The sequence below is a fragment of the Brevundimonas albigilva genome, assembly GCF_023573565.1.
GTDB classification, from domain to species: Bacteria; Pseudomonadota; Alphaproteobacteria; order Caulobacterales; family Caulobacteraceae; genus Brevundimonas; species Brevundimonas albigilva.
In genome coordinates this window covers 2,583,858-2,695,455 of the sequence record NZ_CP097649.1, presented here as the reverse complement: position 1 = coordinate 2,695,455, position 111,598 = coordinate 2,583,858, and the positions used below count along the sequence as shown (strand labels likewise).

Sequence of the window (111,598 nt, the reverse complement as noted above, 5' to 3'; positions counted from 1 at the left end):
GCAGGGGCACGCTGGCCGGGGCGGAAGACCCGCGCACGACCGCCCCGCCGTCGAAGGTCCAGATGTGGGCGCGGCTGTAGCGCTTGTCGACGAAGGGCTGGTCGCCCCGCGTCCACTCGATGATCGCCCCGTGCGCGCTCATGCCTCGTCTCCTTCAGCTTCGGCCAGGACGGTATAGGTCATCCGCGCACGAACCTCGAAGCCCAGGCCGCGATAGAAGGCGATGGTGGCGTCGTGGTCGGCGAAGGCGTGCAGGAAGGCCGCCTCGCCCGCGGCCAGGATCTCCCCGACCACCGCCCGCGACAGCGCCGCCGCATAGCCCCGGCCGCGATGGTCGGGATGGGTGCAGACGCCGCTCAGCTCGGTGAAGCCGTCGACCCTGAGGCGCCGCCCGGCCATGGCGATCAGTTCGCCGTCGCGCTTCACGCCGATGAACGGCCCCAGCCGGTGCGTCGCCGACCGGAACGGCCCGGGCCGCGTCAGCGTCGCCAGGGCCAGCATAGCCGGCGCGTCGGCCTCGGTCAGGGGCGCGAAGGCGACCTCGGGCCCGCCGGCGGTCAGGGCCGTCGCCGTCATCTGCACCAGGGCGATCCGGCGGTCGACGGCCACCTCGGGCAGGACGTCGACCATCGGCCCGTCCTCGCGCTCGACCAGGCCCGCGCCGGGATGGCGCCGCGCCAGCGCGGTCAGCGCCGCCCGCGCCTTGGCCGAGGCGTCGGCGGCGGCCAGGAACACCCCGACCTCCGGATCGATCCGCACCGCGGACGCATCGGACTCCGGCGTCGCAAACGCCGCCAGCCGCGTCGTCAGGGCGTTGAACACGGCGCGGTCGAGAGGATGGCTCATGGCCGCCGATCTAGGCGTCGGCGAGCGAAAGCGGAATGGCCCGTCGCTACGTCGCGTCCGGAATCCGCCGCCCCTGCCTCCGTCATCCTCGGGCTTGACCCGAGGATCAGACGCGCCGTCGCTCATCCAGCGGGGTCGACCTTCATCGCATGGGCGCGCTTACAGTCCGGCCCTCGGGTCAAGCCCGAAGGGTGACGGCGGTGTAAGGACTTACGCCCGCCAGAAGCCGACGATCTTCTTGGTCTCGGCCACCACGGGCTCGGCGATGGCGGCGGCGCGCTCGGCCCCGTCCTTCAGCACGCGGTCGATTTCGGCCGGGTCGTCCATCAGCCGGCGCATCTCGGCCGTCACGGGCGCCAGGGATTCGACCGCCAGGTCCGCCAGCGCCGGCTTGAAGGCGCCGAAGCCCTGGCCGCCGAACTGGGCGATCACCTGCTCGCGGGTCTGGCCCGACAGGGCGGCGTAGATGGCGACCAGGTTCTTGGCCTCGGCCCGGTCGGCCAGGCCGTCCAGCGTCTCCGGCAGCGGCTCCGGGTCGGTCTTGGCCTTCCTGATCTTGGCCGCGATCGCATCGGCGTCGTCGGTCAGGTTGATGCGGCTGTTGTCCGACGGATCGGACTTGGACATCTTGGCCGCCCCGTCGCGCAGGCTCATCACCCGCGTCGCCGGCCCCTGGATCAGCGGCTCGGGCAGGGGGAAGAAGCCCGGCGCGTCGAAGTCGGCGTTGAACTTCTGGGCGATGTCGCGGGTCAGTTCCAGATGCTGCTTCTGGTCCTCGCCGACCGGCACCTCGGTGGCCTTGTACAGCAGGATGTCGGCCGCCTGCAGCACCGGATAGGTGTACAGGCCGACCGAGGCGCGCTCCTTGTGCTTGCCCGACTTCTCCTTGAACTGGGTCATCCGGTCCAGCCAGCCCAGGCGCGCCACGCAGTTGAAGATCCAGGCCAGTTCGGCGTGGGCGGGCACGGCCGACTGCGGAAAGATGGTCGCGGTCTTGGGGTCCAGGCCCGAGGCCAGGTAGGCGGCGGCGATCTCGCGCGTCTGGGCGGCCAGCTTGGCCGGGTCCTGCCACACGGTGATGGCGTGCATGTCGGCGACGAAGACCAGGACGGGCGCGCCCTGGTCCTGCAGTTCGACGAAGCGCTTCAGCGCGCCGAGGTAGTTGCCCAGGTGCAGGGCGCCGGAGGCCTGGATGCCGGACAGGATGCGGCGCGGGCCGGTATAGGGGGCCGGGGTTTGATCGGTCATGGTTCGGGTCTCGAAAGGTCGGGGTCAGGCGTGACGAAGCGGGCGGCGGTCAGCCGCGCCATCGCCATCCGGAAGGGAAGCCCGAAATCGTCATGGCCCCGCGCTTATCGTCTCCCCGCCGGTCAGTCCAGACCGGAGACGGGGCCCGCGCCCGGCTCGCGCCTCAAGGTCGCCTTCAGTTCCGACAGGGTCACGGCCCGGAACAGCAGCAGGCACAGCCCATAGGCGCCCGCCCCGACGGCGCAGACGACCAGGACCGCGATCTCCTTGGCCAGGAACAGCCGGCTCAGCGTCGGATAGGCGAGGCTGGCGGCGAACAGCAGTCCGGCCATCACCGCGCTGGCGGCGACGATGCGCGACAGGCGCGACACGAAGGCCGGGGAGGGGCGCCAGCTGTCCTCGCGGATCAGCGTCCCGGCCAAGAGGGCGACATTGACCCAGGCGGAGACGCTGGTGGCGATGGCCAGGCCCAGCACCCCGTCCCAGCCGCGCGATCCGAACCAGAAGAACAGGGCCGAGCCCAGCGTCACCGTCAGGATCACCGAGATCACCGCGAAGATCATCGGCCGGCGCGTGTCCTCGCGCGCGAAGAAGGGCGGGGTCAGCACCTTGACCAGCACGAAGGCCGGCACGCCCCAGGCGAACTGGCGCAGCACGTCGGCGGTGCGCGCCGCATCGGCCGAGGTGAAGGCCGCGCGCGTCACCGTGGCGTCGATGATGAAGAAGGGAATGACGAACAGCGCCACCCCGGCCGGCAGGGCGAAGGCCAGCGCCAGCCCAAGCCCGTCGTCCATCGTCCGGCGGCCGCCCGCGTGGTCGCCGGAAACGAAGGCCCGCGTCAGGCGCGGCACCAAGGCCAGGCCCAGCGCCACCCCCACTAGCCCCAGCGGCAGCTGGTACAGGCGGTCGGCGTTGTACAGCACCGAGCGCGCCCCCTCGTTCGATCCGGCCAGGAACTGGCTGACCAGGGAGTTGATCTGGAAGGCGCCGCCCGCCAGCACGCCCGGCACGGCCAGGGCCAGGGTCCGCCTGACCCCCGCCGTCAGGCGCGGCCACGACAGGCGGATCGTCACCCCCAGCCGCCGCACGCCCCACCACAGCAGGCCCGCCTGGACGACGCCCGAGACCGTCACCGCCGCGCTGACCGCCATCAGGGTCTCCGGCTGGCTCATGGGAACGAAACTGGGCGCCATCAGCGGGACCAGGGTGCACAGGTTCAGGAACACCGGCACGCCCGCGGACAGGGCGAACCGCCCGCCGGTGTTCAGCACCCCCGACAGCAGCGAGGCGATGGTCATGCAGGCCAGATAGGGCATGGTCAGCTGCGCCGCCGTGACCGCCGCCCGCATCACGCCGGCGTCGTCGCGCCAGGCCGACAGCAGCCACGGCATGATCCACGGCATGGCGACCTGCAGCAGGATGCAGAAGCCGGCGACCACGGCGAAGATGAAGCTCAGCGCCTCGGACGCGGTGACGGCCGCCGCCGCCTCGCCCTCGCGCGCGCGGACCCCGCCGTAGATGGGCACGAAGGCCTGGGCGAAGGCGCCCTCCGCGAACAACCGCCGGAACATGTTGGGCAGCATCAGGGCGGTGGTGAAGGCGTCCATCATCGGCCCCTGGCCGAAGCGCGCCGACAGGAACAGGTCGCGGGCGAAGCCCAGCACGCGGCTGCCCAGGGTGAGCGTGGCCTGGACCAGGGTGTTGCGGGCGAGACTCATGCGGATTCCAGCGACTGACAGGCCCGCTTAGCGCGCCTCGGTCTTCGACGATACGGGCTTGCGCGCCCGACGGCCCAGTTCGGAGACGTCGCGGGCGCTGGCGCGGGCGGCGACCACCTTGCGGCCGGCCGGCGCGGGCGCGCGGCTGTCCAGCACCGCCTCCAGGGCGTCGCGCAGGTCTTGCGCCACCGCCTCGGAGCCGATCTTGCGGCCCTTCCGGTCCACCACATAGAAGCTGTCGACCGCCCGTTCGCCGAAGCTGGCCACGTGGGCCGATCGGATGTTCAGCCCCTGGTCGCTGAAGACGCGCGACAGGGCGGCCAACAGGCCCGGCCGATCGGCGCCGGAGACCTCGACCACGGTCGCCGCCTCGCTGGCGTGGTGGTCGATCATCACCACGGGCCGCACCTCGAATGCGGCCTTGCGGGCGTTGGCGGCGGGCTCGGGCGCCTTGCCGATGCGCCCTTCGCCGCGCGCCGCCCGCTCCAGCGCCTCCAGCAGGGTCTTCAGCCGCCGGGGCTCGGCCTGGCCGTAGGGCAAGCCCGCCCCGTCCTGCACCCGGAACACGTCCAGCACGATCCCTTCGGAGGTCGCCACCCGCGCATCGACGATGTCGGCGCCCAGGGCGGCCATGGTCTGGGCCAGGTCGGCGAACAGGCCCGGCCGGTCGGCGGCGGCGATGGAGATCTGGGTCGTCTGCACCGGCAGGCCCTCGACCGCGGGGGTCGGCTGGGCCTCGGCCGCCGCGCCCGCCTCGCGCGCCCGGGCCACCAGGGCCGGATGGTCGCCCAGCGGGTCCTCGCGCGCCACGTCCTCGCCCCGGAACAGGGCGGCGACCTGGTTGTAGAGGGTCCGCATCAGCTGGCCCTTCCAGCCGTTCCACACGCCCGGACCCACGGCGCGGATGTCGGCCACCGTCAGCACCAGCAGCATCCGCAGCCGCTCGGGATCGCCGACCAGCTCGGCGAAGGCGCGCACCGTCGCCGGGTCCGACACGTCACGCTTCTGGGCGTAGTCGGACAGCGCCAGGTGGCTGCGAACCAGCCACACCACCAGTTCGATCCGACGCGGGTCGACGCCCAGCCGTTCGCACGCCCGGCGCGCGGCGATGGCGCCGTCCTCCAGCTGGCCGCGCTCGCCGCCCTTGCCGACGTCGTGCAGCAGCATCCCCAGCATCAGGGCTTCCATGTCGTCGATCAGGTGGACGATCTCGGACGCCATCGGATGGTCGGCCTTCAGCTTGCCGCGCGCGATGTCGTTGATGACGCCGATGGCCTGCAGCGTGTGCTCGTCCACCGTATAGGCGTGATACATGTTGAACTGGGTCTGGCCGACGATCCGCCCCCATTCGGGCAGGAACCGGCCCAGCAGGCCCGTCTCGTTCATCAGCGTCAGGGTGCGATAGGGCCGCTGCCCATGCGCCAGTATGTCCAGGAAGGCCCGCGTCGCCGCCGGGTCGCGCCGCAGCTTCGGCGTCACCAGCGACAGCGAGCGCGTCACCGCCGAATAGGCGTCCGGATGCAGGTCCAGGTCGTGCTTGTCGGCCTGGACGAACAGGGTCAGCAGCTTGACCGGATCGGCCTGGAACACCTCTGGCCCGTCGACCGACAGCCGCCCTTGGTCGATGGACAGACCCGGCACGTCCAGGCGTCGCCGGTTGGGCCGGAACGGGCTCATCAGACGCGACAGGCCCGACGCCGTCTTCTGGTGGCGGGCCTCCAGCTTGGCCGACATGGCGCGAGTCAGGGCGCCGACGTCGCGCGCCACCAGGAAGTAGCGGCGCATGAACCGCTCCACCGCCGGCTCGTCGCCGCGCCCGCGCCAGCCCATGCGCCGCGCCACCTCGGGCTGCAGGTCGAAGGTCAGCTTCTCTTCCGCCCGCCCGGCGATCAGATGCATGTGGATGCGCACCCGCCACAGGAAGTCGAACGCCTCGTCCGAGGTGCGCCGCTCGCGCGCGGTGAACAGTTCGTCCATCACCGTCGCGCCCAGCCGACTGTCGGGCGCCAGGGAGCGGGCGATCCAGAACAGGCTGTTCAGGTCGCGCAGGCCCCCCTTGCCGTCCTTGACGTTGGGCTCGACCTTGTAGCGGATGGCCCCGGCCTTCTCGTGGCGCAGGTCGCGTTCCTCCAGCTTGGCGGCGATGAAGGGGCGCGGATCGGACTTCTCGACCATGTCGCGGAACCGCCGGATCATCAGCTCGGCCAGTCCTTCGTCCCCGGCCAGGAAGCGCGCCTCCAGCAGGGTGGTCCGCACCGTCATGTCGGTCTTGGCCAGGGTCAGGCATTCATCGACCGACCGCGCCGAGGGCCCGACCTTGGCCCCCAGGTCCCACAGGACGTAGAGGACGAACTCGACCACCTTCTCGCCGCGCGGCGTGGCCTTGCCTGGCCGCAGGAACAGAAGGTCCAGATCGGAGTAGGGCGCCAGGACCCGCCGCCCGTAGCCGCCCACCGCCACCAGGGCCAGCCGCTCGCTCTCGACCGGCGACACCGGCCACAGCGTCTCGGTCGCCACGGCCCACAGGGCGATCAGCATCTCGTCGGCGGCGGCGGCGTACAGGCGCGCCACGTCCCGCCCGTTCATCCCCGCCTCCAGCTTGCGCTCGGCCCGCGCCCGCGCGGCGTCGTAGCCTTCCTTCAGCACCGCGGCCACGGCGGCGCGCGGATCGGCGGCGCGCGCGGCCTCAAGCAGGCGGTCGTCCAGCGGCGGCGGCGCGGCGGTCATGCGCGGATCATAGGGGGGCGGTCAGGACCTGTCGCGTCCCACGCCGAGCCGCCGCCTCATCCGATGTGGTCCGCCGGCACGTCCAGCACCTCGGCCAGGCGTCGCAGCGTTTCGGGGCCGCCGGTCTTGTGCCCCCGCTCGATCTCCGACAGGTAGCCCTGGCCGATGGTCGCGGCCTCGGCCAGCGCCTGCTGGGTCCAGCCGCGATGTTTGCGCCAGGCCGTCAGCCGCGAAGCGCCCTTCAGGATCAGCGTCGAGACCTCGACCGGCAGGCGTTCGTCCACGCCGGCTTCGAGATCGGCCATGGCCGCGTCGAAGGCGGCGATATCGGCCTCGTCCTCGTCCTGGTCGAGACCGGCCGTCAGCGCCTCGTATTCGGCGCGGGGCAGGATGACCAGCTCCTCGCCGGCGGGCGTGGTGATGTGTTGCGCGTGAAGGGGACGATTCATCTGTAGGTTCCGGTCTGGCGTGGTCCGATATGGATGGCCAGGATGGTGGTCATGTCCTCGGTGAAGATCACCCGATAGCGCCCGACCCTGAGCCGAAAGCCGAGCCGTCCGTTGAGCGCCTTGACGTCGCCGCGCCCGTGCATCGCATAGGCGTCCAGGGCGGCAGAGATCGTCGCCCGGGCCGACGCGGGCAAGGCGTCGAACTGTCTGGCCGCACTGTTGGTCAGGACGATGGTTTTCACGCTCAGATTATCACCAATTTATCGCGATGAAGCGAGAGATATTATCTCAATTGCGCAAATGCGGCGGCGCGGCGGCTGTCGTGCTAAAGGCGCGCCGGTGAGCGAACGCCTCAAGACCTTCATCCGCCAGCGGGCCGCCGAGCTGGGCTTCGACGTGTGCCGCTTCGCCTCGGCGACCGACGCCTGGCCGGCGGGCGACCGGCTGCGTCATTTCGTGGACGAGGGCCGCCATGGCGACATGGGCTGGATGGAGACGACGGTGGACCGCCGCGCCCACCCCACCGCCATGTGGGACGAGGCCCGAACCGCCATCGTCCTGGGCATGAACTACGGTCCGGACCAGAACCCGCTGGACCAGCTGGCCGACCGTTCGGCGGGCTACATCTCGGTCTATGCGCGCGGCGACGACTATCACGAGGTCATCAAGGGGCGGCTCAAGACGCTGGCGGGCCAGATCGCCGCGCGCAACGGCCAGGACATCAAGGTCTTCGTCGACACCGCGCCCCTGATGGAAAAGCCGCTGGCCCAGCGCGCCGGCCTGGGCTGGCAGGGCAAGCACACCAATCTGCTCAGCCGCACCCACGGCAACTGGCTGTTCCTGGGGACGATCCTGACCGCCGCCGAGATCGCGCCGGACGCGGCCGAGACCGAGCATTGCGGCCGCTGCACCGCCTGTCTGGACGCGTGCCCGACCAACGCCTTTCCCGCGCCGTTCCAGTTGGACGCCCGGCGCTGCCTGTCCTACCTCACCATCGAATATGGCGGGCCCTGGCCGGTGGAGTTCCGTCTGGCCACGGGCTCGCGCCTCTATGGCTGCGACGACTGCCTGGCCGCCTGTCCGTGGAACAAGTTCGCCCAGGAAGCGCGCGAAATGCGGCTCCAGCCGCGCCCGACGCTCCAGGCGCCGCTTCTGGCCGACCTGGCGGCGCTGGACGATGCGGCCTTTCGCGCCCTGTTCGCCAAGAGCCCGGTCAAGCGCATCGGCCGCGACCGCTTCATGCGCAATGTCCTCTACGCCATCGGCAATTCGGATGATCCGGCGCTGATCGCCCCGGCGCGCGCCCTGCTGGACGATCCGGCGCCCCTGGTGCGGGGGGCCGCCGTCTGGGCCCTGTCGCGGCTGATGGCCCCCGACGCCTTCGCCGCCTTGCGGGCGACAAGGTCGGAGCTCGATCCCGATGTCCGGGCCGAGTGGGACCGCGCCGCCTGAGTTCCTTCCTCAACAGGGGGCCTGAAGCCTCAGCCCATCGCCGTCGCGCCGCCGCCGATGGGCCCGCCGCCGGGCGCCTTGGCCACGTCCAGCAGCTTCAGCCGGAAGATCAGCACGGCGTTGGGCGGGATGGCGGGCGGCCCGCCGCGTTCGCCATAGCCCAGCTCGGGCGGCACATAGAGGATCCACTCGTCGCCGACGCGCATCTTCTGCAGCGCCTCGGTCCAGCCGGGCACGACCGTCTCGGGCGTGAAGATGGCCGGCGCGCCCCGCGCGAAGGAGCTGTCGAACACCGCGCCGTCGACCAGCTTGCCCTCGTATTCGACCTTGACCAGATCGTTGCGGTCGGGGCTTTCGCCGCCGGCGGGGCCGGACTGGACCACCTGATACTGCAGGCCGCTGGGCAGGGTCTGGACGCCGTCCTGGCGCGCGTTCTTCTGCATGAAGGCGGCGGCCTCGGCCTTGCCCGCCTCGGGGTCGATCACGGCCGGCTGGCCGCAGCCCGACAGCAGCAGGCCCGCGACGATGGCGGCCCTAGCCCATGCGAAGTTCATATCCCCGGTCCTTCAAGGCGTCGCCGATCTCGTCGGCGTGGGCGCTATCGCGCGTTTCGACCATGATGTCGAACTCGGCGCCCTTGGCCGGCACGTCCAGCGCCAGGCGGTTGTGGACCACGTCGATGATGTTGCCGCCCAGGCCCCCGATCACCGCCGCCATGGCCGACAGCATCCCCGGCCGGTCGTCGCCCAGGATGCGATAGACGATCAATCTCCGTTCACGGACCATCTCGCGGTTCAGCACCACGGCCAGCATCCGCGCGTCGATGTTGCCGCCGGTCAGTTCGATGCCCACCTTCATGCCCCTGAACCGATCGGGATTTCGCAGCAGGGCCGCCAGGCCGCCCGCGCCGGCGCCCTCGCACACCGTCTTCTCCATCGTCGCCATGAACGAGACCCCGCGCTCGAAATCGGCCTCGTCGACCACGAAGACCTCGTCGATCAGGCGATCCGCCAGGCCGAAGGGGATGTCGCCGACCGCCTTGATGGCGATGCCCTCGGCGATGGTCTGGCCGGTGCAGACCGGCGGCTGGCCGGCCCGCTTGGCGGTGAAGGACGGATAGCGCGCGGCTTCGACGCCGAACACCTTGATGTCCGGCCGGATCGCCTTGGCGGCGATGGCGCAGCCGGCGATCAGACCGCCCCCGCCGATGGGCACGATCAGCGCCTCCAGCTCCGGCGCGTCCTCCAGGAACTCCAGCGCGCACACGCCCTGGCCGGCCACGATCCCCTCGTCGTCGAAGGCCGAGACGAAGACATAGCCATTTTCGGCCTCCAGCCGCTTGGCCTCCTCGGTCGCCCCGGTGAAGTCCAGGCCGTGGATGACCACGGTCGCCCCGTGCTGGCGGGTGCCGTTGATCTTGGCGAAGGGCGTGCCCTCGGGCATGACGATGGTCACCGGCACGCCCAGCCGTCCGCCGTGATAGGCCAGGGCCTGGGCGTGATTGCCCGCGCTGGCCGCCACCACGCCTCGCCGGCGTTCGTCCTCGGTCAGCAGCAGCAGCCGGTTCAGCGCGCCGCGTTCCTTGAAGCTGCCGGTGAAGTGCAGATTGTCGAACTTGACCCAGACCTCGGCGCCGGTCAGCTGCGACAGCTTGCGCGAATACCGCGTGGGTGTGTGGTCGACCTGACCCGCGATTCGCGCGCGGGCGGCCTGAATATCGTCCAGGGTGACGGTCATCGCAGCGTTTCCATGTTCGCCTCGCCATGCGGGCGGGCGGATTTTGTCGCGTCTGTTTCGCGCGTTGCGGCCCCCGGGTCCAGAGCGGCGTCTTGACCGTGGAACCGCGGGGGGCGGTCGTGCGATACTGTCGCCAAGAACAAGCCCGCCCCGGAGGAAGCCCATGTCGATCCGTCCCCTCGTCCTTGCGGGCGCCGTCGCCGCCGCGCTCGCGGCCTGCGCCCCGGTTCCGGTACCGGGCGGCGCGGTCCAGCCGGCCGTCTTCCGCGCCGACGACTTCGCCTGGTCGCAGCGCGGCGGGCAGGGCGGAATCCAGGGGCGGATCGCCTACCGACAGGACGGCAAGGCCTACGATTGCGTCGCCTCGGCGGGCCTGACCCCCGACACGCCCTACACCCGTAACCGCTTCCGCACCCTGTACGGCTCGACCGAGCAGGCGGCGGTGCCGGCGGCGGTGGTCCGCGCGCGCGACGTGGGCGAGGCGGCGGCCGACTATCGCGCTTACGTCCGCTCCGAGCGGTGCGAGAACGGGCGTTTCTCGTTCGCCGGCCTGCCCGACGGCGGCTGGTTCTTGATCGTGCCGGTGCGGGCCCAGGGCGACGAAGGTCCGCTTGTCCTGATGCGCCACGTGGTCACGCGCGGCGGGCGGGTCGTCGACGTCACGCTCTGACGCCGCCGAACCCACGAAAGCCCGCGGTAACGCGGATCGCCATCTTCTCGTCGCAAGCGCCCGGCCTGATCGCGCGTTCGTCCGATCCGTGGGGAGGCGTTCATGTCCCAGCACAATATCAGCGGTTCCGAGGCCTTCAATCGCGGGCCCTCCGTCCACATCCGCCAATACCGGCCCGGCGGAATGCGCCGCCGCCGCGCGCGCACCGCCCTGATCTTCATCGCCGGCGCCGCAGCCATGCTGGTGGTCGGCCTGGCGGTCGCGGCGGCGATCTTCGGTCCCGCCCTGTCCAGCTGACGGGGCGCGCGACCCGCCTGGCGGTGGAAACCCGGACTTAAGGCCTTTGGCGCAGGATCGGCCGCATGGACATCCTGCCCTTCATCGCCCTGGCGCCCTTTCCGGTCCTGATGGTCGTCGGCGGCCTGCACGACCTGACGACCATGCGGATTCCCAACTGGATTTCGCTGGCCCTGCTGGCCGCCTTCCTTCCGGCCGCCCTGCTGCTGGGGCTGGCGCCGCTGGACATGGCCGCCCACCTCGGCGTGGGCGTCGCCGCCCTGCTGGCCGGCATGGCCCTGTTCGCCCTGAACTGGGTCGGCGGGGGCGACGCCAAGCTGCTGGCGGCCGCCTGTCTGTGGATGGGGCCGGCGGGCAGCCTGCCGTTCCTGTTGTCCAGCGCCATCGTCGGCGGCCTGTTCTGCCTGGCGCTGATCACCGCGCGCCGCACCATTCCCGCCTTCCCCGGCCTGCCCGCCTGGGCCGCGCGCCTGCTGGAGCCCAAGGGGGACGTGCCCTATGGCGTGGCCCTGGCCGGCGGGGCGCTGCTGGCCTTTCCCGCTTCGCCGCTGGTTGCGGCCTTCGTGGGCGGCTGACGGCGTCATCCGGCGCTTAGGACCGCATTAACCCGTCGCATCCATGATCGTTAACGCAGGGCGGAGAGCCGCGCCTGCCGGAGACCGTCAGGATGAAGCCTGCCCGTATAGCCGTGATCTGCATCGCCGCCGTTTCGGCCATCGGGCTGGCGCTGGTGGTGCGGGCCATGGGCTCTTCCTCGCATCAGCCCAGCCGCCCGGCCGTCGCCGCCGTCGAGACCCGGCCGATGACCCGCGTCCTGGTCGCCGCGAACGATCTGCAGCCCGGCAAGCGCCTGGGCGACGCCGACATGGCCTGGAAGGACTGGCCCTCCGACGAGGTCAATCCCGCCTTCATCGTCGACGGCCCGGCCAAGCCCCCGGCCGACGGCCGCGCGGCCGAGGCCGCCGCCAAGGTCGCCCGCGCCGCGACCGAGGCCACGACGGGCGGAACCAAGGGCGACTACGTCGGCTCCGTGGTCCGCGAGACCATCCTGAAGGGCGAACCCATCGTCGCGCGCAAGATCGTGCGCGCGGGCGACAGCGGCTATCTGGCCGCCTATCTGGAGCCCGGCATGCGGGCCATGGCCATCAGCGTCACGGTCGAGACCGCCGCCGGCGGCTTCATCCTGCCCGGCGACCGCGTGGACGTGGTCATGACCCGCGAGTTCCCGGCCCAGTCGGGCGGCGGCGGGACGCAGTATTCGACCTCCACCGTCATGCGGAACATCAAGGTGCTGGCCATCGACCAGACCACCCGCGCGGCCGACGACGAACAGGCCGTGGTGGGCGCCACCGCCACCCTGGAGGTCACGCCCGGCGACGCCGAGGCCCTGGCCCAGGCCAAGTCCGAGGGCGAGCTGTCCCTGATGCTGCGCTCCTACGCCGACACCGCCGGCCCGTCGGGCGCGGTGCGCGCCGCGGCCCGCGCCGACGCCCCCTCGGCCGTCCGCATCTATCGCGGCGGCGCGCCCGAAACGGTGGCCGTCCCATGAAAACCGCCATGCCCCGGACCCTGCTCACGGCCGTCTGCGCCGCCCTGATCGGCCTGGCGCCCGCCGCCGCCCCGATCGCCGCCGCGGCCCAGACCCGCGCCGCCGTCTCGACCGGCGCGGCGCCGCAGCTGATCAACCTGCCGCGCGGCACCTCCTTCGCGGTGGACCTGCCGGCCGACGCCCGCGACGTCATCGTCTCCAATCCGCAGGTGGCCGAGGCCATGCTGCATTCGCCGCGCCGCATCACCGTCATCGGCATCGCGCCGGGCGAGACGGACGCGGTCTTCCTGGACGGGGCGGGGCGCACCATCCTGGCCCTGCGCGTCCGCGTCGACGCCGGCGTCAGCGCGCTTCAGGACACCCTGACCCGGCTGGTGCCGGGCGGCCGCGTCCAGGCCGAGGCGATCAACGACAGCGTCATCCTGACCGGCTCGGTCGACAGCCCGGCCCAGTCCGAACAGGCCCAGCGCATCGCCCGCGCCTTCGTCTCGGCGCCCGAGAAGGTGCTGAACATGATCAGCGTCGCCGGCTCGGACCAGGTCACGATCAAGGCGCGCGTGATCGAGGTGCAGCGCTCGGCGGTCAAGCAGCTGGGCCTGGACGTCAACGCCGTGCTGAACAGCGTCGGCGACGGCCTCAGCTTCGCCCAGAGCGCGACCTTCGGCGTCAGCGGCTCGCAACTGGGCGGCGGGGTGCTGGGCTACACCGACGTCAGCGGCGACGGCAACCGCCTGACCACCAACCTTCGGGCCTTCGAGCGCGCGGGCCTGCTGCGCACCCTGGCCGAGCCCAACGTCACCGCCGTCAACGGCGAGAGCGGCGAATTCCTGGCCGGCGGCGAATTCCCCGTGCCGGTGTCCCAGAGCAACGACGACAGCGGCACGACCGTCGGCATCGAGTTCAAGCCCTACGGCGTGCGGCTGGCCTTCCGTCCGATCGTCCTGTCCGAGGGGCGCATCTCGCTGCAGCTGTCGACCGAGGTGTCGGAGCTGTCCAACGACGGCGCCTTCACCCTGAACCCGACCGCGAACACGGCCCTGGTCATTCCGGCGCTCAGCGTGCGCCGCGCCTCGTCCACGGTCGAACTGCCCAGCGGCGGATCGCTGATGATCGCCGGCCTGCTGCGCGAGGAGACCCGCCAGAACATCGACAAGCTGCCGGCCCTGGGCGACGTGCCGGTGCTGGGCGCCCTGTTCCGGTCGCGCGACTACACCTCGGGCCAGACCGAGCTGGTCATCATCATCGAGGCCTATGTGGTGTCGCCGACCTCGCCGGGCCGGATGCAGACGCCGGCCGACGGCCTGCAGATCGCCAACGACGCCCAGACCCTGCTGTTCGGCCAGCTCAGCCAGCGCTACGGCAGCCCGGCGCCCGCCGCCGCGCCCGGCGCCGGCTGGCAGGGTCCCGTCGGCTATGTGATCGAATGAGGCGCGCCGTGAACCGTACCGTCCTGCTGATGCTGCTGGCCGCCGGCGCCGGGCTTTCGGCCTGCGCGACCGCCGACGACGCCGCCGCCCCGCCGCCGCTGAACGCCCTGTCGCGCTACGTGCTGCAGGTCGAGCCGGGCGTGGACCGCATCGCCCTGGCCGTCCACGAGGAGGGGCTGTCGGGCAACCAGCACGCGGCGCTGGGGGCCCTGGTCGGCCGCTTCGCGCGCGAAGGCGCCGAGGTGATCCGCGTCGAGGCGCCCTCCGGGAACGACCCCGCCGCCGCCCGCGCCGCCTGGGGCGTGCGCGACGCCCTGGCCGGAATGGGCGTGCCGGCCGAGCGGGTCCTGGTCATGGCCTATGACGCGCCCGATCCGCGCGCGCCGGTCCTGGCCGGGTTCGAGACGCTTCGCGCCCATGTGCCCAACTGCGCCGCCGTCGGCGGCTCGGGCCAGATAGGCTATTCCAACCAGCCGACCAGCGACTTCGGCTGCGCCGTCACCGCCAATCTGGCCGCCCAGATCGCCAATCCGCGCGACATCGTCGCGCCTCGCGGCATGGACGCGCCCGACATGGGCCGCCGCTCCAAGGTGTTCGACACCTATCGCGCCGGACAGCGCACGGCCGCTCCCCAGGAAGAGCTCGTGGACGGGCAAGTCTCGCGGGCCGTGGACTGACCGATGAACAACGCGCGCGCCTACACCGATCTGGACGTCGACGGCTTCGAGATCGACGATGCGTTCGACGCGGCCGAACCGGCGCGCGAACCGCTGCAGTTCACCGCCGGACCCGCGCCCCTGGCCACGCCGGCCCCGGCGGCCGCGCCGGTCGTCGAGCCGCCCGTTCCCGCCTTCAACCCCGTCGGCGAACTGGTCGCGGGCGCCCAGTCGGCCCTGGCGCCGGCCGCCTCGATCGGCGAGGTGTCGGTGCCGCGCATCGTCATCCACGTCTTCGCCGAACGCCAGGACACCCTGGCGGCGGCCGAGCGCGCGGCCCAGGACCGGCGCCTGTCGCGCGCCACCACCCAGATCCGCATCGGCGGCGTCGCCGCCGCGGTCGAGGCCTATCAGCACGAGCCGACCCCGCCGCTGATCATCGTCGAATGCCTGAAGGACCCCCAGAGCCTGCTGTTCGAGGTCGACCAGCTGGCCGAGGTCTGCGACGCCGGCACCAAGGTCATCGTCGTCGGCCCGACCAACGACATCCTGCTGTTCCGCGAGCTGATGCGGCGCGGCGTCAGCGAATATCTGGTCGCCCCGCTGCAGCCGCTGCAGCTGATCGCGGCCATCGGCGGCCTGTTCAACGACCCGGCCCAGCCCTTCGTCGGCCGTTCCATCGCCTTCGTCGGCGCGCGGGGCGGGGCCGGCGCCTCGGCCGTGGCGCACAACACCGCCTATGCGATCTCCGAGCGGATCGGGGCCAACACCGTCATCGTCGACTACGACCTGCCCTTCGGCACGGCGGGGCTGGACTTCAACCAGGATCCGCTGAACGGCGTCGCCGACGCCCTGGGCCAGCCGGACCGGCTGGACCCGACGCTGCTGGACCGGATGATGGTCCGCTGCACCGACAAGCTCAGCCTGTTCGCCGCCCCCGCGACGCTGGACAGCGACTGGGACATCTCGACCGACGCCTTCGAGGAGGTGACGACGCGCATCCGCTCGACCGCCCCCTTCGTCATCCTGGACCTGCCGCACCTGTGGTCGCCGTGGATGCGCCGCACCCTGATCGCCGCCGACGAGGTGGTGGTGGTGGCCACGCCCGATCTGGCGTCCCTGCGCAACGCCAAGAACATGATGGACCTGATCCGCCAGGGCCGGCCCAACGACGCGCCGCCCCGCCTGGTGCTGAACCAGGTCGGCCTGCCGGGCCGTCCCGAGATCCCGGCCAAGGACTTCGGCGCGGCCCTGGGCGTCCATCCCAGCCTGGTCATCCCCTTCGACGCCAAGACCTTCGGCTCGGCGGCCAACAACGGCCAGATGATCCTGGACGCCGCCGCCAAGACCAAGGCGGCCGAGGCGTTCCAGACCCTGGCCCAGATCGTCTCCCGGCGCGAACTTCCGGCCGTCGCCGGTCCCAAGGGCGCCGCCGCCAAGCCGGGCAAGCCGGCGCGCGAGTCCAAGTCCCTGCTGGCCTCCATCTTCAAGAAGAAGCGCTGACGGGTGTTCGGCAAACGCACAGGTCAGCCCGGCGTCGCGGCGCCGCCCCGACCGGCTCCCGCCCCGGCGCCAGAGCCTGCGGGCGCACGCCAGCCCGCCCCCGCGGCCCCGTTCGCCTCAGGCGAGCCGATGGACGCCGCCGCCGCCTTCGCCCTGGCCGACGCCCCGCTGGCCGACGCCCGCCCGGCCGCTGGGCCCGAGGCCAAGGCCGACCGGCTGGACGCCCTGGCCGCGCGCCCGCGCCCGGCCCCGGAGCCCGAGGTCCTGGCCCGTCCCAAGAGCGCGGCCGGCCCCAAGCCCACGGCGGGCCTGGAGCAGCTGAAGAAGGCCCAGGCGGTCGCCGAGATCGTCCGGGAACAGAGCGACTACTACCACGCCACGAAGACGACCATCTTCAACGCGCTGATGAACACCATCGACCTGGCCCAGCTGGCCCAGCTGGACCAGAAGGCGGCGTCGGAAGAGATCCGCGACATCGTCGCCGAACTGGTGGCGATCAAGAACGTCTCCATGTCGGTGGCCGAGCAGGAGCATCTGGTCCAGGACATCGTCAATGACGTCCTCGGCTACGGCCCGCTGGAACCCCTGCTGGGCCGCGACGACATCGCCGACATCATGGTCAACGGCGCGGGCCGGGTCTTCATCGAGGTCGGCGGCAAGGTCCAGCTGACCAACGTCCGCTTCCGCGACAACGGCCAGCTGATGAACATCTGCCAGCGGATCGTGTCGCAGGTCGGCCGCCGCGTGGACGAGAGCAGCCCCATCTGCGACGCCCGCCTGCCGGACGGGTCGCGCGTCAACGTCATCGCCCCGCCGCTGGCGATCGACGGCCCGACGCTGACGATCCGCAAGTTCAAGAAGGACAAGCTGACGATGAAGAACCTGGTGGAGTACGCCTCCATCAGTCCCGAGGGCGCGCGCGTCCTGGGCGTCATCGGCGCGGCGCGATGCAACGTCGTCATCTCGGGCGGCACGGGCTCGGGCAAGACGACCCTGCTGAACACCCTGACGGCCTTCATCGACCCGACCGAGCGCGTCATCACCTGCGAGGACGCCGCCGAGCTTCAGCTGCAGCAGCCGCACGTCGTGCGCCTGGAAACCCGGCCGCCGAACCTGGAGGGCCAGGGCCAGATCACCATGCGCGACCTGGTCAAGAACTGCCTGCGGATGCGCCCGGAACGGATCATCGTCGGCGAGGTGCGCGGACCCGAGGCCTTCGACCTGCTGCAGGCCATGAACACGGGCCACGACGGCTCGATGGGCACGCTGCACGCCAACTCCCCGCGCGAGGCCATCAGCCGGATCGAGTCGATGATCACCATGGGCGGCTACGGCCTGCCGTCCAAGACCATCCGCGAGATGATCGTCGGGTCGGTCGACGTCATCGTCCAGGCCGCGCGCCTGCGCGACGGTTCGCGCCGCATTACCCACATCACCGAGGTGGTGGGGCTGGAAGGCGACGTGATCGTGACCCAGGATCTGTTCGTCTATGACATCACGGGCGAGGACGAGCACGGCCGCGTGGTCGGCCGCCATCGCTCGACCGGCATCGCCCGTCCCCGCTTCTGGGACCGCGCCCGCTACTACGGGCTGGAGCGCGAACTGGCCGACGCCCTGGACGCGGCGGAGTAGGGCCCATGCTGCCGATCCTCGCCGCCGTCCTGGCCTTCATCACCATCGCCAGCGTCGGCTGGGTGCTGGTGGGCGGCGACGATTCCGGCGCCCAGGCGGTCAAGCGCGCCCAGGCCATGGGCGCGGGAAAGAAGGCGGCCCAGGCCACGGCCCGCAAGGCCGCCGCCGCCAACACGCCCGAGGCCCGCCGCAAGCAGATCATGCTGCAGCTGCAGGAAGCCGAGAAACAGGGGCGCAAGGCGCGCAAGACCCTGTCCTCGCGCCTGGCCGCCGCCGGCCTGTCGATCGGCCAGCGCACCTTCTACATCGTTTCCGCGGTCCTGGGCGTGGCGGCCCTGCTGGTCGCCCTGGTCGCGGGGCTTCATCCCGTCGTGGCCCTGGGCGCGGCGATCGTCTTCGCCCTGGGCCTGCCGCGCTGGGTCGTCGGCTTCCTGGGCAAGAAGCGGATGAAGAAGTTCTCGCTGGAGTTCCCCAACGCCGTCGACGTCATCGTGCGCGGCATCAAGTCGGGCCTGCCGGTCCACGAATGCTTCAAGATCATCGCCCGCGAGAGCCCGGCGCCCCTGGGGCCGGAGTTCCAGAAGCTGGTCGAGGGCCTGGGCGTCGGCATGACACTGGAGCAGGCGCTGGACAAGATGTACGGCCGGATGCCGACCTCGGAGCTGCGCTTCTTCACCATCGTCATCGCCATCCAGCAGAAGACCGGCGGCAACCTGGCCGAGGCGCTGGGCAATCTGTCGACCGTGCTGCGTTCGCGCCGGCTGATGGCCGAGAAGATCAAGGCCCTGTCGTCCGAGGCCATCGCCTCGGCGGGCATCATCGGCTCGCTGCCGCCCGTGGTCATGGCCCTGGTCAGCCTGACGGCGCCGGCCTACATGGGCCTGCTGTTCACCGACATGCGCGGTCAGGTCATGCTTCTGGTGGCGGGCGTCTGGATGACGTTCGGCGTGCTCGCCATGAAGAAGATGATCAACTTCAAGTTCTAGGGCGGGGCGATGAACGGCATCCTCATCTTCCTGACCGACCCGCGCAACCTGCTCAGCATGGGCGTCGGCGTCGCCGTCTTCGCCACGGTCCTGACCCTGCTGTCGACCGTGATGGGCCAGGCCGACCTGAACAAGCGGATGAAGGCGGTCTCGGAACGGCGCGACGAACTGCGCCGCCGCTCGCGCGCGGCCATCCAGGGCGGGCCCCAGGGGACGGGCGGCCTGCGCCAGACCGACGAAGGCTTCAAGAAGCGCGTCGTCGAACGGCTGAACCTGACCAAGCTGCTGGAAGACCCCAAGGTCGTGGACCAGATGGCCCAGGCCGGTTTCCGCGGCCCCCGCCCGGTGACGGCCTTCTACTTCTTCCGCTTCGCCACGCCCTTCGTCTTCATGGCGCTGACGGCCTTCTATCTGTTCGTCGTCAACGACTTCGGCCTGCCGGTGATGATGCGGGTGACGGCCAGCATGGCGGCGGCGGTGGCGGGCTTCTATGCGCCCAACATCTATCTGTCGAACCTGATCTCCAAGCGCCGCACCTCGATCATGCAGGCCTTCCCGGACGCGCTGGACCTGCTGCTGATCTGCGTGGAATCCGGCATGTCGATCGAGGCGGCGATCCAGAAGGTCAGCGCCGAGATCGGCGGAACCTCCATCGAGCTGGCCGAGGAGCTTTCGCTGCTGGCGGCCGAGCTCAGCTACCTGCCGGACCGCCGCATGGCCTATGACAATCTGGGCCGGCGCAACAACCATCCCGGCGTCAAGGCGGTGGCCACGGCCATGACGCAGGCGGAGACCTACGGCACGCCCCTGGCTTCGGCGCTGCGGGTGATGGCCAAGGAGAACCGCGAGCTGCGCCTGTCGGCCGCCGAGAAGAAGGCTGCGGCCCTGCCGGCCCAGCTGACCGTGCCGATGATCGTCTTCTTCCTGCCGGTGCTGTTCGTGGTCATCCTGGGGCCGGCGATCATCAACATCATGGATACGATGAAGGCGTCGGCCGCGGCGAACGGCGCGGGCTAGGCTTCGGCCGCCGCCTTCAGGCCCTCGACGATCGCCGCGTGGCCCCGCCGCAGCGCGCTGCGGTGCTTGTCCATGTGGAGTTCCGCCCGGAGGCCCGAAAACAGCACGCCGGAGGCCAGGATGCAGCTGCCCCGCTCCAATTCCTCGATCTCGATGTAGCGCAGGGTGCGGAACAGAAAGCCGCGCTTTTCGGCCCAGACCAGTCGGGCCAGCGGCTGCCACTCGGCCACCTGCGCCGTGGCGCGCCGCTCGTCGTGGCCCGGCCAGGCCTCGGTCATGTGCAGCCGGCCGCCGAAGGCGATGGCGCCCTCCACGTCCCGGTCGTGCGGGTTCCAGCGGTCCCAGGCGTCCAGGTCCGCGATCAGGTCCCAGATGCGCTCGGAATCCGCCTGCACCCCGATGCGCTTTTCGATGCGAGTATCGTCCATGCCGCTCGTCTGACACGGGTTTCGGCCGGAAGGAAGGCGTCGCGACGTCGGCCGGCCCTCGTTCAGCCCTCGACCGCGTCCAGCGGCGCGCGCACCCGGCGGTGGTCCTGCAGGCCCAGCCGCGCCTTGACCTCCAGCAGGTCGGCGCCCGCCGGCACGATCAACAGCTGCTTGGGCCGGGCGGCGTTCACCGCGATCACGGCCCCCTTGGGACAGACGTCGAAACAGTCGACGCCGGTGACGACCAGGTCGCCCTTGCGGCCCTTCTTGCCCTTCTTCAGGTGGAAATACTTCCGCAGCGCCTTCTTCAGCGTCAGGTCGCCGCCGGGGCCGAAGCCGCCGTCCAGCTTCTTGGAGCATTTGCGGCACACCAGCACGACGTCGCGCCATTCGGTCCCGGTGCTCTTGAGGTCCTTCACGGCCATGAATCGAGGATCGCCGTTCCTCGACGGTTGCACAAGCGGCGCGGGCGCCCTCACCATGACGCGGGATGAAATTTCACGGGAGCTTCACATGCGCCGCCTGATCGCCGCCTCCGCCCTGGCTTTGGTCTTCGCGGCGGGCGCCGCCGAGGCCCAGAGCGTGGACGCCGCCGCCGTCGACGCGGCCGTGCAGGCGGTGATGCCCGAGGTGACCGCCTGGCGTCGCGACTTCCACCAGCATCCCGAACTGGGCTTCGCCGAAACCCGCACGGCCGGGGTGATCGCCGAGCACCTGCGCGGCCTGGGGCTGGAGGTCCGCACCGAAGTCGGCAAGACCGGCGTGGTCGGCGTGCTGCGCGGAGCGCGGCCGGGCCGGGTCGTGGCCCTACGCGCCGACATGGACGCCCTGCCGGTGCAGGAGGCGACGGGCCTTCCCTTCGCTTCGACCGCCACCGGCAGCTACATGGGCAATACGGTGCCGGTCGCCCACGCCTGCGGCCACGACACCCACATGGCCATGCTGATGGGGGCCGCCGAGGTGCTGGCCGGGATGAAGGATCAGCTGAGCGGGACCGTGGTCTTCGTCTTCCAGCCGGCCGAGGAAGGCGCGCCTCCGGGCGAGCCCAAGGGCGGGGCGGCGCTGATGATCGAGGAAGGCGCCCTGGCCGATCCGAAGCCGGAGGCGATCTTCGGCCTGCATGTCGTGCCGGGTCGCGCGGGCACGGTCTTCTACCGGCCGGAAGGCTTCATGGCCGCCTCGGATCGGGTCGACATCACCCTGAAGGGCAAGCAGACGCATGGCGCCTGGCCGTGGCGCGGCGTGGACGTGATCGCCACCGCCGCCCAGATCGTTCAGACGATCAACACCCTGACGGTGCGGACGGTCGATCCGACCACGACGCCGACGGTCTTCACCATCGCCACGGTGAACGCGGGCGTGCGCTATAACATCATTCCCGACAGCGCGACGATGTCGGGCACCCTGCGCACCTTCGACGTGGCCCAGCGCGACGACATGGTCGCCCGCGCCGAGGCCGCCGTCGGCCATGTCGCCGAGACCTATGGCGCGACGGCCGAGTTCGGCGTCAGGCAGAACGCCGCCCTGGTCTATAACGACCCCGCCCTGTCGGCCTGGCTGGCGCCGGTGCTGACCGAGGCGGCGGGCCAGGGCAACGTCGATCCGGCCACGCCGCCGACCACGGTTGCCGAGGACTTCAGCTACTTCCAGCAGGCCATCCCCGGCGTCTTCTACCACCTGGGCGCCAGCCCCGACGGCGTCGATCCGGCCCAGTCCGCGCCGAACCACTCGCCGGAGTTCTCGCCCAACGAAAAGGTCCTGCTGCTGGGCGTGAAGACCCATGTGCTGACCGCCCTGCGGTTCCTGGAGCGGAGTGAGAGAATGCGACTGTAGGCGCAAGCCGATGTCTCAGTTGGACCCAAAGACGGCATCGGCCTCCGAAGGATTGGTTTTGGAGCCGTCGCTCTATTCGAAAGTGATCGTCTCCATCGGATCAACAAAAATCACTTCCAAGTTGAACAGATGATCCTTGCCGGTTTCGAGGTCACACATAATCACTGACAGACCGACGAACACCCAATTCTTCGCGATCTCAGCCCACGTAAAGGTAGGCCTCGGGCCAGCGGCCCTGATCGATGGGATCTCGAAGATGATCCCTCTGCGCGGTGATCAGTTCGCTCATTGTTCAACGCTCCATGCGGCTATGATGCGGTCCGCCATGATTGAAAGTTGGTCCACGACCTCAGGCGCCTCCCCCGGCTCGATGGAAGCGATGGACGCCGCCCAGTTGCCGTCCCGCAGGCGAAACGAAAATGAGCAGAGATCTCGACTGCCCTCTGCGGTCGAGCAGGTGACAAAGGCTTGAGGGGACCCTCCCGTGGCCGACTTTTTGAATACCTGCCGGTCGCCTCGTCGCATGGACCACCGCCATCCGCCCCGCACGCCGCCATCCAGTTCCACCCCGACGTCATACAATCGGGCGCTGCTGATTTTCAGAATCGGCAGGTTCCGCTCCTGACCCGGAATGCGAAGCTCTTCCCCCTCAGGCAGCCTGTCTGGATCAACGGCGAACTGCAACACCGCTTCCGGCTCCGGCTCCTTGCAATACGCCTCCGCTGAAATCGGATGACCGTTGACGATTGGTTGGATCGCGTCCGGAACCCGATAAACGACCTGACCAACCTTAATGGCGATCACATCGCCGCAGATCGGCTGCGATGAGGGGGAGTGGTCGCAGGCCGTCGCCCAGAGGCACGACAGCAACAGCGCGCAGGGTCGAATGTGCATGAGCCCCCTCAAGGCACGATCAGACGAAACAGCCCTCTCAGCAAGCTAAAAATCTCTTATGACGCGAAAAGTTACCAACCCGAGATGGTTACCGGAACGCCTGCGCGCAGACGCTGACCGCCGAAGCTGCTGAGGCGCTGGAGCCCAGCGCTCCTGCCCTCAGTCCCTTCGTAACGACCAGACGGCCCGCCTGCGCAAAGGTCATCCCGCAGCTCGCCACAGCTCCACGCCCGCTCGATCCGGCACCAACGCTTCAAGAGGCCGCGCAGGCCTCGCTAAAGAAGCCACGCTTCATAACCTCGCCATTGACAGGCGGGCGACCCGTCACTCCACTTGGACCAAAAGGCGCAGGTCGGAGCCGGGAAGGGATCGTCGAGCTCGATCGAGAGATCGGCGCCCTTATGGCGTCAGGCCTTTTTCCCTGCGGCGTCATCGGCCATCAGGCTGAAGAAGAAGCCGCTCCCCGAAGTCGCGGCCAGATCGGTCCGTCAACGGCTGCGCGGGCCGAGCCCTTGAAGGACAGCCCGCCTTCTGAGCGTTTCAGCGCCTCTTTTACCGGGCTGGTTGCATGGAGTTGCGCCCCGGCCGAAATGGCTCCGGCGAATCTGGTCTGGACACGCGTGCGTCGGCGGCCTGCGACGGCCCGTACGCACCGCTTCGGAGAGCCGTTCGCTGTAAAACTCGACCAAGACGACAGGATCAGGCGAGCCTGGCCGTCGTTCCAAAGAGGCTAGGCGGACAGACGTGACGCCGCGTGGTAGCCGGCCATCCCCAGCTGCTGCTGGCTGAACGACCCGAAGACATCCGGCTGCAATCCAGTCGCCCCGCCGAAAACCACCAGTTTGGCGGCCGCGTCGAGCGTCGCCGTGCGATGCCGGCTCATCTCATCGAGCCAGGCCTTGGACATGTTGGTTCCGACAGGCTTCGCAGGGGCAAGCTCGCCCCCGCCCGCCTTCGCCTGATCAACGGAGACAGGGCCGGGGACTCTTCGCATCTCAGGCGGAATGTTCATATGCATACCGAGCGACGCCGTCATGGTCATGATCCAACTCCCGGCTGCAGGCCTTCAGAAGGCTGAACCTGCAATTGCGGGGCCATGTGGGGAAGATATTTCGCTCTGATATTCAAACCCTTGATGGCCTCCAATCCCAACCTCGGCCGGCATTTCGCGCAGACGGGCAAAGTTCGCCTACTGGAAGATCGCCTATGGCTGCGTCGCTAGCGGCCCTTCAACATGTAAGGCGCGCTACAGCCGCTCGAACACCGTCTCGATGACCCGGCGATAGACGCCGGTCAGGGCCTCCAGTTCGGCGACGGGCACCCGTTCGTCGATCTGGTGCATGGTCTGGCCGACCAGGCCCAGTTCCAGCACCGGGCACAGGGCGCGGATGAAGCGGGCGTCGGAGGTGCCGCCGGTGGTGGAGGCCTCGGGGCGGCGGCCGGTCTCGGCCTCCACGGCGTCCTGGACCGCCTCGACGAAGGGGCCGGGTTCGGTCAGGAAGGCGTTGCCCGAGCACAGGTGCTCCAGCTCGATGCGCAGGCCGGTCTCGGCCTGGACGGCGCCGGCCTCGCGGTTCAGCCAGTCGATCAGGTCGTCGCCGGTATGGCTGGGGTTGAAGCGGATGTTCAGCCGCGCGCGCGCCTGGGCCGGGATGATGTTGGTCGCCGGATTGCCGACGTCGATGGTGGTGATCTCCAGGTTCGAGGGGGGAAAGCCCTCATAGCCGTCGTCCAGCACATGGTCGTTCAGCCGCGTCATCAGGCGGGCGATCACCGGGGCCGGATTGGCCGCGCGCTCGGGATAGGCGACGTGGCCCTGCTTGCCGTGGACCGTGATCCAGCTGTTCAGCGAGCCGCGCCGACCGACCTTGATCATGTCGCCCAGGTGCTGGGACGACGAGGGTTCGCCCACCACGCAGGCGTCGATGACCTCGCCCTCGGCGGCCAGGGTCTCGACCACCCGCTTGGTGCCGTGCAGGGCCGGGCCCTCCTCGTCGCCGGTGATCAGGAAGGACAGGCTGCCCCCCAGCGCAGCGTCATCGGCCTCGCCCTCGGCCAGCACGCGCGACACGGCCGCGACCCAGGCGGCGATCCCGCCCTTCATGTCCACTGCGCCCCGGCCATAGAGGACGCCGTCGCGGACCTCGGCCTCGAACGGCTGGGAGGACCACTGCTCGGCCGGCCCCGTCGGCACCACGTCCGTATGACCGGCGAAGCACAGGTTGGGGCCGGCCGTCCCGCGCCGGGCGTACAGGTTCTCGATCCGCGCATGATCGCCGGTTCCGCCCGGTCCTTCGAAGGTCAGGCGGCGGCAGGTGAAGCCCAGCGCCGTCAGACGCCGCTCCAGCACGTCCATGGCCCCCTCGTCGGCGGGGGTGACCGACGGGATGCGGATCAGGTCGCGGGTCAGTTCGACAGGATCGATCACGGGAATTGATGCGCGGCTCATGCCGCTATGCTTTAGGAGCATACCGCACCCGCGAGAAGCCCATGCCCAGGATCGACATCGACACCGCGCCGCGCGGCGACGGCACGACCTATCCCGAGGAATTCGCCGGGCCCTGCAAGCCGCGCCGCCGGTGGAAGCTGGGCGACGCGGCGGGCCTGGACCAGTTCGGGGTCAACCTGCTGCGCCTGCCCGCCGGCGCCTGGTCCAGCCAGCGCCATTGGCACGCGGCCGAGGACGAGTTCGTCTGGGTGATCGAGGGCGAGGTGGTGCTGGTCGAGGCGGATGGCGAGACGGTGCTGCGCGCCGGCGACTGCGCCGGCTTCAAGGCCGGCGTCCCCAACGGCCACAAGATCGAGAACCGATCCGGCGCCGAGGCGGTTCTGCTGGAGGTCGGCACGCGCAGCCCGACCGTCACCCCTTGCGACTATCCCGACATCGACATGGTCCTGCCCCAGGGCGCGGACCGCTATTTCCACCGGGATGGGACGCCCTATCCGAAGTATCCCCGAAGACCGTGACCGCAGAATCCATCGACACCGGCTCGCCGACGCCGCCCGCTCCGCCCGCCCCTCCAGAAGGTCCCGCCAGTCCGTGGGGCATCCGCGACTTCCGCCTGCTGTGGTTCGGCCGGGTCGTGGCCGTGCTGGCCATCCAGATCCAGTCGTCGGCCCTGTTGTGGCAGGTCTATGAGATCGCGCGGCGGGATCATCCGATCGAACAGGCCAGCCTGTATCTGGGGCTGGTCGGCCTGTGCCAGTTCCTGCCGCTGCTGGCCTTCACCCTGCCGGCCGGGGCGATGGCGGATCGGCGCGACCGCAAGCGCACGGTGTGGATCTCCATCCTGGTCGAGGCGGCCTGCGCGACGGCCTTCCTGCTGATGGCGCTGCACGGTTCGCCGCCGCTGTGGGGTCTGCTGGCGGTCGCCGCCCTGTTCGGCGCGGCGCGCGCCTTCCTGGCCCCGGCCAGCCAGGCCTTCCTGCCGATGGTGGTGGGGCGTCGCGCCCTGCCGCCGGCCATCGCGGCCCAGTCCATCGCCTTCCAGACCGGCGCCATCGCGGGTCCCGCCCTGGGCGGGGTGATCGTGGGGCGCAGCGTGCCGTTCGCCTATGCCGTGGCGCTGGGGATGTTCCTGCTGGCCGTCGCCGCCTTCGTCCTGATCCGCACCAGCGGCAAGCCCGCCCCGCAGGAGCACAGGCTGTCGCCGGTGGATTCGGTGAAGGAGGGCCTGGCCTACGTCTGGAAGACCAAGATCGTGCTGGGCGCCATCTCGCTGGACCTGATCGTGGTCCTGATGGCCGGCGTGGCCCTGCTGACGCCGATCTTCGCGCGCGACATCCTGCATGTGGGGCCGGAAGGGTTCGGCCTGCTGCGCGCGGCGTTCGGGGTCGGGGCGATGGCCGTGGCCATCTATCTGAGCCGCTTTCCCATCGTGCGGCACGGCGGGCGCTGGATGTTCGCGGCGGTGGCGGTGTTCGGCCTGTGCACCCTGACCTTCGGCCTGTCCAAGATCGTCTGGCTCAGCGCCCTGGCGCTGTTCATCGGCGGCGGGGCGGACATGATCAGCGTCAACATCCGCCAGACCCTGATCCAGCTGGCCACGCCCGACCACATGCGCGGGCGGGTGTCGTCGGTCTCCATGCTGTTCATCGGCGCCTCGAACGAGCTGGGCGAGGCCTATTCCGGCGTCATGGTGCGGCTGCTGGGCGCGATCGGCGCGGCGGTGTTCGGCGGCTTCGGCGCCCTGGCCGCCACGGGCGCCTGGGCGGCGATGTTCCCGGGGCTGAGGAAGGCGGATCGGCTGAGTTAGAAATCTCCCTCCCCTTCATGGGGAGGGACGGCGAAGCGAAGCGCAGCCCGGGTGGGGAAGTGTGAGACCTCGCTCACGCCCTTACGGGCCCCACCCTGATCGCTGCGCGATCGTCCCTCCCCATGAAGGGGAGGGAGAAGCTCACCACGGCCTGAAGTGCTTCGACAGCTTCAGGCCCTGGCTCTGGTAGTGGCTGCCGCTCTCGCCATACAGGCGGCTGGGGCGTTCCGTCAGCGGCTCATAGACCAGCCTCGCGACGATCTGGCCGTGCTCCAGCAGGAAGGGCGTGTCGTGGGTGCGGACTTCCAGCACGCCCTTCGACCCCGCGCCGTGCGCCTCGTCCGTGCCGAAGCCGGGATCGAAGAAGCCGGCGTAGTGGACGCGGAATTCGCCGACCGACGGATCGATCGGCGTCATCTCGGCGGCCTGATCGACCGGGATCTCCACGTCGTCCGACGACGCCAGGATGTAGAACTCGCCCGGATCCAGCAGCAGTTCGCCGCGCCGCAGGGACAGCGGCTCCCAGAAGTCGCGCGGGTCGTGGCCGTCGATGTGGTCCAGATCGACCACCCCGGCGTGGCGCCGGCCGCGGAAGCCGACGATCTCGCCGCCCTGCAGGTCGACGCCGACGCTGCGGGTCTCCAGCTTCGGCGGCTCGCCCGCCTTCAGACGCAGCTGGTTCAGGCGGGTGCCGGGACGGACCAGGATGGAGAAGGTCTGGGGCGCGATCTCCAGATACAGCGGCCCGTCATAGCCCTCGTCCACGTCGTCGAAACTGGCGCCGCGATCCGTCAACAGCCGCACGAAGACGTCGACGCGCCCGGTCGAGCTCTTGGGGTTGGCGCGCGCGATCAGCCCCTGGGGCAGGCTGAGCCGCTCCTGCAGGCGGGCGATATAGACGCAGCCCTTCTCCAGCACCACGCCGGCCCCTGTGATGTCGATGGCGTGCATGGCCACGTCGGCGATCCGCTCCTCGACCTTGCGCTGGCCGGGCAGGAAGGAGGCGCGCACCCGCCAGGCGCGGTCGGACAGGCGCAGGTCCAGGCTGGCGGGCTGGACCTGGTCAGGGTCGAACGGCGTGTCCGACGTGATCGCCCCCGTGGCGATCAGGGTCTCGATCGACTGGGCGGGCAGGATGCCGGGGCGGGGCGTCTGGAAGGTCATGCCGTCTGTCTCACACGGTTTTCGCGACTTGTCTTCAAGTCGCGCTTGCGGCCCGCGCGCGGCGGGGCGAGCATATAGCCCATGCACGACGGACCTGCCTATACCGCCGAGACCAACGGCGTCCTTGTTCGGGTGCGGCCCAGTTATCTGGCCGGCCAGTCCGATCCCGAGGGCGGGCGATGGGTCTGGGCCTATCAGGTCGAGATCGTCAACCTGACGGGCGGGCCGGTTCAGCTGATGGCGCGGCGCTGGGTCATCACCGACGCCCACGGCCATGTGGAGGAGGTGCGCGGCCCCGGGGTCGTGGGCGAACAGCCCGTCATCGCGCCGGGCGACAGCTACGCCTACGCCTCGGGCTGCCCGCTGGGGACGAACAGCGGCTCGATGGTCGGGGCCTATTACATGACGGACGCCGACGGCCGCAGCTTCGAGGCGGCCATCCCGGCCTTCTCGCTGGACACCCCCGACGCGCGGCGCGTGCTGAACTGAAGGTCCTACCCCGTGCAGCGAAGCGAAACGGGGGAGGGGGACCGCGTAGCGGTGGAGGGGGCGGACGCAGGTTCCGTCGCCTGATGGTCAACACCGAGCCCGGTTCCGCCCCCTCCACCACGCTTCGCGCGGTCCCCCTCCCCCGCTGCGCGGTGGAGGATCAAGAGGCGGATGGGGCTGCGTCAACCCGGATGAACCGCAGCCCCGCCCCCTGGAGTCTCGCCGGCCGCTTGCGCGACCGGCGAGGAGGAAGGCGGCTCCATAGGGAGCATCTGTGACAGGACCGTGATGGCCCAAGCGAAGCGCCGCGCTCAAGTCGTGAGCGACCGCGTCGCGAACGTAGCGCCCAAGGGCGCAGCCCTTAAATGTACCTGCGCAGGCTGCGGGCCAGGTCGCTGGCGCCGTCCTTGCCGCCGCGCTTGGTCTGCGGCTGGTAGGCGACGCGGGCGTGTTCGACGCAATAGACGCCTTCCGAGGCGCGGCGGCCGCAGAAGCTGAACTCGCGCGACGACGGGTCGCCGATCGGCCATTTGCACATGTGGGCGCCCAGGGTCATGACCGTGGCCGTGCCCGGAAGGTCCGGCACGGGGGCGGGCGCCGGGGCGGCCGGCTGGACCGGCTTGGGCTGAACCGCCTCCAGGCGGCGCGGCGCCGAAGGCTGGGCCATGCCCTGGCCTTGGGCGGGCGCGGCCGGGCGCGGCCGGGCGGTGCGGAAGGTCGTGGCGGCGGTGCGCGCCGGCTGCGACGGCGCGGCCCGGCCCGACAGGCCCAGGCGGTGCACCTTGCCGATCACGGCGTTGCGGGTGACGCCGCCGCCCAGCTGCTTGGCGATCTGGCTGGCCGACTGGCCCTCGAGCCAGAGCTTCTTCAGCGCGCCTACGCGATCCTCGGTCCAGCCTGCGGTCATGCCACCCTCCGGCGAAATGGATTCAAGATGTAGCGGTCGCGGTCCCCCTCTGGGCCTTGACCTACAACTAATCGTAAACCAGCCGTTAAGAGACGCAATATGTGCGAATCGTCCTGTCCACAGAAACCAGATGTTGAATCGATACTCCCCCGTGCAGCGCAGCGGAACGGGGGAGGGGGACCGCGAAGCGGTGGAGGGGGCGGCCGCATCACTGGTCTTTGGATGTGATCGAAGAGAGCGACCGCCGACGCCGGTGCGGCGTCCGCCCCCTCCACCACCCTTCGGGCGGTCCCCCTCCCCCGCTGCGCGGGGGAGGACCCAGGCCTTGCGAACCGCGACGGTCGGGCGCATCTGGCGGCGCATGACCGATCTGATCTCCATCCGTCCTTCCGGCCTGCCGCAGCCCCGGCGCTATCCGGGGATCAACTGGATCGGGGTGCGGACCCTGTACCTGCGCGAGGTGCGCCGGTTCTGGAAGGTGGGGGCGCAGACGGTGGCCGCGCCGGTGGTGACGACGCTGCTCTACATGCTGGTCTTCGTGGTGGCCCTGCAGAACGCCCGGCCGCCGCTGCACGGCACGCCCTTCGCCCTGTTCGTCGCGCCCGGCCTGATCATGATGGCCATGCTGAACAACGCCTTCGCCAACGCCTCGTCCAGCCTGATCCAGGCCAAGATCATGGGCACGGCGACCGACTTCCTGACCCCGCCGCTCAGCCCGCTGGAGCTGACGCTGGGCTTCACCCTGGGCGCGGCGACGCGCGGCCTGGCGGTGGGCCTGGTGACGGCGATCTGCGTCCTGCCCTTCGCCCCCCTGACGATCGCCAACCTGGCCGCCGTCGTCTGGTTCGCCCTGGCCGCCAGCTTCATCATGGGCATGGTCGGCGTCCTGGCCGGCCTGTGGAGCGAGAAGTTCGACCACCTGGCGGCGGTCCAGAACTTCATCGTCATGCCGATGACCTTCCTGTCGGGCACCTTCTACCTGGTCGACAACCTGCCCGAGCCGTTCCGGTCCATCAGCCACTTCAACCCGTTCTTCTACCTGATCGACGGCTTCCGCTACGGCTTCATCGGCCATGCCGAGAGCAATCTGACCGTGGGCGTGATCGGTTCGGCGGCCCTGATGGCGGCCATGGGCGCGATCTGCTGGCTGGTGTTCCGCTCGGGCTGGCGCCTGAAGAGCTAGGCGGCTACCAAGGCGGCCTCGTCTCGCAGGGGTTTTGCCGCCATGTCGCTCCGTTCGCTCGTCGCCGTCGCGGCCCTGATGGCCGCCGGCCCCGCCCTGGCGCAGGAAACCCCGCCCGAGCTGCGCGAGCGCCCGGACATCGCCGCCGGCGCGGCCCAGTTCGTCAAGCCGACCAACGCCGAGCGGACCGAGGTTCTGGTCGGCTTCCTGACCCGCCTGGGCTTCACTCCCGATATCCAGACCTTCGAGGGCGGCAACGACCGCACCGGACCGATGGAGGGGGCCAACGTCGTCGTCACGGTCGGCGAGGGCGAGCGCGACATCGTGCTGACGGCCCACTACGACGCGGTGAAGCTGCGCGACGGAACCCTGTCGCAGGGCATCGTCGACAACGTCGGCTCAGTCATGGCGATGATGGAGGCGGCCAAGACGCTGGAGATGGGGCTGGAGGGGCAGCCGGTCAGCCATCGCTTCGTCTTCGTCTTCACCGATCAGGAGGAGCTGGGACTTCTCGGCGCCAAGGCCTTCCTCGAAAGCCACGGCAAGGACCGCATCGCCGCCGTCGTCAACGCCGACGTGGCCGCCTATGGCCGCACCGTCATGTATGGCGAGAACAACGGCGAGCCGTCGCGCTTCGTGCTGGAGACCCTGCGCGCCCTGTGCGCCGAACGCGGCTTCGACTGCATGGGCTATCCGGTCTATCCGCCCAGCGACGACCGCGCCTTTTCCGCCGCCGGCCTGCCCGTCGTGTCGCTGGGGGTCCAGGACGCGATCGGCGCCCATCAGATGTGGCTGGCCTTCAACGGCGGCGAGGACAACGGCCTGCGCGAAGGCTTCGTGCCGCCCGTCTTCCAGCGCATCCACTCCGCCGAGGACAGGATCGAGCGCCTGAACGGACAGGACGTCGCCCGTTTCGGTCTGTTCATCGCCGACTTGGCCCTGAAACTGGATGAACGCCTGGCCGAAACGGCGCCGCCGCCGGGGGCGGAGCCGGCCGCCGCCGCCGACGATCCGGCCGACGACGCGGCCGATGTCGAGGACGAGGTCGCCCAACCCGGGTGATCGGCCGCGCGGCCTGTCGCCGCCGGGCCGGTGTTGACTAAGGGCGTCGCGCATCCGACAACGCCTGTCCTTGTCAATCCGGCTCCGTCGCGCCCGCGCCGGGGCCGTCTCGCTTTTGGAGGTGAAGTCCCGTGTCCACCGAACATCTGATGGGTGTCTACAACCGTGCGCCGCTGGAAGTGGAGCGCGGGCGAGGCGCGCGTCTGTGGTCGACCGACGGGACCGAATATCTGGACTGCGTCGCCGGCATCTCGACCAACGGCCTGGGCCACGCCCATCCCGACCTGGTCCAGGCGGTCAAGGACCAGGCCGAGAAGCTGTGGCACGTGTCCAACATCTTCCGCATCCCCGGCCAGGAAGCCCTGGCCGACGCCCTGACGGCCTCCAGCTTCGCCGACGTGGTCTTCTTCACCAACTCGGGCACCGAGGCGGTGGAGTGCGCGCTGAAGACCGCGCGCAAATACCACGTCGCCAATGGCCAGCCCGAGCGGATCGACATCTACGGCTTCGACGGGTCGTTCCACGGCCGGACCTACGGCGCCATCAACGCGGCGGCCAACCCCAGCTACACCGAGGGCTTCGGCCCGCCGATGCAGGGCTTCCACCAGCTGAAGTGGGGCGACAAGGACGCGCTGAAGGCCGCCTTCGAGAACCCGACCACCGCCGCGATCATCCTGGAGCCCGTGCAGGGCGAGGGCGGCTGCCGCGAGACGCCGGTCGAGGACCTGCGCTGGATGCGCCAGATGGCCGACGACAACGGCGTGCTGCTGATCTTCGACGAGGTCCAGTGCGGCATGGGCCGGACCGGCAAGCTGTGGGCCCATGAATGGGCCGGCATGGCGCCCGACATCATGGCCGTGGCCAAGGCCCTGGGCGGCGGCTTCCCCGTCGGCGCCTGCCTGGCCACCGCCGAGGCGGCCAAGGGCATGACCGTGGGCGTCCACGGCTCGACCTTCGGCGGCAATCCGCTGGCGATGGCGGTGGGGCTGAAGGCCCTGTCGCTGATCGACAGCCCGGAGACGCTGGGCAATGTCAACGAGATCGCCGGCTATCTGAAGCAGCAGCTGGCGGGCCTGCAGGAGCGCTATCCCGACGTGATCGTGGACGTCCGCGGCAAGGGGCTGCTGATCGGCGTCAAGCTGGTTCCGAACAATCGCGAGTTCATGGCCCTGGCCCGCGACACGCAGAAGCTGCTGGTCGCGGGCGGCGGCGACAACTGCGTGCGCCTGCTGCCGCCCCTGAACCTGACCCTGGAAGAGGCCCGCGAGGCGATCGACAAGTTCGAGGGCGCCTGTAAGGCCGCGCGCGACGCGGTCAGCGCTTAGCCGCCGAGTGTGGGTTCATCACAACGACCACCACGATGCACGACGAACACGACGGGGCCGAGGCCGTTTCACCAGAGGTGAATCGGATCGGTCGCGCCGTCATGGACGCCGCTTTCGCGGTGCATCGCGAGCTTGGCCCCGGCTTGCTGGAGTCCGTTTACGAGCAGTGTCTGGCTTTGGAACTCCGTCGTCTCCGCGTTCGCGTCGAGAGGCAGATCGCGGTGCCGGTCACGTTCCGGGAGGAGCGCATAGACGCCGGGTTTCGCCTGGATCTGCTCGTGGAGCGTCAGGTGGTCGTCGAAGTGAAATCGATCGACGCCTTGGCGTCGATCCACACGGCCCAGCTCCTGACATATCTGCGGTTCTCGCAGGTGCGTCTCGGCTATCTGATCAACTTCAACAGCGTCAGGCTTAAGGACGGCTTTCGCCGTCTTGTTCTATGATGAGGTGCGGCGTCTGATATGTCAGCGGCCATGATCTCGTTGTGCTCGTTGTGACCCGTCGTGATCGTTGTGATGAACCGCCTCGCCACCTCCGCCCCTTTTCCTGGTAGCCCATGACCCGCCACTTCCTCGACATCCATCGGCTGGACGCGGCCGATCTGCGCGCCATCCTCGATGACGCCCACGCCCGCAAGCGCGCGCGAAAGGGATGGCCCCAGGGGCGCGCGGACGCCGACGCGCCGGCCAGGGACCGCGTGCTGGCGATGATCTTCGAGAAGAACTCGACCCGCACCCGCTTCAGCTTCGACGCGGCGATCCGTCAGCTGGGCGGGGCCTCCATCATCGCCACCGCCTCGGACATGCAGCTGGGCCGGGGCGAGCCGGTCGAGGACACCGCCAAGGTCCTGTCGCGCATGGTCGACGCCGTCATGATCCGCGCCAACGATCACGAGGACGTGGAGCGCTTCGCCCGCGTCTCGACCGTGCCGGTCATCAACGGCCTGACTGATCGCAGCCACCCCTGCCAGATCCTGGCCGACCTGCTGACGATCGAGGAGCATCGGGGGCCGGTGGCCGGAAAGACGATCGCCTGGATCGGCGACGGCAACAACGTCTGCCACAGCTTCATGCACGCGGCGCCCAAGTTCGGCTTCCACCTGAACGTCGCCTGCCCGGCGGAATATCATCCGGACCTGCGCGACCTGGCCAAGGGCGGGAACGCCGTCACCCTGACCAGCGACCCCCGCGACGCGGTCAAGGGCGCCGACGTGGTCGTGACCGACACCTGGGTCTCCATGGGCGACCAGGATTACGAGGCGCGGCTGGCGGCGTTCGAATCCTACACCGTCGACCAGGCCTTGATGGACCAGGCCAACGCCGACGCCGTCTTCCTGCACTGCCTGCCCGCCCACCGGGGGGAGGAGGTCGCCGACGCGGTCATCGACGGCCCTCGCTCCCTGATCTGGGACGAGGCCGAAAACCGCATCCATGCCCAGAAGGCCGTCCTGGCCTGGTGTTTCGCGGGCTGAGGCGAAAAGGGCGACGCCGCGGCGTCGCCCTGGGGCGTCCTATTGCAGGTTCACGTCCGACACGCCGCCGGCGTCGGGCGTCGACTTGGTCAGGTTCGCCTTCAGGACCTCATAGCCGAAGCCCAGCGCGCCCTTGTCGGACACCCAGACCCGGCCGTCGTCGGCCTCGAAGCGGATCAGGGTCAGGTGCGGGTCGTCCTTGCCGTCGGGATACCAGGCCGCGACGACCGGGTTCCAGTAGCGGTCGATCCGCTCGCGGTCGTGGTCGATGGCCAGGACGCCGTGGATGCAGGCCTGCACCTTCTGATCCTTGGCCTGGTAGCAGAACATGCCGTTCTGGCCGCCGACGGCCACGTCCCGCGCGAAGTCGGTGTCGTCGCGGGTGAAGAACCAGATGGTCCCGTTCTCAGGCTCGCCGAAGCCGGTCATGGGCTGGTGATGATAGCCGGGCTGGTCGATCCCCAGCATGCCGGTGTTCGACTCCTTCAGGCTTTTCCAGAATTCCTTTTCCGCCTCTTGCGGCGTCAGCTTGTCCGACATGATCGTCTCCTGTGATCGGGTGTGCGGGATCAACCGATCACGGGCGGGCGGGTTCCGGTCAGGCGCCGGGGATCCACGGCGCCCGCGCCGCCCCGAAAAGCGTGGCCAGATGCACCAGCAGCAACAGGGCCAGGGCGGCCGCTCCGATCATCAGGAAGCGCCACGGGATCAGGCGCGGGCCCTTCCACGGGTCGGGCGGCCGCGCGCCGCGCCAGCCGGCGAAGACGGTCATCGCCAGGGCGGCCGCCAGCAGGATCAGGGTGGTGCTCAGGTCCATGTCCGCGCAGGTGGCCGAGCCGCGCCGGCTTGGCAAGGCGAACCGTTGCCGAACCGTTAATCTTCACCACTCCTTAACCACGCCGGCCCCAGTTTCCGGGCCTCTGGCGGGATGTCCACAGCTGTGGCGGACTCACGCTAGATATTGCGGTTAACAGGCCGTTTACACCCTTGATGTGGTCGTTATAGCCTGCTTCGCGAAGGTCGGGAGGCGAATCAGTGAGCGCAGCGGCGCCGTGGAGCGTGAAGGGCATCGACCCCAAGGCGCGCGAGGTCGCCAAGGACCTCGCGCGGCGCTCGGGCCTGACCCTCGGCGAATGGCTGAATTCCATGATCATGGAGGAGGAGGACGACGACGGCGTGGTGCCGCTGGCGCGCCGGCCCTATGTCCCCGAGCCCTATGAGCGCCGCAGCCGCTCGCGCCGCCTGGACGACGCCTATGGCGCGTCGGAAGACGTCTTCCACCGCCTGTCGGCCTCGGTCGACGCCATCGCCGCGCGGCTTGAGGCGGCCGAGCGCCGCTCGACGGTCGCCATCCAGGGCGTCGATCAGGCCGTCGCCGGCCTGGTGCGCCGGCTGGACGGCCAGGACGCGACGACCAAGAGCTATGCGCGCCGCGTCGACGACATCTCCGAGGAGCTGAAGGAGGGCCATCGCCGTCTCCGTCGCTTCGAGCAGGAGGTCGGACCCCAGTCGCAGGAGGCCTTCGGCAAGGTCGAGACGTCGCTGGGCGCCCTGGCGGGCCGTCTCTACGACATCGAGGAGCGCCAGCGGGCGGGCGTCAACGAACTGCGCCAGCGCATGGATGCGGTGGAGAAGTCCGCCGGACCCGGCGTCGGCTCGGACCTGCTGGCCCAGGTCGGCGCCCGGCTGGATCAGGCGCAGGGCCGCACCAGCGAGGCCCTGAAGGCGCTGGAACGCTCCTTCGCCGAACTGGACCAGCGGATGCGCGCCGCCGAAGGCCGCATCGAACCTGAAGGCGCGCGCGAGGCCGCCCGGTTCGAGAAGCTGGCCGAAACCCTGTCGCGCCAGGTCGACGCCAACCGCGCCGAAATGATGCGCCGCCTGGACACGGCCGAGACCGAAAGCCGCATCGAGCGCATCGAGCGGGCGGTCCAGTCGATCGGCGAGCAGCTGAAGACCTCCGAACAGAAGGGCGTCCAGGCGATGGAGGCGATGGGCCGCGAGGTCCTGCGGATCGCCGAGAACCTGAACGGCCGGATGCGCGCCATGGAGTCGGGCGACGCCGAGCGCACCGAAACCGTCGCGCGCGCCGTCTCCGCCAATCTGTCCAAGCGCTTCGAGGACCAGGCCGCGCGCCTGGATCAGGATTTCGCGCGCCAGTCCGAGCGTATCGAACAGCGGCTGACCGCCGCCGACGACCGGCACGCCCTGGCGCTGGAGAAGCTGGGCGGCGAGATCGCGCGCATCTCCGACCGGCTCAGCGAACGCATCGCCCAGTCCGAACGCCGCTCGGCCCAGGCGCTGGAAGACATCGGCCGCCGCCTGGCCGAAAGCTCGGAACGGATCGAGCAGCGCTACGACCGCGCCTCGGGAGAACTGGCCGAACGGATGCGGCTCAGCGAGGAGCGCACCGCGCGCCTGCTGGCCGAGGCGCGCGACAGCATGGCGACGCGCGCGCCCTCGCGCGACCGGGCGGCGACGGAGCGGTTTCCTGAGGAGCGGGTCCAGGCCGACTGGCGCGCCGCCGCCTTCCCCGACGAGTCCTTCGATAACGCCGTCTGGTCCGACGATCCGGTCGCGCCCGAAGCGGCGGCGGCGACGCCCTTCCCGGCGACGCCCTTGCCCGCGACGCCCTTCCCCGCGACCCCTGAGGCGCCTGTCGACGACGAGGCGGACCGGATCGAAGCCGTCCTGGCCGCCGACCCCGCGGCGGAGGCCGAGCCCGAACCCCGGCCCGAAGCGGAGCCGGCGCCGGCCGTGCAGGCCTTCGGTCCGTTCGGCGGCTTCGGCGGCGCCGACGTCGACGACGCCCTGGCGGCCACGGCCCCGACCCAGGCGGCGCGCGCCGACGACGGCGTGGTGACGACCGCCGACGAGGTCTTCGGCGCCGAGGACGACGCCTACGCCGCGGAAACCGACTTCATCGACCCGCGCCGCATTCGCGCCAGCATGGGCGCCGCGGCGGCCGCCGGCCGGGCCTCCTCCACGCGCAGCGCCATCGACGCGGCGCGCGCGGCCATGACCGAACCGGCCGAGCCCGATCCCGCGCCCCGCAAGGGCTTCGGCCTGAAGCCGCGGCGCGGCGGAAAGTCCAAGCTGCAGGAACGACTGGACAAGCAGGCGGCCAAGGACGGCTCGACCGTCAAGAAGACCTTCCTGGCCTCGGCCACGGCCATGGCCCTGGTCGGCGGCGGCTATGGCTATGTGGCCCTGATGAACGACGGCGGCCTGGACCTGGATCTGCCCGGCCTGGGCGGCGCGCGCCAGGAGCCGGCCCCGATCGCCATGGCCCTGACCCCGACCGCGCCGAAGATCCAGGCCGATCAGGGCGCGGCGGCTTACGACGAGGCGCTGGCCCAGATCGAGGCGGGCGAACCCGCCGGGCTGGAGACGCTGAAGCGGGCCGCCAACCTGGGTCACGCCCCGGCCCAGGCGCATCTGGCCTCGGTGTACCAGAACGGCGACGCCGGGGCCCCGGTCGACCTGGCCGAGAGCCGCCGCTGGGCGCGCCGCGCGGCCGAGGGCGGCGACGCGCGCGGCATGCACGTCTATGCGATGGAGCTGTTCGACGGCGTCGGCGGCGAGCGGAACCGCGTCGAGGCCCTGACCTGGCTGCAGCGCGCCGCCGAACGCGGCCTGATCGACAGCCAGTACAATGTCGCGCGCCTCTACGAGACCGGCGACGAGGGCATCGCCCCCAACGCCACCGAGGCGCTGAAGTGGTACATGATCGCCGCGCGCGGCGGCGATCAGCAGGCGCAGGAGGCCGTGACCCGGATGCGGCCGACGGCCAGCGCCACGGCCCAGCGCGCCGCCCGCGCCGCCGCCGACGCCTTCGTCGCGCGGGCCGACGTCGAAGCGCCGAACGCGGCCGGCTGATCTTTCTTCGCCCTCGGGTGGCGATCCGCCGTCCGGGCCGCTAAGACCCACCCGTCGCCGCCCGGCGCGTATCCGTCCGTTCCAGCCGAAGGCGCGTCCTTTGGATATCTATCTGCCGATCGCCGAGGTTTCGGTGAACTGGCCGACCCTGGTGATCCTGGGGGCGGTGGTCGGATTCGTGTCCGGCCTGTTCGGCATCGGCGGCGGTTTCCTGATGGCGCCGATCCTGGTCTTCCTGGGCATTCCGCCGACGGTCGCGGTGGCCAGCCAGGCCAGCCACGTGGTCGCGTCGTCCACCTCGGGTGTCATCCGCTATTCGGGCCAGGGCGCGGTCGATTTCCGCATGGGGGCGGTGATGGCCGGCGGCGGGGCGCTGGGCGCCCTTCTGGGGGTCGAACTGTTCCGCTACCTGCGCCTGCTGGGCCAGGCCGATCTGGTGGTGGCCCTGTCCTACCTGGTGTTCCTGGGCGCCATCGGCTCGCTGATGCTGTACGAGAGCCTCAGCGAAATCCTGCGTCGCCGTCGCGGCCTGCCGGCGCCGCGCAAGGATCGCCGCCGCCCGATGTGGCTCTACGGACTGCCGCTGCGGATGCGCTTTCCCAAGTCGGGCCTCTACATCAGCGCCATCCCCCCCTTCGGCCTGGGCGTCTTCGCCGGCGTGCTGTCGGCCATCATGGGGGTGGGCGGCGGCTTCATCCTGGTCCCGGCCATGCTCTATGTGCTGCGGATGAAGGCCGGGGCGGTGGTCGGGACCAGCCTGTTCCAGATCATCATCACCACCGCCATCACCACCATTCTCCAGGCCGGCCGCAACCAGACCGTGGATATCGTCCTGTCGACCATCCTGCTGCTGGGCGGGGTGGTGGGCGCCCAGATCGGCGCGCGCTTCGCCGGCCGTTTCCGCGCCGAGGAGTTGCGTGCGGCGCTGGGGCTGATCGTCCTGCTGGTGGGGATGCAGATGGGGCTGGAGCTGTTCGTGCGGCCGGCCGACATCTTCATGATCGCTCCCGGGATCGCGGACTGATGGAGGGCCGGGCATGATCCAGACCCTGCCCCCGCCGCCGCCCGCGATCGAGGCCCCCGCGCCGGATCGGTCCGAAGCCACGACCGGCGACCTGCGCGTCGCCGCCGCCCTGACCGACGCCCAGGTCCATGTCGATTCCGGGTTCCAGGGCGCGTCCATCGTTCTTTACGGGGCCGTCTTCAATCCGACCGACGATCCCGCCGACGTGGTCGTGGTCGTGCGCGGTCCCGAGGCGCCCGTGCGCCTGGTCAAGAAGACGCGCAACATGGGCGTCTGGCTGAACAGCCGGCCGGTGCTGTTCGAGGGGGCGCCCGGCTTCTACATGACCGCCTCGACCCGGCCGCTCAGCGACATCGCCGACTTCGGCCAGTTGCGCCGGCTGGGCGTCGGGGTCGACCACCTGCGCATCGACGCGCCCGAGGAGAGCCGAACCGTCACCCGCTACGGCGTGCGCGACGTCGTGGTCAGCCGGCTGGGCGAGGACTATCTGGACTGGCGCCGCGCGGTCATCCGCCTGAAGGAGGCGGCCCAGCTCTACGCCACCGCGCCCGAGGGCGTTCAGTTCGTCGACCGGGGCCTGTTCCGCGCCGAGGTCGACCTGCCGACGGTGGCGCCCACCGGCAAATATTACGCCGAGGTCTGGCTGTTCCAGGGCGGAGAGCCGCGCTCGGTCTCCAACCTGACCCTGACGGTCGAGAAGGTCGGGCTGGAACGCGACATCTATGAGTTCGCCCATCGCCGGCCCTGGCTCTACGGCCTTCTGTGCGTGGTCCTGGCGGCCCTGACGGGCTACGGCGCCTCGCGCATCTTCAGCCGACGGAGCTGAACCCCAGTTCGGCGCGCAGGGCCTGGGCCGACACGCCCTGGGCGCGCAGTTCGGCCAGGGTCACGGAGCGGTCGCGCTTGGCGTACCGGCGCCCGTCCGGCCCGGTCAGCAGCCGGTGATGGCGATAGGTCGGCGCGGGCCAGCCCATCAGCGTCTGGATCAACCGCTGCACATGGGTCGCCTCGAACAGGTCCCGGCCCCGCACGACATGGGTCACGCCCTGCAGGGCGTCGTCATGCGTTACGGCCAGATGATAGGCGACGCCGGCGTCCTTGCGCGCCAGAACCACGTCGCCGGCGGCCTCGGGCCGCACCGACACGACGCCGTGCTCGCCCTCGGGACCGCGCCCCTCCTCGTCGAAGGTCATCCCCGCCCACGCCGCCTCGCCCAGCGCCGCGCGCGCCCGTTCGAGCCACAGCCGCCAGGCGAAGGCCGCGCCCCGGTCCAGCAGGCGCGCCTCTTCCTCGGGCGGATGCGGGCCGGGCCTGACGGCTTCCTGCGGCCCGTGCGGCGCGTCGCCGATGGCGGCCAGGATGTCCCTTCGCGTGCGAAAGCAGCGATAGAGCAGTCCGCGCGCTTTCAAGGCGGCGATGACGGCGGCGTAGTCGGCCCGGTGATCGGACTGCCGCCGCACCGGTCCGTCCCAGTCCAGGCCCAGCCACGCCAGATCCTCCAGGATCGCCGCCTCGTGCTCCGGGCGGCAGCGCGTGGGGTCGATGTCCTCGATCCGCAGCAGGAACCGTCCGCCCGCGGCGCGCGCGGCCGTCCAGGCCGTCAGGGCCGAAAAGGCGTGGCCCTTGTGCAGGCGGCCGGTGGGGGAGGGGGCGAAGCGGGTGACGAGCATCAAGGGCGTTCTAGCGGTTTCCGGCCTCGTGCAGCAGCCCCGGCTTGCCCGCGCCGCGCCGGCGCCTAAGCTGGGACATGGCCGTCGCTCCCACACCCGCCCAGATCGCCGCCGCGCGCGACAGCCTGGCCGCGGCCGATCCGGCCCTGGCGCGGGCGCACGCCCAGACGCCGGTGTTCGAATGGCGGCTGCGTCCGGGCGGCTACGAAGGTCTGTTCCGCATGATCGTGGAGCAGCAGGTGTCGGTCGCGGCGGCGGCCTCCATCTGGGCGCGGACGGTGGAAGGCCTGGGCGGGGAGGTGACGGCCCAGGCGGTCCTGGCCCGTGACGTCGAAACCCTGCGGACCTTCGGCCTGTCGGGCCAGAAGGCGCGCTATGGGCGTGAGATCGCCCTGGCCCAGGTCGAGGGCCGCATCGACCTGGAGCATATGCAGACCCTGTCGGACGAGGCGGCGATCGCCGCCCTGACCGCCATCAAGGGCGTCGGCAAATGGACGGCCGAGACCTATCTGATGTTCTGCGAGGGGCGGCTGGACGTCTTTCCGGGCGGCGACGTGGCCCTGCAGGAGGCGATGCGCTGGGCCGACCGGGCCGACATGCGCCCGCGCGAGAAGCAGGCCTACGCCCGCGCGGAAATCTGGCGGCCATGGCGGGGCGTGGCGGCGCATCTGCTGTGGGGATGGTATGGCGGGGTCAGGCGCGGCGAGATCGTGCTGGAGGACCTGACCCCGTGACCCCCATCGACCCCGTCATCGGCGAGACCATTCGCAATCCGCAGACGGTGCTGACCGCCCTGGATTTCGCCGGGGTGGCCGTGTTCGCCGCCACCGGCGCCCTGGCCGCCGCGCGCGAGAAGCACGACCTGGTGACCTTCGCCTTCTTCGCCGCCATCACCGGGGTCGGCGGCGGCACCCTGCGCGACCTGTTGCTGGGCCTGCCGGTGTTCTGGGTCCAGGACTGGCGCTACATCGCGGTCTGCCTGGCCGCGGCGGTCGGCATCTGGCTGCTGGGCTGGCGCGACTGGCGCTTCCGGGCCCTGCTGTGGCTCGACGCCGTGGGTCTGGCGGCCTATGGCGTGATGGGCGCGGCTAAGGCGATGGCGGCCGGCGCCTCGCCCCTGATCTGCATCGTCATGGGCACGCTGACGGCCTGTTTCGGCGGCGTGATCCGCGATCTGCTGGCCGGCCAGCCGTCCATCCTGCTGCGGCGAGAGATCGCCGTCTCGGCCGCCATCCTGTCGGCCACCGTCTATGTCGCCCTGCGCGGCCTGGAGACCGATCGCTGGCCGGCCGCGGCGGTCGCCCTGGCCGTGGGTTTCGCGCTTCGCGCGGCGGCGCTGCGGTGGGGCTGGACCCTGCCGGGCTTTCCCTCCGGGCCGCGCGCCTGAGGCGCAATCTTCGCGTCTTCGTCATGGCGGCGTCTTCGAATCAGGCGTACGCTTTTCCCGCCAGACTAGGGAAGGAGACGCGTCTTCAGTCCTGTCGCCTCGATCCCCCCCGCCGTGGACGGGAGGGCCTGATGCAGGTTCTCCATCGACCGCCTTCGGGCTGGCCCGCCCTGGTGCTCAACGCCGATTTCCGGCCGCTGTCCTATTATCCGCTGTCGCTGTGGCCGTGGGAGGAGGCGGTCAAGGCGGTCTATCAGGACCGCGTCGAGGTCGTGTCGCTCTACGACAAGGTCGTGCGCTCCCCGTCGATGGAGATGCAGCTGCCCAGCGTCATCGCGCTGAAAAGCTACGTCGACCAGGACCGCAGTCCCGCCTTCACCCGCTTCAACGTCTTCCTGCGCGACGGCTTCGCCTGCCAGTACTGCGGCGAATCCACCGAGCTGACCTTCGACCACGTCATTCCCCGCTCGCAGGGCGGGCGCACGACCTGGGAGAACATCGTCGCCGCCTGCGGGCCGTGCAACCTGACCAAGGGCGGCCGCACCCCGCGCCAGGCCATGATGCCGGTCCGCCGCGAACCCTATCGCCCCAACGCCTGGCAGCTTCAGGACGCCGGCCGCCGCTTCCCGCCCCACTACCTGCACCAGAGCTGGCTCGACTACCTTTATTGGGACATCGAGCTCGAACCCTAGGGTTCTTTTCCGTTGCCGGAGACGGCTCAGACAGCCTTGCGTCTGGTCACAGACGAGGGGACGCCAGGCCGGTGTTCCAGTTCCACGGCTGGTCTCCCGCCGCGCGGCGGCGCTGCACCGCGGCCTCGTGGAGCGGGAACATGCCAGGGAACAGGTTCACGCCGGGGACGGGGCTGGCGCGGAAGGCCATGAAGGCGCGGTCGTCGCCATAGGGCGACCATGCGGGCGAACCGACCGCCTGGGGCCGGCCGTCGCGCACGAAGCTGGCCCAGTAGGCGACCATGGCGTCGCTCAGACCGGCCTCTGCGGCGGTGTCCGGGATCGCCGGCCAGCGCGGCGGCGTCCTCTGCAGATTGCCGAACATATAGGGCAGTTCGCTGGCGTGAAACGCGTGCAGCCCGGCGGTGTCGGCGGCGGGATAGCCGTGGTCGAAGAGGTACAGGTACGAGGGTCGCCCCGCGGCCGTCTGGGATCGGACGAGCCGTTCGGAAGTCCAGCCGTACAGGGCGTCGCGGCTGGCGGCGAGGATGCTCTCGTCCATGTCCGAGGACGGATAGAGACGCAGGAATTCGTCCGCCAGGTCGCCGTATCGCTCGCGGATCGAGCGTTCGTATCCGGCGGCGTCGCCCGGCGCGGGCGGGGCCAGCATGCGAAGCGACCGGATCTCGCCGCTGTTGAAGCCGGCCAGTACGGGAACCGGCGCCTGTTCGCCGCGATCGAACACCTCGACGATCTGGCGCGGCAGGACCACGCCGTCGATGACCCCGAAGGTGGCGAAACCGCCGAGGGCGGCGCGGTCGGTCAGGTCCTGCGCCTCCATGCCGCGAAGCACGCGCAGGCTGGGCGCCTGAAGCGCGCGGGCCAGGGCGGCGCCCGCCGCTTCGGCCGCCGGCGCGCCGTGCCGCGCCTGCTTCAGCTCGGGCGTGGAGATCATGTAGGCGCTCTGGGCGATGGCCCGGTCGAACAGGCCCCGGGCCAGCGGCGAACTCATCAGATAGAGGACGCTGAGCCCGCCCGCGGACTCGCCCGCGATGGCGACATTGTCCGGATCGCCGCCGAAGCTCGCGATGTTGCGCTTGATCCATTCGAGCGCGGCGACCTGGTCCATCAGGCCGTAGTTGCCGGAAATGTTCGCCGGACTTTCGGCGCTGAGGTCTGGATGGGACAGCCAGCCCAGCACGCCGAGGCGGTAGTTGATCGACACCACCACCACGCCTTCGCGCGCCAGCCGGGCGCCGTCGTAGAGCGTCTCCTTGCTGGAGCCGGTCACCAGCGCGCCGCCGTGGATCCAGACCATGACCGGCGCCTTGCCGGCGACGTCCGGCGTCCAGACGTTCAGGGTCAGGCAGTCCTCGCTGGTCCGGCCCAGGTCGGCGGAATAGATCGACTGGACGAGGGGCGTGGGCTGGATGCAGGCGGCGCCGAACCGTGTCGCATCGCGCACGCCATCCCAATGGGCGGCGGGCGCGGGCGGTCGCCAGCGCCTTTCTCCGACGGGCGGCGCGGCGTAGGGGATGCCCTTGAAGCTGGCGATCTCGCCCTCGGCCGCGCCCCGCACGGCGCCGGCCGGGGCGGTCACGACGGGCGGCGAGGCCGCGGCGGCCGCGGCCGCGCTGGCGAGCAAGGCCAGCGCTGTGCCCACGCCGAGGAGTTTGGCGATCATCGAACGGTCTCCGCTTTGGGGGTGTTGCGGCCCAGCACGCGGGCCAGCCACAGGAACAGGCCGATCGCGGCCAGATAGACGGGGATCAGGGTGTAGAGCGCGATCTGCAGCGAGTTGTCCGGGTGCGTCGCGCGGAAGAAGTCGCTGGCGGCCCCGACATAGGTCGGCCCCACGCCCATGCCGATGAAGTTCATCACCAGCAGCAGCAGGGCGCCGGCCATGACCCGCTGGTTCGGCCTGACCTCTTCCTGCACCAGCGCCACCGAGGACGACAGGTAGAAGTAGTTCAGGAAGTTCGGCGCCAGCATCAGCGCCAGCGCCAGCGGCCACGACGGGGCCCAGACGAAGGCGATGTAGAACGGCAGGGCCAGGGCCAGCGACATCGCCGGCAGCAGGGCGTAGGCCGTCTTGGACCGGCGCGTATAGCGGTCGATCAGCCAGCCCGAGGCGAAGATGCCGCCGCCCATGCCGATGGCCACGACCAGCGCGTACCACAGGGCCACGTCGTTCAGGGTCATGCCCTTCTCGCGCATCAGGAACAGCACGGCGAAATTGCCCAGGCCGTAGGTGACGATCTGGGTCACGCCGCTGCCCAGCGCGGCCAGCACCAGCGCAGGGGTGGAGAAGAACATCTTCACCGTGGCCCAGAAGCCGGCCCGGGCGGGCGCCGCGGAGGCGGCGCGGGCGGGGGACGCGTCCAGGCCCCCGCGGCGGGGCTCCTTGACCAGGAAGGGCGTGGCCAGGGCGACGACCAGGCCCACGGCGCCGATGGCGATGAAGGCGTCGCGCCAGCTGAAGGCGGCGGCCACCGAGGCGCCGAAGGCGATGCCCAACGCCGCGCCCACCGGCGGTCCCAGGTTGTAGATCCCCAGCGCCATGCCCCGGCGGCCGGGCGGGAAATAGTCGGTGATGATGGCGTAGGACGGCGGAACGCCCCCCGCCTCGCCGAAGCCCACGGTCATGCGCGACACGGCCAGCTGTCCGAAGTTGCGCGACAGGCCGCAGGCGATGGTGGCCGCGCTCCAGACGCCGCAGGCGATGGACACGACGGCCACGCGATTGGTGCGGTCGGCCAGCCATCCCACGGGAATGGCGATGAAGCAGTAGAAGAACGCGAAATACAGGCCGCCCAGCAGGCCCAGCTGGCCGTCGGTGATGTGCAGCGCGTCCTGGATCGGCTTGGCCAGGATCGACAGCAGCTGTCGGTCCAGGAAGTTCAGCACATAGATGAACCACAGCACGCCCAGGGCCACCCAGGCGCGTCCGCCCGCCGAGGGCTTGGCGGCGGGCGGTCCTCCGGATTCGATCGGGGTTGCACTCATGTCGTTTCCTCGGCTGCGGGCCCGGCGGCCCGTCTATTTTTCGGGATGGGTCAGCGCGGCGTAGGTGTAGGTTCGGGCCTTGGCGCGGAATTCGTTGCTGACGGGATCCGCCATGCGCTGGATCAGGCCGACGAAGACCACGTCGTTCTCGGGATCGATCCAGAACCATGTGCCCCCGCCGCCGCCCCAACTGAGCGTGCCCTTGCCTTCGGACAGGCCCAGCCGCTTCGGGTCCTCGGTGATGGCGAAGTCCAGACCGAAGGTCAGGGCCGGATTGAAGGGCAGAAGGCGCAGCGGGTTGAAGCGGTCGAGCACGGCCTCCGGGACGGCGTTGGTCGCCATCAGGTCGACCGTCTCGGGCCTGAGGATGCGGACCCCGTCCAGCGCGCCCCTGTTCAGCACCATCTGGCAGAAGCGGGCGTAGTCGACGGCCGTGGAGACCAGGCCGCCGCCGCCGCCCTCGAACCGGGGCGGGCGGGTGTAGTCGTTGATCGGCATGTCGAAGGCCGTGGTCGTGACCTTCAGCCCGCCCGCGCCGTCATCGGAATACATCTCGGCCAGGCGATGGACCTGATCCGCCGGAACCTGGAAGCCGGTGTCGACCATGCCCAGCGGCGCGAAGATGCGGGCGCGCAGAAAGTCGCCGAAGGTCATGCCGGTCAGGCGTTCGACCACCACCGCCTGCAGGTCGGCGGCGATGGAATAGAACCACTCGGTTCCGGGCTGGAACATCAGGGGGATGCGCGCGGCCCGATCGACAAGCTGCTGATGGCCCTGCGCCATCATCACGCCGGCCTGGCGATAGGCGCGCTCAATCGGATGGATGTCGAACAGGCCGTAGCCGAAGCCGGCGGTGTGGCTCATCAGCTCGCGCATGGTCGGCGGACGGTCGGCCTCGACCGTCCGCATCGCGCCGTCGTCGCCGAGCCCGGCATAGACCCTCTGGCCCGCGAACTCGGGCAGGTGGTCGGTGATCGGGTCGTCCAGGCGCCAGAGCCCCTGTTCGAACAGGATCATCATGGCCACGCCGGTCACCGGCTTGGTCATGGAATAGATGCGGAACAGGGCGTCGCGGGCCAGGGGCGCGTCGTCGCCCAGACGCGCGTGGCCGAAGGTGGTGAAGGCGGCGACCTGTCCGTGGCGCATCAGCAGGGTGGAGGTCCCCGCCACCAGGCCCGCCTCGACCATGCCCGACATATAGCCGTCCAGGTCGGCGAGCCGGCGGGAGTCGAAGCCGAGGGCTTCGGGGCTCGATGCGAACGGAAGGCCGCCGGCGGTCATTCGCGCGCCTGCTTTCGCCGTTCCTCGGCCCGGTCGCGGCAGACGCCGATGAAGCCGTGCGCCATGAACGACGCCATCCGCGCCTTGATGGCCTCGAAGTCGTCGGACCGGCACTTGCCGCCCGACAGGCGGTCGATCCGGCCGGTGCGCGCCAGGCTGAGGGTCAGGGCGCCGGTGACGAAGTGGTAGCCCCAGAAGATGTCCTCCTCCAGCGCATCCGGCAGGGCCTGTTTCAGCAGTCCGATCAGGCGCAGCACGACGGGATCGTAGAGGCGATCCATCACCTCGGCGCCCCACGCGGGGGTGTTGTTGATCTGGGCGCTGAGGGCGCCGAAGTGCCGCCAGCCGTCGCCGCCCGTCGAATAGGTGTCGAGATCGGTGTCGAGGAAGGCGCGCAACGCCCCTTCGACGGTCGGCCTGCCGCCGGCGGCCGCCTCATAGGCGTCCAGCGCATCCATCCGGCGCCCGCTGGTCACCGGCGCGCGGCGCGCCATGACCTTGTCGAACACCTCCTGCTTGTCGGTGAAATAGTAGTGGATCAACGACTTGTGGACGCCCACCTGATCGGCGATGTCCTTGATCGTCACCCCGTAGAAGCCGTGGCGCGAGAACAGCTCCTCGGCCGCGTCGAGCAGCTGTTCCAGGGTTTCGGCGCGCTGCTCGGCCTTGCGGCGGGGCTTTCGGACGGGCGTGGTCATGGTCTGGGCCTCGGGGCGTTCTGGCCCCTGCTGCAGACGGGGCGCCGACTCGATGATGGAGACGGCGGCCATCCTAAGCGCCTCCGTAAGTGGCGCGAAGCAGCGCCTTGTTGATCTTGCCGGTGGCGGCCAGGGGCATGGCCTCGACCCGCACGATCCGCTCGGGGATCCACCAGTCGGCCACCTGGCCCTTCAGCGTCGCCTTAAGGCTTTCGTCGCTGACCGCCTGGTCGCGGGCCGGTTCGATCACCATCAGCGGCCGTTCCCCCCATTTGGGGTCGGCGCGGCCGATCACGGCCACCAGTCCGACGGCGGGCAGGGCGCCGACGATCTCCTCGATCTCGACCGGATTGATCCATTCGCCGCCCGACTTGATCAGGTCCTTGGACCGGCCCGCCAGCGTCAGGTTGCCGGCGTCGTCCAGCAGGGCCAGGTCGCCGGTGTCGAACCAGCCGTCGGCGTCGACGACGGGCTTGCTGGCGCCGAAATAGGTCTTCACGACGCTCTGCCCCTTCACCTTCAGGTGGCCGACGGTGTTGCGCTGGTCGGGCAGGGGGGCGCCGTCCGCGTCGGTGAGCAGCAGGTCCAGGCCCATGGGCGGCCGGCCAGAGCCCCTTGCGGCGCCCGGCGTGTCGCTGCGGGGCGAGATGGCGCCCAGCGGCGACAGTTCCGTCATCCCCCAGCTGGTCTGGACCGTGGCGCCGAAGCGGGTCTCCATCCGCCTGAGAAGGCTCTCCGGGCAACTGGAGCCGCCGATGATGACGCGTTCGAGACTGGGGGTTTCGCCGCCCGTCGCGTCGAGGTGATCCAGCAGGCCCAGCCAGACGGTGGGCACGCCGACGGCCACGGTGACCTGATGGCGGTCGATCAGCCGGGCCAGGCTGGCGCCGTCCGTCGCGCGGCCCGGCAGGACCAGTTGCGCCCCCACGGCGGGCGCCGCGAACGGCAGCCCCCAGGCGTTGGCGTGAAACATCGGCACGGCGACCAGGACGGTGTCGCGCGACGTCAGGGCGATGGAGTCCGCCTGCAGCGCGCGCAGGGTGTGCAGGTAGTTGGATCGGTGCGTGTAGGCCACGCCCTTCGGCGCGCCGGTGGTGCCCGAGGTGAAGCACAGGCCGGCCAGGGCGCCCTCGTCGAACCGGCCCCAGGGGACGGCGCGCCCCTGCGTCGCCAGCAAGCCCTCCAGGTCCGAGACCTCGGGGCGTCCGGCCTCGGGCGTCTCTCCGTCCAGGAGGATCAGCCGCTCCAGCGAGGGGCAGGCGTCCAGCAGGGCCTCGGCCATGTCGCGCAGGCCCGCGCCCACGGCCAGCACCCGGTCGTCCGCCTTGGCGACCATGGCGGCCAGATGGGCGACGGTCAGCCGGGGGTTCAGGGTGTGGCAGACCAGGCCCACGCTCATGGCGGCGTACCAGACCTCGACATGATGCTGGGTGTTCCAGGCCAGGGTGGCGATGCGGTCGCCCGGCTTCAGGCCGAAGTCCAGCAGGGCGCCGGACAGGCGATTGGCCCGCGGGCGCAGGTCCGCATAGCCGATGGCCTGATCGGTCTCGGCGCCGGCGGTCACCACCTGCGCGGTCCCGTGCCATTTGGCGCCGTGATCCAGGAAGCGGTCCACGGTCAGGGCGTAGTCCTGCATGAAGCCGGGGGAGGAACCGATCATCCTTGAGCGAACGTCCAGACGGTTACAAAAGCCGGGAGCCCGGCGAGCGAAGGGGGCGGCGGCCGGTCGACCGCCGCCCCGCCAGGGTCAGAAGGTCTTCGTCAGATTGACGCCGAACTGGCGCGGGGCGCCCGCATAGCGCAGGCCCGAGTTGATCGCGGCGATATAGGTCTGGTCCGTCGCGTTCAGCGCATAGGCCGCCAGCGTCCAGTCGCCGGTCTTGTAGCTGAGCAGCAGGTTGACCAGGTTGCGCGCCTCCAGGCGGTCGCCCAGGGCCTCGTTGTTGAAGATGCTGGTCCAGGACTCGCCGATGTGGGCGTAGTCGATGCGCGGCGACAGGGTCGCGCCGTTGGGCAGGGCGAAGTCGTACTGAACCCCGATGTTGAAGGTCAGCTCGGGCGCGTAGCCCTGGGTGTTTCCGTCCAGGTTCAGGCAGTTGGCGGTCTCGGGCCCGGTCTCGGCGTCGCACGTTCCGCTGCGCGCGACGCGGGGATCGGCGGCGTAGAATTCCCCAAGCTCGGAGTTGGAGACGGCGGCGCCGACATCCATGGTCCAGGCGTCCATGCGCACCTGGGCCGACGCCTCCAGCCCCATCAGGACGGTCTCGTCCGCGACATTGACGATCGAGCTGAACAGCGGGACGGCCGGATCGCCGACGACGACCTGGAAGCCCTCATAGGTCATGTAATAGGCGCCCAGCTGGGTGCGGACCTGACCGTCGAACATCGTCGACTTCCAGCCCAGTTCGTAGTCGACCACGTCTTCGGGCCCGAACGCGCTCGCCGGAACATAGAAGTTCGGCGCGTTCAGCCCGCCCATCTTGAAGCCGTTCGCCACGAAGCCATAGACGAAGTTGTCGTCGTCGATCTTGTAGTTGATGCTCAGCTTGCCGGTGGTCTTCTCGGCGGTGACCTCGTCGTTCTGGAGCAGCTGAAGGCCCAGCGCGGGATAGGTCGTATAGACGTTCTCGTTGCGCGAGGTGCTTTCCGACCACCGGGCGCCCAGCTGAACCTGCAGCCGGTCCGAGATGTCGTAGCTGACCTGGCCGAAGACGGCCTTGGTCTCCTTCGGCGTTTCGCCGAAGATGTAGTAGTCCAGCACCCCTTCGGGGAAGCCGACGTGATAGGCCCCCTCCGGGAAGGTGGTGACCGGGAAGGTGACGTCGTCCTGCTGCCAGAAGGCGCCCAGCAGCCAGGTCAGGCGCTGGTTGTCGGGCGAGACCAGGTTGATCTCCTGCGACCAGACGTCTTCCTCGACGCGGTCATAGAAGGTGTTGTTCAGCGCGCTGGTCCCGTCCAGATCGGTCGAGAACTCGCTGATCCCGTCCTGGTATCCGGTGATCGAGCGCAGCGTGATCCCGTTGTCGAACACATAGCTGACGTTCAGCGACACCCGCGCCGTCTCGTCGACGCCCGAGTGCGGGCCGTTGGCGGTGATCTTGAACGGATCGTTGGTCGACAGGGCCGGGTCGGCCGGATAGCCGCCGAAATCCAGCTTGTTGTAGTCCGCCTTCAGCAGCACCCGCAGGGCCGTCGTCGGGGTCCACAGGACGCTGGCGCGGACGCTGTTCATGTCCACGTCGCCGGGGCTGCCGCTGTAGGGGCCGGTGATGTCGTGAAAGCTGCTGCGCTGTTCGCTGTTGACGGCGAAGCGCGCGGCGAGGGTGTCGGTGATCGGCACGTTGACCGCGCCCTGGAGCTTCAGATTGTCGTAGTTGCCGACCTGGCCCATCACATAGCCGTTCACCCCGGTGAAGTCGGGATTGCGCGAGGTGATGAAGACCGCGCCGCCCGTGGCGTTGGTGCCGGCGAACGTCCCCTGCGGACCGCGCAGCAGTTCCACGCTGCCGATGTCGTAATAGGGCTCGGTCTGGAAATAGCCCGGGAAGACCGGAACGCCGTCGCGATAGGTGGTCACGCCCACGCCGATGGCGGTGGTGGCCTCGGACTTGCCGATGCCGCGCACGTTGAAGAAGTTGCCCTGGCCGTAGTTCTGGACGGTCGTGGACGGGGCTGCGAACTGCAGCTGCTCCAGCGAGAAGACCCCGCGGTCCTGCAGGCTCTCGCCCGACAGCACGGTGGCGGCGACGGCGGTTTCCTGCAGGTTGGTCGTGCGGCGTTCGGCGGTGACCAGCACCTCGCCCACGACGGTCGCCTCCTGATCTTCGGTCTGTTGCGGCGCGGCGTCCTGCGCCTGCGCGGCGCCCGCCCACAGCAGGACGGCGGCGGATGTCGTCAGCCAGAGCTTGCGCCCCATGGTCTTCCTCCCACGATGTTTCCTCGGGCGCTCTGTCGGCGCCTCATCCGACCGTCGCACCGATTTCGCGCGTCGTCAACATTCACTAGCCGGCGAGTGAATGTTGACCTTTCGACCAGGATCATCAAAGTGCGCCCCGCCCGCAGACGGGCGCGTCGGCAATGACCGAAACGGGGAAACGAGCATGAGCATCACTCTCGCGGGCCGGGTGGCCATCGTCACGGGCGCCGGCGGCGGCCTGGGCCGAAGCCACGCGCTGGCGCTGGCGCGATACGGGGCCAGGGTCGTGGTCAACGACCTGGCGTCCGCCGCCTGCGAGGCCGTCGCCCACGAGATACGCGCCGCGGGCGGCGAGGCCATCCCCTGGACCTGCAGCGTCACCGATCGCGAAGGCGTCTTCGCCATGGTGGAGGGCGTGGTCCAGCGCTGGGGCGGCGTCGACATCCTGGTCAACAACGCCGGCATCCTGCGCGACAGGACCTTCGCCAAGATGGACCTCGACGACTTCGCCCTGGTGCTGGACGTGCACCTGATGGGGTCGGTCAATCTGACCAAGGCGGCCTGGCCGCACATGCGCGACAAGGGCTACGGCCGGGTGATCTTCACCACCTCGTCATCGGGGCTGTACGGCAACTTCGGCCAGTCGAACTACGGCGCGGCCAAGATGGCCCTGGTGGGGCTGATGCAGACCCTGGCGCTGGAGGGTGAAAAGTCCGGCATCCACGTCAACTGCCTGGCGCCCAGCGCCGCGACCCAGATGACCGAGGGGCTCTATTCGGAAGAGGACCTGCGCGGCCTGTCGACCGATCTGGTCAGCCCCGGCGTCGTGGCCCTGGCCAGCGAGAACGCCCCCACCCGCACCATCCTGCTGGCCGGCGCCGGCGCCTTCGAACAGGCGCACGTCACCATGACCCAAGGCATCTATGTCGGCGACGCCCCGGACGCCGCCGACCGCATCGAGGCGCGGTGGGCCGACATCCGGGACCGCGCCAGCGAGGTCGTGCCGCCCTCCGGCGCGGCCCAGTACAGCCACGAAGTGAACCATCCGTTCCGCTGAGGATGGCCAGGTGGAAACCGCCTCTGGCGCTTGGAACCGCCCTTACCGCGTATGCGGCCCACGCCTTCCTCGATGCGTGTGGTGACTTCAGGCTCTGCCGTTCCACTCCGAATACCGGGCGTCTGGACCCTCGCCACATGGGCGAGGGTGAGGGATCATCTTTGCCTCAGCGCATCGTCGGAATGACGAAGGAACTGTCGGCGTGCTCCAGTTCGCTGTCCGGCCACCGGGCCGTCACGGTCTTGGTCTTGGTCCAGAAGCGGACGCCCTCCATGCCGTGCTGGTTGATGTCGCCGAAGGCCGAGCGCTTCCAGCCGCCGAAGGTGTGATAGGCCACCGGCACCGGGATCGGCACGTTGATGCCGACCATGCCGACATTGACGCGGGCGGCGAAGTCGCGGGCCGCGCGGCCGTTCTGCGTGAAGATGGCGACGCCGTTGCCGTATTGGTGGTTGGACGGCAGGGCCAACGCTTCCTCGAACGTCTCGGCGCGCACGATCTGCAGCACCGGGCCGAAGATCTCTTCCTGATAGGACGACATCTCCGGCTTCACATGGTCGAACAGCGACGGGCCGATGAAGTACCCTTTCTCGTGGCCCTGCAGGCTGAAGTCGCGGCCGTCGACCACCAGTTCGGCGCCTTCCTGGACGCCCTTCTCGATCCAGCCGGCGATGCGGTCGCGGTGCTGGGCGGTGACGACGGGGCCGTAGTGGGCGCCCGCGTCGGTCGAGACGCCGACCCGCATCGTCGGGATTTCCGCCACCATCCGTTCGCGCAGTTCGTCGGCGGTCTTCTTGCCGACCGGCACGACCACCGGCAGGGCCATGCAGCGCTCGCCGGCCGAGCCGAAGGCCGCGCCCGACAGGTCCTTGACCACCTGGTCCATGTCGGCGTCGGGCAGGACGATCCCGTGGTTCTTGGCGCCGCCCATGGCCTGGACCCGCTTATGGTGGGCCGCGCCGGTCTGATAGACATAGTGGGCGATGTCGGACGAGCCGACGAAGCTGACCGCGTGCACCAGCGGATGGGTCAGGATGGCGTCCACCGCCGTCTTGTCGCCGTGCACCACGTTCAGCACCCCGTTCGGCGCCCCGGCCTCCAGCATCAATTCGGCCAGGCGCACCGGCACCGACGGATCGCGTTCCGACGGCTTCAGCACGAAGGTGTTGCCCACCGCGATGGCCACGCCGAACATCCACATCGGGATCATGGCGGGAAAGTTGAACGGGGTGACGCCCGCCACCACGCCCAGCGGCTGGCGCATCGAATAGACGTCGATGCCGGGGCCGGCGCCCTGGGTGTATTCGCCCTTCAGCGCGTGGGGGATGCCGCAGGCGAACTCGATCACCTCCAGCCCGCGCTGGATGTCGCCCTTGGAGTCCGCGATCACCTTGCCGTGCTCGCTGCTGAGCAGTTCGGCCAGTTCGTCCATCCGCGCCTCGACCAGGCGCTTGAACTCGAACATGACCCGCGCGCGGCGCTGCGGATTGGTGCTGGCCCAGCCGTCGAAGGCGTTCTGGGCGGCCTGCACCGCGCGGCCGACCTCGGCCGTCGTGGCCAGCTGCACGCGCGCCTGCACCTCGCCCGTGTTGGGATCGAACACGTCGCCGAACCGGCCTGAGGCGCCCTCGAAAGCCTGACCGTCGATGAAATGGCGGATGTCGCGCATGGAGGGGCTCTCTGAATCGAGTTCTGGAAAGGGAAGACAGCGGTGGATGGTGTCGCTTCGGCGCCTACTGAGTCAGGTGGGGCTGGCAGCTCTCGAGCAAGGTCGACAGGGTGACACGCTGCGCCTCGACCGCGGCAAGCCGTCTCTCGATCACGTCGATTAGCCGCCGTTCTTCAGACCCTGGCTCTCGACCGCAGAGGATTTCCGCGATCTCGCCGAGTTCGACACCTGCTGACCGCAGCTTCGAAATCAGATCGAGCCGATCGATGATCGAACCAGAATAGACCCTGGCTCGCGACGCGTTCCGAAGAGGGTGTAGAAGGCCCACATCCTCATAGTAGCGCAGCGCGCGGGTCGTCAGGCCGCAGCGCGACGCCGCCTCGGTTATGGTGAAGGCGTCGTGGCTGGCGCTTCGTGTTCTGGGGCCTCTCCCGGCCATGCTCTGAACTCCTTGCTGACGTCGCCGCCCGTTCTCGGGACGCCTGGCGACGGGACCGTCTTATTGCGCGTTCGGCGTCGAGGGGCGGGTCAGAAGCGGCCTTTCTCTCGAGCGAGCCGTTCCAGAAGCGGGGCTGGTGCGAAGGCGGCGCCCTGTTCCGCTTCCATGGCCTTAAGGCCGGCGACCACCGTGTCGAGACCGACGGTGTTGGCCCAGAACATCGGACCACCCGTGAACACTGGCCAGTTGTAGCCGAGCACGGCGGCGACATCGATGTCCGACGCCCTGATGGCGACATCCTCCTCAAGGATGCGTGCGCCCTCGTTGACGACGGGAAAGAGCAGACGACCCAGCAGCGTCGCGTCGTCCAGCGCCGGCCCCGCCGACAGGCCGCGGGCTCTCGCCACATCGGCGATGATCGCCTCGGCCACAGGAGACGGCGCGCCCCGCCGGTCGGGGCCATAGTCGTAGTAACCGCCGTTCTTCTTCTGGCCCAGACGGCCGGCGGCGACGAGGTCGCCCATGACTGTGCGTTCGTTCGTGCCGCGCCCGATCACGTCCAGCCCGACCAGATCCATCATCTGGAAATGGCCCATGGCGAAGCCGTAGTCGGTGAGGACGCGGTCGATATCGGCGAGCTTCGTGCCGCGCAGGATAAGGGCTTCGGCTTGGCCGCCACGGGGGGCGAGGAGTCGATTGGCGATGAAGCCCGGGCAGACGCGGCTGAGGACCGGGACCTTGGCGATGGTGCGCGCCAGCTTCATGGCCGTGGCGATCACCAACGCGCTGGTCTGAGCGCCTCGCACGATCTCCAGCAGGCGCATGATGTTGGCGGGAGAGAAGAAATGCAGACCAACCACCCACTCCGGCCGCATGGTGGCGGCGGCGATCTGGTCAAGATCCAGGAAGGAGGTGTTGGAAGCCAGGATGGCGCCAGGGCGCGCGATCGCGTCCAGACGGGAGAAGACGTCCTTCTTGACCGAGAGATCCTCGAAGATCGCCTCGATCACCAGATCGACGTCTCCCAGATCCGTCATGTCGAGCGAGGGCGTGATCAGGGCCATCCGCTGCTCGACAGCCTCCGGGGTCATTCGCCCTTTCTTCGCCGTCGCTTCGTAGTTGCGTCGGATGACGCCGATGCCTCGGTCGAGCGCCTCTTGGGAGGTTTCCACCAGAATGACCGGCAGGCCGGCGTTGAGAAAGTTCATGGTGATGCCGCCACCCATGGTGCCAGCGCCGATCACCCCCACGCGCGTGATCTCGTGCGTCGGGGTCTTAGGGTCGATGTCGGGGATCCGGCTGGTTTCGCGTTCTGCGAAGAAATAGTGGCGCTGGGCGGCGGACTCCGTGCTGGCCTCGAGTTCCCGGAACAGCTTACGCTCTACCGCGAGGCCGTCGTCGAAGGATCCGGCGACCGCGGCTTCGACCGTCTGGATGATCGCTTCTGGGGCGCGAAAGCCCTTGAAGCGACGGGCGTTGGCGGCGCGGAAATCGCTGAAGACGGACGCCTCGGCCTGGGGCGCAGCCCGGTCGCGGATGCGGGGGCGTTTGCCGCCGTCGGCCACGATCTGGGCAGCGTAGGCGCGGGCCTGGGCGATGAGATCGTCGGCCGGGGCTAGGACGTCGACCAGACCGAGGGCCAGCGCCTCCTTGGCCTTGATCATGCGACCGGAGGTCATGATGTCGAGCGCGGCCTCGACACCAACCAGGCGCGGCAGGCGTTGGGTGCCGCCCGCGCCTGGCAGGAGGCCTAGGTTGACTTCCGGCAGGCCGACGCGCGCGTCGGCGGCTGCGATGCGGTAGTGGCAAACGAGCGTCAGTTCAAAGCCGCCGCCCAAGGCCGTGCCGTGGATCGCGGCGATGACGGGCTTCGGCGCATTCTCGATAGCGTCGAACACATGGTCGAAGCTCGGCGGCTGAGGCGGCAGGCCGAACTCGGTGATGTCCGCGCCCGCGATAAAGGTCCGGCCCGCGCAGGCGACGACGATGGCCTGGACCTCGGGATCGGCCGATGCCGCCTCGACCGCACTAAGGACGCCGCGCCGGACCGCCGCAGACAAAGCGTTCACCGGCGGGTAGTCGATCAGGATGGTCGATATGCCATCGGTCGTCGTCTGGGTTACGCAGTCCGCCATGGTGAGATTCCGGGGAGGGAGGAGGCGCCGCGGTCAGGCGGCTGTCGAGCGACGGCTTTCGAGTTCCGCGACGGCGAGGGCGGCCATGGCCTTCTTGTCGAGTTTGCCGGTGGCGCCGATGGCCATCTGATCGACCAGCACCAGATGTTCAGGCCACTTCTTGCGGGAGACGCCGGCGGCCTGCATGTGATCCAGCATGGCGGGCAGGTCGAACGCCTCGAAACCGGGACGCAGCCGGCAAACCGCGCAAGCCTGTTCACCCAGCTTGGTCTCAGGCACCGAGACAACGGCGACTTCCATGATCGCCGGATGGCGCAACAGGACCGCCTCGATCTCGGCGGGGTCGATGTTGAAGCCGCCCCTGATGATCTGATCCTTGATACGGCCGACGACGCGAACGAAGCCTTCGTCGTCCCGGACGATCTCGTCTCCGGTCAGGTAATGTCCGTCGGGGGTCATTTTTTCCTGGCCCGCGCCCATGCCGAGCGCATAGCCGAGGAACAGGGAGGGGCCGCGTACGCCGGCCTGACCCCGCTTGCCGCGAGGCAAGGGGCTCAGGTCCGCGTCGAACGCTTCTTCCTCGGTTCCCGGGAAGGGCCAACCATCGAAGCCCTGCCGACGTTCCAGGGAGTGGTGGCGTCGGGTCGAGCAGTGGCCCATGCATTCGGACATGCCGAACATCCTCAGCGCCTTCAGGCCGAGAATGTTTTCGGCGTCGGCGATCAGTTCCGCTGTCATTGCGCTTCCACCAACGGCCACAGCCTTGAGCGGCAGCCGGCCCTTCCAGAGCTCCTGGCGTGCAGCTTCGACCATGGTGAACAGGTGTGTCGGCACCGCGATCGACCAGCCGACATTGAAGCGTTCAGCGCGTCTCATGGCCTCGGCCGGATCCCAGGGATCGACGAAGACGAGGCGGCGGCCCTGCGACAGGGCGAAATGGGCCGTGAAGGTGAAGCCGGGAGCGCTGTCCAGCGGGACGATGCCCAGAATGGCGTCGTCAGCCTCCAGCCCGGCGATGCGGGCGCAGGCGGTGGTGGCGTAGTTGAGGGCGCCTGCCCCGTGCATCACTCCCTTGGGTACGCCGGTTGAGCCCGAGGTGAAGCCGATGAGCACCGTCTGCGCGTCGCGCGGGTCGCGGGATCGCTCGGACGTTGGAGCGGGTCGGATCGTCCAGCGGGCGCCATGCTCGCACACGACCTTGGCCGTGTGCCCGAGCGCCGCCTCGATGGCGGCCAGTTCGCTGGCGCCGAGCTTGGTCGAATAGGGACAGAAGACGGCCTCCAGGGCCGAAATCGCGAGGGCGGCGGCGAGGGTGGCGGCGGTCTTGTGACCCGCGACCAGCACGCGGTCACCCGCGCCAACGCCCGAGCGGCGCAGATCTTCGGCGATGAGGTCGGCCATCTGCCCGAGCTCGCTGCGCGTCCAGAGCCGGTCGTCGCAGTCCACCAGGGCGACCCCGTCGGGTTCAGCCTGACGATGCGACTGGAACTGAGGCCAGAGCCGTGTCTCGGTCCAGGACAGAACGTCCTCGCGGTCTTCGAATGCGACATCAGGCATGGGATTGTCCTCCGTCGACGAGGAAGGTCTGGCCTGTGATGAAGCTGCCGGCGTCTGAGGCGAGCAGGGCCAAGGCTCCTGAAACCTCGGTCGGCGCGCCGAACCGTCCCAACAGGATGCCGGCCTTTGTCTTGGCCTGAATGTCGGCGTCGAGCGTTTCGGTCATTCCGGTTTCGATCGAACCCGGCGCGATGGCGTTCACCCGAACGCCGTGCTCCGCCCACTGGGCCGCCAGATCGCTGGTCAGGTGGACGACGGCGGCCTTGGAGGTGGTGTAGGGCACCACCTGTCCGGCGTCGGGCCGATAGGAAAGGAAGGCGCCGACCGAAGCGATGTTGATGATCACCCCGCCGCCGTTGGGGATCATGTGCCGCGCGGCATGGCGGCAGGCCAGGAAGGTGCCGGTGACGTTGACGTCCATCACCTTGTTCCAGCCCTTGAGCGGAATGTCTTGCGGCAGTCCCCACCAGGAGGCGCCCGCGTTGTTGACCAGGATGTCGAGCCCGCCAAGACGCGAGACGGTCTCGGCGACCACCGCCTCCACCGATCCCTCGTCAGAGATATCGCAGGCCATGCCAAAGGCTTGAACGCCGAACCGGTCGGCGATCCGGCGCGCGGTGTCCTCGCAGTCCGCGGCCTTGCGTGAGGCCAGCGCGACCGAGCAGCCGAGGTCGGCGAGGGTGGAGGCCATGGCCTCGGCGAGCGCGCCTCGGCCGCCGGTGATCAACGCCCGCTTTTCGTCGAGCCGGAACAGGTCGCTGACGAAGCCGGGTGTCGCCTCAGCCATCGGCCCCATCCGCCAGCAGGTCGATCTCTTCAGTCACCACGATGATCCGCTTGCCGCCCATCCCCTTGGTCTGGCGCGTGGCGGCGGCCCATTCGGGAGACGCCAGGGCCGCGTCGAACGCGGCCCGGTTAGCGAAGGTGAGAACAGCATGGCCGTCCCAGGCCGGCGCGTCTGGACTGTCATAGTCCTTGAACACCGCGCCGTGTCTGTAGGCGATCAGACCCGGCAACACCTTCGCGGCCGCGGCATGGGGACCGCGCCACCACGTCGTGAACTGCTCGTGCGTCATCTCCGAAGGCCTCTTGGCCAGGACGACCATGCTGATCGACATCGCTTAATTGCCCGTCCAGACCGGCTTGCGCTTGCCCAGGAACGCGGCGACGCCTTCCTTGGCGTCCTGCGAGTGGTGGACCACGTTGCAGGTCATGGTCTCCAGGGTGATCAGGGTGTTGGTGTCGGCGTCCATGCCGCGGTTCACCGCCATCTTGGTCATCCACATGCAGAACGGGCTCAGGTCCAGGAAGGGCTGGCAGAACTCGGCGATCAGATCGTCGAACTTGTCGGGCGTCGCCGAGGCGTTGCACAGGCCCCATTCGGCGCATTCGTCGCCGCTCAACAGCTTGCCGGTCAGCATCAACTCCTTGGCCTTGCGCATGCCGATATAGCGCGGAAGGCGGTAGATCGGGCCGGCCCCGCCGAACAGGGCGCGACGGATGTGAAAGTCGCCGATCTTGGCTTCCGAGGAGGCCAGGGCGAAGTCGCACGAGATCATCAGCTCGAAGCCGCCGGCGACGGCATAGCCTTCCACGGCCGCGATGGTCGGCTTGCGCATGTTGAAGATCTTGTCGTAGGTGCGCGCCGAGTCGATCGCCAGCTGAAGCGAGGTGCTGGTTTCGTGCAGGACGGGGCCGACCAGCTGGTCCAGGTCAGCGCCGGAACAGAAAGTGTTGCCCCGCCCGCGGAAGACGACGGCCAGGGCCTTGGGCTCGGCGGCGACCTTGTCGACTGCGGCTTCCAGGTCGCGCAGCAGCTGGGGGCTGACGCAGTTCCGCTTGTGCGGGCGGTTCAGCCAAATGGTGGCTAGGCCGTTCTCGGCCAGTTCGTACTGGATGACGTCTTTTTCGAGTTCCACTTGGGTCTCCTTGGGTGTTCCGGGGCGAAATCAGCCCGGGGGTTCAGGGGGCGATCGGGGAGGCGGGGGCCAGCATCGCGCCGACACCCATCCAGGCGGCGATGCCGGCGGACGGGATGGCGCAAAGGACGGCTTCGGCGATCTCCTCGTCCGTGGCGCCGGCGTTACGGGCGCCTCGGACGTGGGTTTGGGCCATGGGGCTGTATCCAGCGGCCAGTATGGCCAGCAGGAGGAGTTCGCCCAGCTTGGGGCTGAGCGGGTTGGCGTCGATGCTGCCGCGACGCATCAGGTAGTAGGCGTCTGCGGCCGAGGGGCAGAGCCGGATCAATTGCTCCAGCGGGGCCGGGATTGTCCCGAAATAGGCGGTGAAGTTGGCCACGGCCTCCCCTTCCGCCGCGGATGGCAGGGGCTTGCCCTCGGGCGTCTGGTCAGCGTCGAAGATCGCTTCGATCAAGCCGGCGAATTCTAGGGCGGCGCCCTCGCCGCGGAGGCTGCTCAGAACGATCAACCCCGCCACGGCGTCCTTGGTCGTCAAGCCGAGCGTCTTGCCGCGCGTCAGCTCACGGCGCGCTAGGGTTTCGTAGCGTCGATCTATCGCCGCGACAGCCACGAACAGGGCTTTGAACTTCGCCTCGACGGCGCCGTCAGTCTCAATCACGCGCCGGAACTCGGCATAGCCAGCCAAGGTGTAGGGGGCCAGGCCTTGCAGCAGCGACACGTCCATTAACGGACTTGTGGTCATCGTTTCTCTCCTCCCACTGTCATGTTCGACCGACTGGTCGGGCGTCAAGGTGAAAGCCTGCCACCTGACCCATTTGACAGGCGCGCGCAAACTTCGCCATCTCGTTTGACAGCCGACCGGTCGGTCGAGTAACCATTTGTTCGACCAACCGGGCGGTCGAGTCTTGTTGGCACGGGGTAGTCCGCGGCGCGACGTCGCCGCCGAGATGGAGCGGTCATGGGTTTCGAGCAGTCAGCCAAGTCTCGCGAATGGATGGATCGGGTCCGTGCATTCATGGACGAGGAAATCGCGCCGGCGATGCCGACCTACCATTCCCAGGCGGCGTCCGGAGACCGCTGGAACGATATCCCGCCCATCTTCGACGAGCTGAAGGCCAAGGCCAGAGCCGCAGGGCTCTGGAACATCTTCATGCCGCCTTCGGACCACGACGACGAATTCTTCACCAGCGTCGGCCTGACCAACCTGGAATATGCGCCGATCGCCGAACTGATGGGCCGCATCTACATCGCGGCCGAGATCTTCAATTGCATGGCCCCCGACACGGGCAATTTCGAGGTCCTGCACCGCTACGGCACGCGCGAGCAGAAGCAGCGTTTCATGATTCCTCTGCGGGACGGCCTGACGCGATCCGCCTTTCTCATGACCGAGCCGGATGTCGCCTCTTCGGACGCGCGCAACATTCAGACCTCGATCCGCCGAGACGGTGACGACTACGTCATCAATGGCCGCAAATGGTGGTCGTCCGGCGCGGGGCATCCGCGCTGCGACTTCTTCATTCTCATGGGCAAGACCGATCCGGACGCGCCGGCCTATAACCAGCAGTCCATGATCCTGGTGCCGCGGCACACGCCCGGCGTGACGCTGGTCCGTCACCTGCCGGTCTTCGGCTACGACCACGCGCCGCACGGCCATTTCGAAGTCCGGCTGGAGGACGTGCGCGTCCCCGCCGAGAACATGCTGCTGGGCGAGGGCAGGGGGTTCGAGATCGCCCAGGGCCGGCTCGGGCCGGGCCGCATCCATCACACCATGCGCAACATCGCCACCATGGAGATCGCGCTGGAGAAGATGTGCCGCCGCCTGGTCGAGCGGCGCGCCTTCGGAAAGGCCGTCGGCGAGCATTCGGTGTGGGAGGAGCGGATCGCCCGCGCCCGGTGCGAGATCGAGATGTCGCGTCTGCTGTGCCTCAAGGCCGCGCATCGCATGGATACCGTCGGCAACAAGGAGGCCCGGGCCGAGATCGCCATGATCAAGATCGCCGCGCCCCGCATCGCGCAACAGATCGTAGACGACGCAATTCAGGCGCATGGCGGCGGCGGGGTCAGCGACGACTTCGGCCTGGCGGAGATGTGGGCCAACACCCGGATCGTGCGTCTGACGGACGGTCCCGACGAAGTCCACGAGCGTCAGCTCGCCCGCATGGAACTCGACAAATACCGCAAGGGAGCGGCGTCGTGAGCCTGCCGAAGCCCGCGGCCTATCTGGGAAGCACCCGGGCGCTTTCGAGCGGCGCGGCGTTCGACGAAGAGAAGCTCGCGAAATATCTTCAGGCGCGCATTCCGGGCTTCAAGGGCCCGCTTACCGTCGAGCAGTTCGAAGGCGGCCAGTCCAATCCGACCTTCCTGCTGATCACGCCGGACCGTCGCTACGTCCTGCGCCGCAAGCCGGCGGGCGTGCTGCTCAAATCGGCCCACGCCGTCGACCGCGAGTATCGCGTCACCCTGGCCCTGTTCGAGGCCGGCTTCCCGGCCCCGGAGCCCCTGATCCTGTGTGAAGACGACAGCGTCATCGGTTCGATGTTCTACGTCATGGCCCATGTGCCTGGCCGGGTGTTCTGGGATCCCAAGATGCCGGAGATCAGCCGCGACGATCGCGCGGCGATCTATGACTCGGCCAACGCGACCCTCGCGGCCCTCCACGCCATCGACTACCGCGCCGCGGGCCTCGAGGACTTCGGTCGCCCGGGCAATTACTTCGCCCGCCAGGTGTCGCGCTGGTCGCGACAGTACGAAGCCTCCCGAACCGTCGACCTGCCCGCGATGGACCGCTTGATGGAGTGGCTGCCGACCGCCATCCCCGAGGACGGTGATCGAAGCACGCTCATTCACGGCGACTTCTCGTTCCACAACCTTCTGGTTCATCCGACCGAGCCGCGCGTGGTGGCCGTGCTGGACTGGGAACTGTCGACGCTGGGCAATCCCGCCGGCGACCTGACCTATCACATGATGGAGTGGTTCCGGCCCGAAGGCGTCGATGTTCGCGGCACCCTGAAGGGGGCCGATCTTCAGGCCCTCGGCATTCCGACGGCCCAGGACTATGCGGCGCGGTACGGCGAACGGACCGGCTTCGACATAGACGCCGGCGATCCCTTCTACCGCGCCTTCAACCTCTTCCGTGTCGCCGCGATCCTTCAGGGCATCGCCGGACGCGCCCGCGACGGCGTCCAGACAGACGCCCGGGCCTCGGAAATCATCACGCGCATCCGGCCGCTTGCAGACGCGGCATGGCGTGAAGCCCGGTCAGCGGGAGCCAGCTGACGAACAGACAGTCGAGAAGCGTATCATCATCAATGCGGGGGCGAGATCGGCGACTACAAGCTCGACCGCCCGAAAGGGAGAATGCCATGATCAGGAAGACTCGTAGCCAACATATGCTTGGCCTGCTTGCCGGAGTTTCGCTCACCGTCCTCGCTGCGCCCGCCTCGGCGCAGACCGCTTCGACGCCAGCGCCGACGCAGGAGGCCAGTTCCGTCGATGATGTCGTGGTCACGGCCCGAAGGAGGGAAGAGCGGCTGCAGGACGTTCCGGTGGCGGCGACCGTGGTCGGCGAGGCCCAGATCCGCCAGTACGATCTGACGTCGGTCGCCAACATCCGCATCGTCGCTCCCGAAATCACTCTGGACCGGGGCTTCACCGGCTCGGCGTCGTCCATCTCGCTGCGCGGCGTGAGCTCCTCCTCCATCGACGCCGGCGTGGAGCAGTCGGTGCTGCTGGACTTCGACGGCATGGCCATCAGTCGCGGCCGTATCCTGAATGACGCCTTGTTCGACGTGGAAAGCCTGAGCGTGCTCAAGGGGCCGCAGGCGGTGTTCTTCGGCAAGAACTCGCCCGGCGGCGTGGTGTCGGTCCGCTCGACCAACCCGGGCGACGTGTTCGAAGGCTATGTTCGGGTCGGCTACGAGACCACGGCGGACAACCTGCAGATCGAGACGGCCGCAGGCGGTCCGATCAACGACCAGTGGGGTCTGCGCCTGGCCCTGCTCAGCAGTTCGAGCGAAGGCTACATTCGCAACCAGAACGCTGGCGTCCCCGACCTGCTGCGCTCGGCCGCTTCGGGCAGCACTTATGTGCCGCCGGCTCCCGAACGTCTCGGCGCCGAGGACAAGCTGGCGATCCGCGCCACCTTGGCTTATGACAACGGCGAAGGTTTCTCCGCCAACTTCAAACTGCTGCACAGCCGCTACGAAGGTCAGGGCCTGAACAGCTTCAGCGAGGTCATGGGCTGCCCGGGCGGCCGCACCCAGCCCCAGGTCACGCCGACGCTTCTGGACCCAAACGGCGACTGCCAACTGAACGACCGGGTGTCCCAAGGCTGGATCTCGCCGGAGATTCTGGCCAACTGGCCTCAGGTCAATCAGCATGAGAACGGTCGGCCCTATTCTCACAACTACTCGACCATGCCGGTCTTGACTTTGAACTACGATACCGACAAGTTCAGTATCACTTCTGTTACCGGATATTACGACTACGACTATGTCAGCCAATCCAATGCTGATGCGACGTCATATTCCCTATTTTACTCTTACAGTAACGAAAAAAACGAGAGCTTCTACCAGGAGGTCCGGGCCACCACGTCGTTCGATGGGCCGCTGAACTTCGCGTTCGGCGGTCACTATGAAAAGAACCGTCGCGTGCTCTTCGTCGGCGCTGCAGGCGGGGCGCTGGCGATGGACGTGGCGACCGGTCGCTATCACTCCAACGACAACGAGCAGCACAACCGGTCGAGCGCCTGGTCGGCGTTCGGACAGGTGACCTACGACATCACCCCTGAACTCGAGTTCGCGGCGGGTTTGCGTTACACTGACCAGACCAACGAAATCGACTCGTTCAACGTCTATGTGCACCCGCTGATCGCGGCGAGCCAGCTTCCCGTCGGGACGCGCATCACCGGCGAGAAGAGCGGTGACAACGTGTCGCCCGAGGCCACTCTGACATGGCGGCCGAACCGCAACATTACCCTCTATGGCGCTTACAAGACGGGTTTCCTGGCGGGGGGCTACTCCAACCCCGGCGCCCTGGCGCGCACCGCCAGCCTCGCCACCCTGAGCTTCGAGGAAGAGACTGTCGAGGGGCAGGAAGTCGGTCTGAAGAGCCAGTGGTTCGATGGTCGCCTGACCGCCAATCTGACAGGATTCCGCTATGAATACGAAGGGTTGCCGCTCACTTCGGCCATCTTCCTGAACGCCACGACCCTGACCTACATCACTCAGAACGCGGCCAACACCGTCGCGCAGGGCGTCGAGCTGGAGACCGTGTTCCGGCCGGACGAGTTCTGGACCTTCCGCGGTTCGGCCTCCTACAACGACGCCCACTTCGCCAAGTTCGACAACGCCCAGTGCTACACTGGGCAGACCGTCGCGCAGGGCTGCCTGGCCGATCCGGTCAGCGGGGGCCGCTATCAGGTGTTGACGGGACGCGAGGTCTATCGGGCGCCCGAATGGATACTGACGGCCGGCGTGCTGCGCCACTTCGATCTGACGGACAATCTGTCGGCGACCGCCAACGCCGACATGCGCTATTCCTCGGACTATTTCTCGGGGCTGAACCTCAACCCGCTATCGCATCAGGACGCCTTCGTGACGCTGAACGCCGGCCTCAGGGTCGAGTCCACTAGCGGATGGGCGGCCTCGATCATCGGCCGGAACCTCACCAACGAGCGCTACGCCACCCTCGGCATCGACAAGCCCGGCGGCGCCGGTGAAGTCTTCGCCGTAGCCGGCGAACCCCGCGCGATTGTCTTCCAACTCGAAAAGACGTTCTGAGCACGATCATGGATGATCTGAGTATCGAGTGCGATCTACTGGTGGTCGGCGGCGGCATGGCGGGCATGTCCGCCGCCGCCTGGGCCGCCGAGCGCGGGGCCGTCGTCATCGTCGTCGAAAAGGCGGCGGCGACCGGCGGCTCGGCCGTCCTGTCGGGCGGCGTCCTCTGGACGGCCTCTTCGGCCGAAAAGATGAGGCGGTATGGTGCGGGTGATCCCGCGCTCGGGCAGGTGGTGTTCGATACCTATCCGGACGCCGTGGCCTGGCTGCGGCGTTGCGGCGTCGGCATGTCGCTCCGCATGGATGTCTTGCATGGCCAGGGCTACCAGATCGACATCCACGGCTGGATTCAGCATTGCCAGTCCTTGGTGGAGCAGCACGGCGGCTCGGTCATCCTGGAAACCGAGACCCTGGAACTGATCCGGGATGGGACGGGCGCGGTGACCGGCGCCCGGACGCGACATGAGGACGGCGATGTCACGGTCCACGCCAAGGCCACGGTGCTGGCGACCGGCGGATTCCAGGCCTCGTCCGAACTGCGCGCCCGCTACATTCACCCCAATGCGCGCGACATGCTTCTTCGTTCCAATCCGGTCAGCGACGGCGCAGGCCTGAGGCTGGGCGCCGAGGCCGGCGGCGAGGTCGCGGGAACCAATCGCGGCTTCTACGGCCACCTCGTCAGCGAGCCGAACCGGTGGGACGACGAGCGACTGTTCGTGGCCCTGTCGCAGTATCATAGCGAGCACGCCCTGCTGTTGAACGAGGCGGGCGAACGCTTCTGCGACGAGACGCTGGGCGACCACACCAATACCTACGAGACCTTGGTCCAGTCAGGATCCCGGGCCTTGTGCGTCTGGGACGCACGCGTTCACGAGGCCTATGCCACCGTGCCGGTGGTCTCGATCGGAGTGCCTCTCGACAAGATGCAGACCGCCATCGAGAACGGCGGCAAGGGCGTTGTGGCCGAGACCGTAGAGGCGATCGGAGAGTTCGCCCAGCGTCAGGGCTTCGACGGTCCCGCTGTCCAGGCTGCGATCGAGACCTTCAACAGGACGCTGCGCGAAGGCTGGGAGACCCTGTCGCCCCCCCGCACCGAAGATTGGCGGCCAATCGACAAGGCGCCCTTCTACGCCTTGGTCGTGCACCCGGCGATCACCTTCACTTTCGGCGGCCTGACCATCGATGCCGGCGGCCATGTCCTGACCCCCCAGGGCGCCCGCGTGCCCGGCCTGTTCGCCGCCGGCGCTGACGCCGGAGGCGCCTACGGCCATGGCTATGCCGGTGGGTTGGCCCTGGCCATGACGTTCGGCATCACCGCGGCGCGCTCGGCGGGCTGGGCATGAGAGACGCCACCGTAACCCCGTCATCCGCTTCCGAGGCGCGGTCCCGCAACATCATGCTGACCGCGCTGATCATCGTGTCGGCCTTCAACTACGTTGACCGGACGATACTCTCGATCCTGCAGATTCCCATCAAGGTGGAACTGGGGCTGTCCGATGGACAACTCGGCGCCCTGACCGGTCTGGCCTTCGCCCTGTTCTACGCGACCCTGTCGCTGCCGATCGCGCGGCTGGCCGATCGCTACAGCCGCCGCTGGATCATCGTGATCTCCCTGGTGGTCTGGAGCGCGATGACCGCCCTGTGCGGCCTGGCGACGGGCTTCATGAGCCTGCTCTTCTTCCGCATCGGGGTAGCCATAGGCGAGGCGGGCAGCGTGCCGGCCTCGGTCTCTCTGATCGCCGATCGCTATCCGGCCGAAAAGCGCGCCACCGCGATGTCGACCTGGGGCCTAGCCCTGCCGATCGGCCTCATGATCGGCTATATGTCGATCGGCTGGTTGTCCGAGACCTTGGGCTGGCGACTGGCTTTTGCGGCTGTCGGCCTGGTGGGTGTCATCCTTGGCCCCATCATCTTCTGGATGATCAGGGAGCCTCAGCGCCTCCGCCGGCAGACCGCACCGGACGCTTCCGCCCCTCCGCAACTCCCTCTGGCCCAGGCCGTTGGGGCGTTGTGGGCCAACAAGGCGTTTCGCTACACCGTCGCGGGCGGCATGCTGCACGGTTTCACCCAGTATTCGATGATGACCTGGAACGCGCCCTTCTTCACGCGCAGTCATGGGCTGACGCTGGGCGAGGTTTCGCTGCTGATGGCCCTGCTCAGCGGGGCGGCCGGCGCAGTCGGCATCTATGGCGGGGGCTGGCTTTCGGATCGCCTGGCGGCCCGCGACGGTCGGGGGCGCCTGTGGCTGAAGGCCGGGTCGGTCGCCGCCGTCGTGCCGTTCGCCGCGGTCCAGTATCTCGTGCCGTCCATGATTGTGTCGATCGTCGCGGCGACCTTCTGCGCCGCGCTGATGATCGCCTACTATGGGCCGATCCTGGCCAGCACCCAGTCCGTGGTCGATCCGTCGACACGGGCGTTCAGCAACGCCGTCCTGCTGCTGACGTTCAACCTGTTTGGTCTGGGAATGGGGCCATGGGTGACGGGTCTGATCAGCGACGCCCTGACCCCCGCTTTCGGCGATCAAGCGCTGCGATATGCCTTGTCCATCGTCCTGCTCCCGTCGGGCCTTGGCGCCCTGACCTTCCTCTATGCGGCCCGCTTCTTCGATCGGAAACCGGTGGCCGCCGCTCCGAAAGGCGTCGATCATGCGTGAGTTCAAGGGCAAGTGCGCCGTCATCACCGGCGCGGGCAGCGGGATCGGCGCGGCCTTGGCGCGTCGCGCCGCGGCCGAGGGCATGAACGTCGTCCTGGCCGATATCGCCGAGGATCAGGCGCGAGCGGTGGGCGACAGCCTCGCGGGCGTGGAGGCCCTCGTCGTGCGGTGTGACGTCACCGAGGAAGCCAATGTCAACGCCTTGGCGGACGCCGCCTATGACCGCTTCGGATCCGTCGACCTTCTCTGCAACAACGCCGGCATCGTGCCCGGCGGACGCCATCGCAAGGCCTGGGAATACAGCGTGGCCGACTGGGACTGGTCGCTCGGCGTCAACCTCTATGGCGTCGTTCATGGCATGCGCGCCTTTGTGCCGCGCATGATCGAGGCGGGTAGACCCGCGCATATCCTGAACACGGCCTCGGTCGCCGGGGTCGTCAGCGGCTCGGGCTCGGTCTGCTACGGCGCCGCCAAACATGCCGTGGTGCGGGCGACCGAGGGGCTGTACGCCGGACTGAAGGAGATGGGCGCGCCGATCGGGGTGACCATGCTGTCGCCCGGCCTGGTGGCCACCGGCATCTACGACGCCGAGAAGCGCCGCCCGGACCGCTTCGCCAGTCCCGAGGGCGCGCCGACCGAGTCGGCCGAACTGGAGCAGATGCGCGAGGAACTCTATCGCAATGCGACGACCCCGGAAGAGGCGGCTGACATCGCCTTCCAGGGCATCATCGACAACCAGTTCTACGTCTTCACGACGACAGCCTTCGACCCCGCCGTCGCATCACGCGCCGAAGACATTCTGGCGCGCCGCAATCCGGAATTCGAAAGCATCGTGGCGATGAGCCGCAAGGACGCCGGGCTGGACGCCGACACGGCCTGAGACTTCTGCTCGAGGCTCAGGCCTCAACCAGGAGCGCGCCTTGGTTCCGTCCAGAGAACAGATCGGCGAAGGCCGAGGGCAGGGTCTCGAAACCTGCACGGACATCTGTGCGCACCACCAGTTCACCCGAGGCGACCCAAGTGCGGATCCGGTCGCGGGCGTCCTCGATCTGGTCGATGAAATCACCGACGACAAAGCCTTCCATGCGGACGCGGCCATAGACGAGCTTCATCATGTCCCGAGGACCAGGGGCGGGCTCGCCTGTGTCGTAGGCCGAGATCTGGCCGCACAGGACGATCGTGCCGCGAGGGGCGATGTGGTCCACCGCCGCCTGCATGATCTCGCCGCCGACATTGTCGAAGTAGATCTGGATCCGGTCGGGGCAGAGGGCTCTCAGCCGAACAGCCACGTCCTCGGACTTGTAGTCGATGGTCGCGTCCACGCCGCAGACGGCCTTCAGCCAGTCGCACTTGTCCGCCCCGCCCGCAATGGCGACGACGCGACAGCCCAGGATGCGCGCGATCTGGCAGACGACGGAGCCCACAGAACCCGCCGCCGCCGAGACCACGACCGTGTCGCCGGGCTTTGGTCGGCCGATCTGGATCAGCCCGAAATAGGCGGTCAAGCTATTGGGCGACAGCGCGCCCATCGCCTCCTCGAAGGTCGTGGAGGGTGGAACGGGAAAGGGGGGGACCGCCGCCTGATCGGGGCTTAGGATGCTGAACTCCTCCCATCGCGATAAGGCGACCATCCGATCGCCGGGACGATAGTGGGGGTGGCGGGATTCAAGGACCTCGGCGCCGGCCATGCCCATGATGGCCCCGCCGATGGGGATCGAGCCGCGATAGGCCCGCTCGGGTGGATTGAGCCAGTTGCGAATGGTCGGGGCGACGGCGAACAGACGGTTGCGGACGCGCACCTGGCCTTGGGCCAGTTCGCCTGTGTCGAGCGGCGCCTCGACCATGGCGAAATCGTCCACGGACACCCGCCCCTCAGGGCGCGAGGCCAGGGTCCAGACCCGGTTCACGGCGCTCATGCGGCCAGGGCTTCGCGCGCGCCGACGGCGCCGCCGACAAGGTGCGACAGAACCAGAAGACGACGATGACCACGGCCGACCAGCAGCTCGTCCGTCACCCCCATGCCGCCATGCAACTGGGTCGCGTCCTGCGCCAGCCGGAGCGCGGCGTCGGAAACATAGGCGCGGGCTTCCAGGGTCCGGCGCTCGAAGGTCTCTGGCGAGGTGTGGACCGCCCGGGCCAGCATGGAGCGGGACTGTTCGAGCAAGATGAACAGCCTCGCCGTCCGGTGCTGGACGACCTGGAATGAGGCGATGGGAACGCCGAACTGGCGCCGGTCGCGAACGAACTGCACCGTGGCGTCGTAGAGGGTCTGCATCAGACCGACCATCTCGGCGACGATGCTCAGTTGCGCCAGGGCCAGGGCCTGGTTGTGCTCGGCGCGGGATGTCGCCAGAAGCGCCGATCGGTCAAGTTCGATGCGGTCAAACACCAGTCTTGCCGCGTGCTCGCCGTCTGCGAGACGATAGGGCAGGAGGGTCAGGCCAGGCGCCCCGGCGTCGATCAGCAGCAGACCGGGTCCGGTCTCACCTGTGTCGATGATGAAGGCCGTCGCTTGATCCGCATGGCGAACCTGGATCCGCTCGCCCGAGAGGATCCAGCCCTCGTCGGACGGTTCAATCGTGATGTCGCCCAGTCCCTCGCCGGCTTCGGCGTAGGCGACCAGGGCCTCGCCGGCCAGGACCGCCGCCAGGCAGGTCTCGGCCGCCGGGTTGTTCGTCGCGCCGGCCAGAAGGCGGGCCGACAGGATGGCGACATCGGCCACGGGGGTCAGGGCGGCGGCCGCGCCCAGGGCCTCGCCGACCAGAGCCGCCTCGACGGGGCCGCCTCCCAGTCCTCCCGCGGCCTCCGGCGTCGTCAGGGCGAGGACGCCGAGCTCGCCCAGCGCCCGCCACTGATCCATCGGCAGGGTTTTGCGGGCGGCCTGCTCGGCTGACACATGATCGGCCAGGAACCGAACGACCATGTCACGCAACAGCGCCTGTTCCTCGTTCGGCTCCAGCGTCATGGATCAGACCCGTTCCACGATCGTCGCATTGGCCACGCCGCCGCCCTCACACATGGTCTGCAGACCATAGCGGGCGCCGCGCGCGTGCAGAGCGTGGACCAAGGTGGCCATCAGCTTGGTCCCGGTCGCGCCGAGCGGGTGACCCAAGGCGATGGCGCCGCCGTTGACGTTCAATCTGGTCGGATCGGCGTCCAGGGCCGACAGCCAGGCCATGGGGATGGAGGCGAAGGCCTCATTCACCTCGAACAGATCGATGTCATCGAGTTTCAGGCCCGAACGATCCAGGGCGCGACGGGTCGCAGGGATCGGCTCCTCCAGCATGATGACCGGATCGCCAGCGGTGACGGTCAGGTTGACGATGCGGGCCAGGGGCGTCAGCCCGTGCTCGCGGATCGCCTTTTCGGACGCCACCAGGACACCGGACGCGCCGTCGGCGATCTGGCTGGCCGTTGCGGCGCTGAGCGTGCCGGTTTCAGTCAGCAGCTTCACCGACCCGATGGATTCCAGCGTGGACGAGCCGCGAATGCCCTCGTCGCGGTCGTGCACCATCGGACCCTCGGCGGTGACGACATCGAGGGGCACCATCTCCCCGGCGAAGGCGCCGTCCTCGGTCGCGGCGGCGGCCTTCAGATGGCTCTCCAGGGCGAACTGGTCCATCGCCGCGCGCGTGAAGCCGTATTTGTCAGCGATCATCTGGGCGCCGGTGAACTGGCTGAACTCGGGCACGCCGTACCGGGCCTGGATGCTCTTAGCGAAAGGCCCTTCACCGATCCCGGCCGCCTTTGCCAGGGTCAGGGGCGAGCCCATCGGCACGCGCGTCATGCTCTCGATCCCGCCGGCGATCACCAGGTCTTGGGTGCCGGACATCACGGCCTGAGCCGCGAAATGCAACGCCTGCTGCGACGAGCCGCACTGGCGGTCGATGGTCACGGCGGGAACGCTGTCGGGCAGTTTCGACGCCAGCACTGCATTGCGTCCGAGCTGGAAGGTCTGTTCGCCGACCTGGCTGACGCAGCCGATAATGACGTCGTCGATGGCGGCCGGGTCCACGCCGGTTTCGTCGACGAGGGCGTTGAGGACGGCGGCGCCGAGATCGGCGGGGTGCCAGGTGGCGAGACGGCCGTTGCGACGGCCTGCGGCGGTGCGGCGAGCGGCGACGATATAGGCGTCAGGCATGCGGGAGGTCCTTGGAGGTCAGAGGCCGACGGCGGCCTTGGCGATGAGGGTGAGCTGAATCTCGCTGGTCCCGCCGAAGATGGTCCAGGCGCGGCCGTTAAGGTATCGGGCGGCTGCTGCGATGGCCGGTTCCGGCCCGATCCCCGCCGGCGCGTCATCGGCGTAGAACGGCCGCTCCCGCGCCAACTGCAGGCCGGCCGGTCCGAAGGCGTCGACGGCGAGCTCGTCTATGCCCTGATGGATTTCCGAGGCGACCAGTTTGGTGATCAGGCTGCGCGGCGTCGGCGGGGCACCCGCGTCGAGTTCGATCGCGGTGCGCAGCTCGGTCATTTCCAGCGCATCCGCTTCGAGGCCCAACTTTACAGCGCGACTGGCCAACTCGCCCCTGAGCGGTCCGGTCGAGGCGAGGAGGCGTCGGAGTTTCGCCACGAGCGAAGGGCCGAAGGAGGAGCCGCCGCGCTCGTTCTCCAACAGGAATTTGGCGATCGTCCAGCCTTGCCCTTCCTCGCCGATCCGATCCGCGACCGGCACGCGGACGCCGTCGAGGAACACCTCGTTCAACTCGTGATCGCCCGAGGCGCTCAGGATCGGACGCACGGTCACCCCCGGCGCCTGCATGTCGATGAGCAGGAAGCTGATGCCGGCCTGGGGCTTCACGTCGGGATCGGTGCGGACGAGGGCGAACAGTCGGTTGGCGAACTGCGCCTGGGTGGTCCAGATCTTCTGTCCGGTGACGATGTAGTGGTCGCCGTCGCGAACCGCGCGTGTCTTCAGGGAGGCTAGGTCGGAGCCGGAGCCGGGTTCGGAAAAGCCCTGGGCCCAGAAGTCTTCGCCGGACCGGAGCCGTGGCAGGCGGTCCGCCTTCTGCTGCTCGTCGCCGAAGCTGTAGAGCACCGGTCCAAGCAGCTTCAGGCCCATGCCGGGCAGATCCGGGGCGCCGGCGTCGGCGCATTCCTTCTCGAAGATCCAGCGCTGGACCCGGCTCCAGCCGGGGCCGCCGGCGGAGGCGGGCCAGTGATAGAGCAGCCACCCCTTCTTCTCGAGGATCGCCTGCCAGGGGCCGGCGATGTCCGGCTCGGCGAAGACGCCGGGCGATAGAGCCGCGCCGCGGCGTAGGTCCGGGTTGAGAGCATTCCGCAGGAAGGCGCGGACCTCTTCGCGGAAGGCCTCATGGTCGGCGTCGAGCGGAAGCGTCATCCCTATCGCTCCACGATGGCGACGCCGGACACGCCGGGCGCGCCATAGACGTGGCTGTATCCGAGGCGGGGATCGCCTGGGACTTGTCGGGCGCCCGCCTGACCCCTCAGTTGGACGACGTTCTCGTACACCTGACGCAGGCCCGAGGCCCCGATGGGCTCGCCGCACGCCAGGCAGCCGCCGTCGGTGTTGACCGGCAGGGCGCCGTCGATCCGCGTGCGGCCATCGGCGATCCACGCCTCCTGATCGCCATCGGCGCAGAAGCCGTTCTCGGCCATGTGCATGATCTCGGCGCCCGACTCGGTGTCCTGCAACTGGGCGACGTCGATGTCTTCGGGACCCACCCCCGCCATCTCGAAGGCGGCGCGGGAGGCCAGGGTGCTCGGCGAGACGCCGCGCGCGATATCCAGGGCCGGGGAGAAGACCTCGAACGAGCCGGGCGGGCGGCTGCGCACGGCGGCGGCGCGCAGCTTCGCCCCGTCCAGGCCCAGGCTTCGTGCGCGCTTTTCGCTGGCCAGGATCAGGGCCACGGCCCCTTCGCCGGGCGAGCAGAACATGAATTTGGTGAAGGGGTCGCTGACCAGAGGGGCGTTCAGGATCGCGTCCAGATTGACGGCCTCGCGACGCCAGGCGTGCGGGGTCAGGACGCCGTTGGCGAAGGCCTTCTCGGCGACCCGACCCAGGGTCTCGACCGTGATGCCGTGCTCGGCCATGTAGCGCCGCGTCTTCATGGCGAAGAATTGGGTGGTCAGCATCAGGCCGGTCTCGCCGTACCAGTCGGGCAAACCCCACTCGGCGGGCTTGGGGTCAAAGGCGCCGCGCGGATGCTTGTCGAACCCGACGGCGATGCCGAGATCGAACTCGCCGGACTCGATGGTGCTGTAGGCGCCGAACAGGGCGGAACCGCCGGTCGCACAGCCGTTGGCGACATTGATGAACTGCAGGCCCGTCAGGCCAAGTTCCGACACCATCGTGTCGGCATTGCCGGCCGCGTCCGAGCCGCCGTAGGCGAACTGGATGTCGCGCCAGTCCAGGCCCGCCGTGGCGAGGGCCTGGCGCACCGCGAAGACGCCCTGCTGCAGGCCGGTCAGGCCCGGCGTGCGACCGAAGGGATGGATGCCGGCGGCGACGATGCGGACCTCGGTCATGCGGATCCCTCTGGTGCGAAGGCATAGGTCAGCCGTGTCTCGCCCGTGGCCAGGCGGAAGGGCTCCGTCGTCAGTCGAAGGGGCATGTCGATGCGCAGATCCTCGAAGGCGACATCGACCAGACGGGCTTCCACGATGATCGCTTCGCCGAGCGTCACATAGCCGACCGCATAGGGGACGAAGGCCTCGTCTCCGGCGTAGGGCGGCGACTTCGGGCGAAAGCGCTGGATGGTAAAGGACCACAGCCGGCCCCGTTCCGGCAGCTCGACGCGCTCGAAGCGCTCGGCGTCGGCGGGCAGGGGGAACACGAGCCTGCCGCTCGTCCGCTCTCGCCCCGCATAGAGGACGGGGGCGCCGTCGGCGCGCAGGTCGAACAGATTGTCGGCGATGAGGTCGGGATGGGCGGGCATGATCACTCCTGCCCGCTAGTTAGCCTCGCTCCCGACCGACCGGCTTCTGACCAATGTGTCAGCCCGGCATTGCGTCAGCGGATCATGGCCAGGAAGCCGAGTTGGGCGGCCTTGAACAGCGTCTGATCCCGGTTGACCGCGTCCAGCTTCACCGAGGCGCTGCGGATGTGGAAGCGGACGGTCGTGCGCTTCAGGTTCAGGATCGCCCCGATCTCGTCATTGGTCTTGCCCGAGGCCGCCCACCGCAGGCACTCGACCTCGCGCTTGGTCAGGAGGGCGGAGGCGACGGCCGGGCGTCGACGCTCGGTGACCTTGACGTAGCTGGACACGAAGGTGCGGGCGAGGAGAGCCAGCGCCTGTCCATGAGCCTCGAACGGCGCGGACAGATCGTCCAACTCAGGGTCGGGCGACAGGAAGCTTGCGGCCGCGATCTGACCAAAGGGCAGGTGGATCGGCGCAACGACAGCCGCGCTGGTCAGGGCTCTCTGTCGGAAGTTGGACAGGTCGAGCGCCGACAGCAGAAGGTTCGGCGTAGGCGTATGGATGCCTTGGGCGTTGCACCAGAAGGGTTCACTCTCGAAGCGGCAAGCCATGGGCAAGGGAGAAGTCAGCGCCAGTTGGGGGAAACGCCACCACCGGGCGTCCTCGCCCCGATCGAAGCCGAAGACGGTGCTGGCGAGGATTTCGCCGGCCGCATCCTTCATCGGTTCCTGGACGGCGATGTTGTCGGTGACCGCACAGCGCAGGCCGGTCAGGTCTGCGACGGCGTCTCGCAGGGCGGCGGCGGCGGGTCTGATCTGTTCCAGGCTGCTCGCCCGGACGCTGGCGAGGAGGGCGTCGGAGACGTTCACGCGATAGTCTCTCAAGCCGGGAGCGCCAGGCCCTCGAAGAAGGGCTTGCACAGGGCGTCAGCCATGTCCTCCGGCGTCCGCTCGGAGGCCAGAGGCGGATACCACTTGTAGGCCCAGTTACACATGCCGAGGAAGCCGTAGGCCGTCACGATGGGATCGCAGGGGCGCAGCCTGCCGGTCTCGATGCCGCCCTTGATGATGGCGACGACACGATTGAAATAGTCAGTCCGGTGAGCGCGAATTTCGGCGCGCATGCCGCCTTCCAGCTCACCGTAGTGGTCCATGAAGGCGCGCACATAGCCGGGATGGTTGGCGATCTGGCGCAGGATATGAATGCAGGCCGAGCGCAGCAGATCGACAGGGTTGGTCGTCTCGTCGTCGCTGCTCACCAGACCGTCCAGGAGAGCGCGCATGTGCGTGTCGTGGATCGCGTAGAGGATCGCGGTCTTGCTGGGGAAGTAGTGGTACAGCGTCGGCTTGCCCAGACCGACCTCGTCCGCCAGCATCTGCATCGAGGTCTTGTGATAGCCGACCTTGTCGAACAAGGCGGCGCAATGCTCCATGATCTCGGCGCGCTTGCTGTCAGCCGCCTCTGTGGACTGTCGCCTCTTGGTCGCTGTCGCCGCCGTCACCTGTGTCCGCACTCCTCGGTGGCCGATCCGGTCAGGATGGGCGCTGCTTTGAGCGGAAGTCTATTGCACGCCGCGTGCCGGGTCCATCACCTACCGACCGGCCCGGCGGTCGGGTTGGGCGGGATCAGAGGCTGTTGACCAGATGGCCGCCATCGACCGCGACCACCGAGCCTGTCATGTAGCGCGAGGCGTCGCAGCACAGCAGCAGCAGGGGGCCGTCGAGGTCGGACATCTGCCCGAGCCTTTGCTGCGGAATCCGGCCGATCAGGCGCCGTCCGCCTTCGCTGGCGAAGAACTCGCGGTTCAGGTCGGTCTCGATATAGCCCGGCGCCAGGGCGTTCACCCGCACGCCCAGCGGGGCCCATTCCAGAGCGAGGGCCTTGGTCAACTGGATCAGGCCGGCCTTGGAAGCGGCGTAGGCCGCCAGACCCTTGGAGACCCTTTCACCCAGGATCGAGGCGACGTTGACGATGCTTCCGCCGCCGGTGCCGCGCATCGCGCGCGCCGCCGCCTGGGCGGCCAGGAAGGCGCCGGTCAGGTTGGGTTCGAGGGTGGCGCGCCACTCGTCCGCGGACTGATCGAGCGCGGCTCGGGTATGGGCGATGCCGGCGTTGTTGATCAGGACATCCAGTCGTCCCGCCAGTTCGACAGCGCTCGTAAAACCCTGGTTCACCGATGCGGCGTCGGACACATCCATCACCAGGGGATGGCAGGTCCCGCCTGATGCAGCGATCTCGGTCGTCAGGGCGTCGAGAGCCTCGCGTCGGCGCGCGGCGGCGACCACGACGGCGCCTCGACCCGCCAGCAGGGCGGCGAAGTGACGGCCCAGGCCCGAACTGGCCCCGGTGACCAGGACGACGCGGCCTTCCAGATCTGTCATGTCCGTCATGCGTCCATGGCCGTCGCGCCGACGACCCACGCGGACAGGCCGCTGACCGGCACCGCGCAGAGCACCGCCTCGGCCACCTCGGTCTCGCTTGCCCCGGCCTTTCGGGCGCCCTGCATATGGACCGAGGCCCAGGGGCTGTAGTCGGAGGTCAGCACGGTCACCAGCAGCAACTCGGCATGGCGCGGTTCGATCGAGGTGCCAGACAGGGTGCCTTCGCGCATAAGGTAATAGGCGTCGCCGGCTGTGGGCACGAGCTCCAGCAGCTTGCCCAGACTCGGCGGCATGGTCTCGAAATAGCCGAGGAAGTTCGCCTCCGCCTCGCCCGGAGCCACGGGCAGGAGGTCGGGCGCGCCGACCGCGTCCGGCGCCGCGCCGTAGACGGCGCCGATCAGACCCCGAAATCTCAGGGCGGCGCCTTCGCCTCGGACGCTGCAGAGGATGGTCATGGCCGAACGCGCATCCGTCTCGGGAAGGCCCAGATCGCGGGCCCGTTCCAGCTCCCTCTGCGCCATCTCGGCATAGTTCTTGACGCAGGCGGCGCAGGCGACGAACAGAGCCTTGATGGCGGCGGGCAGGGCGCTGTCGCTGTCGATGACGCTCCGGAACCGGCCGTATCCGCCGATGGTCTTGGGAGCCCGTTCCTGTAGCGAACGGTTGGTCAGCAAGGGGTTCGTGGTCACGATCAAGGTCCCTGTTTCCGGCTTTCCACTGTCCCTTATGACTGGTCGTCAGGTTTGACAACCGACCGGGCGGTCGAATAGCTAAATTGCAAGGTCGGCGCCTCAGCGGACCAGTCGAGAGGGTTGAGATGGCACGCCTGGAAGGCAAGGTCGCGGCGGTCTCCGGCGCGGCGTCAGGCATCGGCCTGGCGACGGCGCAGGTCTTCGCCAGAGAGGGGGCGACGGTCATTCTGATCGATCGCGACGAAACCAGGCTGGCCGCGGCGAGAAACAACCTCGACGGCTCGGGCCACCAGCAGGTCCTGATGGACGTGACGCGCGAAGAGGCGTGGATCGCTCTCGCCGAAGAGGTCGAACGCGATCACAAAAGGCTTGACGTTCTGGTCAACAACGCGGGGTTCGGAGCCTTCAAGTCGATCGCCGACACCAGCTTCGAGACCTGGCGATCGATCCTGTCGGTCAACCTCGACAGCGTCTTCCTTGCGACCAAATACCTGCTGCCCGCTCTGGCCGCGTCCGGCCGCGGGTCGATCGTTAACGTCTCCTCCATTCGCGGCATCATGGCCGCGCCCAACACAGGCTCTTACTGCGCCTCCAAAGGCGGGGTGCGGCTATTCACCAAGGCGACGGCCATGGAATGCGCCGAGCTCGGAAACGGCGTGCGGGCCAACTCCATCCATCCGGGCCATGTCGAAACGCCCCTGACCGCCGGGGCCTATGCCGATCCGGCGATCGCGGCGCGGCTCAAGGCCGATATCCCGATGAAGCGACAGGGGCAGGCCGATGAGATCGCCGACGCCATCCTGTTCCTGGCGTCGGAAGATTCTCGATACATGACCGGCGCGGAGTTGGTCGTCGACGGCGGATCGACCGCGACATGAGCCACCACACGAAGTCGCCGGACACCCTGGCCCCTACCCCGCGCGCGCTCCAGATCGGCGAACGCGTCGAGCGGTTCGTCCGCGAGGTCGTCGCGCCCCATGAGCACGACCCGCGACGTAACAGCCACGGCCCCACCGATGAACTGGCCGACGAACTGAAGGCGAAAGCGCGCGCGGCGGGCGTCCTCACGCCGCACATCCTTCCGGACGGCGATCACCTGAGCCAGCGTGAGACGGCCTGGGTCCTGCGCAAGTCCGGCCTGTCGCCGCTTGGGCCGGTCGCCTGCAACACGGCCGCGCCCGACGAAGGCAACATGTACCTGATCGGCAAGGTCGGCTCGCCGGAGATGAAGGCGCGCTTCCTGGCGCCGCTGGTCGAGGGGCGAGCCCGGTCCGCCTTCTTCATGACCGAGCCGGCCGCCGAGGGCGGGGCGGGTTCCGATCCTTCGATGATGCAGACCATCTGCCGGCTGGACGGCGATCACTGGGTTATCAACGGGCGCAAGGCCTTCATCACCGGGGCGGAGGGCGCCAAGGTCGGCATCGTCATGGCCAAGTCGGATGACGGGGCCTGCATGTTCCTGGTCGATCTGCCCGATCCAGCGATCCGCATCGAACGGGTGCTCGACACCATCGACGGCTCGATGCCCGGCGGCCACTCCATCGTGGCGATCGACAACCTGCGCGTTCCGGCCGACCAGATGCTGGGCCAGAGCGGGGAGGGGTTCAACTACGCCCAGGTCCGCCTGTCGCCGGCGCGCCTGTCGCACTGCATGCGCTGGCTGGGCGCGGCGACGCGGGCGCAGGAGATCGCTACGGATTACGCCTGTCGACGCCAGGCCTTCGGCAAGCTCCTGATCGACCATGAGGGCGTCGGCTTCATGCTGGCGGAAAACCTTATCGATCTGCGCGCGGCGGAGACCATGATCGACTGGTGCGCCGGAGTGCTGGACGCAGGCGATCTTGGCACGGCCGAAAGCTCCATGACGAAGGTCTTCGTCTCCGAAGCGCTAATGCGGATCGCCGACAAGTGCGTCCAGGTCATGGGCGGGACCGGCGTCACCGGCGACACCATCGTCGAGCAGGTCTTCCGCGAAATCAGGGCCTTCCGCATCTACGACGGGCCCACGGAGGTTCACAAATGGAGCTTGGCCAAGAAGATCAAGCGCGACCATCGGGACGCGGCCGTACGCCAAGCCCAGCCATGAGCCATGTCGCCGGAAACCTCGGGGTCACCCCGGTCAGGGAAGGATTCGGGTTCGATGTTGGAGCGCTGGCGCGTTGGATGACGGCGAATGTGGCGGGCTTCGCCGGCGATCTGACGGTCGAACAGTTCCGGGGCGGACAGTCCAACCCGACGTACAAGCTGACGACGCCGGATCACGCCTATGTCCTTCGGCGCAAGCCTCCGGGCGTCCTGCTGAAGGGGGCTCATGCCGTGGAACGCGAGGCCCGGGTTCTGACCGGTCTGGCCAGGGCCGGGTTTCCGGTCGCGGCGGTCCACGGCGTCTGCACCGACGACGCCGTCATCGGTACTTGGTTCTATGTCATGGACATGGTGGAGGGCCGTATCTTCTGGGACGCGACCTTGGCGGACGTTCCCCGGCCGGAACGCGCCGCCTATTTCGACGCCATGAACGCCGCCATGGCTGCGCTTCACCAGATCGACTACCGCGCCGTCGGGCTTGAGGACTACGGGCGGCCTGGCAATTATTTCTCTCGCCAGATCGCACGTTGGTCTCGACAATATCTGGAGGACGATCAGGCCGGGCGAAATCCCGCCATGGACCGTCTGATCGCCTGGCTGCCCGACAACATTCCCGATGACGGCGACGCCACCTCGATCGTCCACGGCGACTTTCGCATCGACAACATGATCTTCCACCCCACCGAGCCACGTATCCTGGCGGTGCTGGACTGGGAACTGTCGACGCTGGGGCATCCCCTGGCCGATTTCGCCTACAACGCCATGATGTACCGGACACCTCCGCACATCGTGGCGGGTCTGGCGGGCGCGGATCTGGAGGCCTTGGGCCTGCCGTCAGAGGACGACTATGTCGCAGCCTACTGCCGTCGCGTCGGGCGTCCGGACATGCCCGGCTATGAATTCTATCTCGCCTTCAACCTGTTCCGGCTGGCCGCCATCTTCCATGGCATCAAGGGTCGGGTGCTGCGCGGCGCCGCGGCCTCGGCCCAGGCGGCAGAACGGGCGGAAGTCTTCCCGGAACTCGCGGCCCTCGCCTGGGCCCAAGCCAGGAGGGCCGGGGCATGATCTCGCCTGCCGTCGCGCTCGATATCGACCAGGGGGTCGCGACCCTGACGCTGAACCGACCCGAGAAGCGAAACGCCGTCGGGCCGGAGCTGTCCCAGGCGCTTCGCGAGGCCGCCCGGACCTGCGCGACTTCGCCGGACATCCGCTGCGTGATCTTGACGGGAGCGGGCGGGTTCTTCTCGGTCGGCGGAGACATCGACCTGTTTTCCGGCGCGGGCGACGATGCGGAGGCGACCGTGGGCGGGCTGGCCAAGACTTTCCACGCCGGCGTGCTGGAACTGGCGACAATGCCCAAGCCGCTGGTGACGGCGGTCAACGGGCCGGCGGCCGGCGCGGGCCTCAGCCTGGCCATCCTAGGCGACATAGCCATCGCCGCCCGAACGGCCCAGTTCGCCGTGGCCTATACGGCCATCGGCCTGACGCCGGACGGCGGGGCCAGTTGGATGCTGCCGCGCCTGGTCGGGCTCAGGCGGGCGCAGGAGATGATCCTGACCAACCGCCGGGTCGGCGCCGACGAAGCGGCGGCCATGGGCCTGGTCACCCGTGCGGTGGATCCGGAGGTCCTGATGGAAGCCGCCCACGAGACGGCTCGGAGCCTCGCGTTCGGTGCGGTCGGCGCCCTTGCGGCCTGCCGTCGCCTGCTGCACGAAGGGGCGGTTCAAGGGCTGGCGGCTCAGTTGGACGCGGAGGCGTCGGGCATCGCCCGGGCGAGCGGCGGGGCGGAAGGGCGCGAAGGCGTCGCGGCCTTCCTTGAAAAGCGCAAACCTGTGTTCCCGCCGGCGGGCGGTCGCTGATGGCTCGCCTGGAACGGAAGATCGCAGTCGTTTCCGGCGCCGCTTCCGGCATCGGCTTCGCCACGGCGCAGGCCTTCGCGAACGAGGGCGCGCGCGTCTATCTGCTGGATCGGGCCCGGGATCGCCTTGAGGCGGCGGTGCAGGCGCTGCCGGGCGAGGGGCGTCAAGCCGTTGTCATGGACGTGACGGATGAGGCCGCGTGGGCGGCTCTGGCCGCTCGCATCACGCATGACCACGGTCGGCTTGACGTGCTGGTGAACAATGCCGGCTTCGGCGACTTTGCGCCGATCGTGGAAACGACGCTCGAAAGCTGGCGAAGCATCCTGGCGGTGAACCTCGACAGCGTCTTTCTGGCCACCAAGCACATGATGCCCTTGCTGGCGATTTCGGGATCGGGCTCCATCATCAACATGTCTTCGATCCGGGCGCTTAGGGGCGGGGTCAACATGGCCTCCTACAGCGCCGCCAAGGCCGGGGTGCGATCTCTGACCCAGGTCACCGCGGTCGAATGCGCCGCCCAGCGCAACGGCGTGCGCGCCAACTCCGTCCATCCCGGACATATCGCCACGCCCTTGACCGCAGGCTTCCACGAGGATCCCGAAATGTCGGCGGCGATCGTGCGCAATATCCCGGCAGGCCGCGTCGGGGCGCCCGCAGACATCGCCAATGCGATCGTCTTTTTGGCCAGCGACGAGTCAGCCTTCATGACCGGCGCCCAGATTGTCGTCGACGGTGGCCAGACGGTGAAATAGCTCAGCCCATCGCCGTCTTCAGGAAGGGCAGTACGTCCGCCATGAGCATGCGTAATCGGGCGGTCCTGCGAAGGGGCAAGCTCCCATAGAGTGCTCGGCTCAGTCCGAGATGAAGGGAGACGACGATGTTCTACGCTGCGTTGGATGTGTCGCTGCGCTCAGTGGCGGTCTGCATCATCGATAATGACGGTAAGGTCCGCCTCGAGCGGTCCGTGCCGTCAGACGTGCCGGACCTGGTCCGCTGCCTGAGCGAGTTCGGAGAGCCGATCCATCAGGTCGGTCTGGAGGCGGGCACGCTGACCCAGCACCTGACCTATGGTCTTCGTGAAGCCGGCTTCGACGTGGTGTGCATGGAGGCGCGGCAGGTAGCGGCGGCGCTGTCGGCCATGCGCAACAAGACGGACAAGCACGACGCCCGCGGCATCGCCCAGATCCTCCGATCCGGGTGGTACAGCCGGGTTCATGTGAAGAGCGTCGAGAGCCACCATCTGCGGGCGCTGCTGACCAGCCGCAAGGTGATGCAGCGCAAGTGCATCGACCTGGAGAACGAGATCCGTGGCCTGCTGAAGGTGTTCGGCGTGAAGCTGCCGATGCGCCTATCGCGCGGCGCCTTCGACATCGCCGTCCGTGACGCCATCGAGAGCGATCCGGCGCTGAGCCACGCCCTCCTGCCGATGCTGCATGCGCGGCAGATGCTGTTCGAGACCTTCATGGAACTGGACCGGCGCGTGCGGAAGGCCGCTCACGAAGACGAGGTCTGCACCCGGTTCATGGGCATCCCCGGCGTCGGCGAGATCACCGCCCTGAGCTTCAAGGCCGCCGTTGATGATCCAGCTCGCTTCAAGAGTTCGCGCACCGTCGGCGCCCACTTCGGCCTGACGCCCCGACGCTTCCAGTCCGGCGAGAAGGACAATCCCGGGCGCATCTCCCACGCCGGGGACTCCGACGTGCGCGCCACCCTCTACGCCGCCGCCAACGCCATGCTCATGCGCTCGATCAAATGGTCGAGCCTGAAGGCCTGGGGCATGCGGCTGATGAAGACCAAGGGCCGCCGACGCGCCATCGTCGCCGTGGCCCGCAAGCTTGCTGTCGTCCTGCACCGCATGTGGGCTGACGGCACCGAGTTCCGGCACGGATCGGAGGCGGCGGCATGACCTGACAGCTCCCCCCCCCAATCCGATCCTGGCCGGATCGTCCCACGCGGACGACGGGATGGATGAAGCCGAAAATGACTGCTGCGCTTCGAGCGCGACCATAAGCGAGGCTCTCCAGACCCTGATCCCATGCATGCGTGCAGCGGCTCCGCTCGCAAGGAGCCATCCAGACTGCGAAGAGAAGCGTGACCCGTGTGATCGATCAGGCCGATGACCAAAACCAGCTTGACTCCCATGCCCGATTAGAGAAGCGGTCATTGCGATCGCCTGCCACCACATGGCTCGCGGCGGGCACCTCGCTGAAGCGGATATGGGGGATCAGTCGTCGCATCTCCGCCAGGCCGTCGGCGTCGATGACATCGCTCGCCGCTCCGTGAACCAGCAGCGTCGGCGCTGTGATCCCTGGCGCGGCCGCGTTGAGACGGTGGGTGAAATCGCCCCGGCCGAGACGCGGGCCCGTCTCCATCAAGGCGGGGTCCCAGTGCCAGCGCAACCGCCCGTCCGCTCCCTTGCGAAGGTTGCGCTCCAGGCCCCGCGTGTCGGTCGAGGCCGGACGCAGCGGATTGTAGCGGGTCAGGGCGGCGACCACTTCGTCGATGTCTGAGAAGCCGTTGGGATTGGCCTCCATGAACTCCAGAATTCGGGCGGACCCGGCCTGGGTGGGGCTGACGGCGATATCGACCAGCACCAGCGCCGCGACCCGCCTGGAGAGGAAGGTCCCCGCCGCCCGCAGCGCCGTCAGACCGCCCATGGAGGCGCCTACAAGACCTATTGGGCCGTCCAGCGTGTCCGCGATCGCCGCCAGATCTTCCTCCAGTCTCGGAAGGGCGTAGTCGCCCGTCGGAGACCAACCGCTGTCCCCGTGTCCACGTGCGTCGTAGGCAAGGGCGCGAAAGCCTCCGGCGGCGATGGCTTCGGCAGAGCGTTTCCAGGAGCGCCGGGTCTGGCCGCCGCCGTGGAGGAGCACGATCCACGGTCCGTCCTGGCCGAAGGCATCGGCGACCAGAGGCACGCCTTCGGCGCCGACTACGGTTGGGGAAAGGGTCACGGCGAACTCCGGCGGTGATTGGCGGCATCGGCGAAGGACGCGCCAGCGCGAGCGTCCGAACCTGGCGCCGTGCGGCAAGGCACCTTGCCACCGAAGGCGAACCCAGCGCGCCTGACCCTTTGGCGAGTTGTTCTCCTAGCGGACAACTCAGACCCTGGTTCACTCCCGCAGGGTTTGAGTTTCCTTCCACTCGCCCCCGCTCCGCCGGGGGCTTTTTGATCGGCGCGCGAGCGAGGGTGAAGTGATCTCATGCACTGGTTGTACCGGGACATCGACTAGGAGCCGTCACGCGGCATGGACGCGATGCAACCTGACCGCTAACCTTGGCCCATGCCGTCACCGCTTCCGCCGGATCGTCCGCTGTCGCGCCTTCTGACCGAGCGCGAGCGCGAGGTCATGGCCTATGTGGCGGCCCATCACCGCAGCAAGACCATCGCGCGCCTGACGGGCAAGACGCCCAAGACCGTCGACGCCCAGGTGGCCAGCGCCTGCCGCAAGCTGGGCGTCAGTTCGCGCGTCGATGCGGTGCGCCTGCTGCTGGAAGAGGGTCTGGACCCCTTGGGGGAAAATCCCCATAGGGCGCCGTCTCCAATGGCCGCCGAGGACGACCCGGCGTCATTCCTGTCCCGTCACTCAAGGGATGCGAATGAACAACTCGATACAGATCAGACGCGAGACCACGCTGGACGAGACGCTGCCGTCGATGAGCTTCCGGGATTTCCAGGAAGCGCTGGAACTGGTGGCGTCGGGCCGCGAGCATCGACGCATGGTGCCTTTTCTGGTTTCGGCCCTGCAGCAGCAGGCGCCTTTCCTGAACGGGCCGATGCTGATGTTCGAGATCCTGTGCTCGGCCGCCTGCCTGGCGGACCTGCCCCGGAAGCCGTTGAACAGCTAGGGCTTGCGAACCGGCCGGGCCTTCGCCTGCTGATCGCCCTGGGGATCGCGCTGGCCCTGGCCGTCGCCGTCCCCGCCGCGCTCGGCGGCGCCGTGGCCCTGCAGAAACTGGTCGAGACGCTTCAGGCGCGTCCCTGAACCGACGATCCTGGAACCAGACTTGAAACCGCCGGGGGGCGGGGGAGAACCACCATGTCCGACAGAGACATCGCGGCCGCGCGCGTGGCCGACATCATCAACGAGGCCGAGCGGGCGATGGACGCGGCGATGGCGCGGGCCTCGCAGCTTCTGACCGAACTGCCGGCGCTCCAGGGCCAGGCCGGGCTGAACGGGGCCTGGGCCCAGCCGGCGGTGGCCTCGGTCTGCGCCGCGCTGAACGACATGACGGGCGCCCGCGCCTCGCTCATCTCGGCCCACAAGAGCCTGTCGGCCGTGCAGCGCAAGTTGGGCGTCACGGTCGCCGAGGGCGGGGCCAACGAAAAGCAGGACGTCCCGACCCGCCCCACCGCCGAGTCGGCGGACACGGTCGTGCGTCTCCGCGCCTGAGGTTTTTGAGGCGGCGGGCCTGGAGGACATGGTGTATCGCGGGCGGCGATGATCAGCGCCTTCGACGACCTTCACCAGATCCTGAGCTACATGGCGACGGCGCTGACCATCGGTCTGGCGCTGCTGATCGGCCGCGGGCCCGAGAGGGCCTGCGGCCTGATCGTCGCGGCCGAAACCTTCGTCGACATCGTGGTGATGAGCCAGTTCGATCCGTCGATCCGCTGGTGGGCGGTTCAGATCAAGGCCGGCCTCGTGCTGTCGGCCTACGCCGCGGCGGTGTGGCGCTGGCCGGACCGGTGGCTGATCGTCATGACGGCGCTGCAGGGCTGCGCGCTGCTGCTGCACCTTTCGACGTGGCTGGATTCCACCATCATGATGCGGAGCAACGGTCTGCTGCTGAACAGCATCGGCTGGCTGATGATGATCCTGCTGGTCTCGGCGACGATCGGAAAGGCGATCCAGCGGCACGACGCCCGCCGTCGCCTGCTCCGTCGGCGGTCCTACTGAGCCGTCTTCGACGCTTCGACCCGCGCGGCGATGTCGATCAGGCCCTGGCCCAGCGTCCGGCCCTGCTCGGGGTGGATCAGGAAGCCCTGCCACCCGAAGCCGGGATGACGGATGGCCAGCAGCGGGCCCTGGGCCTGGATGTCCGTGCGCCAGGACGGATTGACCACGGTCTCGACCTTGGCGCCCGGTTCGATCGAGGCGGGGATCGGCTGGGTCATCTGCGCGCGCAGGGCGCCCAGGTTGGCGATCAGGTCGTCCAGCGCGGCCGGGCTCAGCGCCATGCGGCTGACGGCCTTGCCCTGAATCTGGAACTCCATTTCGACCTTGGCGCGGTCGGCGCTCATCTTCACGTTCAGCTTGGTGTCGGCCACGGGCGATCTCCTGGGTAGGCGGGCCTGATAGACCAGCCACATCGTCCGCGCATCCCCCGCGGCGCGCTAATTCAGCCGGCTCCACTCCAGCGCGTGGACCCGATCCCGGCCCAGGGCGGCGGCCATCGGCGGGGCGGCGAACAGGCCGGCGATGGCGGGATCGCGCACGTTCAGCCCGCCCGTGAAGGCGCCGAAGGCCGGCAGGATCAGCCGCGACCCGTCGGTGACGAAACAGGCGCGTCGCACCCCCCGGCCATAGGCGGCCACCCGCGCGCAGGGGTGCAGGTGACCCGCCACCTCGCCACGGCGGTCGTCGTCGGCGCTGAGGGCCTCGGGTTCGTGGACCAGGCGCAGCCCGCCCAGCGAAAGGTCCCCGACGATCCGGCCCGGCAGGCGGCCCGCCGCATCGGCGTCTCGCGCCAGCGCCTCGCGGTCGTGATTGCCTTCCAGCCACAGCCAGTCGCGGCCCTCGGCCAATCGGTCCAGCCGCGCGCGGTCGTCGGCCGCCATGCGGGGAATGGCCCGCGTGTCGTGAAAACTGTCCCCCAGCAGGATCACGGTCGCCGGGTCCAGCGCCGCGATCTCGGCCTCCAGCCGGTCCAGGGTCGCGCGGCTGTCGTAGGGCGGCAGCATCTGGCCGCGCATGGCGAAGGCCGAGCCCTTCTCCAGGTGCAGGTCGGCCGCCACCAGCGCCCCGTGCGCCGGCAGCCACAGCGCGCCGGAACAGCGCAGCACGCAGGCCTCGCCCGCGACCAGCACGCTCAGCGATCCGCAGACCTTGCGGGCCAGGCTCTGGCGCAGGGCGGCGTTCATGCGGACGGCTCCATCACCTCGGCGATCAGGGCTTCGGCGCTCTCGTCCAGGATCATCTCGGCGGCGTCGCCGCCCACCCGCTCGCGCCCGATCTGCACCAGCACCGGCACGCAGAAAGGAGACGGTCGGCTCAGCGGCTGATGGCGGATGCGCCCCTCGATCCGCGCCAGCATCTGGCCCAGGCGCGCCACGTCCAGCAGGCCCGAGGCGGCGTCGGCGCGGGCGGTCTTGAGCAGCAGATGGTCGGGCTGATGGCGGCGCAGCACGTCGTAGATCAAGTCGGTGGAAAAGGTCACCTGCCGCCCCGTCTTCTCGGCGCCCGGCTGGCGTCGCTCGATCAAGCCCGAGATCAGGGCGCAATTGCGGAAGGACCGCTTCATCATGAAGCTTTCGTCCAGCCACGCCTCCAGGTCGTCGCCCAGCATGTCGGGCTGGAACAGGGCGTCCAGGTCGATGTCCCCCATCGGCTTGATCGACCAGATCGCCAGCGCATAGTCGGTGACCACGAACCCCAGCGGCCCGACGCCCAGGCGGTCCAGCCGCCGGGTCAGCAGCATGCACAGGGTCGTGTGCGCCAGCCGCCCCTCGAACGGATAGGCGACCAGGAAGTGCCGGCTGCCGCGCGGAAAGGTCTCCACCAGCATCGATTCCGCATCGGGGATGACCGAGCGCGCCTCCTGAAGCTCCAGCCATTCCTGCACGTCGGGCGGCAGGACGCGCCAGTGATCGCGGTCCTGCACCATGTCGCGCACCCGGTCCGCCAGCGAGGTCGACAGCGGGAACTTCGATCCGCCCCACGACGGGATCTTGGGCTCCTTGTCGCTGGCGTGGGTGACCAGGGCGTCGGTTCCGGTGATGCCCTGGAAGGCCCAGACCTGGCCGGCGAACAGGAAGGTGTCGCCGGGCGTCAACTGTTCGAAATACCATTCCTCGGCCTCGCCCACCTTGCGGCCGGCGATCCAGGCCCGCGTCCCGCCGCCGCCCCGGCGCGAGGCCACCCGCACGTTCAGCGTCCCGGCCGAGACGATGGCGCCCACGTTCATCCGGTGCCGCTGGGCGATGTGCTGGTTGCGCACCTTCCAGCGCCCATTCTGTGTACGGACGATCCGTGCGAAACGGTCGTAGGTGCGAAGGGCGTAGCCCCCGGTGGCGACGAAATCGACCACCTCCTCGAACTGCTCCCAGGTCAGGTCGCGATAGGGGCCGCAGCCGACGATCTGTTCGTACAGCTCGACCATGTCGAACGGCTCGGCGCAGGCCACGCCCATGACGTGCTGGGCCAGGGTGTCCAGGGTGCCGATATGCACCGGCTCCCAGTCGAAGGCGTTGGCGGCCACCGCCTCGCGCGCGGCCTGGCATTCCAGCATCTCGAACCGGCTTGCGGGCACCAGCAGGGCGCGGCTGGGCTCGTCCAGCCGGTGGTTGGCCCGGCCGATCCGCTGGACCAGCCGGCTCGACCCCTTCGGCGCCGCCATCTGGATGACCAGGTCCACGTCGCCCCAGTCGATGCCCAGGTCCAGGGTCGAGGTGCAGACCACCGCGCGCAGGTCGCCGCGCGCCATCGCCGCCTCGACCTTGCGCCGCTGCTCGGCGGCCAGCGAGCCGTGATGCAGGGCGATGGGCAGGTCGTCGTCGTTGATCGCCCACAGCTGCTGGAACACGAACTCGGCCTGCCAGCGCGTGTTGACGAAGATCAGCGACAGCTTGGCCCGCTGCAGCGCCGCATAGACCTCGGGCACGGCGTGCTGGCCGGTATGCCCCGCCCACGGCACCTTGCCCTCCGAGATCAGCACGTCGATCTCGGCCGCCGCGCCGGGATCGCCGCGGACCAGACGGACGAACCCTCCTTCCTTCCCCCCTTGCGGGGGAAGGTGGCTCGCGAAGCGAGACGGATGGGGGGTGTCGACGCCGCTGTCGGACAGGGACAACGAACCCATTGACGACGGAATTCCCCCGACAGCCCCCCCATCCGAGCCGCTTCGCGGCCCACCTTCCCCTGCGAGGGGGGAAGGGCGTCCCGGGCTCAGCCACGCCCGGATCAGATCCGGATCCTCGATCGTCGCGCTCAACCCCACCCGCCGCATCTGCGGCGCATAGGCCTGCAACCGCCCCAGGCCCAGCGACAGCAGGTCGCCGCGCTTGCCGCTCCAGATGGCGTGGACCTCGTCCAGGATCACGCACTTCAGGTCCGCGAAATAGGACCGCCCCCCCTCCCAGGCGCAGAACAGCGCCAGCTGTTCCGGCGTGGTCAGCAGGATGTCGGGCGGGAAGTCGCGCTGTCGCTGGCGCTTGGACTGTTTGGTGTCGCCGGTGCGGCTCTCGACATGGATGTTCAGCCCGATCTCGCGGATCGGCGCCGTCAGGTTGCGCTCCACATCCACCGTCAGCGCCTTCAGCGGCGACAGATACAGGGTGTGCACCCCCGACCCCGGCCCGCTCTCGGGCTTAGGCCCGCGTTCGGCCAGGTCGATCAGGCTGGGCAGAAACCCCGCCAGCGTCTTGCCCCCGCCGGTCGGCGCCACCAGCAGGGCGTGCGCCCCGTCCCGCGCCGCCTGCACCATCTCCAGCTGATGCCGCCGGGGCGCCCAGCCGCGCGACGCGAACCAGTCGGCGAACAGCGGCGGAAGGTCCGTCATCCGCTCCACGGCGCCAGCAGCCGGCAACCGCTGTGTTCGAAATGGCGGACGTTGCGCGTGACGATGGTCAGATCATGGACAAGGGCCGTAGCGGCCAAGAGCTCATCGGTGAGGCCGACGTTCACGCCCGCTGAACGATAGGCCTCCGCGAGCGGAGCCCATCGCTCGACGACAGCGAGGTCGACGGCCACCAACCGGTCGCCATACTCGGCCACGATCCCGTCGATCCTCGCCTGGAGCAGCGCGCCGCGCGGGTCCGATCCCAGGCGCAATGCGCCCCGCCGCATCTCGCCGACGGTGAGGACGCTGACATTCAGCCGATCGTCGAAGTCGTCGTCCGGCGAGCCCACCGATGCGAACCACTCCATGAACCCCGCGTTCGGCCGCGACCTCAGCGTTTCACTGATCGCGTTCGTATCGAGCAGAAACCTCAAAAAGAGAAATCTCGAGCCGGCCGCCGGTCGCGTTCGATCTCGACATCGTCGAGACGCGGACCCGTCAGCAGCCACTCTTTGAATGTGGGCTTGCGCTCGGACAGCCGACGAAACTCGGCTTCTGACAGAAGCATGTAGCGTCCCCGCCCTTCGACAGGGACGGCTTGCGGCCCCTCCTCGTCGACCTTGGCGGCCAGGGCGGTCAACCATTCGTCGTTGGAGACGATCTTGTTCATGGCGCCCAGCCTACTGCATTTCGTTCGCCCGAACCAGATGTTCCCGTTCCGTTTCATCCCGCCCGGCGCTATCTATCGGCTGTGTCCGACGAATCCGTCATCGCCCCGTCCGTCCACAGCGCCGCCGACGCCGCTGTCGGCCCGTGGACCGACCTGCCGCCCGCCCTGGCCGTGCCGCCGGGCGCCGGGGCCGTGTGCGACGAGGCGGGCGCGCGGCGGATCGGGCGGGGCGCCGCCGAAGGACTGTTCACCGGCGGCCGCGTCCTGGTCGCCCACGCCAGCCTGACCGCGCGCCGCCTGGGCCTGCAGCCGCCGGCGCGCTCGCCTGACGTCATGGACGTGCTGGAGCTGTTCGCCTTCGTCCGCCCGGCCCGCTTCTGCGCGCCGTCGCCGACCGGCCTGGCGCTGGGGCTGGGCCTGGCCGAGCCGAAGTCGGTCGAGGCGCAGGCCGAACGGCTGCACGAGGCGGCGACCCTGCTGCTGAAGGAGTTGGCCGCCCCCGCCTATCCGGGGCGGGAAGAGGCCTACGCCCTGGCCCTGACGCTGGAGCGCGCCGGCTGGGCCTGGGGCGCGGCGGCGGTGCGGGCGCTGGAGCGGGGCGGCTTGCGCCAGAGGCAGCATCGCGGCGCCGGCCTGGACGTCTGGTCCCGCCTGACCGAATGGGAGGACGAGGCCCCGCGCGGCGAGGCGGGGTCCGCGCCCGTCGATTCCGAATCCGCCCGCATCCGTCTGGACAAGCTGCTCCAGGCCTCGGGCCTGGACGAGACCCGCCCGACCCAGTCCGACTACGCCGCCGAGGCCGCCTTCGCCTTTTCGCCGCGGAACGAGGAGGGCCGGCCCCGCGTCCTGCTGGCCGAGGCCGGCACCGGCACGGGCAAGACCCTGGGCTATCTGGCGCCGGCCTCGCTGTGGGCCGAGCGGAACCAGGGCGCGGCCTGGGTTTCGACCTACACCCGCGCCCTGCAGCGCCAGATCGACCGCGAGAGCGGCGCCGTCTGGCCCGACCCCGCCGAGCGCAGGAAGAAGGCCGTGATCCGCAAGGGGCGCGAGAACTATCTGTGCGTCCTCAATCTGCAGGACATGGTCCAGGCGGCCCAGCTGGGCAACGGCGACCTGATCGGCCTGGCGCTGGCGGGCCGCTGGGCGATCCACAGCCGCGACGGCGACATGACCGGCGGCGACTTTCCCGGCTGGCTGCCCAGCCTGTTCGCGGTCGCGCCGTCCCAGCAGGCGGGGCCGGCCAATCTGGTCGATCGACGGGGCGAGTGCGTCCACGCCGCCTGCCCCCACTACCGCGCCTGTTTCGTGGAAAAGACCATCCGCGCCAGCCGCAAGGCCGACCTGGTCATCGCCAACCACGCCCTGGTCCTGACCCAGGCCGCCTTCGACGGCGCCCGCTCGGCGCGCGGCCAGCAGCAGGATGGCGAGACGGCGGCGCTGAAGCGAATCGTCTTCGACGAGGGCCACCACCTGTTCGACGCCGCCGACAGCGCCTTTTCCGCCTGCCTGTCGGGCCAGGAGGCGGCCGAGCTGCGCCGCTGGATCCGCGGGCCGGAAGGGCGCGGCCGCCGCGGGCGCGGTCTGGAGCAGCGTCTCGGCGACCTGACCGGCGGCAACGAGGCCGCGGCCAGGGCGCTTCAGGACGCCATGCGCGCCGCCGCCGCCCTGCCGGGCGAAGGGGTGTCGGGCCGCATCGCCCCCGCCTCGGGCGAGGTCAATCCCATCGGCCCGATCGAGGCCTTCCTGGCCTCCGCCCTGGACCAGCTGCGCGCCCGCACCGCCGACACGCCCTATGGCGGCGCCGAGTTCGGCATGGAATGCGCGCTCAAGCCCGTGACCGAGCCGGTCGCCGAGGCCGCTCGTGCCGCCGCCCGGGCGCTTGCCGCCATCGAGGCGCCGCTGCTGACCCTGGCGCGCACGCTGGAGGACATCCTGGACGACGAGGCGGCCGAGCTGGACGGCTCTCAGCGCTCGCGCATCGAGGGCGCCCTCCGCGGCCTGGACCGGCGCGCGCGCATGACCCTGCCGGGCTGGCGCTCCATGCTGGCGGCGCTGGAGGAGGCGGGCGCCGAACCCGATCCCGACTTCGTCGACTGGCTGTCGGCCGAGACCGCCTTCGGCCGCATCCACGACGTGGCCCTGCGTCGCCACTGGATCGACCCGACCGTGCCGTTGGAGGCCGCCGTCATCGTGCCGGCCCACGGGGTTCTGGTGACCTCCGCCACCCTGTCCGATCCGTTGCAGGACGATCCGTTCGACCTGGCCCGTCTGCGCACCGGCTCGGCCCGGCTGATCGAGCCGCCGCGCACCCTCAAGGTCGACAGCCCCTTCGACTACGCCGCCAACAGCCGGGTCATCGTCGTCAACGACCTGGCCAAGGACGACCCGCGCCAGACCGCGGCGGCGATGCGCGAACTGTTCCTGGCCGCCGGCGGCGGGGGCCTGGGCCTGTTCACCGCCATCCGCCGGCTGAAGGCGGTCTATGAACGGCTGGGGCCGGACCTGGCGCGGGCCGGCCTGCCCCTCTACGCCCAACACGTCGATCCGCTGGAGGTCGGCGCCCTGGTCGACATGTTCCGGGTGGAGGAGAACGCCTGCCTCCTGGGCACCGATGCGGTTCGGGACGGTGTGGACGTGCCCGGCCGATCGCTGCGCGTCCTGGCCTTCGACCGGGTGCCCTGGCCGCGCCCCGACCTGCTGCACAAGGCGCGGCGCGAACGGCTGGGCGGGAAAGGCTATGACGACGCCATCGCCCGCGCCCGCATGGCCCAGGCCTTCGGCCGCCTGATCCGCCGCGCCGACGACAAGGGCGTCTTCCTGATGCTGGACGCCGCCGCCCCCACCCGCCTGTTCGCCAGCCTGCCCCCCGGAACCGAGGTCCAGCGCCTGGGCCTGGCCGAGGCGGTCGAACAGGTCCGGGATTTCCTGGGCGGTTGAGGGAGCGTTCTCCTCTCCCCATCATGGGAGAGAAGGCGGAACCAGAACGGCGAACCGCCCCTTTTCGTCATCCTCGCCCTCGTGGCGAGGATCCAGACTCCCGGTGTCCAACGATTGGGCGCGCTGCGGCGAAACCGGGAGTCTGGATCCCAGGGACAAGCCCTGGGATGACGGGTGTAGGAGGACGGCGGGAATGCGAGATTGAATCCGCTAAGTATCCTATCGCCGCTGGTACGATCCCAACGATTCCTGCGGCTTGTCGGATTCTCGCGCCCTTTAGCCCGCCTGACCTGAAAACCGTGCCATGCTTTCCTCGTCCCGTCGCACCGGAGGGCTCGTAAGGCCTGCGACCTTGCGGCGGCGGGAGCGGAGGAAGCGGGGGCGGGTCTGGAACGGCCCGCGCCGCCTCGCCGGCCGGCGCACCGGACGCGCGAGGCGGAGGGTCGAGGGGGATACTCGGCCGCACCCGGACGGTTCTCGCAGGAGCCGCCGGCCCGCCGCAGGCTTATGGGGTTAGGCGATAAGACCGCCACCACTCGGCGCCCCGAGCTTGCAGGCCAATCCTTCGCGCGGAGCGTCCAGCCTTCGTCGAAACGGTACACACATCACAGAACTCCGGGCGAAGGCCCGGCGCTCCGCCCGGCCCTCCACCCTCGCGCGAAGCGCGGGGACGATCCTGCCTGTCCGGCGTTGAAGGCGCGCTGCCGCTCGTCTTCCGATCTGCTATGGACCTCGCATGACCGACCGTTCCTCCGCTCCGCGCCACAGCCGCTGGGGCCTGTATGCGCCCTTCGTGATCGTGCTGGGCCTGCTGGCCGCCTGGACCGTCTGGTGGTTCATCCTGGCCCATCAGGTCGAAGGACGGCTGGAGCAGCAGGCCGAACGCCTGCGCCGGCAGGGGTGGGACGTCCGATACGCCGACGCCTCGGTCACCGGCTGGCCCTTCCGGGCGCGCGTCGCCGCCCGCCATGTCAGCCTCGCCGCGCCGTCCGGCCACGCCGTCGCCCTGCCGGAGCTGGTCGCGGAGGCCAACGCCTATCAGCCGACCAAATGGGTCCTGGTCGCGCCGGACGGGCTGACCCTGGACCGGGCTGGAAAGGGCAAGGTCGCGGTCAGGGGCGACGCCGTTCGGATGAGCGTCAGCGGCCTGGATCACCGCTGGCCCGACCTGGCGTTGGAACTGGTCAACCCCGTCTTCACCGCCCATCCGGACAGCGAGCCCTTCCCGGTCGCGCGCGCGGCGCGGTTCGAATTCTACGCCCGGCCCCACGTCGTCGGCGACCAGGCGACGACCGACGACCTGGACGTGATGGCCCGGCTGCTGGACGCGCGGGGCCGGCCCGACGGCGCGGTCGAGGGCTTCGCCCAGCAAGGTCAGCTGACGGTCGAGATCGAGGCGGTGATCGGCAGGGCCTCGACCCTGTCGGGCGGCGACCCGGCGGGGGTGTTCGCCGCCTGGACCCGCTCGGGGGGGACCTTCCGCAACGTGCGCGGGGAACTGAAGGCCGGCGACAGCGAGGCGACGCTGAGCAGCGACCTGCTGCGCGCCGACGCGGACGGCCGCCTGGTCGGATCGGTGGACTTCCAGGCGCGGCGTCCGGGGCCGGCCATCGCCGGCCTGGCGGGATCGCAGGCCGGCCCGGTCGACCAGGCCGGCGCCGCCGGGGCGGCGGCGACCACGGGCGCGGCCTCGGCCGGGTCGCCGGACGACCTGCCCCTGACGCTGGTGTTCCGCGACGGGCGCGCCTGGCTGGGGCCGTTCCCGATCGCCCCGGCGCCCAAGCTGTTCTGATGCTGCCGGAACCCCGGATCGACGCCCAGCGCGCCGCGCTGGAGCGCGCCCTGGTCGAGGCGGCGCGGGCGCGCCTGGCGGCCGGCCCCTGGCCTTCGCCCGATGCGGCGGCCCTGGCGCTGCGTCCGCTGCTGACGGGCTCGGGGACCACGGACGCGGTGCTGAAGGCGATGGCGGGCCGGATCGACGCGGCGACCGGGCGGCCCCTGGTGGTCTGCGGCGGCCTGGCCCAGGCCCTGGCGGCCGACCGCTACGGCCTGACGGCCCGGCCCCTGGCGGTGACGGAGGCGGCGCTGAAGGCGGTGGAGGACGGGGGCCGCGCCCTGATCGACCTGACCCACGACCGACCCTGGTGGGGCCGGCTGCTGGCCCGCCCGGATCTGAGGATCGTCGCCGCCCTGCCGGACGACCGCCAGGGTCGCCCCCGGGCGCTGATGGTGTCGGGCCAGACGCCCGGCCCGACCGGCGACGACCGCAGCTTCTGGGTCACCGACAGCGGCTGGAGCGACGGCCGGATCGTCCAGGCCCTGTCCGATGTCGGCCTGGCGGCCGAACCGCTGGCGGCGTCCGGCGGCTTGAAGCTGTTCACGCTGGCGGGCTATGTGCAGGCCGAGGACGGGCGGCTGGACGGCGCGCCCGGTTCGTTGAGCGGCGTGATCGGCGCCGCGCCCCTGTTCTGATTTCTTCGAGGCTATCATGACCGACGCGACCGCTGGCGGCCCCACGCCCAAGCCCGGCATCCTGGACATCGCCCCCTATGTCGGCGGCAAGTCGGCCATCGCCGGCGTGGCCGAGCCGATGAAGCTGTCGTCCAACGAGAACATGCTGGGCGCGGGCGAGAAGGCGCGCGCGGCCTATGAGGCGGCGGTTCGCAACATCCACGTCTATCCCGACGGCCGCGCGACCAAGCTGCGCGCCGCCGTGGCCGAGACCCACGGGCTGGAGCCCGAGCGGCTGATCTTCGGCAACGGCTCGGACGAGGTCTTCGCCCTGCTGAACCAGACCTATCTCCAGCCCGGCGACAACATCGTCACCGGCCAGTACGGCTTCCTGGCCTACCGCATCAGCGCCAAGGCCTGCGAGGCCGAGGTCAGGCTGGCGCCCGAGCCGAACTACAAGGCCGAGGTCGACGCCCTGCTGGCCCAGGTCGATGATCGGACGAAGATCGTCTATGTCTCAAATCCGTCCAACCCCACCGGCAGCTGGAACTCGGGCGAGGAGATCCGCCGCCTGCACGCCGCCCTGCCGGACCACGTCCTGCTGGTGGTGGACGAGGCCTATGCGGAATACGTCACCGAGCCGGATTGGGAGACCAGCTTCGGCCTGGCCCGCGACGCGGCCAACATCGTCGTCACCCGCACCTTCTCCAAGATCCACGGCCTGGGCGGCCTGCGCATCGGCTTCGGCTATGCGCCCCTGGCCGTCGCCGAGGCGGTCGACCGCATCCGCCTGCCGTTCAACGTCTCGGTCCCGGGGCTGGAAGCCGCCACAGCCGCCCTGTCGGACGAGGCGCACCAGACGGCCTCGCGCGAGCTGATTTCCGCCTGGAAGCCGCGCCTGACCCAGGCCATCCGCGGCTTCGGCCTGGAGGTCCTGCCCAGCGCCGGAAACTTCGTCCTGGTGATCTTCGACAACGCCGAACGGGCGACGGCGGCCAACGACTACCTGAACGCCAAGGGGATCATCGTGCGTCCCGTCGGCGGCTACGGCCTGCCCCAGGCGCTGCGCATCACCATCGGCACCGAAGACCAGAACCGCGCCGTCATCGACGCGCTGAGCGAGTTCGCGGCGGGCTGAAGCCTCAGCCCGCGAACCGGGCGAAGGCCTTCACCACCTGCTCGTAGGCCGGGCGCTTGAACGGCACGATCAGGTCGCAGGCGTCCGACAGCGGGCCCCAGCGCCAGGCGTCGAACTCGATGTCGGCGTCGGCGCCCAGGTCGATCTCGCTCTCGTCGCCGACGAAGCGATAGGCGAACCACTGCTGCTTCTGGCCCTTGAAGCCGCGCCAGGCCTTGGCGTTGTCCATCGCCTCGGGCGGGAAGTCGTACAGGATCCAGTCCTCGGTCCGGCCCAGCGGCTCCACCGAGGTCACGCCCGTCTCCTCGCGCAGCTCGCGCCGGGCGGCGGCCTCCAGGTCCTCGCCCTTGTCGACGCCGCCCTGCGGAAACTGCCAATTGTGCGGGCCGGGCGTGGCGTGGCGCTGGCCGTACCAGACCAGGCCGTCGCGGTTGAACAGCACCACCCCGACATTGGGGCGGTAAAGCTCCAGATCGGCCATCAGCGCCCGGGCCGCATCGTCATGGCCGAGGCGGGCGCCAGCTGCAGGCCGCGCTGCTCCAGGCCCGCGGTCCAGCGCGCGGCGGTCTCGACCGTCACCGGATAGCTGAAGCCGGTCCCCAGCGCCGAGCCCCGGATCTTGGCCTGGGCCTCCAGGCTGTTCAGGGCGGCGATGACGGCGGCGGGCGACTGCGTCTGGTCGATGATCTTGTCGGCGCTGGCGCGGGCCCAGGCGCCCGGCCGCCGCTGGAACGACCCGTCGTCCAGGAAGGCGATCCCATGTTGGCGCAGCACGCTCAGGAAGGCGCCCATGCCGGCGTCCGAGGCGGCGAAGCGGTCGCCCAGATAGTTCGTCACGCCGAAATAGCCGGTGGCGCGGCCCAGCAGCCAGTCCATCTTGGCCTTGACGTCGTCCGGGCCGCCGCTGGCCAAAAGGGTGTAGGGGCCGGGATCGTTGTCGGGATAGCCGCTGGGCTCCATCGGCATTTCCAGCATGACCTCGTGGCCCTGGGCGCGGGCCTGGTCGATCCACCCCTGCAGGTTTTCGGCATAGGGCACGAAGCTGAGGGTCACCTCCGGCGGCAGGCGTTCGATGGCCGCGCGGGTCGTGACGGCGTTCAGGCCCAGCCCGCCGACGATCAGGGCCACGCGCGGCTTGCCGTTGGGGCGGAACGGACGGGCGTAGGCCTGGGCCGGCACGCGGCCGTCGGGCGCGATCACCGGCAGCGGCCCGCTGGGGCCGTTCTGGAACAGGCCGGCGATGGGGGCCTTGGGCAGGGGCGAGGCGGCGTGGACCGGCACGGAATAGTTCGTCCCGCCCGCCACGCTGGCCCCGTCGGGCAGGGTGATCAACGCCTCGCCGCCGGCCGCCGGGCTCAGCGGGTCGGCCCCGGCCAGGTCCTGATACAGGCCCATTTGTCCGGCCGAGAAGGCGTCGTAGCCGCTGGGGGGCGCCGCCTCGGGGGCCGCCTCGCGCTTCAGGGCGATGCGCGCCGAGGGCGCGCCTGCGCGGGGGTCGCCCAGAACCGTCAGGAACAGGGCGCTGGTCGCCAGCAGGAAGACGCCGGCCAGGCCCGCGATCACGGGCGGCTTTCTCAACACATGGCCCACCGAGCGCGCGGCGAACTTGCGCCGCGGGCGCGGCGGCGCGCCGGCGGCGGCGGCGAGGACGGACTGACGTTTGGCGAACATGGGCAAGAGACGGACCGGCGACGGATTCCTTCGCCCTCATCATCGCGCGGGGCCGGTTAAGAAACCCTAACGGCGGGTTCACCATGATCGGCGCTATCGGCGGCTGTCACGGATCGTGCGTTGACCTGGCGGCGTTCGATCTCTTCACATGGCCGTCTCCCCGTCCGGTCAGAGCCTGCCCAGAGGAAACGCCCATGATGAGCCCCGCCGCCGACGACGCCCTGCGCGACGAAGTCCGACTGCTGGGCGGCATCCTCGGCGACGTCATCCGCGAAGAGGGCGGCCAGGCGCTGTTCGACCATGTCGAGGCCGTGCGCCAGGCCTCCATCGCCTATCACCGCGATCCGGCCTCGCATCCGGCCAAGCGGCTGGAGCGGCTGCTGGGCGAGCTTTCGGTGGAACAGGCGGCGGGTCTGGCCCACGGCTTCGCCCTGTTCTCGCTTCTGGCCAACATCGCCGAGGACCGGGCCACGCGCCGTCGCGCCCAGGACCAGGCCGAGGCCGGCGCCCGCGCCGACACGCCCGAAGGCGCGCTGAAGCGGCTGGCCGACCAGGGCGTGGACCGCGAGGCGGTGCGGGCCCTGCTGGACGAAGCCCTGGTCTCGCCGGTCCTGACCGCCCACCCGTCCGAGGTGCGCCGCAAGAGCGTCATCGACCGCATCGCCGCCATCAGCGACCTGCTGGACGCCTGCGACCGGGCCGGCGACGCCTGCACCCCCGCCGCCGTGTCCGAGCCGCTGCGCCGCCAGATCGTCATCCTGTGGGCCACGCGCCTGGTGCGGTCGCAGGGCCTGGTGGTGCAGGACGAGATCGACACCGTCGTCTCCTTCCTGGAACGCATCTTCCTGCACGTCGCCCCGCGCCAGCTGGCGGCCTGGCGTCGGTTGCTGGAGGCGCCCGGGCTGCAACCCTTCCTGCGGGTCGGCACCTGGGTCGGCGGCGACCGCGACGGCAATCCCAACGTCGACGCGACGGTGCTGGCCGCCGCCTTCCGCAGCCAGGCGCGCGCCGTCCTGGCCTTCTATCTGGACGAGGTCCACGCCCTGGGCGCCGAGCTCAGCCTGGCCGCCGAGCTGGCCGCGGTGTCGCCGGAACTGGCGGCCCTGGCCGACGCCGCCCACGATCCGTCGCCGCACCGCGCCGACGAGCCCTATCGTCGCGCCCTGACCGGCATCTACGCCCGGCTGGCGGCGACCCACGAGGCGCTGGCCGAGGCGCCGCCGCCGCGTCGTCCGTCGGTCAGCGGCGAAGCCTACGCCGGCCCCGACGCCTTCGAGGCGGACCTGAAGGTGCTGCACGACAGCCTGGTGTCGCACCACGGCGGCGTCTTCGCCCAGGACCGGCTGACCGACCTGATCACGGCCGTCGAGATCTTCGGCTTCCACATGGCCACCCTGGACCTGCGCCAGAACTCGGACGTGCATGAGCGGGTCGTCGGCGACCTGCTGAAGGTCGCCGGGGTCTGTCCCGACTATTCGGGCCTGGACGAGGAGGGCCGGCTGGCGGTCCTGGCCGGCGAACTGCGGTCCGCCCGCCCGCTGTTCTCGCCCTACGCCGACTATGCGCCCGAGACGCTGAAGGAGCGCGCCATCCTGCAGGCGGCCGCCGCCGCCCTTGCCGCCTTCGGGCCCCAGGCGATCCGCACCCACATCGTCTCCAAGACCGACGCGGCCTCGGACCTGCTGGAGGTCTATCTGCTGCTCAAGGAGGTCGGCCTCTACCGGCCCGAGGACCCGGCCGCCTGCCCGGTCCAGGCCGCGCCGCTGTTCGAGACCATCGAGGACCTGCGCGCCGCCCGCCCGACGCTGGAACGCCTGCTGCAGGAGCCCGCCGCCCTGGCCGTCGCCCAGGCGCGGGGCGTCCAGGAGGTGATGATCGGCTATTCGGATTCCAACAAGGACGGCTCCTATCTGACCTCGGGCTGGGAGCTGCACGAGGCCTCGCGCGCCCTGGTGGGCGTCACCCAGTCCCACGGGCTGAAGCTGCAGCTGTTCCACGGCCGCGGCGGCACGGTCGGGCGGGGCGGCGGATCGGCCTTCGCCGGCGTGCTGGCCCAGCCGGAAGGCACCGTCCAGGGCCGCATCCGCACCACCGAACAGGGCGAGGTCATCGCCAACAAATACGGCGAGCCCGAGATCGCGCTGCGCAACCTGGACGCCCTGACCTGCGGCGCCGTCCTGGCCTCGCTGGGCCACGGCCGCGACCAGGAATACACCGCCGAGCACGGCGCCCTGCTGTCGGACCTGTCCTCGGCGTCGATGGCCGCCTATCGCAAGCTGGTCTATGAGACCGAAGGCTTCGTCGACTACTACCGCGCGGCCACCCCGATCGCCGAGATCGCCGATCTGAAGATCGGCTCGCGCCCGTCGTCGCGCACAGCCTCGACCCGCATCGAGGACCTGCGCGCCATTCCCTGGGTCTTCAGCTGGTCGCAGAGCCGGGTCATGCTGCCCGGCTGGTTCGGCTTCGGTTCGGCCGTGCAAGGCCGCGATATGGCCGAGCTGAAGGCGATGGCCGAGGCCTGGCCCTTCTTCAAGACCCTGGTCCAGAACATGGAGATGGTCATGGCCAAGGCCGACATGACCATCGCCCGCCGCTATTCGACCCTGGTGGAGGACGCCTCCCTTGCGGCGCGCATCTACGGAGAGATCAAGGCCGAGTGGGAACGCACCCATGCGGCGGTCCTGGCAATCACCGGCCACGATCACCTGCTGGGCGGCCAGCCCGAACTGCACCGGCTGATCCGCCTGCGGATGCCCTATGTCGAACCGCTGAACCACGTCCAGATCGAGCTGATCCGCCGCCGCCGCTCGGGCGACGAGGACCCCCGCGTTCGCGAGGGCATACTGCTGGCCATCAACGGCGTGGCGGCGGGCCTCAGGAACAGCGGCTGATCACAGCCATTTCGACCGCTTGAAGGTGACGTACAGGGTCAGGCAGACCGCCGCGATCAGCGCCAATACATAGGCGTATCCGTAGCGCCAGTGCAGCTCGGGCATGAACTGGAAGTTCATGCCGTACACGCCGGCGATGGCCGTCGGCGCGGCCAGGATGGCGGCCCAGGACGCCAGCTTGCGGGTGATGACGCCCTGGCGCTGCTGCTCCAGCAGATTGGCGACCTCGAACACCGACGACAGGATGTCGGTCAGGCCGTTCAGCCGGCTGTTGACCCTTTTCACATGGTCGGAGATGTCGCGAAAATAGGGCCGCACGTCCGGGTCGATGCACGGCAGGTCCAGCGACTGCAGCTTGCCGGCGACCTCCTCCATCGGCCCCATGATGCGGCGGAACTTCAGCAGTTCGCGGCGCAGGGTGAACAGCCGCCGGATCTCGGCGCGGCTGAGGAAGGCGTCCAGCGTCTTCTGCTCCATCTCCAGCACGCTGTCCTCGGAGGCGTCGACGATCGGGACGTAGGCGTCGACCACATAGTCCAGCACCCCGTGCAGGACATAGTCCGGTCCGGCGCGCAGCTGGGCCGGCGAGGCCTCCAGCAACTGGCGCAACGCCGTATGGGTGCGGGCGGAGCCGTGGCGGATGGTGATGACGTGGTCTTCGCCGACGAAGATGTGGGTCTCGCCGTAGTCGATGCGATCGTCGACCTTCTGGGCCGTGCGGGCGACCACGAACAGTTCGTGGCCATAGACCTCGACCTTGGGAATCTGGTGCGCCGCCAGGGCGTCCTCGACGGCCAGCGGGTGCAGGCGGAAGCGCCGGACCAGCACGTCCAGCTCCTCGCGCGTCGGATCGACCAGGCCGGTCCAGACGAATTCGTCCGGACCCAGCGCCAGCCCCTGGGGCGTCAGCGGCGCCTCTCTCAGGCGCTGGCCGTCCTTGTAAACGTAGGAGGCGACGACGGGCATTCGGGTCTCCGGCTGCGACGATCCAGCCTTAAGGCCCCGACGTCGAAAACAAAACGGCCGACGGATCGCTCCGCCGGCCGCAATGCTGATCAATTCAACCCCGCCTCAAAGCAGGCAAGGCCGGCAGGTTTCAAACAACGGCCTCAAGCAGGCCGAAGGCCGGTAGGCCAACCTAGGAAGTCGGGAAGCCCCGCACGCGAAGCAGGGCCGCCACGTCCGGGTCGCGGCCGCGGAACTGGCGATAGGCCTCGCCGCGGTCGGTGGTGTTGCCCGGCGCCAGCATGATCGACTTGAAGCGCCCGGCGATGTCCGGATTGAACACGTCGCCCGAGTCCTCGAAATAGGCCCAGGTGTCGGCGTCCATCACTTCCGACCACAGATAGCTGTAATAGCCGGCGGAATAGGCGTCGGACGTGAACAGGTGATTGAACTGCGGCAGGCGGTGCCGCATCACGATCTCCCTGGGCATGCCGATGCGGGCCAGGCTGGCCTTTTCGAAGGCGTCGATGTCGGTCGGCGGCGTGGCTTGCGTGTGCAGGTCCATGTCGACGATGGCCGACGACAGGTAGCTGACGGTCGCATAGCCCTGGTTGAAGGTGTTGGACGCCTCGATCTTGGCGACCAGCTCCTGCGGCATCGGCTGGCCGGTCTCGACGTGCTTCAGATAGCCGTCCAGCACGGGGCGGCTCAGCACCCAGTGCTCGTGCACCTGCGACGGATATTCGACGAAGTCGCGCGGCGTGTTGCCCAGCGCCGGATAGACGACCTGCGACGAGAAATAGTGCAGGGCGTGGCCGAACTCGTGGAACAGGGTCTCGGCGTCGTCCAGCGAGATCAGCACCGGATCGCCGTCGGGCGCCTTGACGAAGTTGTTGTTGTTCGACCCCAGCACGTTCTCTTCGCCGTCATAGGTCGAGTGGGCGCGATAGGTGTTCATCCACGCGCCCGAGCGCTTGCCCGGACGGGCGTAGTCGTCGGCGTAGAACAGGCCGACCGGCTCGCCGTGGTCCTTGACCGCATAGACCACCACGTCCTCGTGGAAGACCGGCACGGTTCCGGGCGCCAGGCGCTCGAAGGTGAAGCCGTACAGCCGCTCGGCCATGTAGAAGGAGCCGGCGCGGACGTTGTGCAGTTCGAAGTACGGCTTCAGCTGGTTCTGATCCAGGTCGTACTTCTGCTTCCGGACCTTCTCGGCGTAGTACAGATAGTCCCACGGCTCGATGTCGTGGCCGGCGATGGCCTTCATGTCGGCGACCTCCTCGGCCACGCGGGCCTTGGCCGGCGCCCAGACGCGCATCATCAGGTCGTTCGCCGCGGCCGGGGTCTTGGCCATGGTGTCCTGCATCCGCCATTCGGCGTGATTGCGGAAGCCCAGCAGCTTGGCGCGCTGGTCGCGCAGCTTCACGATCTCGGCGATGGTGGCGTTGGTGTCGTTGGCGTCGCCGTTGTCGCCGCGATTGACGAACTTGCGCCAGACCGTCTCGCGCAGGCCCCGGTCGTCGCCGAAGGTCAGGAACGGATCGACGCTGGAGCGGGTGTTCAGGATCGCCCAGCCCTGAAGGTTGCGGCTGCGCGCGGCGGCCGCGGCGGCGGTCTTGTTCGACGCGGGCAGGCCCGCGACGCCGGCCTCGTTCGGGATCAGGGTCCAGCTATTCTCGTCGGCCACGACCTTCTGGCCGAAGCGGGTGAAGGCGTTGGTCAGGGCGGTGTTGATCCGGCCCAGTTCGGCCTTTCCGGCGGCGTCCAGCGCCGCGCCGTTACGCACATAGGCGTCGCGGGCGCGGGTGGCCACGCGGGTCTGCTGGGCGTTCAGGCCGGCGGTCCCGGCGCCGTCGGCGACGGCTCGGATGCGCTGGAACAGCTTGTCGTTGAAGGTGATCTCGTCGCCCGCGGCCGACAGGACCGGCGACACTTCGGTCTCCAGCGCGTCCCATTCCTCGCCGCCGATGTTGGACGTCATCACGCCGAACAGGGTCAGGGCGCGGTCCAGCGGCTCGCCCGCCATCATCATCGCCACCGAGGTGTTGGCGAAGGTCGGCGCATCGGGGTTGTCGGCGATGGCGGCGATCTCGGCGCGCTGCAGCTCGATGCCTTCCAGGATGGCCTCGCGCAGCTTCGCCGGCGTCACCTTGTCCCAGGGCGGAACGCCGCCATAGGGGCCGGTCCATTCCTGCAGCAGTTCGGCGCGCGGGCTCTGCCTGGGAAGGACGGCGCGCGCGGCGGCGGCTTCCTCGGCCAGGCCCGAGGCGCTGGGGCCCGAGACCCCGCCCATGCCTGCGCTGGCGCAGCCCGCGACCATCATCAGGCCCGCGCCGCCGAGGAGGAGGTGTCGTCTATGCATCGAATGTTCCTTGCTGGGATCATGTTGCGCGGACCCTAGACCGCTCGGCCGGGCGCGTCACATGACAGGGCTGTAATTAATCGTCGCGGTTTGCGCCCTCACGGGCATTGAGGCGGTCGGCCGGGCGGTCTAAAGCCGCCCCATGGCCATCGGCGTATTCGACTCCGGCGTGGGCGGGCTGACCGTCCATCGCGAACTGACGCGGCGCTTTCCGACGCGCGACTTCATCTATCTGGCCGACCAGGCCAACGCCCCCTACGGCGGCCGCGGCGGCGAGGAGATCGTCGACCTGACCCGCGCGGGCTGCGAGCGCCTGTTCCAGGCCGGGGCGTCGGTGGTGGTCCTGGCCTGCAACACCGCCAGCGCCATCGCGCTGCGCCGGCTGCAGCAGACCTGGCTGCCGTCGGTGCGGGAGCGGCTGGGCCGTCCGGCCAATGTCCTGGGGATCATCGTCCCCACCATCGAGGCGGCCACCGGACTGCCCTGGTCGTTCGAGGCCGAGCGTCCGCAGGAGGGCGAGAAGGTCGCCGCCATCGACATCACCGGCGTGTTCAGCACCGCCGCCACGGCCATGAGCCGGGTCTATGAGATCGAGATCGACAAGCGCCGCGAGGATCTGGCGGTCTTTTCCGAGCCGTGCCCCGGCCTGGCCGGCCTGATCGAACTGGGCGCCCCGGCCGAGGAGTTGACGCTGGTGGTCCAGGACCACGTCGACGCCTTGCGTCGCCGCATCGGCCGTCACCCGGACAAGGCCATACTGGGCTGCACCCACTACGAGATCGTCGCCCCCCTGTTCGCCGCCGCCCTGCCGCCGGACACGACGCTGATCCACCAGCCGACGGCGGTGGCCGACGCGCTGGAGCGCTATTTCACGCGCCACCCGGAATATTCGCTGGGCGACGGCGGGCGCCGAGACTTCCTGACGACCGGCGCGCCGGGCGCCCAGTCGGGCCTGGTGGCCCAGTTCTGGGGCGCGCCCGTCACGTTCCAGCCGGCCTGAGCCGTCAGCAGCCGGGGCAGTCCGGCAGGGCGCGCGTCTCCAGCTGCAGGGTCGTGTGGCCCACCGAGAAACGCCGCGCCACGGCCTGCGCCTCGATCAGCAGGGCGTCGCCGTCCTCACGCTGGTGCACCAGGTGCGCGGTCAGGGCCGCCTCGGTGGTCGACAGGCCCCAGACATGCAGGTCGTGCACGGCGCTGACGCCCGGCAGCGCGGCCAGGGCCCTTTCCAGCGCGGTGACGTCCACCGCCGACGGCGCGCCGTCCATGGCCAGGTTGACCGAATCCTTCAACAGCCCCCAGGTCGAGATCAGGATCACCGCCACGATGACCAGGCTGACCAGCGGATCGATCAGCGACCAGCCCGTCGCCAGGATGACGCCGCCGGCCACCACCACGCCCAGCGACACGCCGGCGTCGGCCATCATGTGCAGATAGGCGCCGCGCGCGTTCAGATCGTGCTGCGACTTCATGAACAGGAGCGCCGTGCCCAGGTTGATGACGAAGCCGATCCCCGCCACGATCATGATGGTGGTCGACCCGACCGGCGCGGGCTCGGCGAACCGGCGCACCGCCTCGAACGCGATGGCCCCGCAGGCGAAGATCAGCAGCAGGGCGTTGCCCAGCGCCGCCAGCACCGTCGCCTTGCCATAGCCGTAGGTGCGCCGGCCCCCGGCGGCGCCGTGCGCGCCGCGTCGCGCCAGCCAGGCCGCCCCGCCGGCCATGGCCAGGCCGAGAACGTCGGACAGATTGTGTCCCGCGTCGGCCAGCAAGGCCGTGGAATCCGCCATCAGGCCCGCGGCGAACTCGCACGCGACAAAGGCTAGGTTGACGATCAGGCCGACGCCATAGCGCCAGTCGCCGGTGTCGACCGGCCCATGCGCGTGGCCGTGCCCATGATGGGAATGGGAATGATGGTGCGCGTGATCGGCGTGATCGTGGGCGTGACCGGAGCCGTCGTGCGCGTTCATGATCCCTGCCTACGCCCGGCCGCCCTTCGCGCCAAGCGGCTATATGATAACAGGCTGAATGTTATCATGTAATCATGCTCAATGCTGATGCAGGGCCACCATCGCCCCCAGGGCGATCAGGGCCAGGCCCAGCACCGCGCCTTCATAGCGGGCCCACCGCTCCAGCCGCAGGATGGAGGCGCCCGCCCGGGCCAGGCCCGTGAACACCGCCATGCCCAGCACGGTCCCGGCCGCGAAGACCAGGCTGAGCAGCCCAAGGGCCGCCACCCCCTCGGACGAGGCTGACAGATAGATGGGCAGCAGCACCTCGCCCGGAGAGATCGCCAGCATGGCCACAAGGCCGACGAAGGCCGCCCGATCCGATACGGCCGGTTCCGCCTCGGTCAGGGCCGGGCCGCTGGCCGCCACCGGCCGCCTCAGCGTGGCGCGGGTCAGATAGAAGCCTCCGAACAGGAACAGAAGCACCGCCGACAGATGGGGCAGGACGCCCTTGATCCATTGATCCAGCGCCAGGCCGGCGGCCACGATCAGCCCGCCCAGGACGGCGGTGGTCAGGATGTGGGCCAGGCCAGCCACGACGACGGCCAGAAGGGTGCGCGTCATGCTCCAGCGCTGGGCCCGCCCGACCAGGACGAAGGGCAGCCAGTGGGTCGGCAGGGCCGCGTGCAGGAAGGCGGCCACGAAGCCGCCGCCCAGCAGCGAGAGGAGAACGGAATGTTCGGCGGGGAAGCCCATCACCGGGCCTATAGCTTGTTACCTTATAACGGTCGAGCCGCGATCGTCCGCGATCGTCGAAAGCGCGCCCTGCAAGGCGTCGACCGGGCGCCGCATCGCGCCGGGGCGTCCCCAGACGGGATCGGGCCACAGGGCATCGTCGCGGCGACGGCCGACCACATGCACATGAAGCTGCGCGGTCACATTGCCCAGGGCGGCGATGTTCAGCTTGTCGACCGGCCGACCGGCGGCGTCGCCCAGGCGGCGCACCGCCTCGCCGGCCCGCACCGTCTCCTCGATCAGCCGGACGCGATCGGCGGGCGACAGGTCCGACACCTCCACCGCGCCGTCGACGCGCGGGATCAGGATCAGCCACGGAAAGCGCGCGTCGTCCTGCAACCGCACCTGGCACAGCGGCCAGTCCAGGGCGAAGACCGATCCGGCTTCGAAGGCGGGGTCGACGGCGAAGCTCATTCCAGGCCGTAGATGACGCAGGCGCTGTCGGTCAGCGTCTGGAGCGGGGGCTGCAACGCCAGCCGCGCGGCCTCGATCTGGGCCTCGCTGGGCGCCGCGCCGCCCGGCGGCGGCGGCGGCGGGGGCGGGGGCGGCGGGGGAGCGGGCGCGAAGGCCGCTCGCTCGACACGCGCGCCGGTGACCGTGATCTCGTCCAGCGTCGTGGCCTGGCCGCCGCCCGCCGCGTAGGACGGCCAGCCGGCCAGCACGTCGGTCTGGCAGACCCGGCCGGTGGGGTCGATCACGCGCACGCGGCCCAGGCGTGCGCCGGCGTTGGTCGCGGCCGCCTCGGCGCGGCGGCGGGCGTCCTTCATGGCCTCGGCCGCCAGATTGCTCTTCCAGCTGTTCTCCGGCTCCAGGTTGAAGCCCACCCGGCTGATGGAGGTCGGGCGCGACGCGACGATGGTGGCGTACACCCGCTCGACCAGGGACACGTCCCGGATGGTCACGCTGACGGTCGCATCGGCCTGATAGCGGGCGATGCGGTCGGCGCGGGTGTTGTCGCGCATCACGCCGTTCTCGTCGCGATACTGGTCGTAGAGCGGCCGGGTCGTGACCGACGTCTCGACCCGCACCTTGTCGGCGCCGTAGGCCGCCAGGGCCTGGCTGAGCGCGCGGACCTTGTCGGCGGCGGCGCGCGAGGCGTCGGCGACGCTGCGATCCACCGACTGGAAGCTGGCGCCGACCGAGGCGCGATTGGCCTGGATTTCCACCCGCACCTCGCCGACCGAGGCGATGACCGGATCGCGCATCCACCAGGGCGCCGGCACATAGCGGTCGCCGATGGTCGCCGGCGGCGTCTGGGCCAGGGCGGGCGCGGCCGTCAGGACGGGGGGCGAGGCCAGCAGGGGGACAAGGGCCAGAAGCAGCGTGCGGCGCATGAGGGGTTCCTCCATTCCATCCAGACCTTCGCAGGCCCGACCAAGGCCGTAAAGCGAGGTTCTTGCGAGGACCGCGCCAGGGGTCTAGACCGCCGTCGCCAAATCCCTTTCGCACACGCAACAACCGGAGACTTCCATGGCTCGCGCGAAGATCGCCCTTATCGGCGCCGGC

The 111,598-nt window shown here is 69.4% G+C and carries 107 protein-coding genes and 1 pseudogene (2 of these 108 only partly in view); 51 read left to right on the top strand and 57 right to left on the bottom strand.

All coding sequences use genetic code 11. The features are described 5' to 3' along the window. The 7 genes from M8231_RS13355 to M8231_RS13325 form a co-directional block, all read right to left on the bottom strand. Positions 1 to 142, bottom strand: the 5' portion of a protein-coding gene (locus M8231_RS13355; protein ID WP_249749550.1) for a hypothetical protein. Its footprint begins 104 nt before the window's first position; 142 of the gene's 246 nt are visible here — the first part of the coding sequence; its start codon is at positions 140 to 142; its stop codon lies off the left edge, out of view. Next, positions 139 to 846 (bottom strand): GNAT family N-acetyltransferase, encoded by a 708-nt coding sequence (locus tag M8231_RS13350; protein WP_250201692.1) that lies wholly within the window; start codon positions 844 to 846, stop codon positions 139 to 141. The genes M8231_RS13355 and M8231_RS13350 overlap by 4 nt, the downstream gene beginning before the upstream one ends. Before the next feature lie 210 nt (positions 847 to 1,056). Beyond that, positions 1,057 to 2,094: a tryptophan--tRNA ligase gene (trpS, locus tag M8231_RS13345; RefSeq protein ID WP_250201691.1), complete on the bottom strand. Its 1,038-nt coding sequence runs from the start codon at positions 2,092 to 2,094 to the stop codon at positions 1,057 to 1,059. A 122-nt stretch (positions 2,095 to 2,216) separates the two neighbouring features. Continuing rightward, the gene (murJ, locus tag M8231_RS13340; protein WP_249749552.1) at positions 2,217 to 3,812 is read right to left on the bottom strand and encodes a murein biosynthesis integral membrane protein MurJ; all 1,596 of its coding nucleotides are present in this window, start codon (positions 3,810 to 3,812) and stop codon (positions 2,217 to 2,219) included. Between the two features lie 27 nt (positions 3,813 to 3,839). Continuing rightward, a complete protein-coding gene (glnD, locus tag M8231_RS13335; protein WP_249749553.1) occupies positions 3,840 to 6,539 on the bottom strand; it encodes a [protein-PII] uridylyltransferase in 2,700 nt (899 codons plus the stop codon). Positions 6,540 to 6,595: 56 nt separating this feature from the next. Continuing rightward, a complete protein-coding gene (locus tag M8231_RS13330) occupies positions 6,596 to 6,988 on the bottom strand; it encodes a helix-turn-helix domain-containing protein (protein ID WP_249749554.1) in 393 nt (130 codons plus the stop codon). Then, complete coding sequence (locus M8231_RS13325; protein WP_250201690.1) at positions 6,985 to 7,230, bottom strand: type II toxin-antitoxin system RelE family toxin; 246 nt, start codon at positions 7,228 to 7,230, stop codon at positions 6,985 to 6,987. Before M8231_RS13325 ends, M8231_RS13330 begins: the two co-directional genes overlap by 4 nt. A 97-nt stretch (positions 7,231 to 7,327) precedes the next feature. Between M8231_RS13325 and queG the strand changes: the two genes are divergently transcribed. Further along, the gene (gene queG, locus M8231_RS13320) at positions 7,328 to 8,440 is read left to right on the top strand and encodes a tRNA epoxyqueuosine(34) reductase QueG (RefSeq protein WP_430641136.1); all 1,113 of its coding nucleotides are present in this window, start codon (positions 7,328 to 7,330) and stop codon (positions 8,438 to 8,440) included. 29 nt (positions 8,441 to 8,469) lie between these two features. Here the strand turns inward: queG and bamJ are convergent, their stop codons facing one another. Together bamJ and M8231_RS13310 are read right to left on the bottom strand one after the other, a co-directional pair. Then, on the bottom strand, positions 8,470 to 8,994 hold the full coding sequence (bamJ, locus tag M8231_RS13315) for a BamJ family beta-barrel-assembly machinery protein (protein ID WP_249749557.1): 525 nt from the start codon (positions 8,992 to 8,994) through the stop codon (positions 8,470 to 8,472). Then, positions 8,975 to 10,177: a threonine ammonia-lyase gene (locus M8231_RS13310; RefSeq protein WP_249749558.1), complete on the bottom strand. Its 1,203-nt coding sequence runs from the start codon at positions 10,175 to 10,177 to the stop codon at positions 8,975 to 8,977. The genes bamJ and M8231_RS13310 overlap by 20 nt, the downstream gene beginning before the upstream one ends. A gap of 163 nt (positions 10,178 to 10,340) precedes the next feature. Here M8231_RS13310 and M8231_RS13305 point away from each other — a divergent pair, with 163 nt between their 5' ends. The 10 genes from M8231_RS13305 (at position 10,341) to M8231_RS13260 (ending at position 19,914) form a co-directional block, all read left to right on the top strand. Then, a complete protein-coding gene (locus M8231_RS13305) occupies positions 10,341 to 10,847 on the top strand; it encodes a hypothetical protein (protein WP_249749559.1) in 507 nt (168 codons plus the stop codon). 102 nt (positions 10,848 to 10,949) lie between these two features. Then, positions 10,950 to 11,144: a hypothetical protein gene (locus tag M8231_RS13300; RefSeq protein WP_249749560.1), complete on the top strand. Its 195-nt coding sequence runs from the start codon at positions 10,950 to 10,952 to the stop codon at positions 11,142 to 11,144. Positions 11,145 to 11,209: 65 nt separating this feature from the next. Continuing rightward, a complete protein-coding gene (locus tag M8231_RS13295; protein WP_249749561.1) occupies positions 11,210 to 11,719 on the top strand; it encodes an A24 family peptidase in 510 nt (169 codons plus the stop codon). 92 nt (positions 11,720 to 11,811) lie between these two features. Continuing rightward, the gene (cpaB, locus tag M8231_RS13290) at positions 11,812 to 12,693 is read left to right on the top strand and encodes a Flp pilus assembly protein CpaB (RefSeq protein WP_249749562.1); all 882 of its coding nucleotides are present in this window, start codon (positions 11,812 to 11,814) and stop codon (positions 12,691 to 12,693) included. Then, a complete protein-coding gene (locus M8231_RS13285) occupies positions 12,690 to 14,120 on the top strand; it encodes a type II and III secretion system protein family protein (protein ID WP_250201689.1) in 1,431 nt (476 codons plus the stop codon). The genes cpaB and M8231_RS13285 overlap by 4 nt, the downstream gene beginning before the upstream one ends. A gap of 8 nt (positions 14,121 to 14,128) precedes the next feature. After that, complete coding sequence (locus tag M8231_RS13280) at positions 14,129 to 14,797, top strand: CpaD family pilus assembly protein (protein ID WP_250201688.1); 669 nt, start codon at positions 14,129 to 14,131, stop codon at positions 14,795 to 14,797. Positions 14,798 to 14,800: 3 nt separating this feature from the next. Continuing rightward, entirely contained in the window at positions 14,801 to 16,279 is a 1,479-nt protein-coding gene (locus M8231_RS13275; protein ID WP_284150791.1) for a CpaE/TadZ family protein, read from the top strand. A gap of 129 nt (positions 16,280 to 16,408) precedes the next feature. After that, the gene (locus tag M8231_RS13270; RefSeq protein WP_431307109.1) at positions 16,409 to 17,911 is read left to right on the top strand and encodes a TadA family conjugal transfer-associated ATPase; all 1,503 of its coding nucleotides are present in this window, start codon (positions 16,409 to 16,411) and stop codon (positions 17,909 to 17,911) included. A gap of 5 nt (positions 17,912 to 17,916) precedes the next feature. Then, positions 17,917 to 18,897: a type II secretion system F family protein gene (locus tag M8231_RS13265; protein ID WP_249749565.1), complete on the top strand. Its 981-nt coding sequence runs from the start codon at positions 17,917 to 17,919 to the stop codon at positions 18,895 to 18,897. A 9-nt stretch (positions 18,898 to 18,906) separates the two neighbouring features. After that, on the top strand, positions 18,907 to 19,914 hold the full coding sequence (locus M8231_RS13260) for a type II secretion system F family protein (protein ID WP_249749566.1): 1,008 nt from the start codon (positions 18,907 to 18,909) through the stop codon (positions 19,912 to 19,914). Here the strand turns inward: M8231_RS13260 and M8231_RS13255 are convergent. Then, positions 19,911 to 20,342, bottom strand: coding sequence for an SRPBCC domain-containing protein (locus M8231_RS13255; RefSeq protein WP_249749567.1), 432 nt, complete (start codon positions 20,340 to 20,342; stop codon positions 19,911 to 19,913). The two genes, M8231_RS13260 and M8231_RS13255, sit on opposite strands and share 4 nt — an antisense overlap. A 62-nt stretch (positions 20,343 to 20,404) precedes the next feature. Next, positions 20,405 to 20,767, bottom strand: coding sequence for a hypothetical protein (locus M8231_RS13250; protein ID WP_249749568.1), 363 nt, complete (start codon positions 20,765 to 20,767; stop codon positions 20,405 to 20,407). A gap of 88 nt (positions 20,768 to 20,855) precedes the next feature. Here M8231_RS13250 and M8231_RS13245 point away from each other — a divergent pair, with 88 nt between their 5' ends. After that, positions 20,856 to 22,175 carry an amidohydrolase gene (locus tag M8231_RS13245; protein ID WP_250201686.1) on the top strand — a complete coding sequence of 440 codons (1,320 nt, stop codon included), beginning with the start codon at positions 20,856 to 20,858 and terminating at the stop codon, positions 22,173 to 22,175. Positions 22,176 to 22,460: 285 nt separating this feature from the next. On the opposite strand, the gene M8231_RS13240 is transcribed toward M8231_RS13245, so the two are convergent. The 3 genes from M8231_RS13240 to dapE form a co-directional block, all read right to left on the bottom strand. Beyond that, a complete protein-coding gene (locus M8231_RS13240) occupies positions 22,461 to 23,069 on the bottom strand; it encodes a hypothetical protein (RefSeq protein ID WP_250201685.1) in 609 nt (202 codons plus the stop codon). A gap of 730 nt (positions 23,070 to 23,799) precedes the next feature. Then, complete coding sequence (locus M8231_RS13235; protein WP_249749571.1) at positions 23,800 to 24,111, bottom strand: hypothetical protein; 312 nt, start codon at positions 24,109 to 24,111, stop codon at positions 23,800 to 23,802. 204 nt (positions 24,112 to 24,315) lie between these two features. After that, entirely contained in the window at positions 24,316 to 25,518 is a 1,203-nt protein-coding gene (gene dapE, locus M8231_RS13230; protein WP_250201684.1) for a succinyl-diaminopimelate desuccinylase, read from the bottom strand. A gap of 41 nt (positions 25,519 to 25,559) precedes the next feature. Here dapE and M8231_RS13225 point away from each other — a divergent pair, with 41 nt between their 5' ends. Then, positions 25,560 to 26,036 (top strand): cupin domain-containing protein, encoded by a 477-nt coding sequence (locus M8231_RS13225; RefSeq protein WP_249749572.1) that lies wholly within the window; start codon positions 25,560 to 25,562, stop codon positions 26,034 to 26,036. Further along, entirely contained in the window at positions 26,033 to 27,325 is a 1,293-nt protein-coding gene (locus M8231_RS13220) for an MFS transporter (RefSeq protein WP_249749573.1), read from the top strand. The genes M8231_RS13225 and M8231_RS13220 overlap by 4 nt, the downstream gene beginning before the upstream one ends. A 141-nt stretch (positions 27,326 to 27,466) precedes the next feature. On the opposite strand, the gene M8231_RS13215 is transcribed toward M8231_RS13220, so the two are convergent. Beyond that, positions 27,467 to 28,489: a 2'-deoxycytidine 5'-triphosphate deaminase gene (locus M8231_RS13215; protein ID WP_249749574.1), complete on the bottom strand. Its 1,023-nt coding sequence runs from the start codon at positions 28,487 to 28,489 to the stop codon at positions 27,467 to 27,469. An 81-nt stretch (positions 28,490 to 28,570) separates the two neighbouring features. Between M8231_RS13215 and apaG the strand changes: the two genes are divergently transcribed. Next, entirely contained in the window at positions 28,571 to 28,978 is a 408-nt protein-coding gene (apaG, locus tag M8231_RS13210; protein ID WP_249749575.1) for a Co2+/Mg2+ efflux protein ApaG, read from the top strand. 361 nt (positions 28,979 to 29,339) lie between these two features. Here apaG and gcrA read toward each other — a convergent pair whose 3' ends face one another. Next, the gene (gcrA, locus tag M8231_RS13205; RefSeq protein ID WP_249749576.1) at positions 29,340 to 29,885 is read right to left on the bottom strand and encodes a cell cycle sigma 70 cofactor GcrA; all 546 of its coding nucleotides are present in this window, start codon (positions 29,883 to 29,885) and stop codon (positions 29,340 to 29,342) included. A 361-nt stretch (positions 29,886 to 30,246) separates the two neighbouring features. On the opposite strand from gcrA, the gene M8231_RS13200 reads away from it, so the two are divergent. From M8231_RS13200 to argF, 5 genes are all read left to right on the top strand, one after another. Further along, complete coding sequence (locus M8231_RS13200) at positions 30,247 to 31,068, top strand: ABC transporter permease (protein ID WP_250202619.1); 822 nt, start codon at positions 30,247 to 30,249, stop codon at positions 31,066 to 31,068. A 42-nt stretch (positions 31,069 to 31,110) separates the two neighbouring features. Further along, entirely contained in the window at positions 31,111 to 32,130 is a 1,020-nt protein-coding gene (locus tag M8231_RS13195; protein WP_249749578.1) for a M28 family metallopeptidase, read from the top strand. Between the two features lie 149 nt (positions 32,131 to 32,279). Next, a complete protein-coding gene (locus M8231_RS13190; protein WP_250202618.1) occupies positions 32,280 to 33,455 on the top strand; it encodes an aspartate aminotransferase family protein in 1,176 nt (391 codons plus the stop codon). Between the two features lie 35 nt (positions 33,456 to 33,490). Continuing rightward, on the top strand, positions 33,491 to 33,898 hold the full coding sequence (locus M8231_RS13185) for a GxxExxY protein (protein WP_250201683.1): 408 nt from the start codon (positions 33,491 to 33,493) through the stop codon (positions 33,896 to 33,898). Between the two features lie 113 nt (positions 33,899 to 34,011). Further along, positions 34,012 to 34,926, top strand: a complete 915-nt coding sequence (argF, locus tag M8231_RS13180) for an ornithine carbamoyltransferase (RefSeq protein WP_250201682.1) — start codon at positions 34,012 to 34,014, stop codon at positions 34,924 to 34,926. A gap of 39 nt (positions 34,927 to 34,965) precedes the next feature. Here the strand turns inward: argF and M8231_RS13175 are convergent, their stop codons facing one another. Continuing rightward, on the bottom strand, positions 34,966 to 35,466 hold the full coding sequence (locus tag M8231_RS13175) for a pyridoxamine 5'-phosphate oxidase family protein (RefSeq protein WP_249749580.1): 501 nt from the start codon (positions 35,464 to 35,466) through the stop codon (positions 34,966 to 34,968). Positions 35,467 to 35,524: 58 nt separating this feature from the next. After that, entirely contained in the window at positions 35,525 to 35,743 is a 219-nt protein-coding gene (locus M8231_RS13170) for a hypothetical protein (protein WP_249749581.1), read from the bottom strand. Between the two features lie 218 nt (positions 35,744 to 35,961). On the opposite strand from M8231_RS13170, the gene M8231_RS13165 reads away from it, so the two are divergent. The 3 genes from M8231_RS13165 to M8231_RS13155 all read left to right on the top strand — a co-directional run bounded on the left by M8231_RS13165 (position 35,962) and on the right by M8231_RS13155 (position 40,655). Then, a complete protein-coding gene (locus M8231_RS13165) occupies positions 35,962 to 38,805 on the top strand; it encodes an SEL1-like repeat protein (RefSeq protein WP_250201681.1) in 2,844 nt (947 codons plus the stop codon). A 100-nt stretch (positions 38,806 to 38,905) separates the two neighbouring features. Next, on the top strand, positions 38,906 to 39,829 hold the full coding sequence (locus M8231_RS13160; protein ID WP_250201680.1) for a sulfite exporter TauE/SafE family protein: 924 nt from the start codon (positions 38,906 to 38,908) through the stop codon (positions 39,827 to 39,829). A gap of 13 nt (positions 39,830 to 39,842) precedes the next feature. Next, a complete protein-coding gene (locus M8231_RS13155; RefSeq protein ID WP_249749584.1) occupies positions 39,843 to 40,655 on the top strand; it encodes a TIGR02186 family protein in 813 nt (270 codons plus the stop codon). On the opposite strand, the gene gluQRS is transcribed toward M8231_RS13155, so the two are convergent. Beyond that, positions 40,639 to 41,502 carry a tRNA glutamyl-Q(34) synthetase GluQRS gene (gluQRS, locus tag M8231_RS13150; RefSeq protein WP_249749585.1) on the bottom strand — a complete coding sequence of 288 codons (864 nt, stop codon included), beginning with the start codon at positions 41,500 to 41,502 and terminating at the stop codon, positions 40,639 to 40,641. The two genes, M8231_RS13155 and gluQRS, sit on opposite strands and share 17 nt — an antisense overlap. 74 nt (positions 41,503 to 41,576) lie before the next feature. Between gluQRS and M8231_RS13145 the strand changes: the two genes are divergently transcribed. The 3 genes from M8231_RS13145 (at position 41,577) to M8231_RS13135 (ending at position 43,578) form a co-directional block, all read left to right on the top strand. Then, a complete protein-coding gene (locus tag M8231_RS13145) occupies positions 41,577 to 42,233 on the top strand; it encodes a DNA-3-methyladenine glycosylase family protein (protein ID WP_249749586.1) in 657 nt (218 codons plus the stop codon). Next, on the top strand, positions 42,230 to 42,886 hold the full coding sequence (locus M8231_RS13140) for a trimeric intracellular cation channel family protein (protein WP_431307108.1): 657 nt from the start codon (positions 42,230 to 42,232) through the stop codon (positions 42,884 to 42,886). The genes M8231_RS13145 and M8231_RS13140 overlap by 4 nt, the downstream gene beginning before the upstream one ends. Positions 42,887 to 43,017: 131 nt before the next feature. After that, positions 43,018 to 43,578 carry an HNH endonuclease gene (locus M8231_RS13135; RefSeq protein WP_249749588.1) on the top strand — a complete coding sequence of 187 codons (561 nt, stop codon included), beginning with the start codon at positions 43,018 to 43,020 and terminating at the stop codon, positions 43,576 to 43,578. Positions 43,579 to 43,624: 46 nt separating this feature from the next. Here the strand turns inward: M8231_RS13135 and M8231_RS13130 are convergent, their stop codons facing one another. The 6 genes from M8231_RS13130 to M8231_RS13105 all read right to left on the bottom strand — a co-directional run bounded on the left by M8231_RS13130 (position 43,625) and on the right by M8231_RS13105 (position 52,458). Further along, on the bottom strand, positions 43,625 to 45,241 hold the full coding sequence (locus tag M8231_RS13130) for a carboxylesterase/lipase family protein (protein ID WP_249749589.1): 1,617 nt from the start codon (positions 45,239 to 45,241) through the stop codon (positions 43,625 to 43,627). Next, a complete protein-coding gene (locus M8231_RS13125; protein WP_250201679.1) occupies positions 45,238 to 46,563 on the bottom strand; it encodes a spinster family MFS transporter in 1,326 nt (441 codons plus the stop codon). Before M8231_RS13125 ends, M8231_RS13130 begins: the two co-directional genes overlap by 4 nt. A 33-nt stretch (positions 46,564 to 46,596) precedes the next feature. Continuing rightward, a complete protein-coding gene (locus M8231_RS13120; protein ID WP_249749591.1) occupies positions 46,597 to 47,844 on the bottom strand; it encodes a serine hydrolase domain-containing protein in 1,248 nt (415 codons plus the stop codon). Continuing rightward, the gene (locus M8231_RS13115; RefSeq protein WP_249751926.1) at positions 47,841 to 48,542 is read right to left on the bottom strand and encodes a TetR/AcrR family transcriptional regulator; all 702 of its coding nucleotides are present in this window, start codon (positions 48,540 to 48,542) and stop codon (positions 47,841 to 47,843) included. Before M8231_RS13115 ends, M8231_RS13120 begins: the two co-directional genes overlap by 4 nt. A 73-nt stretch (positions 48,543 to 48,615) precedes the next feature. Then, a complete protein-coding gene (locus M8231_RS13110; protein ID WP_250201678.1) occupies positions 48,616 to 50,202 on the bottom strand; it encodes an AMP-binding protein in 1,587 nt (528 codons plus the stop codon). 87 nt (positions 50,203 to 50,289) lie between these two features. Beyond that, the gene (locus tag M8231_RS13105) at positions 50,290 to 52,458 is read right to left on the bottom strand and encodes a TonB-dependent receptor (protein ID WP_250201677.1); all 2,169 of its coding nucleotides are present in this window, start codon (positions 52,456 to 52,458) and stop codon (positions 50,290 to 50,292) included. A gap of 184 nt (positions 52,459 to 52,642) precedes the next feature. Between M8231_RS13105 and M8231_RS13100 the strand changes: the two genes are divergently transcribed. After that, positions 52,643 to 53,515, top strand: a complete 873-nt coding sequence (locus M8231_RS13100; protein WP_250201676.1) for an SDR family NAD(P)-dependent oxidoreductase — start codon at positions 52,643 to 52,645, stop codon at positions 53,513 to 53,515. A 166-nt stretch (positions 53,516 to 53,681) separates the two neighbouring features. Here M8231_RS13100 and M8231_RS13095 read toward each other — a convergent pair whose 3' ends face one another. The 8 genes from M8231_RS13095 to M8231_RS13060 form a co-directional block, all read right to left on the bottom strand. Beyond that, positions 53,682 to 55,184: a CoA-acylating methylmalonate-semialdehyde dehydrogenase gene (locus tag M8231_RS13095; protein ID WP_250201675.1), complete on the bottom strand. Its 1,503-nt coding sequence runs from the start codon at positions 55,182 to 55,184 to the stop codon at positions 53,682 to 53,684. 64 nt (positions 55,185 to 55,248) lie between these two features. Next, positions 55,249 to 55,623 (bottom strand): MerR family transcriptional regulator, encoded by a 375-nt coding sequence (locus tag M8231_RS13090; protein ID WP_250201674.1) that lies wholly within the window; start codon positions 55,621 to 55,623, stop codon positions 55,249 to 55,251. Positions 55,624 to 55,712: 89 nt separating this feature from the next. Further along, on the bottom strand, positions 55,713 to 57,758 hold the full coding sequence (locus tag M8231_RS13085; protein ID WP_250201673.1) for a 3-hydroxyacyl-CoA dehydrogenase NAD-binding domain-containing protein: 2,046 nt from the start codon (positions 57,756 to 57,758) through the stop codon (positions 55,713 to 55,715). A 33-nt stretch (positions 57,759 to 57,791) separates the two neighbouring features. Then, the gene (locus tag M8231_RS13080) at positions 57,792 to 59,315 is read right to left on the bottom strand and encodes a class I adenylate-forming enzyme family protein (RefSeq protein WP_250201672.1); all 1,524 of its coding nucleotides are present in this window, start codon (positions 59,313 to 59,315) and stop codon (positions 57,792 to 57,794) included. Beyond that, entirely contained in the window at positions 59,308 to 60,102 is a 795-nt protein-coding gene (locus tag M8231_RS13075; protein WP_250201671.1) for an SDR family oxidoreductase, read from the bottom strand. Before M8231_RS13075 ends, M8231_RS13080 begins: the two co-directional genes overlap by 8 nt. Then, complete coding sequence (locus M8231_RS13070) at positions 60,095 to 60,433, bottom strand: EthD domain-containing protein (protein ID WP_250201670.1); 339 nt, start codon at positions 60,431 to 60,433, stop codon at positions 60,095 to 60,097. The genes M8231_RS13075 and M8231_RS13070 overlap by 8 nt, the downstream gene beginning before the upstream one ends. A 3-nt stretch (positions 60,434 to 60,436) precedes the next feature. Beyond that, complete coding sequence (locus tag M8231_RS13065; RefSeq protein WP_250201669.1) at positions 60,437 to 61,234, bottom strand: enoyl-CoA hydratase/isomerase family protein; 798 nt, start codon at positions 61,232 to 61,234, stop codon at positions 60,437 to 60,439. Positions 61,235 to 61,277: 43 nt separating this feature from the next. Beyond that, entirely contained in the window at positions 61,278 to 61,958 is a 681-nt protein-coding gene (locus tag M8231_RS13060) for a carboxymuconolactone decarboxylase family protein (RefSeq protein ID WP_250201668.1), read from the bottom strand. A gap of 234 nt (positions 61,959 to 62,192) precedes the next feature. Here M8231_RS13060 and M8231_RS13055 point away from each other — a divergent pair, with 234 nt between their 5' ends. From M8231_RS13055 to M8231_RS13030, 6 genes are all read left to right on the top strand, one after another. Further along, on the top strand, positions 62,193 to 63,431 hold the full coding sequence (locus M8231_RS13055) for an acyl-CoA dehydrogenase family protein (RefSeq protein ID WP_250201667.1): 1,239 nt from the start codon (positions 62,193 to 62,195) through the stop codon (positions 63,429 to 63,431). Next, positions 63,428 to 64,510, top strand: coding sequence for a phosphotransferase family protein (locus tag M8231_RS13050; RefSeq protein ID WP_250201666.1), 1,083 nt, complete (start codon positions 63,428 to 63,430; stop codon positions 64,508 to 64,510). The genes M8231_RS13055 and M8231_RS13050 overlap by 4 nt, the downstream gene beginning before the upstream one ends. 86 nt (positions 64,511 to 64,596) lie before the next feature. Continuing rightward, entirely contained in the window at positions 64,597 to 67,014 is a 2,418-nt protein-coding gene (locus M8231_RS13045; protein WP_250201665.1) for a TonB-dependent receptor, read from the top strand. An 8-nt stretch (positions 67,015 to 67,022) separates the two neighbouring features. Further along, the gene (locus tag M8231_RS13040; protein ID WP_250201664.1) at positions 67,023 to 68,357 is read left to right on the top strand and encodes an FAD-dependent oxidoreductase; all 1,335 of its coding nucleotides are present in this window, start codon (positions 67,023 to 67,025) and stop codon (positions 68,355 to 68,357) included. After that, positions 68,354 to 69,667 carry a spinster family MFS transporter gene (locus M8231_RS13035; RefSeq protein WP_250201663.1) on the top strand — a complete coding sequence of 438 codons (1,314 nt, stop codon included), beginning with the start codon at positions 68,354 to 68,356 and terminating at the stop codon, positions 69,665 to 69,667. The genes M8231_RS13040 and M8231_RS13035 overlap by 4 nt, the downstream gene beginning before the upstream one ends. Next, positions 69,660 to 70,547, top strand: a complete 888-nt coding sequence (locus M8231_RS13030; RefSeq protein ID WP_250201662.1) for an SDR family NAD(P)-dependent oxidoreductase — start codon at positions 69,660 to 69,662, stop codon at positions 70,545 to 70,547. The genes M8231_RS13035 and M8231_RS13030 overlap by 8 nt, the downstream gene beginning before the upstream one ends. A gap of 16 nt (positions 70,548 to 70,563) precedes the next feature. Here M8231_RS13030 and M8231_RS13025 read toward each other — a convergent pair whose 3' ends face one another. From M8231_RS13025 to M8231_RS12980, 10 genes are all read right to left on the bottom strand, one after another. Further along, positions 70,564 to 71,583 (bottom strand): NADP-dependent oxidoreductase, encoded by a 1,020-nt coding sequence (locus tag M8231_RS13025; RefSeq protein WP_250201661.1) that lies wholly within the window; start codon positions 71,581 to 71,583, stop codon positions 70,564 to 70,566. Beyond that, positions 71,580 to 72,632 carry an acyl-CoA dehydrogenase family protein gene (locus M8231_RS13020; RefSeq protein WP_250201660.1) on the bottom strand — a complete coding sequence of 351 codons (1,053 nt, stop codon included), beginning with the start codon at positions 72,630 to 72,632 and terminating at the stop codon, positions 71,580 to 71,582. The genes M8231_RS13025 and M8231_RS13020 overlap by 4 nt, the downstream gene beginning before the upstream one ends. Positions 72,633 to 72,635: 3 nt before the next feature. Then, entirely contained in the window at positions 72,636 to 73,808 is a 1,173-nt protein-coding gene (locus M8231_RS13015) for an acetyl-CoA C-acetyltransferase (protein WP_250201659.1), read from the bottom strand. Positions 73,809 to 73,826: 18 nt separating this feature from the next. Continuing rightward, positions 73,827 to 75,005, bottom strand: coding sequence for an acyl-CoA dehydrogenase family protein (locus tag M8231_RS13010; RefSeq protein WP_250201658.1), 1,179 nt, complete (start codon positions 75,003 to 75,005; stop codon positions 73,827 to 73,829). A gap of 2 nt (positions 75,006 to 75,007) precedes the next feature. After that, positions 75,008 to 76,153 carry a thiolase family protein gene (locus M8231_RS13005; RefSeq protein ID WP_250201657.1) on the bottom strand — a complete coding sequence of 382 codons (1,146 nt, stop codon included), beginning with the start codon at positions 76,151 to 76,153 and terminating at the stop codon, positions 75,008 to 75,010. After that, on the bottom strand, positions 76,150 to 76,563 hold the full coding sequence (locus M8231_RS13000) for a Zn-ribbon domain-containing OB-fold protein (protein ID WP_250201656.1): 414 nt from the start codon (positions 76,561 to 76,563) through the stop codon (positions 76,150 to 76,152). Before M8231_RS13000 ends, M8231_RS13005 begins: the two co-directional genes overlap by 4 nt. Positions 76,564 to 76,637: 74 nt before the next feature. Continuing rightward, complete coding sequence (locus M8231_RS12995) at positions 76,638 to 77,414, bottom strand: helix-turn-helix transcriptional regulator (RefSeq protein WP_250201655.1); 777 nt, start codon at positions 77,412 to 77,414, stop codon at positions 76,638 to 76,640. Positions 77,415 to 77,425: 11 nt separating this feature from the next. Further along, complete coding sequence (locus M8231_RS12990; RefSeq protein WP_250201654.1) at positions 77,426 to 78,046, bottom strand: TetR/AcrR family transcriptional regulator; 621 nt, start codon at positions 78,044 to 78,046, stop codon at positions 77,426 to 77,428. A gap of 124 nt (positions 78,047 to 78,170) precedes the next feature. Beyond that, on the bottom strand, positions 78,171 to 78,926 hold the full coding sequence (locus M8231_RS12985; protein ID WP_250201653.1) for an SDR family NAD(P)-dependent oxidoreductase: 756 nt from the start codon (positions 78,924 to 78,926) through the stop codon (positions 78,171 to 78,173). 5 nt (positions 78,927 to 78,931) lie between these two features. Then, positions 78,932 to 79,615 carry a carboxymuconolactone decarboxylase family protein gene (locus M8231_RS12980; protein ID WP_250201652.1) on the bottom strand — a complete coding sequence of 228 codons (684 nt, stop codon included), beginning with the start codon at positions 79,613 to 79,615 and terminating at the stop codon, positions 78,932 to 78,934. 128 nt (positions 79,616 to 79,743) lie between these two features. On the opposite strand from M8231_RS12980, the gene M8231_RS12975 reads away from it, so the two are divergent. From M8231_RS12975 to M8231_RS12950, 6 genes are all read left to right on the top strand, one after another. Continuing rightward, positions 79,744 to 80,496: an SDR family NAD(P)-dependent oxidoreductase gene (locus M8231_RS12975; RefSeq protein WP_250201651.1), complete on the top strand. Its 753-nt coding sequence runs from the start codon at positions 79,744 to 79,746 to the stop codon at positions 80,494 to 80,496. After that, positions 80,493 to 81,704: an acyl-CoA dehydrogenase family protein gene (locus M8231_RS12970; RefSeq protein WP_250201650.1), complete on the top strand. Its 1,212-nt coding sequence runs from the start codon at positions 80,493 to 80,495 to the stop codon at positions 81,702 to 81,704. The genes M8231_RS12975 and M8231_RS12970 overlap by 4 nt, the downstream gene beginning before the upstream one ends. Continuing rightward, on the top strand, positions 81,701 to 82,768 hold the full coding sequence (locus tag M8231_RS12965; RefSeq protein WP_431307107.1) for a phosphotransferase: 1,068 nt from the start codon (positions 81,701 to 81,703) through the stop codon (positions 82,766 to 82,768). The genes M8231_RS12970 and M8231_RS12965 overlap by 4 nt, the downstream gene beginning before the upstream one ends. Further along, positions 82,765 to 83,562 carry an enoyl-CoA hydratase/isomerase family protein gene (locus tag M8231_RS12960; protein WP_250201648.1) on the top strand — a complete coding sequence of 266 codons (798 nt, stop codon included), beginning with the start codon at positions 82,765 to 82,767 and terminating at the stop codon, positions 83,560 to 83,562. The genes M8231_RS12965 and M8231_RS12960 overlap by 4 nt, the downstream gene beginning before the upstream one ends. Then, the gene (locus M8231_RS12955; protein WP_250201647.1) at positions 83,562 to 84,314 is read left to right on the top strand and encodes an SDR family NAD(P)-dependent oxidoreductase; all 753 of its coding nucleotides are present in this window, start codon (positions 83,562 to 83,564) and stop codon (positions 84,312 to 84,314) included. The genes M8231_RS12960 and M8231_RS12955 overlap by 1 nt, the downstream gene beginning before the upstream one ends. A 125-nt stretch (positions 84,315 to 84,439) precedes the next feature. Beyond that, positions 84,440 to 85,468, top strand: coding sequence for an IS110 family RNA-guided transposase (locus M8231_RS12950; protein ID WP_250201646.1), 1,029 nt, complete (start codon positions 84,440 to 84,442; stop codon positions 85,466 to 85,468). A gap of 202 nt (positions 85,469 to 85,670) precedes the next feature. Here M8231_RS12950 and M8231_RS12945 read toward each other — a convergent pair whose 3' ends face one another. After that, entirely contained in the window at positions 85,671 to 86,516 is an 846-nt protein-coding gene (locus tag M8231_RS12945; RefSeq protein ID WP_250201645.1) for an alpha/beta fold hydrolase, read from the bottom strand. A gap of 330 nt (positions 86,517 to 86,846) precedes the next feature. On the opposite strand from M8231_RS12945, the pseudogene M8231_RS17095 reads away from it, so the two are divergent. The 5 genes and pseudogenes from M8231_RS17095 to M8231_RS12920 all read left to right on the top strand — a co-directional run. Continuing rightward, positions 86,847 to 86,990: pseudogene (locus tag M8231_RS17095) on the top strand (LuxR C-terminal-related transcriptional regulator); the annotation flags it as partial. A 172-nt stretch (positions 86,991 to 87,162) separates the two neighbouring features. Next, the gene (locus tag M8231_RS12935; RefSeq protein ID WP_250201643.1) at positions 87,163 to 87,411 is read left to right on the top strand and encodes a hypothetical protein; all 249 of its coding nucleotides are present in this window, start codon (positions 87,163 to 87,165) and stop codon (positions 87,409 to 87,411) included. Then, positions 87,360 to 87,548, top strand: a complete 189-nt coding sequence (locus M8231_RS12930) for a hypothetical protein (RefSeq protein WP_250201642.1) — start codon at positions 87,360 to 87,362, stop codon at positions 87,546 to 87,548. Before M8231_RS12935 ends, M8231_RS12930 begins: the two co-directional genes overlap by 52 nt. 54 nt (positions 87,549 to 87,602) lie before the next feature. Continuing rightward, the gene (locus M8231_RS12925; protein ID WP_249749599.1) at positions 87,603 to 87,956 is read left to right on the top strand and encodes a hypothetical protein; all 354 of its coding nucleotides are present in this window, start codon (positions 87,603 to 87,605) and stop codon (positions 87,954 to 87,956) included. A 48-nt stretch (positions 87,957 to 88,004) separates the two neighbouring features. Continuing rightward, positions 88,005 to 88,463 (top strand): hypothetical protein, encoded by a 459-nt coding sequence (locus M8231_RS12920; protein WP_250201641.1) that lies wholly within the window; start codon positions 88,005 to 88,007, stop codon positions 88,461 to 88,463. Here the strand turns inward: M8231_RS12920 and M8231_RS12915 are convergent. The 5 genes from M8231_RS12915 to M8231_RS12895 form a co-directional block, all read right to left on the bottom strand. Next, entirely contained in the window at positions 88,457 to 88,834 is a 378-nt protein-coding gene (locus M8231_RS12915) for a hypothetical protein (protein ID WP_250201640.1), read from the bottom strand. The genes M8231_RS12920 and M8231_RS12915 overlap by 7 nt on opposite strands. A 66-nt stretch (positions 88,835 to 88,900) precedes the next feature. After that, entirely contained in the window at positions 88,901 to 89,647 is a 747-nt protein-coding gene (gene pdeM, locus M8231_RS12910) for a ligase-associated DNA damage response endonuclease PdeM (protein WP_250201639.1), read from the bottom strand. Then, on the bottom strand, positions 89,644 to 92,283 hold the full coding sequence (locus M8231_RS12905) for a ligase-associated DNA damage response DEXH box helicase (protein ID WP_250201638.1): 2,640 nt from the start codon (positions 92,281 to 92,283) through the stop codon (positions 89,644 to 89,646). The genes pdeM and M8231_RS12905 overlap by 4 nt, the downstream gene beginning before the upstream one ends. Continuing rightward, the gene (locus M8231_RS12900; protein ID WP_250201637.1) at positions 92,280 to 92,717 is read right to left on the bottom strand and encodes a type II toxin-antitoxin system VapC family toxin; all 438 of its coding nucleotides are present in this window, start codon (positions 92,715 to 92,717) and stop codon (positions 92,280 to 92,282) included. The genes M8231_RS12905 and M8231_RS12900 overlap by 4 nt, the downstream gene beginning before the upstream one ends. Next, positions 92,714 to 92,953 (bottom strand): hypothetical protein, encoded by a 240-nt coding sequence (locus M8231_RS12895; RefSeq protein WP_249749604.1) that lies wholly within the window; start codon positions 92,951 to 92,953, stop codon positions 92,714 to 92,716. The genes M8231_RS12900 and M8231_RS12895 overlap by 4 nt, the downstream gene beginning before the upstream one ends. A gap of 81 nt (positions 92,954 to 93,034) precedes the next feature. Here M8231_RS12895 and M8231_RS12890 point away from each other — a divergent pair, with 81 nt between their 5' ends. From M8231_RS12890 to hisC, 4 genes are all read left to right on the top strand, one after another. Beyond that, on the top strand, positions 93,035 to 95,890 hold the full coding sequence (locus M8231_RS12890) for an ATP-dependent DNA helicase (protein ID WP_431307106.1): 2,856 nt from the start codon (positions 93,035 to 93,037) through the stop codon (positions 95,888 to 95,890). Between the two features lie 736 nt (positions 95,891 to 96,626). Beyond that, positions 96,627 to 97,682, top strand: coding sequence for a DUF2125 domain-containing protein (locus M8231_RS12885; protein ID WP_249749605.1), 1,056 nt, complete (start codon positions 96,627 to 96,629; stop codon positions 97,680 to 97,682). After that, a complete protein-coding gene (locus M8231_RS12880; RefSeq protein ID WP_250201636.1) occupies positions 97,682 to 98,362 on the top strand; it encodes a hypothetical protein in 681 nt (226 codons plus the stop codon). The genes M8231_RS12885 and M8231_RS12880 overlap by 1 nt, the downstream gene beginning before the upstream one ends. Positions 98,363 to 98,378: 16 nt before the next feature. Continuing rightward, positions 98,379 to 99,479: a histidinol-phosphate transaminase gene (hisC, locus tag M8231_RS12875; RefSeq protein WP_250201635.1), complete on the top strand. Its 1,101-nt coding sequence runs from the start codon at positions 98,379 to 98,381 to the stop codon at positions 99,477 to 99,479. Positions 99,480 to 99,483: 4 nt separating this feature from the next. Here the strand turns inward: hisC and M8231_RS12870 are convergent, their stop codons facing one another. Both M8231_RS12870 and M8231_RS12865 read right to left on the bottom strand, forming a co-directional pair. Next, positions 99,484 to 99,960, bottom strand: a complete 477-nt coding sequence (locus M8231_RS12870; protein ID WP_250201634.1) for an RNA pyrophosphohydrolase — start codon at positions 99,958 to 99,960, stop codon at positions 99,484 to 99,486. Continuing rightward, on the bottom strand, positions 99,960 to 101,150 hold the full coding sequence (locus M8231_RS12865) for a divergent polysaccharide deacetylase family protein (RefSeq protein WP_250201633.1): 1,191 nt from the start codon (positions 101,148 to 101,150) through the stop codon (positions 99,960 to 99,962). Before M8231_RS12865 ends, M8231_RS12870 begins: the two co-directional genes overlap by 1 nt. A 194-nt stretch (positions 101,151 to 101,344) precedes the next feature. Here M8231_RS12865 and ppc point away from each other — a divergent pair, with 194 nt between their 5' ends. Then, the gene (ppc, locus tag M8231_RS12860) at positions 101,345 to 104,044 is read left to right on the top strand and encodes a phosphoenolpyruvate carboxylase (protein ID WP_348521880.1); all 2,700 of its coding nucleotides are present in this window, start codon (positions 101,345 to 101,347) and stop codon (positions 104,042 to 104,044) included. Here the strand turns inward: ppc and M8231_RS12855 are convergent, their stop codons facing one another. Then, positions 104,045 to 105,010: a magnesium and cobalt transport protein CorA gene (locus M8231_RS12855; RefSeq protein ID WP_249749611.1), complete on the bottom strand. Its 966-nt coding sequence runs from the start codon at positions 105,008 to 105,010 to the stop codon at positions 104,045 to 104,047. Positions 105,011 to 105,182: 172 nt separating this feature from the next. Beyond that, on the bottom strand, positions 105,183 to 107,351 hold the full coding sequence (locus tag M8231_RS12850; RefSeq protein ID WP_250201632.1) for a M3 family metallopeptidase: 2,169 nt from the start codon (positions 107,349 to 107,351) through the stop codon (positions 105,183 to 105,185). A gap of 142 nt (positions 107,352 to 107,493) precedes the next feature. Between M8231_RS12850 and M8231_RS12845 the strand changes: the two genes are divergently transcribed. Beyond that, on the top strand, positions 107,494 to 108,351 hold the full coding sequence (locus M8231_RS12845; RefSeq protein WP_250201631.1) for a glutamate racemase: 858 nt from the start codon (positions 107,494 to 107,496) through the stop codon (positions 108,349 to 108,351). Positions 108,352 to 108,355: 4 nt separating this feature from the next. On the opposite strand, the gene M8231_RS12840 is transcribed toward M8231_RS12845, so the two are convergent. The 4 genes from M8231_RS12840 to M8231_RS12825 form a co-directional block, all read right to left on the bottom strand. Continuing rightward, positions 108,356 to 109,318: a cation diffusion facilitator family transporter gene (locus tag M8231_RS12840; RefSeq protein WP_250201630.1), complete on the bottom strand. Its 963-nt coding sequence runs from the start codon at positions 109,316 to 109,318 to the stop codon at positions 108,356 to 108,358. A gap of 78 nt (positions 109,319 to 109,396) precedes the next feature. Further along, positions 109,397 to 110,053, bottom strand: coding sequence for a hypothetical protein (locus tag M8231_RS12835; RefSeq protein ID WP_249749615.1), 657 nt, complete (start codon positions 110,051 to 110,053; stop codon positions 109,397 to 109,399). Between the two features lie 18 nt (positions 110,054 to 110,071). After that, a complete protein-coding gene (locus tag M8231_RS12830; RefSeq protein ID WP_250201629.1) occupies positions 110,072 to 110,506 on the bottom strand; it encodes an HIT domain-containing protein in 435 nt (144 codons plus the stop codon). Then, positions 110,503 to 111,426, bottom strand: coding sequence for an SIMPL domain-containing protein (locus tag M8231_RS12825; RefSeq protein WP_250201628.1), 924 nt, complete (start codon positions 111,424 to 111,426; stop codon positions 110,503 to 110,505). The genes M8231_RS12830 and M8231_RS12825 overlap by 4 nt, the downstream gene beginning before the upstream one ends. A 136-nt stretch (positions 111,427 to 111,562) precedes the next feature. Between M8231_RS12825 and mdh the strand changes: the two genes are divergently transcribed. Continuing rightward, positions 111,563 to 111,598, top strand: the 5' portion of a protein-coding gene (mdh, locus tag M8231_RS12820) for a malate dehydrogenase (RefSeq protein ID WP_250201627.1). Its footprint extends 927 nt past the window's final position; only the first 36 of its 963 coding nucleotides appear in the window; its start codon is at positions 111,563 to 111,565; its stop codon lies beyond the right edge, outside the window.

Coding starts and splice junctions, on each gene's coding strand:
- M8231_RS13305 (WP_249749559.1), top strand. CDS start 10,341: ATGTCGATCCGTCCCCTCGTCCTTGCGGGCGCCGTCGCCGCCGCGCTC.
- M8231_RS13035 (WP_250201663.1), top strand. CDS start 68,354: ATGAGAGACGCCACCGTAACCCCGTCATCCGCTTCCGAGGCGCGGTCC.
- M8231_RS13250 (WP_249749568.1), bottom strand. CDS start 20,767: ATGGCCGTGAAGGACCTCAAGAGCACCGGGACCGAATGGCGCGACGTC.
- M8231_RS12955 (WP_250201647.1), top strand. CDS start 83,562: ATGGCTCGCCTGGAACGGAAGATCGCAGTCGTTTCCGGCGCCGCTTCC.
- M8231_RS12835 (WP_249749615.1), bottom strand. CDS start 110,053: ATGGGCTTCCCCGCCGAACATTCCGTTCTCCTCTCGCTGCTGGGCGGC.
- M8231_RS13100 (WP_250201676.1), top strand. CDS start 52,643: ATGAGCATCACTCTCGCGGGCCGGGTGGCCATCGTCACGGGCGCCGGC.
- M8231_RS13105 (WP_250201677.1), bottom strand. CDS start 52,458: ATGGGGCGCAAGCTCTGGCTGACGACATCCGCCGCCGTCCTGCTGTGG.
- M8231_RS13060 (WP_250201668.1), bottom strand. CDS start 61,958: ATGGACGTGTCGCTGCTGCAAGGCCTGGCCCCCTACACCTTGGCTGGC.
- M8231_RS13045 (WP_250201665.1), top strand. CDS start 64,597: ATGATCAGGAAGACTCGTAGCCAACATATGCTTGGCCTGCTTGCCGGA.
- M8231_RS13020 (WP_250201660.1), bottom strand. CDS start 72,632: ATGACGCTGGAGCCGAACGAGGAACAGGCGCTGTTGCGTGACATGGTC.
- cpaB (WP_249749562.1), top strand. CDS start 11,812: ATGAAGCCTGCCCGTATAGCCGTGATCTGCATCGCCGCCGTTTCGGCC.
- M8231_RS13185 (WP_250201683.1), top strand. CDS start 33,491: ATGCACGACGAACACGACGGGGCCGAGGCCGTTTCACCAGAGGTGAAT.
- M8231_RS12975 (WP_250201651.1), top strand. CDS start 79,744: ATGGCACGCCTGGAAGGCAAGGTCGCGGCGGTCTCCGGCGCGGCGTCA.
- glnD (WP_249749553.1), bottom strand. CDS start 6,539: ATGACCGCCGCGCCGCCGCCGCTGGACGACCGCCTGCTTGAGGCCGCG.
- M8231_RS12965 (WP_431307107.1), top strand. CDS start 81,701: ATGAGCCATGTCGCCGGAAACCTCGGGGTCACCCCGGTCAGGGAAGGA.
- M8231_RS13265 (WP_249749565.1), top strand. CDS start 17,917: ATGCTGCCGATCCTCGCCGCCGTCCTGGCCTTCATCACCATCGCCAGC.
- M8231_RS13125 (WP_250201679.1), bottom strand. CDS start 46,563: ATGAGTGCAACCCCGATCGAATCCGGAGGACCGCCCGCCGCCAAGCCC.
- M8231_RS13295 (WP_249749561.1), top strand. CDS start 11,210: ATGGACATCCTGCCCTTCATCGCCCTGGCGCCCTTTCCGGTCCTGATG.
- M8231_RS13255 (WP_249749567.1), bottom strand. CDS start 20,342: ATGGACGATACTCGCATCGAAAAGCGCATCGGGGTGCAGGCGGATTCC.
- M8231_RS12870 (WP_250201634.1), bottom strand. CDS start 99,960: ATGGCCGATCTGGAGCTTTACCGCCCCAATGTCGGGGTGGTGCTGTTC.
- M8231_RS13000 (WP_250201656.1), bottom strand. CDS start 76,563: ATGCCCGCCCATCCCGACCTCATCGCCGACAATCTGTTCGACCTGCGC.
- M8231_RS12825 (WP_250201628.1), bottom strand. CDS start 111,426: ATGCGCCGCACGCTGCTTCTGGCCCTTGTCCCCCTGCTGGCCTCGCCC.
- M8231_RS13120 (WP_249749591.1), bottom strand. CDS start 47,844: ATGACCGCCGGCGGCCTTCCGTTCGCATCGAGCCCCGAAGCCCTCGGC.
- M8231_RS13155 (WP_249749584.1), top strand. CDS start 39,843: ATGATCCAGACCCTGCCCCCGCCGCCGCCCGCGATCGAGGCCCCCGCG.
- M8231_RS13025 (WP_250201661.1), bottom strand. CDS start 71,583: ATGAGCGCCGTGAACCGGGTCTGGACCCTGGCCTCGCGCCCTGAGGGG.
- M8231_RS13015 (WP_250201659.1), bottom strand. CDS start 73,808: ATGCCTGACGCCTATATCGTCGCCGCTCGCCGCACCGCCGCAGGCCGT.
- ppc (WP_348521880.1), top strand. CDS start 101,345: ATGATGAGCCCCGCCGCCGACGACGCCCTGCGCGACGAAGTCCGACTG.
- M8231_RS12850 (WP_250201632.1), bottom strand. CDS start 107,351: ATGCATAGACGACACCTCCTCCTCGGCGGCGCGGGCCTGATGATGGTC.
- M8231_RS13310 (WP_249749558.1), bottom strand. CDS start 10,177: ATGACCGTCACCCTGGACGATATTCAGGCCGCCCGCGCGCGAATCGCG.
- M8231_RS13200 (WP_250202619.1), top strand. CDS start 30,247: ATGACCGATCTGATCTCCATCCGTCCTTCCGGCCTGCCGCAGCCCCGG.
- trpS (WP_250201691.1), bottom strand. CDS start 2,094: ATGACCGATCAAACCCCGGCCCCCTATACCGGCCCGCGCCGCATCCTG.
- M8231_RS13115 (WP_249751926.1), bottom strand. CDS start 48,542: ATGACCACGCCCGTCCGAAAGCCCCGCCGCAAGGCCGAGCAGCGCGCC.
- M8231_RS12985 (WP_250201653.1), bottom strand. CDS start 78,926: ATGACAGATCTGGAAGGCCGCGTCGTCCTGGTCACCGGGGCCAGTTCG.
- M8231_RS13275 (WP_284150791.1), top strand. CDS start 14,801: ATGAACAACGCGCGCGCCTACACCGATCTGGACGTCGACGGCTTCGAG.
- M8231_RS13300 (WP_249749560.1), top strand. CDS start 10,950: ATGTCCCAGCACAATATCAGCGGTTCCGAGGCCTTCAATCGCGGGCCC.
- M8231_RS13170 (WP_249749581.1), bottom strand. CDS start 35,743: ATGGACCTGAGCACCACCCTGATCCTGCTGGCGGCCGCCCTGGCGATG.
- apaG (WP_249749575.1), top strand. CDS start 28,571: ATGCACGACGGACCTGCCTATACCGCCGAGACCAACGGCGTCCTTGTT.
- pdeM (WP_250201639.1), bottom strand. CDS start 89,647: ATGAACGCCGCCCTGCGCCAGAGCCTGGCCCGCAAGGTCTGCGGATCG.
- M8231_RS12950 (WP_250201646.1), top strand. CDS start 84,440: ATGTTCTACGCTGCGTTGGATGTGTCGCTGCGCTCAGTGGCGGTCTGC.
- M8231_RS12960 (WP_250201648.1), top strand. CDS start 82,765: ATGATCTCGCCTGCCGTCGCGCTCGATATCGACCAGGGGGTCGCGACC.
- M8231_RS12920 (WP_250201641.1), top strand. CDS start 88,005: ATGATCAGCGCCTTCGACGACCTTCACCAGATCCTGAGCTACATGGCG.
- M8231_RS12935 (WP_250201643.1), top strand. CDS start 87,163: ATGAACAACTCGATACAGATCAGACGCGAGACCACGCTGGACGAGACG.
- M8231_RS13080 (WP_250201672.1), bottom strand. CDS start 59,315: ATGCCTGATGTCGCATTCGAAGACCGCGAGGACGTTCTGTCCTGGACC.
- argF (WP_250201682.1), top strand. CDS start 34,012: ATGACCCGCCACTTCCTCGACATCCATCGGCTGGACGCGGCCGATCTG.
- M8231_RS13040 (WP_250201664.1), top strand. CDS start 67,023: ATGGATGATCTGAGTATCGAGTGCGATCTACTGGTGGTCGGCGGCGGC.
- M8231_RS13110 (WP_250201678.1), bottom strand. CDS start 50,202: ATGATCGGTTCCTCCCCCGGCTTCATGCAGGACTACGCCCTGACCGTG.
- M8231_RS13245 (WP_250201686.1), top strand. CDS start 20,856: ATGCGCCGCCTGATCGCCGCCTCCGCCCTGGCTTTGGTCTTCGCGGCG.
- bamJ (WP_249749557.1), bottom strand. CDS start 8,994: ATGAACTTCGCATGGGCTAGGGCCGCCATCGTCGCGGGCCTGCTGCTG.
- M8231_RS13285 (WP_250201689.1), top strand. CDS start 12,690: ATGAAAACCGCCATGCCCCGGACCCTGCTCACGGCCGTCTGCGCCGCC.
- M8231_RS12970 (WP_250201650.1), top strand. CDS start 80,493: ATGAGCCACCACACGAAGTCGCCGGACACCCTGGCCCCTACCCCGCGC.
- M8231_RS13350 (WP_250201692.1), bottom strand. CDS start 846: ATGAGCCATCCTCTCGACCGCGCCGTGTTCAACGCCCTGACGACGCGG.
- M8231_RS13225 (WP_249749572.1), top strand. CDS start 25,560: ATGCCCAGGATCGACATCGACACCGCGCCGCGCGGCGACGGCACGACC.
- M8231_RS13270 (WP_431307109.1), top strand. CDS start 16,409: ATGGACGCCGCCGCCGCCTTCGCCCTGGCCGACGCCCCGCTGGCCGAC.
- M8231_RS13055 (WP_250201667.1), top strand. CDS start 62,193: ATGGGTTTCGAGCAGTCAGCCAAGTCTCGCGAATGGATGGATCGGGTC.
- murJ (WP_249749552.1), bottom strand. CDS start 3,812: ATGAGTCTCGCCCGCAACACCCTGGTCCAGGCCACGCTCACCCTGGGC.
- hisC (WP_250201635.1), top strand. CDS start 98,379: ATGACCGACGCGACCGCTGGCGGCCCCACGCCCAAGCCCGGCATCCTG.
- dapE (WP_250201684.1), bottom strand. CDS start 25,518: ATGAGCCGCGCATCAATTCCCGTGATCGATCCTGTCGAACTGACCCGC.
- M8231_RS12925 (WP_249749599.1), top strand. CDS start 87,603: ATGTCCGACAGAGACATCGCGGCCGCGCGCGTGGCCGACATCATCAAC.
- M8231_RS13190 (WP_250202618.1), top strand. CDS start 32,280: ATGGGTGTCTACAACCGTGCGCCGCTGGAAGTGGAGCGCGGGCGAGGC.
- M8231_RS13005 (WP_250201657.1), bottom strand. CDS start 76,153: ATGACCGAGGTCCGCATCGTCGCCGCCGGCATCCATCCCTTCGGTCGC.
- M8231_RS12895 (WP_249749604.1), bottom strand. CDS start 92,953: ATGAACAAGATCGTCTCCAACGACGAATGGTTGACCGCCCTGGCCGCC.
- M8231_RS13215 (WP_249749574.1), bottom strand. CDS start 28,489: ATGACCTTCCAGACGCCCCGCCCCGGCATCCTGCCCGCCCAGTCGATC.
- M8231_RS13240 (WP_250201685.1), bottom strand. CDS start 23,069: ATGCACATTCGACCCTGCGCGCTGTTGCTGTCGTGCCTCTGGGCGACG.
- M8231_RS13090 (WP_250201674.1), bottom strand. CDS start 55,623: ATGGCCGGGAGAGGCCCCAGAACACGAAGCGCCAGCCACGACGCCTTC.
- M8231_RS12885 (WP_249749605.1), top strand. CDS start 96,627: ATGACCGACCGTTCCTCCGCTCCGCGCCACAGCCGCTGGGGCCTGTAT.
- M8231_RS12905 (WP_250201638.1), bottom strand. CDS start 92,283: ATGACGGACCTTCCGCCGCTGTTCGCCGACTGGTTCGCGTCGCGCGGC.
- M8231_RS13030 (WP_250201662.1), top strand. CDS start 69,660: ATGCGTGAGTTCAAGGGCAAGTGCGCCGTCATCACCGGCGCGGGCAGC.
- M8231_RS13175 (WP_249749580.1), bottom strand. CDS start 35,466: ATGTCGGACAAGCTGACGCCGCAAGAGGCGGAAAAGGAATTCTGGAAA.
- M8231_RS13235 (WP_249749571.1), bottom strand. CDS start 24,111: ATGACCATGACGGCGTCGCTCGGTATGCATATGAACATTCCGCCTGAG.
- M8231_RS12855 (WP_249749611.1), bottom strand. CDS start 105,010: ATGCCCGTCGTCGCCTCCTACGTTTACAAGGACGGCCAGCGCCTGAGA.
- M8231_RS13330 (WP_249749554.1), bottom strand. CDS start 6,988: ATGAATCGTCCCCTTCACGCGCAACACATCACCACGCCCGCCGGCGAG.
- M8231_RS12865 (WP_250201633.1), bottom strand. CDS start 101,150: ATGTTCGCCAAACGTCAGTCCGTCCTCGCCGCCGCCGCCGGCGCGCCG.
- M8231_RS13195 (WP_249749578.1), top strand. CDS start 31,111: ATGTCGCTCCGTTCGCTCGTCGCCGTCGCGGCCCTGATGGCCGCCGGC.
- M8231_RS13075 (WP_250201671.1), bottom strand. CDS start 60,102: ATGGCTGAGGCGACACCCGGCTTCGTCAGCGACCTGTTCCGGCTCGAC.
- M8231_RS13145 (WP_249749586.1), top strand. CDS start 41,577: ATGGCCGTCGCTCCCACACCCGCCCAGATCGCCGCCGCGCGCGACAGC.
- M8231_RS13010 (WP_250201658.1), bottom strand. CDS start 75,005: ATGACGCTTCCGCTCGACGCCGACCATGAGGCCTTCCGCGAAGAGGTC.
- M8231_RS13085 (WP_250201673.1), bottom strand. CDS start 57,758: ATGGCGGACTGCGTAACCCAGACGACGACCGATGGCATATCGACCATC.
- M8231_RS13095 (WP_250201675.1), bottom strand. CDS start 55,184: ATGCGCGACATCCGCCATTTCATCGACGGTCAGGCTTTCGAGGGCGCC.
- M8231_RS12840 (WP_250201630.1), bottom strand. CDS start 109,318: ATGAACGCGCACGACGGCTCCGGTCACGCCCACGATCACGCCGATCAC.
- M8231_RS13260 (WP_249749566.1), top strand. CDS start 18,907: ATGAACGGCATCCTCATCTTCCTGACCGACCCGCGCAACCTGCTCAGC.
- M8231_RS12845 (WP_250201631.1), top strand. CDS start 107,494: ATGGCCATCGGCGTATTCGACTCCGGCGTGGGCGGGCTGACCGTCCAT.
- M8231_RS13135 (WP_249749588.1), top strand. CDS start 43,018: ATGCAGGTTCTCCATCGACCGCCTTCGGGCTGGCCCGCCCTGGTGCTC.
- M8231_RS12830 (WP_250201629.1), bottom strand. CDS start 110,506: ATGAGCTTCGCCGTCGACCCCGCCTTCGAAGCCGGATCGGTCTTCGCC.
- M8231_RS12880 (WP_250201636.1), top strand. CDS start 97,682: ATGCTGCCGGAACCCCGGATCGACGCCCAGCGCGCCGCGCTGGAGCGC.
- M8231_RS13130 (WP_249749589.1), bottom strand. CDS start 45,241: ATGATCGCCAAACTCCTCGGCGTGGGCACAGCGCTGGCCTTGCTCGCC.
- M8231_RS13070 (WP_250201670.1), bottom strand. CDS start 60,433: ATGTCGATCAGCATGGTCGTCCTGGCCAAGAGGCCTTCGGAGATGACG.
- gcrA (WP_249749576.1), bottom strand. CDS start 29,885: ATGACCGCAGGCTGGACCGAGGATCGCGTAGGCGCGCTGAAGAAGCTC.